Raw genomic sequence first — 113,405 nt, forward strand, 5'->3', positions numbered from 1 at the left:
CCTTGCGTCGCTCGGGGCGGGCGGTGTGCGCGATGGCCAGGGCGGCGGCCGGCAGCGCGAACATCATGATGGGGAAGAAGCCGGACATGAACTGCCCGGCGGTCGGGTCCCCGGCGAAGTAGCGGGTCAGGTCGCCGTGCACCACGGTGCCGTCGGGCTTGGTGAAGTCGCCGGTCTGGAACCAGGCGTAGGAGTTCACGAACTGGTGCATGCCGACCGGCAGGAGACCGCGGTTGAGCAGGCCGAACGCGCCCGCACCGAACGCGCCGGCACCGATCAGGCTGTTGTTCAGGTGCCCGATGGCGTCACCGATCGGGCCCCAGGCGACGGCGAAGACCAGGCCGACAGCAGTACCGACGAAGGCCATGATGATCGGGACCAGACGGCGGCCGTTGAAGAAGCCCAGCCAGTCCACCAGCTTGGTGCGGTGGTACTTCTGCCACAGCACGGCGCTGAGCAGACCGATCACGATGCCGCCGAGCACGCCGGGGTTCTGGTAGGTCGCGGGAACCCACTTGCCGTCCGCGATGTGGCCCTCGGTGATCGGGAACGCGGTCAGTACGTTCTTGTAGACCAGGAAGCCGACCAGTGCGGCAAGCGCGGTGGAGCCGTCGGCCTTCTTGGCGAAACCGATCGCGATGCCGACCGCGAAGAGCAGCGGAAGGTTGTCGAAGACGGCGCCGCCGGCGGTGGTGAACACCGCGGCGATCTTGTCCCAGCCGAGCCCGTCCTTGCCGATCACGTTGTCCTGGCCGAGGCCGAGCAGCAGACCGGCGGCCGGCAGGACGGCGATCGGGAGCTGGAGGCTGCGGCCGATCTTCTGCAGGCCCTGGAGGACGTTCTGGCCGAGCTTCTTGCCGGGCTTGGGGGACGGTGCCGCGGCGGGCGCCGGAGCCTGCGCAGTCGTACTCATGGGGGTGGTTCCTAACGACAGGGCGCCTCGGTGGGAGTGGTGCATCGGGGACCGAACGCGCGGACTGGTCTACACCACAAGTGGTGTAGACCAGTTTTGTAACACGTGGGGAGGGGGTGGGGAACCCCGGGAAGGCGCGCAGCTGGGAAGCGCTATGAAATCGAAACCTTCCTTAGGATTGGCGATCTTCATTACCCGCTGTAGCAATCTTTTGGCGAGTCGCTCAACAAAAGGGATCGCCGGAATTCACGCCTTGGTGACGTCCTCGACGTCCTCGTCGTCCTCGCGACCGGGGGTCTTCAGGTCGAACCTCACGATGATGAAGCGGAACAGGGCGTAGTAGACCGCCGCGAAGGCCAGGCCGATCGGGACGATCAGCCACGGTTTGGTGGCCAGGCTCCAGTTGAGCCCGTAGTCGATCACGCCGGCCGAGAAGCTGAAGCCGTCGTGGACGCCCAACCCCCAGGTCACGCCCATCGAGACGCCGGTCAGGATCGCGTGCACCACGTACAGCGCGGGGGCGATGTAGGCGAAGGAGTACTCGATCGGCTCGGTGATGCCGGTGACGAAGGAGGTCAGCGCGACCGAGGTCATCAGGCCGTAGATCTCCTTGCGGCGGTGCGGCTTGGCCGAGTGGGCGATGGCCAGGGCGGCGGCCGGGAGCGCGAACATCATGATCGGGAAGAAGCCCGAGGTGAACTGGCCGGCCGTCGGGTCGCCCGCGAGGAAGCGCGGGATGTCGCCGTGGATGATCGTGCCGTCCTTCTCGTAGTCGCCGAACTGGAACCAGACGAAGGTGTTCACCAGCTGGTGCATGCCGATCAGCAGCAGCATGCGGTTGGCCAGGCCGAAGATGCCGGCGCCGGTGGAGCCCAGATCGGAGAGCCACTGGCTGAAGTCGGTCAGGCCGGTGCCGATCGGCGGCCAGGCCCAGGCACCCAGGCAGCCGAGGCCCAGACCCACCAGGGCGGTGATCATCGGGACCAGTCGGCGGCCGTTGAAGAAGCCCAGCCAGTCGACCAGCCTGGTGCGGTGGAAGCGGACCCACAGCCAGGCCGACAGCAGGCCGATCAGGATGCCGCCGAGCACGCCCGGGTTCTGGTAGACCGCCGCGGCCGCCTTCTTGGAGTTGAAGTCGATGCACTGGTTGCCGATGATCTGGCCGGCGCACTTGCTGGTGTCGGGGAAGGCGTGCAGGACCGCGAAGTACACCAGGAAGCCGACCACCGCGGCCAGCGCCGTGGAGCCGTCCGCCTTCTTGGCCATGCCGATCGCGACGCCGATGCAGAACAGCAGGGGCAGGCCGAGCGAGGAGTCCAGCAGGGCGCCGCCGGCCGCCGCGAAGACCTTGGCGACGTTGTCCCAGCCGAGGCCGTCCTTGCCGAAGACGTCCGGCTGGCCGAGCCGGTTGAGGATGCCCGCCGCGGGCAGGACGGCCACCGGGAGCTGCAGGCTGCGGCCCATCTTCTGCAGACCGCCGTAGAAGGTGTGCCACCACGTGGTCTGATGTGCCGTGGCGCCCGCTGAACTCATCGTGGCCCTCCCGGTCCCGGTGCGGCGGCCCAGGAACACCGGCGGCGCGTGCGGCGTTGTCCCGAGTGCACCTAGAATTGGTGTAGACCACTTTTGGGGCAGTGCGGCGGCCGCCGGGTGTCCAAGATCCCGATGACCGCCATCCTGGAGCGCGGCCGGAGGGTACCGCTCGCCGAGCTAGCCCAAATGTGGACTAACGTGGCATACCGACAGAAACCGTGCCATCTTCGGCAGTGACCCTTCCCCAGCCGCGGCCGGGGGCATGCCCAGCACACCGCAGTACGGCACCCGGCGACCGACCGCCGACGCGCCGACACAGAGGGAGAAAGACCTATGGCCAGCAAGGCTGAGAAGATCGTCGCCGGTCTCGGCGGTATCGACAACATCGACGAGGTCGAGGGCTGCATCACCCGCCTGCGCACCGAGGTCCACGACGCCTCCCTCGTCGACGAGGCCGCGCTCAAGGCCGCCGGCGCCCACGGCGTGGTCAAGATGGGCACCGCGATCCAGGTCGTCATCGGCACCGACGCCGACCCGATCGCCGCCGAGATCGAGGACATGATGTGAGCTGAGCCCACCGGCTCGCCGCACCACGGCCCAACGGCCCAGCGCGCCACGGCCCGCCCGCCCCGCCCCCGGGGACGGCGGGCCGTCGCCGTACCCGGGCGGGTTGTCGCCGTACCCGGACGGCCCGCCGGACCCACTACGCTCGACGGCATGTCACGCATCGACGGCCGCACCCCCGACCAGCTCCGCCCCATCACCATCGAGCGGGGCTGGAGCAAGCACGCCGAAGGCTCCGTCCTCATCTCCTACGGCGACACCAAGGTGCTCTGCACCGCCAGCGTCACTGAGGGCGTCCCCCGCTGGCGCAAGGGCAGCGGCGAGGGCTGGGTCACCGCCGAGTACTCCATGCTCCCGCGCGCCACCAACACCCGCGGCGACCGCGAGTCCGTCAAGGGCCGGATCGGCGGCCGCACCCACGAGATCAGCCGCCTGATCGGCCGCTCCCTGCGCGCCGTCGTCGACCACCGGGCCCTCGCCGAGAACACCATCGTCCTCGACTGCGACGTTCTCCAGGCGGACGGCGGCACCCGCACCGCCGCCATCACCGGCGCCTACGTCGCCCTGGTCGACGCCGTCTCCTGGGCCCGCGAGCGCAAGCTGCTGCGCGCCAAGGGCCAGCCCATCACCGGCGGCGTCAGCGCGGTCAGCGTCGGCATCATCGACGGCGTCCCGATGCTCGACCTCCGCTACGAGGAGGACGTCCGGGCCGAGACCGACATGAACATCGTCTGCACCGCCGACGGCCGCTTCGTCGAGGTCCAGGGCACCGCCGAGGGCGCCCCCTTCGACCGCGACCTGCTCAACCGGCTGCTCGACCTCGGCAGCCTCGGCTGCGCCGAACTCGACGAGATCCAGCGCAAGGCCCTGGAGGCCTGACTCGCCCCCCGGTGGGGCTGAACGGTGGTCAGCCGCGGCCGGGCTGCGGGCACGTGCTGTACACGACGCGCCCGCAGCCCGTACCGTTCGGCGAGAGACCTCTCCCGCCCCCACGGAGGACCACCGATGCAGCCGGCGCTCAGCATCAACCGCTCCACCGCGCTCGCCGCGGCCGCGCTCGTCCTGATCCTCCCGCTCAGCGCCGTCAGCTGCTCCGCCGCCCAGAAGGCGATCGACTGCGGCAACACCGCCCTCAGGATCAGCACCGACATCACCCAGGTCGGCACCGCCTTCAACAACGCCGACAACGACCCGGCCGCCGCCGGCCGCGCGCTGCAGCAGCTGAAGACCGACCTCGACCAGCTCGGCCGCAACTCCGGCGACGCCGACGTCAGCAAGGCCGTCACCGACCTGCAGAACCAGGTGACCGCCCTCCAGAAGGCCGCCGACACCAACCAGGCCCCGGACCTCAAGCCGCTCGGGGACGCCGCCGCCAAGCTCACCAAGGCCTGCACCGGCTGACCCTGCGGCGTCGATAGGCTGGGCGGCATGACTACCCGACGCCTCGTCCTCGCCACCCGGAACCAGCACAAGGTCGCCGAGCTCCGCGACATCCTCGGCGCCGCCGGACTGGACGTCGAACTGGTCGGCGCCGACGCGTACCCCGAGGTGCCGGACGTCCGCGAGACCGGCGTCACCTTCGCCGAGAACGCCCTGCTCAAGGCGCATGCGCTGGCCCGCGCCACCGGACTGCCCGCGGTCGCCGACGACTCCGGCCTCTGCGTGGACGTACTGAACGGCGCCCCCGGCATCTTCTCCGCCCGCTGGGCCGGCAAGCACGGCGACGACCGCGCCAACCTCGACCTGCTGCTCGCCCAGCTCTCCGACATCGACGCCGAGCACCGCGGCGCCCACTTCGCCTGCGCCGCCGCCCTCGCCCTGCCCGACGGCACCGAGCACGTGGTCGAGGGCCGCCTGCTCGGCACCCTGCGCACCGCCCCCGCGGGCGACGGCGGTTTCGGCTACGACCCGATCCTCCAGCCGCTGGGCGAGAGCCGGACCTGCGCCGAGCTCACCCCCGCCGAGAAGAACGCCATCAGCCACCGCGGCCAGGCCTTCCGCGAGCTCGCCCGAATCCTCCCCGACCACCTCGGCTGAGCCGGCGCCCCGAGCGCGACCGAAGGCCCGCCGGAGGGTCAGCTCTACCTCCAGCGGGCCTTCGATTCACAGGTCAGTGAGAGTGCGGCCTGAGGGATTCGAACCCTCACGAGATTTCTCTCACGAGCTCCTAAGGCTCGCGTGGCTGCCGTTACACCAAGGCCGCAGGTGAAGACGTCCCCGCCATGCTACTTGGCCCGCCGGTGCCGCTGCACCACCCTTTCCCGGCACCCCGAACTCTCAGGAAGCGGTCCGCTCCCTCCGGTTGCGCCCGCAGTACGTCGGGGTGCCGCGCATCTCGCAGGAGTCCGGTCGGCCCGTGTGCACGAGCATCGCGCGCAGCCGTTCGCCTGGTACGCGGTAGCTCCCGGGTGGGCGGACGACGAGGACCTCGTTCGGCCTGCGCCGCGGTCCGGTCTGCTGTCCGCGCGCATGGGCCTGCCCCGTGAAGTGCCCGGTGTCGATTCGGTGGTGCCGTTTGCCCGGGTAGCTGTGGGTGTCGTCGGCGAGGGGGTGCCGAGCCAGCGCAGCACCTCGATCACGCTGGTCGACGCGGTGGCCGGCGGCAGGGCGGAGTGGCCGGCGGCCGGGTTCGCGGGCCGGGTCGGCGGTTTGGGAACGGGGTCTGACGGGGTGGCGGTTCTGATGCAGTTGGTACAGACCTGTTGACTCAAGTGGTCCAGACCTTCTAAGTTCGGCGCAACTTCCCCCACATGCGTACGCCCCCCACCGGCATGCGCGCGACACTCTCTCCCGGAGGACCGAGTGTTGATCCGTACCACGACGGGGCGGCGTCCCACCGCTGCCCGCCGTCGCACGAGTTCCGGCCGCCGGGCGGGGATCGCCGCCACGGCTGCCGCCGGGCTGGCCGGCCTGCTGGCCGCCACGCTCGGGGCGTCGCCCTCGGCGGCCGCCGTCGACAACCAGTCCTGTCGCCCGGACGGCATGTACACCACGCCGGGCGTGAACGTGCCGTACTGCGACGTCTACGACACCGCGGGCCGCGAGAAGATGGGCGCCGACCACCAGCGCCGCATCATCGGCTACTTCACGGGCTGGCGCACCGGCAAGGACGGCACGCCCGCCTACCTGGTGAACAACATTCCCTGGGACAAGGTCACCCACCTCAACTACGCCTTCGCGCACATCGGTTCCGACAACAAGATCTCGGTCGGCACCGACGGTCCGAACAATGCGGCCACCGGCATGGAGTTCCCGGGCGTGGCCGGTGCGGAGATGGACCCGAGCCTGCCGTACAAGGGCCACTTCAACCTGCTGAGCAAGTTCAAGAAGCAGTACCCGAACGTCAAGACCATGGTCTCGGTTGGCGGTTGGGCCGAGACCGGTGGCTACTTCGACGACAGCGGCACCCGGGTCTCCTCGGGCGGCTTCTACAACACCACGGTCAACGCCGACGGTTCGGTGAACCAGGCCGGCATCGACACCTTCGCCGCCTCGGCGGTCGACTTCGTCAAGAAGTACGGCTTCAACGGCGTCGACATCGACTACGAGTACCCGACCTCGATGAAGGACGCGGGCAACCCGCTCGACGCCTCGATCTCCAACGCCAAGCGCGCCTCGCTGGTCAAGGGCTACGCGGCGCTGATGAAGACGCTGCGCGAGAAGCTCGACCGGGCCGGCGCCGCGGACGGCAAGTACTACCTGCTGTCGGTGGCCGCGCCCTCCTCGGGCTACCTGCTGCGCGGTATGGAGACCTTCCAGGTCACCCAGTACCTGGACTACGTCAACATGATGTCGTACGACCTGCACGGCGCCTGGAACAAGTACGTCGGCCCGAACGCCTCGCTGTACGACGACGGCAAGGACGCCGAGCTCGCCGCGGCCAATGTCTACGGCACCTCGCAGTACGGCGGCATCGGCTACCTGAACGCCGACTGGGCCTTCCACTACTTCCGCGGCGCGATGCCGGCCGGCCGGATCAACCTGGGCCTGCCGTACTACACCCGCGGCTTCAAGAACGTGACCGGCGGGACCAACGGCCTCTGGGGCACCGCCTCGTCCTCGACCTGCCCGGCCGGTTCCGGGCTGACCAGCTGCGGCGACGGCGCGGTCGGCATCGACAACCTCTGGCACGACCTGGACGACAACGGCAAGGAGGCCCCGGCCGGCTCCAACCCGATGTGGCACGCCAAGAACCTGGAGGCCGGCGTCGTCCCGGACTACCTGTCGAAGTACGGGCTGGGCGACACCGCGCTGCAGGGCAGCTACACCCGCAACTACAGCTCCGCGCTGGTCGCCCCGTGGCTGTGGAACGACACCAAGAAGGTGTTCCTGTCCACCGAGGACGAGCAGTCGGTCGGCGCCAAGGCCGACTATGTGGTCGACCAGGGCGTCGGCGGCGCGATGATCTGGGAGCTCGCCGGCGACTACAGGTGGGACGCCGCCGCCAACGGCGGCAAGGGCGAGTACGTGCCCGGCTCCACGCTGACCTCGCTGATGTACGACAAGTTCAAGTCCGCCCCGGCGTACGGCGCGACCCGCTCGACCGTCCCGCTGCCCGCGCAGACGCTGCCGATCGACGTGTCGTTCACCAACTTCGCGCTGGGCGACTCCAACTACCCGATCAACCCGAAGATCCACATCGTCAACAACTCCACGCTGACCCTGCCGGGCGGCACCGAGTTCCAGTTCGACTACGCCGACTCGGCTCCGGGCAACGCCAAGGACCAGTCCGGGTTCGGGCTGACGGTGATCCGGCAGGACCACACCGCGGCCACCAACGTGGGCGGCCTCAAGGGTGCCTACAACCGTGTCTCGGTGAAGCTGCCGTCCTGGCAGTCGCTGGCCCCGGGCGCGTCGGTCGACATCGACTTCGTCTACTACCTGCCGGTCTCCACGCCGGCCAACTGGACGGTCGACGTCGGCGGCACGCTGTACGGCCTGGCGGGCGACTACACCCGCGGGGCCGCCGGCTCGACCTCCTCGCCGAGCCCCTCGCAGTCCGCGAGCCCGTCGGCCTCGGCCTCGCAGTCGTCGAGCCCCAGCCCGAGCGCCAGCGCCAGCGCCTCCGCGTCGCAGTCGGCGAGCCCGTCCGCCTCGGCCAGTGCGTCGGGCGGCAGTTGCACCGCGCCGAGCTGGAGCGCGAGCGCGGTCTACGCCACCACCGGAACCAAGGTGTCCTGGAAGGGCCGCACCTACAGCAACAAGTGGTGGACCACCAATGAGGACCCCTCGACCACCGGTCAGTGGGGCGTGTGGAGCGACCTCGGTCCCTGCTGACCCGAGGTGACGGACGGCGGTGGCGGTCGACCCGGTCGGGGGGTCGGCCGCCATCGCTGCGCCCCGGACCGGCCGGGAAAAACCGCTGGCCGCGGCGGCGGCCGGGACCGGAGGATGAGGGCGCCCGCGCGGACGTTCCCGCGGGCGATGTCGAGCAGAGAGAAGGAACGCGGTGGAGCCGCTGAGGCGGGTGCGGGCGGCGTTCGACGACCGGACGCTGGTGGTCTACCAGGCGTACCCGGTGGAGATCGCCGAGGCGGCGCTGGCGGCGGGCACCTTCGTCGCACCGTTCAAGCGCGAGCGGATGACCTGGATCAAGCCCTCGTTCCGCTGGATGATGTACCGCAGCGGCTGGGCCGGCAAGGCCGGCCAGGAGCGGGTGCTGGCGGTGCGGATCGACCGCGAGGGCTTCGAGTGGGCGCTGGCGCACGCGTGCCTGAGCCACCACGACCGGGAGCGGCACGCCTCGGCCGCGCAGTGGAAGAACTCGCTGCGACAGAGCCCGGTGCGGATCCAGTGGGACCCGGAGCGCTCGACCCGGCTCGGGGCGCTGCCGCACCGGGCGATCCAGGTCGGGCTGACCGGCGAGGCGGTCGGGCGGTACGTGGACCGGTGGATCACCGGCCTGGAGGACGTGACCGAGCGGGCGCACCGGGTGCACGCCCTGGTCCGGGAGGGCCGGCTCGCCGAGGCGGACGCACTGATCCCGGCGGAGCGCCCGTACCCGCTGCCCGAGGCGATCGCCGAACGGATCGGCGCCACCGGCTGAGCGAGCGACGGCCCCGCCACCGGCCCCGGCCGGAGCCGGGGCCGCAGCGGGATCAGGCCGATTCGATCTTGAGGTCGCGCAGCAGCTTGGCGACGTGGCCGGTGGCCTTGACGTTGTACAGGGCCCGCTCGACCTTGCCCTGCTCGTCGACGATCACCGTGGAGCGGATGACGCCCTGGTAGGTGCGGCCGTAGTTCTGCTTCTCGCCGTAGGCGCCGTACGCCTCCAGGACCGCGTGGTCCGGGTCGGAGAGCAGGGTGACCCTCAGGTCCTCGGTCTCCCGGAACTTGCCGAGCTTCTCCGGCTGGTCGGGGGAGATGCCGAGCACGTCGTACCCGGCGCCGGCGAAGACCTCCAGGTTGTCGGTGAAGTCGCAGGCCTGCTTGGTGCAGCCCGGCGTCAGGGCGGCCGGGTAGAAGTACACGATCACCTTGCGGCCGAGGTGCTCGGCGAGCGAGACCTGCTTGCCGTCGGCGTCGGACAGGGTGAAGGCGGGCGCGGTGTCGCCCGCCTGAAGACGCTCACTCACGATGGAGACTCCTGGACTCGGTGGTCGTACCACGGCCAAACCTACCTCTGTTGGTGGGTGGTGCTGCGCGGGCACGGGGGTGAGCTGACAGACTGGTGGGCGTTGACCACGGACCGGACAGAGCATGAAGAGGGGTGGCCCGAGTGGCGAGCACGAAGGACCAGTCGACGCGGACGACGGCCCAGATCGAGGCGGACATCGTCCAGGCCCGCGACCGGCTCGCGTCGAACCTGGACGAGCTCGCGATGCGGGTGCACCCGGCGTCGGTCGCCGCGCAGGCCCGGGCCCGGCTGATGGCCTCGGTCGAGCAGAAGGCCGGCCGGGCGTACGTCGCGGCCAGCGGCGCGATGGAGCGGGTGACCGCCGGCTTCCGCGACGAGAAGGGGCAGCCGCGGCCCGAGCGGATCGTGCCGGTCGCCCTGGTCGGCGTGGGCGTGGTGCTGCTGATCGCCTCCGCCCGCCGCCGCCACAAGGACTGAGCGGGGCCCGGGGGGCCGGGTGCGGGAAGCGGGGTCCGACCGTCCGGTCGGACCCCGCATCCGTGGGCCGGGCCGATGGGGCGTCCGGGGTGCCGGGCGGGTACGGTCGGGGCGTGAGCGAGAACGACACGACGACCACGCGGCACGCGACCGCGCACGAGGAGCAGATCCGGCACGACCGGCTGGGGGAGAAGCTCCCGATCCGGATGCTGCACGACCGGGTGCTGGTGAGGACCGAGACCGGCGAGGGCGAGCGCCGTTCGACCGGCGGCATCCTGATCCCGGCCACCGCGGAGCTGTCCCGGCGCTGCGCCTGGGCCGAGGCGGTGGCGGTCGGCCAGAGCGTGCGCTCGGTGGAGCCGGGCGACCGGGTGCTCTACGACCCGGAGGACAAGCTGGAGGTCGAGGTGCGCGGCGCGACGTACGTGCTGCTGCGCGAGCGCGATCTGCACGCGGTGGCGGCCGGCCGCTTCGGCGACACCGAGGGCTCGACCGGGCTCTACCTCTAGGTCGGACAGGTCTCAGGGGGACGGGGAGGCCGGCGCCGCGCTGGGCGCGGCGGCGGCCGGTTCCGCGGTGGTGGCCGTCCGGCTGGGCGACGCCGGCGGGGGTGCGCTCGGGCCGGTCGGGGCGCTGGGGGAGGGCGCGGGGGTGCCCGAGGGCGCGGTCGGGCCGGGTGCGGCCGGGGCCGTGGTGGACGGGCCGGGCGCGGGGCTGGGGGGCTCCGGCGGCTGGGTGTTGCCGCGGGTGGGCTCGAGGTCGAAGGACTGGATGCGGCCGCCGCGCAGCGCCTCGGTCATGTAGGCGGTCCAGATCAGGGTGGGGAAGGTGCCGCCGTTGACCCGGGAGTACCCGGCCGTGCCGGCCAGCGTCTCCTTGGCGTGGGTCTTCGGATTCTCGCGGAACAGCCCCACGGCGGTGGCGAGTTCGGGCGTGTAGCCGGCGAACCAGGCGGACAGGTTGCCGTCCGTGGTGCCGGTCTTGCCGGCCGCGGGCCGGCCGAGGGCGAGTGCGGCGGCGCCGGTCCCGCGGGAGCTGATGACGTCGCGCAGCACGTCGGTGACGGCGTCCGCGGTGCCGCGGGAGACGGCGGTGCGGGCCGGGTGGCCGGGCAGCGCGGGGACGGCGCCGAGGCCGGGGCGCTCCAGGCGCTGCACCGTCCACGGGGCGATGGCCTGGCCGTGGTTGGCCAGGGCGGCGTACACCGCGGCCAGGTCGACGGCGCTGGGGGTGGCGGTGCCGAGCGTCATCGAGGGGTTGGCCGGGTCGAGGCCGCGCACGGTGGCGGGCAGCCCGAGCCGGATCGCGGTGTCGCGGACGGTGGGCAGGCCGGCGTCCGTGCCGAGCTGGGCGTAGACCGAGTTGACCGAGCGGGCCATGGCGTGCCGCAGGGTGATCGGGCCGTAGTCGGTGGAGTCCTCGTTGGGGGGCGCGTACGCGCCCGGGCCGCCGACCACTTGGCGTCCGCTGGTGCCGTCGTAGACGGTCTGGGTGGTGATGCGGCGCCCGTCCTGGGTGGTGCGGGCGGAGTCCAGGGCGGCGGCCAGGTCGATCGGCTTGAACGTGGAGCCGATCTGGTTGTCCTGGCGCAGCGCGTCGTTGTACGGCTGGGCGGCGTAGTCGGCGCCGCCGTAGGCAGCGACCACCCGGCCGGTGGCGGGATCGACCGAGGCGCCGCTGACCCGGATGTCGGTGTCGGTGGCCGGCCGGGCGGCGGGGTCGAGCTCGTCGGTGAGTTCCTGGCGGACGGCGCGGACCAGGGCGTCCTGCCGGGTCCGGTCGAAGGTGGTGGTGATCTTCCAGCCGCCGGCCTTGAGGGTGGCGGCGTCCAGGACCCCGGTCTTGGCCAGGTAGTCGTCGGCGATGTCGACCAGGTAGCCGGCCTGGCCGCCGAGGCTCTTGGCGGGCTGCGGGTCGATCGGCTCGGGGAAGGTGAGGGCGGCCCGGGCGGGCTGGTCGAGGAAGCCGAGCTGCACCATGCCGTCGAGCACGTAGCCCCAGCGGGCGATGGCCTTCTCCCGGTTGGCCGGGGTCGCGGTGCGTACGTCGTACGCGCTGGGGGCCTGCAGCAGGGCGGCGAGGTAGGCGCTCTGCGCGGTGGTGAGGGCGGTGGCGTCCACGCCGTAGTAGGCGCGGGCGGCGGTCTGGATGCCGTACGCGTTGCGGCCGAAGTAGCTGGAGTTGAGGTAGCCGGCCAGGATGTCGCCCTTGGAGCGCTGCTGGTCGACCTTGAGCGCGATGAACAGCTCCTTGGCCTTGCGGGAGACGGTCTGGTCCTGCGTCAGGTAGTAGTTCTTGACGTACTGCTGGGTGATGGTGGAGCCGCCCTGCAGGCCGTCCGCCGAGCCGCGGGAGAGGTTGAGCCAGGCGGCGCGCAGCATGCCCTTCAGGTCGATGCCCTTGTTGCGGTAGAAGCTGCGGTCCTCGGCGGAGACCACGGCGTGCTGGGTGTCGGCCGGAATCCGCTCGATCGGGATGTCCTCGCGGTTGACCGTGCCGGTGCGGGCCAGCTCGGTGGTGCCGTCGGACCAGTAGTAGACGTTGCTCTGGGCGACCGCGTGGGCGTTGGCGTCGGGCACCGGGACGAGCAGGTAGAGGGTGACGAACCCGGCGATGCCGAGCAGCAGCAGTCCGAGCAGGCCGCCGACGGTCATCCGCCAGGTGGGCAGGAGCCGGCGCCAGGGAGGCAGGGCGCGCCGGAGGGTCCGGCGGGGGTGCTGCTGGGTCATGTGGCCGATTATGACGGCATTGGTGCGGCATGGGTGTTTTGACGGTGATTCAGTGGCTTGATTCCACGTGCGGCGCGCCCCCTGCGGCGCTACGGTGAAAGGTGACAACCGCATAGCGCGCACGCAGCACGGTCCAGCTCCGCCCGCCACCCGGTACCCCCGGGGTCCGCCGGCCGGAGCCGCTGGGGGCTGCCCGCACGCCCGCCGCCGGCGGGGGGCGCGGGCCGCGCTCCGCCCCGGCATGCCCCGATGCCCGCGCGCACAAGTCGACAAGGAGACACCATGGCAGCGAAGCTGCGGCTCAGGCCTCCGGAACCGGGCACCGCCGGGCTCTACCTGGCGGTCGCCCGCGGCGCCTTCCGGCGCTACTCGACCTACCGGGCCGCCACCCTGGCCGGCGCCGTCACCAACACCGCCTTCGGCTTCATCCTCGCCTCCACCTTCCTCGCCCTGTGGCGGGCCCGCCCCGGCCTCGGCGGCTACGACACCACCCAGGCCGTCACCTACATCTGGGTCAGCCAGGCGCTGCTGGTCACCGTCGCGGTCTGGGGCGGCGGCTTCCAGGACGACGTCCAGGAGCGCTTCCGCAGCGGCGACATCGCCGTCGACCTCTACCGCCCGGTCGACTTCCAGGGCTGGTGGCTGGCGTCCGACCTCGGCCGGGCCGGCTTCCACCTGCTCAGCCGGGGCGCGCTGCCGGTGCTCGCCGGGGCGCTCGCCTTCGACATCCGGCTGCCCACGTCCGTCACCGTCTGGGCGGTCTTCCTGCTCTCGGTGCTGCTGGCCGTGGTGGTCAGCTTCGGGCTGCGCTTCCTGGTCGCGCTGACCGGCTTCTGGCTGCACGACTCCGAGGGGGTGCGGGCGGTGATGCTGGTGGTGGCGATGTTCTTCTCCGGGATGCTGCTGCCGATCACGCTCTTCCCCGGCGCGCTCGGCGAACTGGCCGCCGTCCTGCCCTGGTCCGCCCTGGTCCAGATCCCCACCGACCTGTTCCTGGAGCACCGCACCGGCGGCGCCGTGCTCGGCGCGCTCGGCTTCCAACTCGGTTGGGCCCTCGCCCTGCTGGCGGCCGGCCGGGGCCTGCAGCTGCTCGCCACCCGCAAGGTGGTGGTGCAGGGTGGCTGACACCCTCGCGGCCCGCACCGGCTGGGCTTTGCGCTCCTGGTGGCTGGTGGCCGGGATGTGGACCCGGTCGATCATGTCCTACCGGGTCTCGTTCGTCCTGATGCTGCTCGCCAACACCGCGGTGACCTTCCTGGACTTCGTGGTCCTGATGCTGATGTTCCGTCACACCGACCGGCTCGGCGGCTGGAGCCTGCCCGAGATCGGCTTCCTGTACGGCACCTCGACCGGCGCCCTGGGCGTGGCCAACCTGCTGGTCGGCTCGATCGACGGCCTCGGCGACCGGATCCGGGTCGGCACCCTGGACACCGTGCTGATCCGGCCCGCCCCGGCCCTGGCCCAGCTCTGCGCCGAACGCTTCTCGCTGCGCCGCGTCGGCCGGCTGGCCCAGGCCGCCGCGGTGCTGGCCTGGTCGCTGACCGCGCTCCCGGTGCACTGGACTCCGGGCCGGGTACTGATGGTGCCGCTCCTGCTGCTCTGCGGCTCGGTCATCTTCGGCGCGATCTTCGTCGGCGGCGCCACCCTGCAGTTCTGGTGGGGCGAGGCCAAGGAGCTGCAGAACTCCCTCACCTACGGCGGCGCGACCCTGCTCCACTACCCGCCGACCGTCTTCGCCAAGGAGCTGGTGGCCGCCACCGTCTTCGGCGTCCCGCTCGCCTTCGTCAACTGGCTGCCCGCCCTGTACGTGCTCGACAAGCCCGACCCGCTCGGCCTGCCCGAGGCCTTCCGGTTCGCCGCCCCGCTCGCCGCCGCCCTCGCCGCCACCGCCGCCGGCCTGCTCTGGCGGGCCGGTCTGCGCGCCTACCGCGGCACCGGCAACTGACCCCGCACGGCAAGGAGTCCGCCATGGGAATCATCGAGGTCCACAACGTCAGCCGCACCTTCACCGTCCGCACCAGGGCGGGCCGGCTGCGCCGCGAGAAACGCGAGGTCCGCGCCGTCGACGGACTCGACTTCACGGTCGAGGAGGGCGAGTGCGTCGGCTACATCGGCCCCAACGGCGCCGGCAAGTCCACCACCATCAAGATGCTCACCGGCATCCTCGTCCCCACCGGCGGCCGGCTGCGGGTCGCCAGCGTCGACCCGGCCCGCGAGCGGGTCGGCCTGGCCCGCCGGATCGGCGTGGTCTTCGGCCAGCGCACCACCCTGTGGTGGGACCTGCCGCTGCGCGACTCGTACGAGCTGGCCCGCCGGATCTACCGCATCCCGGACGCCCGCTACCGGGCCAACCTGGAGCGCTGCGTCGAACTGCTCGAACTCGGCGCCCTGCTGGACACCCCGGTGCGGCAGCTCTCGCTCGGCCAGCGGATGCGCGGCGACCTCGCCGCCGCCCTGCTGCACGACCCGCAGGTGCTCTACCTCGACGAGCCGACCATCGGCCTCGACGTGGTCTCCAAGTCCCGGGTCCGGGCGTTCCTGCGCGAGGTCAACACCCTGCAGCGGACCACCGTGCTGCTCACCACCCACGACCTCACCGACATCGAACAGCTGTGCCGCCGGGTGATGGTGATCGACCACGGCCGGGTGGTGTACGACGGCGGCCTGGAGGGCCTGCACGCGGCCGGGGAGAGCGAGCGCACCCTGGTGGTCGACCTCGCCGAGGTGTGCGCGCCCATCGAGGTGCCCGGCGCCCGGGTGGTCCGCACCGACGGGCCGCGGCAGTGGCTCGCCATCCCCGCCCGGGCGAGCGCCGCGCCGGTCCTGGCCGCGGTCGCCGCGCGCTACCCGCTGGTGGACCTGTCGGTGCGCGAGCCCGCCATCGAGGACGTGATCGCCCGGATGTACAGCTCCTCCGAGGCTCACCCGAAGGGAGCAACGGTGTAACCGTCGGTGACCCCCGGGAGTTGACACCTCCGTGACCCCGCCCGCTCCCGACATCAGCGTGGTGCTCGTCCTGCACGACACCGCGCCCCGCCCCGCCGCCTCCCTCACCTCGCTGGTCGCGCAGACCATCGGCCGCCACCGGATGGAGGTGGTCGTGGTCGACGCCGGTGCGGTCGGGGGCGGCGGGGCGGAGGCGGCCCGGATCGCCGCCGGGCACCCGGAGCTGTTCCGCACCGTCCGGCACACCGGCCCGGGCGGCCCGGCGGCCGCCGCCGACCTGGGCACCGGGCTGGCCCGCGGCCGCTACCTGCTCCCGCTCGGCGCCGGGGACCGGCTCGGCCCCGAGGCGCTGGAGCGGCTGGTCGCGGCCGCCGACCGCTGGCACTCCGACGTGGTCGTCCCCCGCCAGACGGACCAGCACGGCCGGCCGGTCCCGGCCCGGCTCTTCGACCGCAGCCGTGAGTCGGTCACCTTCACCGACTCCGCGCTCGCCTGGTCGCTGGCCGACACCAAGCTGCTGCGCCGCGAGCTGATCGAGCGCCACGGCCTGCGCCGCCGCGCCGGCCTGCCGCCCGGCGCCGAGCAGCCGTTCGCCCTCGCCGCCCTGCTGCACGCCCGCACCGTCTCGGTCCTGGCCGACCAGGACCTCTACCACCTGGCCCCGGACGCCGACCCGTTGCCCGGGCCGATGGACCGGCTGCGCGCCGTCCGAGCCCTCCAGGAGCAGCTCGACGCCCTCGCCCCGCCCGGCCCGGTCCGCGACGCGGTGCGCGCCCGGCACTTCTCCGACGACCTGCCCGGGCTGCTGCGGGCCGGCTACCTCGCCGAGTCGACCGCCACCCAGCGCCGGATCGCCGAGGAGATCGGCCGGCTGCTCGACCGGCACTGCCCGTCCGCGCTGTTCGCCCGCCTCGCCGTCTCCGACCGGGTCCGCCTCGCCCTCGCCCGCCGCGGCGAACTCGCCGCCCTGCGCACCCTGGTCCGGTACGAGGCCGCCCACCCCGCCCCGCCCGTGGTCCGCCGCGGCGGCCGGCTGTACGCCGCGTACCCGGCCTTCCGCGACCGCCGACTCGGCCTGCCCGACGCCCTGTTCGAACTGCCCGCCCGGCGGCCCGCCCCCACCCCGACCTGGCGGCGGGCCGCCCGGCTGGTGCCCCCGCAGGTCCGCCGCGGCCTGCGCGGACGCGCCGCACGGCTGCGCCGGGCCGCGAACGGCGGCCCGGGGACGGGCACCCGATGATGGACATCTGCGTGGTCGGCCTCGGCGCCGTCGGACTGCCGCTGGCCGTCCACCTCGCCGCCCGGGGCCACCTGGTCACCGGCACCGACGCCGACGGCGAGGTGGTCACCGCCGTCGCCGCCGGACGCCCGCCCTTCCCGCACGAGGCCGACCTCGCCGAGCTGCTCGCCGCGACCGCCGCCGACGGACGGCTGCGCGCCACCACCGACACCGCCGCGGCGGCCGTCGGCGCCGCCGCCGTGCTGATCGCCGTCCCGCTCGCCGCCGGCCCCGACGGCGACCCGGACTTCGCCCCGCTGGACGCCGCCACCGACGCCGTCGCCGCCGGCCTGCGCGCCGGCACCCTGGTCGCCTACGAGACCACCCTGCCGGTCGGCACCGTCCGCGGCCGCTTCGCCCGCCGTCTGGAGGCCGGCTCCGGCCTGGTCGCCGGACGCGACTTCGCCCTGGTCGCTGCCCCCGAACGGGTCCGCAGCGGACGGGTCTTCGCCGACCTGCGGCACTCCCCGAAACTGGTCGGCGGCATCGACGAGGACTCCACCCGGCAGGGCGCCGAGTTCTACCGGGCCGTCCTGGACTTCGACCCGCGGCCCGACCTGCCCCGCGGCAACGGCGTCTGGGTGCTGGAGTCCGCCGAGGCCGCCGAGTTCGCCAAGCTCGCCGAGACCACCTACCGGGACGTCAACGTCGCCCTGGTCAACCAGTTCGCGCGCTACGCCGACCGGGTCGGCGTCGACCTCGCCGAGGTGATCGACGCCTGCAACTCCCAGCCCGACACCCACCTGCACCGCCCCGGCATCGCGGCCGGCGGCCACCGCATCCCGGTCCACCCCAGGCTCTACCTGTGGAACGACCCGCACGCCACCGTGGTCCGCGCCGCCCGCGAGGCCAACGAGACCGTCCCCGGGTACGCGGTCGGGCTGCTCCAGGGCGTGCTCGGACCGCTGGACGGGGTCGCCGTCCTGGTGCTCGGCGCCGCCTACCGCGGCGGGGTCAAGGAGACCGCCCACTCCGGGGTCTTCCCGCTGGTCGAGGCGTTGCGGGCGGCCGGCGCCGAGGTGCGCGTCCGCGACCCGCTGTACGCCGCGGACGAGCTGGCCGCGCTCGGCCTGCCCCCGGACGAGGGCAAGCCCGCCGCCGCCCTGGTCGTCCAGGCCGACCACCCCGAGTACCGCGACCTCGGCGCCGCCGACTTCCCCGGCGCCCGCGTCCTGCTCGACGGCCGCCGGATCACCGACCCCGACCGCTGGGAGGGCGTCCGCCGGATCGTCCTCGGCGGCGGGTGAATCCTCCGGGGCGCGGGGAACCGTGACGCCGACCCGCGAGGCCGACCCGGGAGCGGCCGACCCGACCGGATCGATCCACCCCGGGAGCGGCCCGTTCCCCGGCCACCCCGCGTTAGCGTGTCCCCGTGAGCGTCGAAGACATCGCCCCCGGGGTCAGCTTCACCGCCGCCGACGAGGAGAAGCGCCGCGGCGTCCGCCGCATGAAGGCCTTCGCGACCGGCCTGCTGGCCTTCGCGACCCTGGTCTTCGCCCTGGCCACCTGGGCCCGGGCGGCCAGCGCCGGCTCCTGGGCCGGCTACGTCGCGGCCGCCGCCGAGGCCGGCATGGTCGGTGCGCTCGCCGACTGGTTCGCCGTCACCGCACTGTTCCGGCGCCCCCTCGGCCTGCCGATCCCGCACACCGCGATCATCCCGACCAAGAAGGACGCCTTCGGCCGGACCCTCGGCGACTTCGTCGGCGACAACTTCCTCTCCGCGCCGGTGGTCCGCGCCCGCCTCGCCAAGATCGGCATCGCCCGCCGGTTCGGCGAGTGGCTGGCCGCCCCCGGCAACGCCGAGCGGGTCACCCGGGAGGCCGCCGCCGCGCTGCGCGGCGTGCTGGCCGTACTGCGCGACGAGGACGTCCAGGCCGTGATCGGCGAGGCGATCACCCGCCGGGCCGCCGCCACCTCGGTCGCCGAACCGGCCGGCCGGCTGCTCGGCAAGGTGGTCGCCGACGGCGGCCACCACGGCGTGGTCGACCTGGTCGCCGTCCGCGCGCACGCCTGGCTCACCGCCCACCACGCCGACGTGGTCGACAAGGTCACCGCCAAGACCCCCGGCTGGACCCCGCGCTTCCTCGACCAGCAGGTCGGCGAACGCGTCTACAAGGAACTGTTGCGCTTCGTCAGGGACATCCGCGACGACCCCGACCACCCGGCGCGCGAGGCGATCGACAACTTCCTCGCCGACTTCGCGGCCGAGCTGCAGCACGACCCGGAGACCATCGCCCGGGTGGACCGCGCCAAGGCCGACCTGCTCGCCAGACCCGAGATCCAGGGCCTGATCGACTCCTCCTGGGGAGCCGTCCGCACCCTGGTGCTGGGCGCCGCCGAGGACGAGGACAGCGAGCTGCGCCGCCGCCTGCGCGACGGCCTGCGCTCCTTCGGCGGCCGGCTCGCCACCGAGCCGCGCCTGCAGGCCAAGACCGACGGCTGGCTCCAGGACGCCGCCCAGTACGTGGTGGAGACCTACCGCGACGAGATCACCGCGCTGATCTCCGAGACCGTCGCCGGGTGGGACGCCGACGACGCCTCCCGCAAGATCGAGGCCAACGTCGGCCGCGACCTGCAGTTCATCCGGATCAACGGCACCGTGGTCGGCGCGATGGCCGGCCTGCTGATCCACACTGTCGCGGTCGCCCTGGGCGGCTAGCGACCCGCCGACGCGGTTAGCATCGGGATCTACGCGAGTTGACAAGGAGAACCACCGTGGCCGTACCCAGCGGGATCGAGGCGTTCATCGCCGGCATGCCGAAGGCGGAACTGCACGTCCACCACGTCGGCTCGGCCTCGCCGCGGGTGGTCGCCGAGCTCGCCGCCCGCCACGCGGACCGCACCAAGGTGCCCACCGACCCGGCGGCGCTCGCCGAGTACTTCACCTTCACCGACTTCGCCCACTTCATCGAGGTCTACCTCAGCGTCGTCGACCTGATCCGCGACGCCGAGGACGTCCGGGCGCTCACCTACGGCGTCGCCGAGGACATGGCCCGGCAGAACATCCGCTACGCCGAGCTGACCGTCACCCCGTACTCCTCCACCAACCGCGGCATCCCGGACGTCGCCTTCATGGAGGCGATCGAGGACGCCCGCAAGTCCGCCGAGAAGGACCTCGGCGTCGTCCTGCGCTGGTGCTTCGACATCCCCGGCGAGGCCGGCCTCGCCGCCGCCGACGAGACCGCCCGCCTCGCCGTCGACCTGGCCCCCGAGGGCCTGGTCTCCTTCGGCCTCGGCGGCCCCGAGATCGGCGTGCCCCGTCCGCAGTTCAAGCCGTACTTCGACCGCGCCCGCGCGGCCGGCCTGCACAGCGTCCCGCACGCCGGCGAGACCACCGGCCCCGAGACGGTCTGGGACGCGCTGCGCGTCCTCGGCGCCGAGCGCATCGGCCACGGCACCCAGGCGGTCCACGACCCGGCCCTGATCGACCACCTCGGCGAGCACCGCATCCCGCTGGAGGTCTGCCCGACCTCCAACATCGCCACCCGCGCCGTCGACCGGATGGAGAACCACCCGATCAAGCAGATGGTGGACGCGGGCCTGCTGGTCACCGTCAACAGCGACGACCCGCCGATGTTCGGCACCGACCTCAACACCGAGTACGCCGTCGCCGCCCGCCTGCTCGGCCTCGACGAGAGCGGCGTCGCCGCCCTCGCCCGCAACGCCGTCGAGGCCTCTTTCCTCGACCCCGCCGGCAAGGTCCGGCTCACCGCCGAGATCGACGCCCACCTCGCCGCCTGGCCGAAGGGCTGACCCCCGCCCCAGTCTGCGCCCGCCCGAACGGACACCCCGCACGCCCGGGCGCAGACTGGGAAACACAGGCCACGAGGACCCTTCCGGGAGGTGGCCGATCATGCGTACCCAGGCAGCCACCCTGGCCGGGGCGGTGTCAGCGGCGTTATTGGCGCTGGCGACCGCCTGCGGCACCAGCAGCGGCGGCAGCGGCTCGACGCCGACCGGCGCGCCGTCGTCCGTCACCACCCCGGCGGCCGTCGCCACCGTGACCGCGACCGTCACCACGACGACCCGCGCTCCCACCGCCACGGCCACGGCACCCGCCTCGCCGGCGCCCTCCGCACCGGCCGTCGCCACGCCCGCCGCCGACCCGGCGGCCACCGTCCGCGGCTACTACGCGGCGATCAACGCCCACGACTACCCGACCGCGTGGGCGCTCGGCGGCCGCAACCTCGACTCCGACTACGCGCACTTCGCGGCCGGCTTCGCGGACACCGCCTCCGACGCCGTCACCGTGGACGGCGTGCACGGCGGCACCGTCGACATCCACCTGCACGCCGTGCACACCGACGGCAGCACCGCCGACTACGCCGGCAGCTACACCGTCTCCGGCGGCGTGATCGTCCGGGCCTCGGTGCGGCAGGTGGGCGGCAGCAGCCCCTCCGCCCCGGCCGTGGCGCCCGGCACCGGGTCCTTCAACCCGGCGGTCACCCAGGACACCATCCAGTCCACCATCTGCGTCAGCGGGTGGACCGCGACCGTCCGCCCGCCCGCCTCCTACACCGAGCCGCTGAAGAAGGCGCAGCTGGCCGCCTCCGGCCGGGCCGACCAGGACCCGTCGCACTACGAGGAGGACCACATCGTGCCGCTGGAGCTCGGCGGCGCACCCCGGGACCCGGCCAACCTACGGCCCGTTCCCCAGGCCGCCGCCGACCGGGACGACGCCCTGGAGAACAGCCTGCACGCCGACGTCTGCGCCGGGCGGACCACCCTGGCCGACGCCCAGCAGCAGATCCTTCAGGCCAAGGCGGGCGAGGGCTGAAGGGCCGGTTCGCGGTGCAGCAGGGCGCGTTCGGCGCTGGTCCAGACCGAGGTGGTGAGCAGGTAGAGCCCGGCCGCGAGCGGTACGAACGCGGCGAACACCACCGTGCCGAACGCCAGGTAGCGCAGGACCGCGGCCCCCGGGGCGGCGGGCAGCGGCGTACGGGCGGCGCGGCGGAAGTTGACGTACCCGACGGCGGCCAGGGCCGCGTACAGCACGCCGAAGACGGCCAGCTGTGCGGCGGAGTGGGCCTCGGTGACGTGCAGGCCGAGCGGGACGCCGGCCAGCCGGTGGCCGAGCAGGTCGTTCGGGGTGGTGAACAGGCGGTACATCACCGAGAAGAACGGAATCTGGGCGAAGGCCGCCAGCAGCCCGGAGAACGGCGAGGACTGCTCGGTGCGGTAGAGCTCCGCCAGGGCGGCGTTGAGCTTCTCCGGCCGGCCCTTGTGGGTGCGGCGCAGTTCCTCGATCCGCGGGGCGAGCCGGGCGCGAGCCTTCTCACCGCGGGCGGCGGAGCGGGCCAGCGGGTGCAGGGCGAGCCGGACGGCGACGGTGAACAGGACGATCGCGAGCGCGGTCGGGACGACGGTCGCAAGGGCGGCGACCGCGTCGTGCGCGAGGCGGACGACGGGGTCGAGTACGGCGAGGACGGACATGGTGAGCGAGCCCTCCGGGGTCTCGTGGAAGTGAGAGGTCGGCGGAGGGCGGCCGCGGCGGGGCCGTACGCGGCCGTACGGGGATGACGTACGGAGGTGACGTACTGAGCGGGGTTACGCGGCCGCCGGGGCCGCGCCGGGCGCCCTGGGGCGTCGGCGGCCCCGGGCGTCCGGGTCGCGCTGGGGGAGGAAGGCCGTGCGGTACGCACGCCGGCGCAGCGCGCCGTCGCGGACGGCGGCGGGGGCGCGGGCCCCGAGCAGGCGGCCGGCGGCGAGGGTGCCCGCCACCGCGCCGGCCAGCAGGACCAGGGCCGCGGCCGCGGCGACGGCGGTGAGGGCGCCCGGACCGAGCAGCAGCTCACCGGTCAGCAGCCGGAACACACCGAGGAGCAGCGCGACCAGGGGCACGGCTGGACCTCCTCGGGTGTGACGGAGCGACGGTTCGCCGTCGATGCTACGACACGCCGACGGCGGACGGGAGGAGCACTTTCGGCACCGGTTGTGCGGTCGCGGCTCAGGGCAGCCGGATCACTCGGCTGGTGGCGTCCGAGGCACGGGCCGCCTCCAGGACGGTCAGCGTGGCGACGGCGTCCCGGGGGTCGACCGGCGGCGGGGTGCGGCCGGCCAGCGAGGTGACGATCCCGGCGTAGTAGGCGGGGTAGTCGCCCGGCTCGGTGGCCACCGGGGCGGCCTGCTCGTCGGTGCCCAGGGTGCCGTGGTGGGACGGGTCCTCGACGCCCCACGGAAGCCCGTCGCTGGGGCGGTGGCCCGCCTTGAGCGCGTCCTCCTGCGGGTCCATGCCGAACTTCACGTAGCCCGCACTGTCCCCGAGCACCCGCAGGCGCGGGCCGCCGAGCGGGGCCAGGGCGCTGGTCCACAGGTGGGAGCGGACACCGGAGGCGTGGGTGAGGGCGAGGAACGCGTCGTCGTCCACCACGGCGCCGTCGCGGCGGGTGTCGATCTCGGCGTAGACCGAGTCGACCGGGCCGAACAGGCTCAGCGCCTGGTCGACCAGGTGGCTGCCCAGGTCGTACAGCGTGCCGCCGACCTCGGCCGGGTCGGCCAGCTCGCGCCAGCCGGGCTTGGGCTTGGGGCGGAACCGCTCGAAGCGCGACTCGAAGCGGTGCACCCGGCCGAGCACGCCCTCGGTGACCAGCTTGCGGACGGTCAGGAAGTCGCCGTCCCAACGGCGGTTCTGGAACACCGAGAGCAGGGTGCCGGTCTTCTCGGCGAAGTCGCACAGGTCGCGCGCCTCGGTCGCGGTGGCCGCCAGCGGCTTGTCCACCACCGTGGCCAGCCCGGCCAGCAGGGCGGCGCGGGCGAGCGGCACATGGGTGCGGTTCGGGGAGGCGATCACGACCAGGTCGAGCCGGTCCGGCTCGGCGAACAGCTGCTCGGGGGTGTTCAGGACGCGGGCACCGGGGTGCTCGCGGTGCAGCTGGGCGCGGCGGTCGGGGTTGGCGGTGACCACCGCGTCCAGCTGCAGTCCGGGGGTGGAGGCGATCAGCGGGGCGTGGAAGGCGGCGCCGGCCAGGCCGTAGCCGATCAAGCCGACGCGGAAGGAGGAGACGGAAGCGCTGGTCATGGCACCACTCAACCACGCAGCGCGGCGAAATCCCGAGTCCGGCGAGCTCCGGCCGTGCCGCCGCCGGGTCGGTCAGCGGGCGCCGGCGCGGCGGGCGTGGGAGCCCCGGCGGCGGGTGATCACGGCGACGGCCGCACCGGCCAGCAGGAAGGCCGAACCGACCGAGAGCATGAGGCCGTTGGCCCAGGACGAGCCGGTCTGGGCCAGCTGTCCCGCGACCGGGCGGGCGGCGGTGTCGGACGGCCCGGCGGGGGAAGCGGTGGTGGGGGTGTCGGCGGCAGCCAGGGCAGGCTGTGCGGCGGCGGGCTGCGCGGCCGGGGTCGACGCGGTAGCGGTGGCGGTCGCGCCGGCGGCGGCCGGGGCGGCGTCGTGGACGTGCTGGGCGCCGCCGGTGTCGGCCGGCACCGGGGCGCTGCCCGGCTTGGCGCCGCTGCCGTCGAAGACCACGTCCGAGCAGGAGTAGAACGCCTCCGGGCTGTCCGACCGCTGCCAGATCGCGTACACCAGCTGGCGGCCGGTGCGCCCGGCCGGGATCTTGCCCGGCAGCACGTACTGGCCGTCCGCCAGCTGTGGGTCGGTGACGGTCAGGAACGGCGTGGCGTCCAGGTTCGACCAGGTCAGCGGCTTGGCCGGGTCGTAGCTCGGATTGGTCAGGTAGAGCTTGAAGGTGCCGCGGTGCGGTGCGGTGGCGCGGTAGCGGAAGGTGAAGTCGGCGCCCGCGGTGAGGCTGGTGGCGGGCCAGTCGGCGCGGGGCAGGTCCAGCCCGGCGAACTCGGCGTTGCCGGCGCTGCACAGCCGCCCGTCCGGGATCAGCTCCCGGTGGCGGCCGCCCGCGTCGCCGATCCGCACGCCGTTCCAGTCGTACATCGCCTGGGTGCCGCCGGCCTGGATCGCGGCCGCGCAGGCGGCGGACTTGGGGTGCTCGGGGCCCTCCAGGTAACAGCCCTCGACCCGGCTGAGCGGGTTCTGCATCGAACCGTGGGCGGCCGCGCTGCCCTCGGACAGCACCAGGGCGAGCGGCACGGCGGCGAGGGCGGCGGCGACGCGGCGGACGGACAGGACGGGCATGGGGGTGCACCTCCAGGGCGCGGGCAAGGGCTCGGGCGACGGCTCGGGCGAGGGCTCGGGTGAGGCCGGAACTGCACGCTAACCAGCCGGGACACCCGGATTGACGGAGTATCAGTGCGGTTAGGCGGCACTTAAGGAAGCCTTGAGGCGGGCGGGGCCGGTCCGGCAGGCGGGCAGGACTGCCGCCGGTGCGGCGTGCGGATTACGCTGGGGCCGTTGGGGCAGCCAGTTGGACGACATCGCAACACCTCAGGAGACATGCCCGTGGCAGACCGCAAGCCCATCGAGTCCTGGCTGACCGACATGGACGGCGTCCTCATCCACGAGGGAACGCCGATCCCCGGGGCGAAGGAGTTCCTCCGCAAGCTCCAGGAGTCCGGCAAGCCGTTCCTGGTGCTCACCAACAACTCGATCTACACCCCGCGCGACCTGTCCGCGCGCCTGGCCGGCATGGGCCTGGACGTCCCGGAGGAGCGGATCTGGACCTCCGCCCTGGCCACCGCCAAGTTCCTCAAGGGCCAGCGTCCGAACGGCACCGCGTACGTGATCGGCGAGGCCGGCCTCACCACCGCGCTGTACCAGGCCGGGTACGTGCTGACCGACAACAACCCCGACTACGTGGTGCTCGGCGAGACCCGCACCTACAGCTTCGAGGCGCTGACCAAGGCGATCCGGCTGATCAACGCCGGCGCCCGGTTCATCTGCACCAACCCGGACGAGACCGGCCCGTCCACCGAGGGCGTGCTGCCGGCCACCGGCTCGGTCGCGGCGCTGATCACCAAGGCCACCGGGGTGGAGCCGTACTTCGTCGGCAAGCCCAACCCGCTGATGATGCGCGAGGCGCTGAACTCCGCCGGCGCCCACTCCGAGACCGCCGCGATGATCGGCGACCGGATGGACACCGACGTGGTGTCCGGCATGGAGGCCGGCATGGAGACCATCCTGGTCCTCACCGGCCTGACCGCCCCGGAGGAGGTCGAGCGCTTCCCGTACCGGCCGACCCGGGTGGTCAAGTCGATCGCCGACCTGATCGACGAGATCTGACCGGATCGAGGACCGGAGCCCCGCCGTGGCGCACGGCGGGGCTCCGTCGGTGACAGGGGGGATGTCCCGATGGAGGAGAAGAAGGTCACCTGGGCGGAGCTGTACTTCGACCTGGTGTTCGTCTTCGCCGTGACCCAGGTGTCGCAGCTGCTGCACCACCACCACGACTGGGCCGGCACGGGCCGGGCCCTGGTCGCGTTCGTGCCGGTGTACTGGTGCTGGGTCGGTACCACCGTGCAGGCCAACGTGCGGGACGTGGACCACGTGCGGGACCGGATCGGGATCTTCGCGGTGGGCCTCGGCGGGCTGTTCATGGCGCTCGCCCTGCCGGGCGCGTACGGCTCGCGCGGGCTGCTGTTCGGCGCCGGCTACTGGACCGCCCGGCTGGTGCTGCTGTGGCTGGTCAGCCCGGTGCGCGGGGCGTGGCTCGGCCCGTACGGGGTGGGGGCGCTGGTCAGCGGGCCGCTGCTGCTCGCCGGCGGGCTGCTGGACGGCACCGCGCGCGAGCTGCTCTGGGCCGCCGCCGCCGTGCTCGACCTCGCCGCGCCGCTGCTGTTCCGCCGCCGGCTGGCCCGGGTGGACTACCACCCCGGCCACCTGCCCGAGCGGTTCGGCCTGTTCCTGCTGGTCGCGCTCGGGGAGTCGATCGTCGGGATCGGCGGCCCGGTCGCCGGATCCGACCTGCACGGGGCCCAACTGCTCTCGGTGGCGCTGGCGTTCGTCATCTCCTGCGCGCTGTGGTGGCTCTACTTCGGCTACGCCGCCGACGCCATGCGGCACGCGATGGAGACCACCGGGTCCCGCCGCGACCTGATCCGCTGGGTGTTCTCGTACGGCCACCTGGCGCTGATCGGGGCGGTGATCGCGGTCGCCGTCGGGTTCGGCGAGACGGTCGCCGAGCCGGGCCGCGCGCTCGGCCTCGGCACCCTCGCGCTGCTCTACGGCGGTTGCGCGGTCTACCTGCTGAGCTTCAGCTACACCCGGCTGATGATGTTCGGCAGGCTCTCCCCGACCCGGCTGGCGGCGGCGGGGGCGGTCCTGGTGCTGCTGCCGCTGATGGTCAGGCTGCCCGCGCTGCTCGCGCTCGGCGCGCTGGCCGCCCTGATGGCCGGGTTGAACCTGTGGGAGCACGTACGAGTGGAGCGCGCTGTCAGAGCGAGTGTGTAGCGTTCGGGTGACGCGTTGAAGCGCGTCGAGCACGTCGCATCGGAGGTTGTTGTCGTGACGGATCTGGCCGAGACGGCCGTGGGCGCCGGTTTCCAGCTGCCCGAGTCCTGGCGGGCGGTCCTCGCCGAGGAGACCGACAAGCCGTACTTCGCCGAGCTGGCCGCCTTCGTGGCCGCGCAGCGCGCGGAGCACCAGGTCTTCCCGCCGGCCGGGCAGGAGTTCTCCGCCCTGGAGGCCACCCCCTACGACAAGGTCCGGGTGCTGGTCCTCGGCCAGGACCCGTACCACGACGACGGCCAGGCGCACGGCATGAGCTTCTCCGTGCTGCCGGGCACCAAGACGCCGCCCTCGCTGCGCAACATCTTCAAGGAGCTGGACGCCGACCTCGGCATCCCGGCCCCCGACAACGGCTACCTGATGCACTGGGCCGAGCAGGGCGTGCTGCTGCTCAACGCGGTGCTCACGGTCCGTGCCCACGAGGCCAACTCGCACAAGGGCAAGGGCTGGGAGAAGTTCACCGACGCGGTGATCAAGGCGGTCAGCGACCGCGACGAGCCCTGCGTCTTCGTGCTCTGGGGCAACTACGCCAAGAAGAAGCTGCCGCTGATCGACACCACCAAGCACGTGGTCGTCCAGGGCGCGCACCCCTCGCCGCTCTCCGCCAAGCTGTTCTTCGGCAGCAGGCCGTTCTCGCAGATCGACGCCGCCCTGGCCGGCTTCGGCGCCGAGCCGATCGACTGGCGGGTGCCGAACCTCGCCGAGTGACCCGCCCCGGGGTCGGCGCCGGCGCTGCCGTGCCGGTGCCGACCCCGGAGGCCTAGTCGGTGATCAGCTCGGGCCCGGTGGCGGCCCGGACCTCCTCGAGGGTGCGGCCGGGCGCCACCTCGACCAGCCGCAGGCCCTCGGGGGCGACGTCGATCACGGCCAGGTCGGTGACGATCCGGTGCACCACCGCGCGGCCGGTGGCGGGCAGCGAGAGCTCGTCCACGATCTTGGGCGAGCCGTCCCGGGCGGTGTGCTCCATCACCACGATCAGCCGGCGGGCGCCGTGCACCAGGTCCATCGCGCCGCCCATGCCCTTGACCATCTTGCCGGGGATCATCCAGTTGGCCAGGTCGCCGCGGGCCGAGACCTGCATCGCGCCGAGCACCGAGACGTCGATCCGGCCGGCGCGGACCATCCCGAACGAGAACGCCGAGTCGAAGTACGAGGCGCCGGGGCCGACCGTCACCGTCTCCTTGCCCGCGTTGATCAGGTCCGGGTGGACGGCGTCATCCGCCGGGTACGGGCCGACGCCCAGGATGCCGTTCTCTGAGTGCAGCACCACGTTGACGCCGGGCGGCAGGTGATCGGGGATCAGGGTCGGCAGCCCGATGCCGAGGTTGACGTACTGGCCGTCGCGCAGTTCGCGGGCGGCGCGGGCGGCGAGGATCGCGCGAGGGTCGGGCGCCACGGTCATCTCAGGCCTCCTGGCGGCTGGTGCTGACGGTGCGGCGCTCGATCCGGCGGTCGGCGGGGTCGGCGGCGACCACCCGGTCCACGTACACGCCGGGCAGGTGGACGGAGTCCGGCGGGAGTTCGCCCGCCTCGACGATCCGGTCGGCCTCGACCACGGTGATCCGGCCCGCAGCGGCGCACAGCGGGTTGAAGTTGCGGGCGGCCGCGTGGAAGACGCAGTTGCCGTGCCGGTCGGCCACCTCGGCCCGGACCAGCGCGAAGTCGGCGGTGATCGCCTCCTCCAGCAGGTAGCGGCGCCCGCCGAACTTCCGGACTTCCTTGGGCGGTGAAGCCAGCGCCACCGCCCCTCCGCCGGGCGCGTAGCGCCAGGGCAGTCCGCCCTCCTCGACCTGGGTGCCCACCCCGGCCGGGGTGAAGAACGCCGGGATGCCGGCGCCGCCCGCCCGCAGCCGCTCGGCCAGCGTGCCCTGCGGGGTCAGCTCGACCTCCAGTTCACCGCTCAGGTACTGCCGGGCGAACTCCTTGTTCTCGCCGACGTAGCTGGAGGTCATCCGGGCGATCCGGCCGGCCCGCAGCAGCAGGCCGAGGCCCCAGTCGTCCACCCCGCAGTTGTTGGAGACCACCCGCAGGCCGGTGGTGCCCGCCGCCACCAGGGCGCCGATCAGCGTGGACGGGATGCCGCACAGGCCGAAACCGCCGACCGCCAGGGTGGCGCCGTCGGGCACGTCCTCGACGGCGCGGGCGGGGGAGTCCAGGACCTTGTCCAAGGGGTCACCTCAAGGGGGGAGGGTGCTCGGGTCCGCTCCACCCTGGCCGCCGCCCGCCCGGCTCGGCCATGGCGGTCCGGCCCACGGGAGGCGCCCCGACCGTGTGTCCGGCCCACATCCGGCCCATGCGCGGCCCGTGCCCGCGTCACCGCGCCGCGGTGACATGGCGTCCGGACACACCGGCCGGGCCGCTGGTACGTGGGTCCGTCACATGTCGCGCCCGTCCGCCCGCCCCTACGGTTCCGGGCATCCCACCGGCAGACATCCCCTCAGGAGCACCCCCATGCCTCGTCCTGACCACACCAGACCGGTCCGGCGGCTCGCCGCGCTGGCCGCCTGCGGCCTGCTCGCGGTGGGCTGCGCCCAGGCCGGCACGGCCGGCACCGGCAGCGCCGACACCGGCTCCAAGGCGCCGATCAAGGTGGGCCTGGTGTACTCGAAGACCGGCCCGCTGGCGGCGTACGGCAAGCAGTACCTGGAGGGGTTCAAGGCCGGTCTGGCGTACGCCACCAAGGGCACCGGGGCGGTCGCCGGCCACCCGGTCGAACTCGCCGAGCAGGACGACGCGGGCGACCCGGCCAAGGCGGTCTCCGGCGCCAAGGACCTGATCGGCAAGGGCTACCGGGTGCTGGCCGGCTCCACCGCCTCCGGCGTGGCCCTCCAGGTCGGCCCGATCGCCGCCCAGAACAAGGTGCTGTTCATCTCCGGCCCGGCGGCCGCCGACAAGGTCACCGGCCTGAACCGGTACACCTTCCGCTCCGGCCGGCAGTCGTACCAGGACATCCGGGCCGCGGCCTCCTTCATCGGCAAGGACGCCCAGGGTCGCAAGGTCACCGTGCTCGCCCAGGACAACGCCTTCGGCCAGGCCAACGTGGCCGCCGTGAAGGCGGTGCTCGGCGCCGAGGGCGCCACGGTGGACGCGGTGCTCGCCCCGCCGAGCGCCACCGACCTGACGCCGTTCGCCGGCCAGGCCAAGGCGGGCCGGCCCGACCTGCTGTTCGTCGCCTGGGCCGGCGACACCGCCGCCGCGCTGTGGACCTCGCTCACCCAGCAGGACGTGTTCGCCGCGACGAGGGTGGTCACCGGCCTCGACCTGGCCGCCTCGTACCCGCTGTTCGGCCCGGCCGGCGAGAAGATCTCCTTCCTGGACCACTACTTCGCGGGCGCGGCCGGCAGCAACGAGGTCGAGGTGGCGATGACCGACGCCGTCACCAAGGCCGGCTCCAAGCCGGACATCTTCACCCCGGACGGCTTCACCGCCGCCCAGATGGTGGTGCACGCCCTGGAGGCCGCCAAGGGCTCCGACGCCGACACCGACGCGCTGGTCAAGGCGCTGGAGGGCTGGAGCTTCGACGGCGTCAAGGGCCGGCTGACCGTCCGCGCCGAGGACCACGCCCTGCTGCAGCCGATGTTCCAGGTCAAGCTGACCGGCACCGGCGCCGCCGCCAGGCCGGGCGTGGTCAACACCCTCCCCGCCGACCAGGTCGCGCCGCCCGTCACCCCGATGGCGGGCTGAGCCCGATGACGAGCACCGCCCCGGTCCTGCGGCTGGACGGCCTCGGCTGGTCCGTCCGCGGCGTGCCGATCGTGGAGGACGTCTCCCTCTCCGTCGCGGAGGGCGAGTTCATCGCCTTCATCGGCCCGAACGGGGCGGGCAAGACCTCCCTGTTCAACCTGGTCTCCGGCATCCACCCCGCCACCCGCGGCACCCTGCACCTGGACGGCGCCGACATCACCGCCGAGCCGGTGCACGCCCGGGCCCGCCGCGGCCTCGGCCGCACCTTCCAGACGTCCTCGCTGTGGCCGGGACTGACCGTCGCCGACCACGTCCGGCTGGCCGCCCAGGCGGCGGCCGGGCCGCGCGCCTCGTACCGGATCTGGCGCCGCGCCGACCGGTACGGGACGCAGGTCGCCGACACCCTGGAGCGCACCGGGCTCGCCGACCGGGCCGAGGCGCCGGCCGGCTCCCTGTCGCACGGCGGGAAGCGCAAGCTGGAGCTCGCGGTGCTGCTGGTCGCCGAGCCGCGGCTGATCCTGCTGGACGAGCCGATGGCCGGGGTCAGCGCCGAGGAGGTGCCCGCCCTCGTGGAGCTGATCCGCTCGGTCCACCGCGACCAGGGCCGCACCGTGCTGATGGTGGAACACCACATGGACGTCCTGCTCGGCCTGGCCGACCGGCTCGCCGTGATGCACCACGGCACCCTGCTGGCGCTCGACACCCCGGCCGCCGTGATGGCCGACGCGACCGTCCAACAGGCCTACCTGGGGGAGGCGCTGTGACCCCGCTGCTGTCCGTCCGCGACCTGCGGGTGGTGATCGACGGCCTGCACATCCTGCACGGCGTCGACCTGGACGTCGCCCCCACCGGGGTCACCGCCCTGCTCGGCCGCAACGGCGCCGGCAAGACCACCACGGTCCGCGCGATCATGGGACTCGTCCCGCGCACCGGCTCGGTCGTCCTCGACGGAGCCGAGATCGGCGGGCTCCCCACCCACCGGGTGGTCCGCCGGGGCATCGGCTACGCCCCCGAGGACCGCGGCGTCTTCGCCGGCCTCACCGTCGCCGAGAACCTCCGCCTCGCCGAGCGCGACAGCGCGCCCGCCTACCCGCTGGTCCACCGGCTCTTCCCCGAACTCAAGGCGCGCGAGAAGCAGTTGGCCGGCACCCTGTCCGGCGGTCAGCAGCAGATGGTGGCCATCGGACGCACCCTGCTGAACGGCAACCGGCTGATCGTCGCGGACGAGCCCACCAAGGGCCTCGCCCCGCGGATCGTCACCGAGGTCGCCGACGTGCTCGCCCGGGTCGCCGAGACCGTCCCCGTCCTGCTGGTCGAACAGAACCTCGCCCTGGTCCGCCGCGTCGCCGGCCACTGCGCCGTCCTCGCCGACGGCCGCACCGCCCACCGGGGCGCCGCCGCCGCCCTGCTCGCCGACGAGGAGGCCGCCCGCCGCCTGCTGGGCGTCGGCCGCCACCCCGCTCCCGAGGTGACCCCCTGATGAACACCGTCGTCCTGCTCGCCTGCACCGGCCTCGGCCTGGGCGCGCTCTACTTCCTGGTCGCCAGCGGCCTGTCCCTGATCTTCGGCCTGATGGACGTGCTCAACTTCGCCCACGGCGCGCTGCTCTCGGTCGGCGCGTACGCCGCCTGGTGGGCCGCCGGCGACGGCGGGATGGGCTTCTGGCTCGCCGTCCCGTTCGGCACCCTGGTCGGCACCGGAGCCGCGGTGCTGCTCGAACTGGTGCTGATCCGGCCGCTGTACGCCCGCCCCCGTGACCAGATCCTCGCCACCGTCGGCGTCGGACTCGCCCTGCCCGCGCTGCTGATGGGCATCTGGGGCGCCGACGCCCGGCCGTTCCCGCAGCCCGCCGCCCTGGCCGGTACGGTCCGCCTGCTGGGCGCCGTCGTCCCGGTCAACCGCTTCGTACTGATCGGCGCCGCGCTGCTGGTCCTGCTCGCCCTGCGGCTCTTCCTGGCCCGGACCCGCTACGGCCTGATCGTCCGGGCCGGTGTCGAGGACCGGGCGATGGTCACCGCCCTCGGCATCGACGTCCGCCGCGCCTTCACCCTGGTGTTCGCCATCGGCGGCGCCGCCGCCGCCCTCGGCGGGGCGCTGGCCGGCCTCTACTTCGGCTCGGTCAACCCCGGCCAGGGCACCGGCCTGCTGATCTTCGCCTTCGTGGTGGTGGTGATGGGCGGGACGGGCTCGGTCACCGGCGCCGCCGTCGCCTCGGTCGCGGTCGGCCTGGTCCAGCAGTTCGCCAACTACTACACCGCGGCCGGACTCGGCGACCTCTCCGTCGTCGTCCTGCTGGCCGTCCTGCTGCTGGTCCGCCCGCGCGGGCTCACCGGGAGGCTCGCATGACCGCCGTCCTCAAGCGCTGGTGGCCGCTCGGCCCGCTGGTGCTGCTCCTGCTCGCCCCGTACAGCGCGCTGCCGCTGCCCGGCCTGCTCGACGGGCCGCTCGGCAGCCCCGGCAGCCTCCAACTGCTCGCCCTCTGCCTGCTCTACGGCGCCCTGGCGAGCGGCTACGACCTGCTGCTCGGCCGGACCGGACTGCTCTCCTTCGGCCACGCCCTCTACTTCGCCACCGGGCTGTACGCCACCGACCTGGCCATGCTCGAGTTCCGGCTCCCGTTCGCCGCCGCCGCGCTGTTCGGCGTCGCCTGCTCCGTCGCGCTGGCGCTGCTGCTGGGCTCGGTCGGCCTGCGGGTCACCGGGATCGCCTTCTCCATGGTCACCCTGGCCTTCGCCCAGGCCGGCGCCATCCTGGTGCAGCGCAACCCCGGCGGACTCACCGGCGGCGAGGAGGGCCGCTCCGCCCCCGCCGACCTGCTGCCCGACAGCCTGGTCGGCATCCAGCACACCGCCAACCTGTACTGGATCGCGCTCGCCCACCTCCTGCTCACCCTCGCCGTCGTCCACTGGACCGCCTCCTCGCCCACCGGCCGCGTCTGGGCCGGCATCCGGGAGAACGAGCGCCGGGTCGAGGTCCTCGGCCTGCGCCCGTACGGCTTCAAGCTGGTCGCCTTCGTCGTCGCGGGCGGCCTGGCCGGCGCCGGCGGCGTCGTCTACCTGCTCCTCACCGGTGGCGCCACGCCGCAGGCGGCGAGCTCGGACGCGACCCTCGCCCTGCTGGTCATGGTCGTCCTCGGCGGCTCCGGCACCCGCTGGGGCCCGCTGCTCGGCGGCGTGCTCTACACCTGGGCCGCCCACCGGCTCGGCGACCTCGCCACCTCCGCCGCCGTCGCCGGTCTCCCGGCCGCGCTGCGGGTACCGCTCTCCCAACCCCTGCTCCTGCTCGGTGCGTTGTTCGTCGCGGTGGTCTACCTGCTGCCCGGCGGGCTGGCTAGACTGCCCGCCCGGCTGCGGGCCGGCCGCACCGGCCGGACCGCCGACACGGCCGCCGTCCCGGTCTCGGAAGGTGTCGCATGACGATGTACGAGGAACTGACGGTCCCGGTGCCCGGCGGCGAACTCGCCGTCCTGCACTGGCCGGCCACCGTGCCGGACGCCCCGGTGGTGGTCGCCGTGCACGGCATCACCGCCAACGCCCTCGCCTGGAGCGCCGCCGCCCGCCTGCTGGCCGGCCGGGTCGACCTCTACGCCCCGGACCTGCGCGGCCGGGCCGCCAGCCGTACCGTCGGCGGGCCGTACGGCCTCGCCCGGCACGCGGACGACATCGCCCTGCTGGTCGAGGAGTTGGGCCTCGGACCGGTCCGCCTCGCCGGCCACTCGATGGGGGCGTGGGTCGCCGCGCTGACCGCCGTCCGGCACCCGGCGGCGGTGGCGCGGCTGCTGCTGGTCGACGGCGCCGTCAGCTTCCCGCTGCCGCCCGGCATCGGTGCGGACGACGCACTCGCCGCCGTGCTCGGACCCGCGCTGGCCCGGCTGTCGATGACCTTCGCCGACCGGGACGCGTACCGCGACTTCTGGCGCAAGCACCCCGCGATGGCCGAGTGGACGGACGAGCTGGACGCCTACACCCAGCGCGACCTGGTCGGCGAGGAGCCGGAGTTGCGGTCCTCCTGCGTGCGGGAGGCGATCCGGGTCGACGGGGGGCAGGTGCTGCTGGATGCCGAAGCGGCCGGTGCGGTACGGCAGTTGCCGTGTCCGGCCGAACTCCTGTGGGCCGAGCGAGGCTTGATGGACGAGCCGCAGGGTCTCTACGACGAGCAGCGCCTCGCGGCGGCCGACCTGCCGATCCCGACCGAGGCCGTCCCGGGCACCAACCACTACACGATCATCGCCACGCAGACCCTGGCCGACCGACTGCTGACGTGAACAACAGGGGCGCGGGGAACTGCGCGAGACGGCAGGGCAGGTGGTGCACTCGGCAACGTTCCGGAGTGCAGGCCCGCGTCTTCCGTTTCGCGCAGTTCCCCGCGCCCCTGGGGGTGCTGCCCTCTACGGGGTCGCGGTGCCGAGGAAGGTCTGCCAGCCGCCGGTCGGGGCCTGGCCGACGCCGAGGGTGCGGAGCTTGCGGAGGGTGGACTGGTCCTGGACCTCCAGCCACTCCACCAGCTGCTTGAAGGAGACCAGCCGGACGTCCGGCTTGCCGGCGATCTCCTTGAGGGCGAGCTCGACAGCGTCCATGTAGATGCCGCCGTTCCACTGCTCGAAGTGGTTGCCGACGAAGAACGGCGCCCGGTTGGTGGAGTAGGCGCGGTTGAAGCCGGCCAGGTACGAGTCGCGGGCCTGGGTGCGCCAGTCGTTGTACTTGTTCGGGTCGCCCTTGGTGGAGCCGGCGGACTGGTTGGCCAGGATGTTGTAGTCCATCGAGAGCACCTGGAAGTTGTGCCCGGGGAACGGGATGCCCTGCAGCGGGAAGTCCCAGATCTTGCCGTCCTGGACCTTCTGCGGCCAGATCTGCAGGCCGCCGGGCGAGCTGGCGTCGTACTTCCAGCCGAGCTTGGCGGCGGTGGGCAGCAGTGCCTTCTGGCCCTCCAGGCAGGGGGTGCGGCCGCCGATGAGCTCCTTCTTGTAGTCGAAGGGCAGCGGGTCGACGTCGGTGATGCCGGTGTTGGTCTTCCACTGGGTGACGAAGGAGACCGCCTGCTCGATCTCGCTCTCCCAGTCCTCCGGGGTCCACTTGTTGACGCCGTTGCCGTCGGAGCGGGTCGAGCAGAAGTGGCCGTTGAAGTGGGTGCCGATCTCGTGGCCGGCCAGCCAGGCCTGGCTGATCAGCTTGATGGTGTTGCGGACGGCGTTCTCGGACAGGAAGGGGATGTCGGAGGCGCCGACCGAGTGCTTCGGCGGGTGGTAGAGGTTCGACTTGTCCTTGGGCAGCGTGTAGATCCCGGACAGGAAGAAGGTCATCGCCGCCTTGTGCTCCTCGGCGAGCTTGAGGAAGCGGGTGAACTGGCCGTCGTCGGTGGCGCCGGCGCCGTCCCAGGAGAAGACCACGAACTGCGGCGGGGTCTCGCCGGGCTTGAGCTTCTCGGGCGTGGGCTGGTTGGGCTGGGCGCCGGTGTCGGTGGTGGACCCGTCGCCGAGGGGGGTGCCCTTGACCGCCGACTTGCCCGGTGCGGGCGAGCCGCCGGCGTCGTTGCCCGCGCTTCTGGTGGTGCCGCCGCCCCCGCTCGAGCAGGCGGTGACGGCCCCGAGGGCCGCGGTGGCCGCCGCGCCGCTCAACACGGTCCTGCGCGAGATGGTGCTCATGGTCTCCCCTGCCACAAAAATCGGACAATTGGTCGGGATTGCCACCCTAGGATGACACGGGTCGCGGGCGCCCCGGCCCACTGTCAACCATCACGCGGCAGGCACGCGGACGGATCCCGCAGGCCGGGCACTGTTGCGGTCCTGAGACAGAAGACCGGAACGGGTGACTCAGACCGACCGGCAATTGGGGGATGGCGTCGCCCACCCCCCAATTGCCGGTCGGTCTCAGACGGCCAGGTCGCGACGGCGTCTGCGGATCACCTGCGCGATGGCACTGCTGATCGCGGTCGCGGCGGCGCAGGAGATGGCGAAGCTCAGCCAGAAGGTGTCGAACCAGTGGCTGTTCAGCCAGCCCAGGCTGACGATGTACCCGGCCCAGAGCACCGCGGCCACCGCCGACCAGCGCAGGAACGGGCGGGAGCGATCGGGTGAGTGACCGACGGCCAGGTCCAGGACGGTCCGGCCGGCCGGGACGAACCGGGCGACGATCACCAGGGCGGCCGCGCGCCGGGTGGTGCGGCCGGCGAAGCTGCGCTGGACCCGCTCCACGCTGGCGGCCAGCTTGGGCCGGTGCTCCAGTCGGCGGCGGACGGCGGGCGCACCGCGCCGGGCCATGGTGAGCAGCAGCAGGTCGCCGAGGAAGGAGGCGGTCGCCACCCCGAGCGCGAGCAGCAGTGGGGAGCCGTTGGTGTGCGAGGTGCGCAGTACGGCGAGGATCACCAGACTGCCGCTCGGCAGGAACGGCAGCAGCGCGTCGCCGAGGACCGCCAGGAGCGCGAGTGCGCAGATCCAGGCCGGTCCGATGACCGCGATGGCGTTCAAGGTCGTACTCCCTCCAGACCGCCCGGGGGAGAGGCAGCTGCTGCAGGGGTCAACGCTAGACCCTCGACCTTTCATGCCGTGAAGCACCCCCCGTGTGGCGCGGCTCACCGGGAGTACCGGGTCGAGTACCTGGTCCGGGAACCGCGAGAGCCCCCGGGCGGGGTGCCGCACCAGGGGCTCATGGGGATCGAACGGCGCTGGTCGAGCCCGCCGATCGTACGCATGCACGCAGGGCCGGTGAGCCACCGCGACGATCACCAAGCCTGCCGCATCCCGGGGCCCGCAACGACCCCCGCGCTGTGGCGACTTCCCGCGCTGGCGTGAACTCGCCACGCAGCGTGTCCGCGTGCTGGCGGAACGGCACCGGGAACACCGCCGCCCGGGCCCCGGTTGTGCACCCTCGGCACCGACGACGACCGACAGCAGGAGGACGGAACAGATGAGCAGCGCAGCGGAGCAGCCCGACCCGATCCGCGGCCGGAGGTCGGGCTCCGCCCCGGCACCCCTGTCCATCCTCGACCTCGCCACGGTCGGCACCGGCTACACCCCGGGCGAGGCCCTGGCCGCCACCACCGAGCTGGCGCAGAACGCCGAGGAGTGGGGCTACCACCGGTTCTGGGTGGCCGAGCACCACGGCATGCCGGGCGTGGCCAGCTCCGTCCCGGCGGTGCTGCTGGCCCACCTGGGCGCCCACACCCGCACGCTGCGGCTGGGCTCCGGCGGCGTGATGCTGCCCAACCACGCGCCGCTGGCCGTCGCCGAGCAGTTCGGCCTGCTGGAGGCGCTGCACCCCGGCCGGATCGACCTGGGCCTCGGCCGGGCGCCGGGCACCGACCAGGCCACCGCGCGGGCGCTGCGCCGCGGCCGACCGGACGGCGCGGACGACTTCCCCGAGCAGCTCGCCGAACTCACCCACTTCCTGGACGGCGACTTCCCCGACGGCCACCCGTACGCGCGGCTGAGCGCGGTGCCGCAGAACGCGTCCAGGCCGCCGGTCTGGCTGCTCGGCTCGTCCGGGTTCAGCGCCCGGCTGGCCGGCCGGCTCGGTCTGCCGTTCGCGTTCGCGCACCACTTCAGTGCGGCCAACACGGTGCCCGCGCTCGACCTGTACCGCTCCGAGTTCCGGGCCTCGGCGGTGCTGGACGAGCCGTACGCCCTGATCGGTGTCAGCGCGGTGGCGGCGGACGGCGAGGCGGCGGCGCTGCGACTGGCGCGCTCGGCCGGGCTCGCCATGCTGCGGCTGCGCCAGGGCCGGCCCGGACTGATCCCCACGCCGGCCGAGGCGGAGGCGTACCCGTACTCGATGCCCGAGGCGGAGTTCCTGGAGAGCTGGCTGGCGAACGTGGTGCTGGGCGCTCCCGAGCAGGTGGCCGACGGGCTGGAGGCGCTGCGCCGCCGGACCGGGGCGGACGAGCTGATGGTGACCTCGCACATCCACGGCCGGGAGAACCGGCTGCGCTCCTACCGGCTGATCGCCGAGGCGTACGGCCTGAAGGGCTGAAAGGCTGAAGCGTTGAATCGCCGACGGGCTGAACGGCGGCTACACCGCGCGGCGTTCGCGCAGTATGGCGGCCACCAGCTCGGCGTCGCCGGGGCGGGCGAAGTACCAGCCCTGGGCGGTGTCGCAGCCGGTGAGCCGCAGCCGTTCGGCCTGGGCGGCGTTCTCGATGCCCTCGGCGGTGACGGTCAGCCCGAGCGCGTGGGCCAGCTGGACCATCGCGCCGACGATCTGCTCGTCCGCGCCGGCCCGGCGGCCGGCCAGGGGCTTGCCGCCGTCGCGGAAGGCCGAGATGAAGGTGCCGTCCAGCTTCAGCACGTGGACCGGCAGCCGGGACAGGTAGGCCAGGTTGGAGTAGCCGGTGCCGAAGTCGTCGATGGCCAGCCGCACGCCCATGTCGGCGAGTTCCTGGAGGGCCTGCGAGGGGCGGCCGCCGGGGCCGAGGACGGCGCTCTCGGTGATCTCCAGCTGCAGCAGCCGGGCCGGGAGCCCGGTGTCCGCCAGCACCTGCGCGACATCGGCGACCACGTCGGAGTCCCAGATCTGGCGGGCCGCCAGGTTGACGCTGACGAACGTCTCGGTGTCCGGGAACTCGGTCAGCCAGCGGCGGGCCTGCCGGCAGGACTCCTCCAGCACCCACTTGCCGAGCGGCACGATCGCCCCGGACTCCTCGGCGAGCGGGATGAAGCGGTCCGGGGAGAGCGTCCCGTAGCGGGGGTGGCGCCAGCGGACCAGTGCCTCGGCGCCGCGGACGGTGCCGTCGGAGAGGCCGACCAGCGGCTGGTACTCGACGGTGAACTCGCCGCGCTCCAGGGCCGGTCTGAGCGCGGTGGCGAGCAGGTGACGGGTCAGCTGGTCGGCGCCGCGGTCCCGGTCGTAGAGCGTCCAGCGGGCCCGGCCGTCGGCCTTGGACCAGTAGAGGGTGGAGTCGGCGTCCCGCAGCAGGTCGGTCGGGGTGGAGCCGCGCACCGGCCGCTCCACCACGCCGATCGAGGCGGTGACCGCCAGCCGGTGCCCGGCCACCTCGAACGGCCGCTCCAGCGATTCGATCAACGCGTCGGCGATCCCGGCGAGTTGGTCGTCGCCCTGGCTGTCGGTGACCAGGACGGCGAACTCGTCGCCGCCGAGGCGGGCCACCAGCCGGCCGTCCTGGCGGGCGAACCCGTGCTCCAGCCGGTGCGCCACCGCGACCAGCAGCTGGTCGCCGATGTGGTGGCCGAGGGTCTCGTTGATGGCGGCGAAGCCGTCCAGATCGACGTAGCACAGGCCGACCCGGTCGGTGCCGGCCGGCTCGGAGGGCTGGAACAGCGCGTCCAACTGCTCGAAGAACAGCGTGCGGTTGGGCAGCCGGGTGAGCGGGTCGTGCAGGGCCTGGTACGCGAGCCGGTCGCCGAGCTGGCGCTGCTCGGTGACGTCCTCGACCATGGCCAGGGTGTAGAGCGGCTCACCCGCCTCGCCGCGGATCAGCGACAGCGTCACCCGGCTCCACACCTCGCGGCCCGCGCGGTGCTTGAGCCGCTTCTCCACCCGCAGCCGCTCCCGCTCGCCGCGGACCAGCTCCCGGTAGATCCGGCGCGGGGTGTCCTCGGGGTCGATGATCTCGTGGATGTGCATCCGGACCAGCTCGGAGACCTCCCGGCCGAGCATCGCCGCGAACGCCGGATTGGCCTCGATCACCCGGTCGTCGGTGTCGATCAGCGCCATGCCGATGCCGGCGTCCGCGAACGCCGCCCGGAACCGGGACTCGCTGGCGCGCAGCGCGGCCACCAGATGCTCGGTGTCGCCGTCGATCGGGCCGCCGCACGCCGGGCACGGCAGTTCGGCGGGAATGAGCGCCAGACCGGTCGTGTGCCGACTCTCACGCGGCGGCCGCAGTCCTTCGTGTCGCACACCCAGAAGGTGTGCTTCGGCCCCCTCGTTCCGCCCCGGCACGGCACGCTCCCGTCCGCTGAGACAGGTACGGTCGGCTGTCCGTACCGCGGTGGCCGGGCGACGAGCGGAGCTCGGACCTCGGACCACCGCCGTTGATCATAGGACGCCCGCAGAAGCAACCGCGACCGCCGCCAGGGTGATTCGACCCGCTTTCTCCCCGGTTTCTCTCTGAGCGTGTGACGGGACGACAGCGCCCCCGGGCCGGCCCGTGGAAGGCGCGGTGCGGGGGCGGCCGGGGAGCGGTCCGCGCAGGTCAGCCCAGGCTGGCCGTGAGCGTGATGGTGGTGCCGGTGAGCGCCTGGCTGACCGGGCAGTTGGCCTTGGCGTCCTCGGCGGCCTTGACGAAGCCCGCCTCGTCCAGGCCGGGCACCTGGCCGACCACGGTGAGGTGGATGCCGGTGATGCCGGTGCCGGGCTGGAAGGTCACGTCCGCCTGGGTGCGCAGGCCGGTGGGCGGGGTGCCGCCCTTGGTCAGCCCGTTGGAGAGCGCCATCGAGAAGCAGGCGGAGTGCGCGGCGGCGATCAGCTCCTCCGGGCTGGTCTTCCCGTTCGGCGCCTCGGCACGGGCCGGCCAGGAGACCGGGTACTCGCCGATGCCGGAGGAGTCGAAGGTCACCAGGCCCTTGCCGTCGAGCAGGTTGCCCTGCCAGTCGGTGTGCGCGGTACGGGTGGTTGCCACGATCGGGGACCTCCAGTGCTGGGGGCGTACGGGGGGTGGTGCCGGTCCGGGCGCTGCCGGTCCGTCAGGTCCGGCCGTCCCGGGGCCAGCCTACGGCGCGCGGCGCGGCCGGGGCCGGACTCCGGGGACAACCCGCCGCACGCGCGTCGGCCCGCGCCTGTCGTTCCGCCCGCCGTCCCGTCTGTTGTTCCGTCCGCTGGTCCACATCGTGGACGCCGGGCCGGAGCGGCGGGATCGGGCAGGGTCTCCCCTGTTAGATTGGCCGAGGCCCGCGCCCCGCCCACTGGGCCGGCCGGCCGCGAGAACCAGACCGCCAGCCCCGGAGCCGCCCGATGACGGACCAGCCCACGCACCCCGCCGCCACCCCCGCCGAGGGGATCGACGAGGCCGTACGGGCCGAGCTGACGGCGCTGCGCGAGTCCATCGACAACATCGACGCGGCCGTGGTCCACATGCTGGCCGAGCGTTTCAAGGCGACCCAGAAGGTCGGCCGCCTCAAGGCCGAGCACCGGCTGCCGCCGGCCGACCCGGCGCGGGAGAAGGAGCAGATCGAGCGGCTGCGCGAGCTCGCCGCCGGCGCCCGGCTGGACCCGGTCTTCGCCGAGAGCTTCCTCACCTTCATCATCGCCGAAGTGATCAGGCACCACGAGAAGATCGCCAGCGACGTCGAGCTCGGCTGACGTCGGGCAGGGTAGCGCGTCTGCTCCGGCTAAATGTCTGATTTCACCCCCGAGCGCGGGTGCGGCTAGCGTGCTGTCGTCCACTCCCCGAGAGGCGGTGCGCCCGATGGCGGACACCAAGCAGCGCAAGGCCCGCCGCCCGTGGTGGGTGGAGATCCCGGTGATGACGGCGCTCGGACTGGCCGCGGCGCTGGTGATCAAGACCTGTCTGTTCCAGGTGTTCTCGATCCCGTCCGGTTCGATGGAGAACACCCTGCAGGTCGGTGACCGGGTGGCGGTCGACAAGTTCACCCCGCTGTTCGGCTGGGAGCCGAAGGCCGGTGACAAGGTCGTCTTCCACGACCCGGGCGGCTGGCTGCCGCCGGAGCCCGCCAAGGGTGCGGTCGCCGGTGCGGTCGGCAGCACCCTGAGCTTCGTCGGCCTGATGCCGCCGGCCGGCGACGAGTACCTGGTCAAGCGCGTCATCGCGACCGGCGGGCACACCGTCGCCTGCCACGGCACCACGCTGACCGTGGACGGCCGTAAGGTCAGCGAGCCCTACCTCCACCCCGGCGACGACTCCTGCTCCGGCCTGGACTTCGGCCCGGTCGCCGTTCCCGCGGGCTACGTCTGGGTCGAGGGCGACCACCGCAGCGACTCCGCCGACTCCCGCTACCACCGCGACGACCCGGCCGGCGGCGCCGTCCCGGTCGCGGACGTGGTCGGCCCGGTCTCCGCGGTCATCTGGCCGCTCAACCACATCGGCACCGCGTAGCCACCAGGGGCTGGCCTGGGTGCTAACGCTTGCTCTGGGCGGCGAAGGCGCCGGCCAGGACCAGGGCACCGCCGGCCAGCTGGGGCAGGCCCAGGTGCTCGCCGAGGAGAACCCAGGCGAGGACGGTGGCGACGACCGCTTCGAGGTTGGCGACCACGCCGGCGACCGGCGGGGAGAGGTGCTGAACGGCGACGACGCCGGTCAGATAGGCGAGGACGGTGGCCACCAGCACCATCCACGCGGCGGGCAGCGCGGCCGGCAGGCTGTGCCCGTTCATGGTCACCGAGCCGCCGAGCAGGCTCCAGTCGGCCTCCCACGGGCGGGTGAAGACGGTGAGCACGACGGCGCCGATCAGCAGCCCGTACGCGCTGACCGCCATCGGGTCGACCGGCCGCTCGCCGCGCCGGCCGGCGTCGGCGAGGACGAAGTAGCCGACCTGGCAGCAGGCGGCGCCGAGGGCGAAGAGGACGCCGAGCGCGTCGAAGCTCAGACCGTTCCAGACCTCGACCACACAGGCGAGGCCGGCGACGGCGACGGCGGCGCCGATCGAGGCGCCGCGGGAGATCGGACGTCGCTGGACGAACTTCACGTAGCCGAGCAGCAGCGGCGGGCCCAGGTACTCGATGAGCAGCGCGACGCCGACCGGGATGCGGGAGATCGCCGCGAAGTAGCAGGCCTGGACGCCGGCGACGGCGAGCAGGCCGAAGCCGATCAGGACGCCGGGCCGCTGCCGGATCGCGTCCCGGTGCCGCCAGGCCAGCGGCAGCAGGACGAGGGCCGAGCCGGCCACCCGCAGCCAGACCACGTGCAGCGGGGAGAGGCCGGCCTCGATCAGCGGCTTGGCGGCGGTTCCGGAGCCGCCGAAGGCGAAGGCGGATACCAGGGCGAGCAGCAGCCCGGTGGTGAGGGCGGGGCGGCCGGCCACCGGTGAGGCGGAGGCGGCGGAGGCGGGGACGGAGTCGCCCGGCGCGGGGGCGGGCGAGGCGGGGCGGGTCGAGCTGGGCACCGACGCATTGTGCCAGCCGACCCGCCCGTTTCGTAAGGTGCTATCCCACTGGTTGGTACTGGTTCGGCTGGTCAGTGGGCTTGGCCGCCTGGCCGGTGGGCCGCGGGACCGGCGTCCGGGTGGGCCCGGTGGTCGGGGCCGTGGTCGGCGCCTGGGTGGTCGGGGCGTCGGTCGTGGGCGCGGACGGGGTCCGGTTCGGCCAGCGGTTCGGCCTGCTCGGCAGGCCGCTCGGCTGCTGGGTGTCCGGGGTCGCCGGGTCGGTGCTCGGCGCCGGGGTGGGCGTCGGGGTGGGCGTCGGCGTCGCGGTCGGGGTGCTCGCCGAGGGCTGGCGGACCGGGCCGGGGAAGTCGGTGGAGTCCTGGCCGGCCAGCGCCGCCTTCATGTACGCGGTCCAGATCTGGGCCGGGAAGCGGCCGCCGGCCGCGCTGCCCTGGCCGCCGACGCCGTCCAGCGAGACCTGGTTGCCGGTGGCCGGGTCCTGGCCGAACAGGCCGACCACGGTCACCAGGTCCGGGGTGTACCCGGCGAACCAGACCGACTTGGAGTCGTCGGTGGTGCCGGTCTTGCCCGCCGCCGGACGGTTCAGCGCGGCGGCCCGGTAGCCGGTGCCGCCCGGGTCCTGGATGACGCCCTGGAGGATCGCGGTGGTGGCCCGGGCGGCGTTCTTCGAGATCACCTGGGTCGCCTTGTGCCCGGGCAGGGCCACCGGCTCGCCCTCGTGCTGCAGCGTCTTCACCAGCCACGGGGTGATCTGCTGCCCGTCGTTGTCCAGGGTGGCGTACACCCCGGCCAGCTCCAGCGCGCTCGGCGTGGCGGAGCCGAGCGGGATCGAGGGCAGCGCCTTCAGGCCCGGGGTGTCCTCGGGCAGGCCCAGCGCCACGGCGGTCTGCCGAACCTTCTCCAGGCCGGCGTCCTGCGCCAGCTGCGCGTACACCGAGTTGACCGACCAGTCGGTGGCCTGCTGCAGGGTGACCTGGCCGTAGCTGCGGTCGCCCTCGTTCGGCGGCGCGTACGGGGTGCCCCTGCCGCCGCGGACCGGGCGCCGGCTGGTGCCGTCGTACACGGTGTCGGCGGTGATCCGGTCGCCGGACTGGGTGCGCGCGCCGCTGTCCAGGGCGGCGGCCAGGGCGATCGCCTTGAAGGTCGAACCGGCCTGGTAGTCGGTGCGGGTGGCGTTGTCGATCCAGTGCTTGGTGGCGTCGGCGCCGCCGTACAGGGCGACCACCTGCCCGCTCTTCGGGTCGACGGAGACCGCGCCGGCCTGGGCGGCGGCGTCCACCTTGCGCTTGTCCGGGCTGAGGTTGTCGGTCAGCTGCGACTGGACCGAGTTCTGCAGCGCCTGCTGCCGCTTCGGGTCGACGGTCAGCGTGACGGTGTAGCCGCCCTGGGCGAGCTGCGCCTCGCCGATGATGTTGTTCGAGGTCAGGTACTCGGTCGCGGCCTGCACCAGGTAGCCGGCCTGGCCGGACAGTCCGAGCGCGCTCTTGGGCGCCTGCACCTCGGGGAAGGTGGCCGCGGCACGGTCGGCGGCCGACAGCCAGCCCTCCTGCACCATGCCGTCGAGCACGTAGTTCCAGCGGCTGACCGCGCGCTCCTTGCCCTGCGCGGTGGCGGTGGAGACGTCGAAGGCGCTCGGCGCGTTCAGCAGGGTCGCCAGGTAGGCGCCCTGGGCGGGGGTGAGCTGCGCGGCGTCCACCCCGAAGTAGGCCTGGGCGGCGGCCTGGATGCCGTACGCGCCGCGGCCGTAGTAGGAGGTGTTGAGGTAGCCCGCGAGGATGTCGTCCTTGGTCTCCGTCGCGTCCACCTTCATCGCGATGAAGACCTCCTTCACCTTGCGGCTGATGGTCTGCTTCTGGGTGAGGTAGGCGTTCTTCACGTACTGCTGCGTGATGGTGGAGCCGCCCTGGGTGCCCTCGCCCTTCGCGGTGTTCAGCGCGGCGCGGACCATGCCCTTCACGTCGACCGCGCCCTCGTCGTAGAACTTGCGGTCCTCGGCGGCCAGCGCGGCGTGCTGCGCGGCGGGGGAGATCTTGTCCAGGCCGACGATCGTCCGGTTGGTCTGGCCGGTCCGGGCGAGCACCGTGCCGTCCTGGTACAGCCAGGTGTTGCTCTGCGCGGTCGCCGCCGCGTGCGCGTCGGGGACCTTCACCAGGACCACGCCCAGGGCGAACAGCCCGACGCCCAGCAGGACCGAGGCCACCATGCCGACCAGCGTGATCCGCCAGGTCGGTATCAGCCGGCGCAGGCCGGTGCGCTTGTGCCGTTCCTTCTCGCTACGGGGCAACGGAGGCCTTCCCGCAAGCCCCGCCGGGCTGCTCTCCTCGAAATGACGGCATGGACTCGCCAGCCTTACTGATCGACTTGTCAGATGTTAGGGACCTATGTCCCATTTCGCCTAAGATGATCTTTAAAATCCGCTTATCGTCACAGGTAGAGTGCGGTCATGAAGCGGCCGAGCATCCTGTACGTGACCGATCTCAACTACCCGGCCCGCGGCCGCCGCTACGGCGACGAGGACGTCCGGCTCACCGGCCGGCTGCGCGAGGACTTCGACCTCGCCCTCTGCCACCCGCTGGACGCGCTCTCCCTGATGGACGGCTTCGACGCCGTGGTGGTTCGCAACAGCGGCCCGGTTGTGAACTACACCACCGCGTACGAAGCGTTCCGTGCCGAGGCGCTGCGCCGCTCCGTCCGCGTCTACAACCCGCTGACCGGCCGCGGCGACATGGCCGGCAAGCAGTACCTGCTCGACCTCACCGCCGAGGGCCTGCCGGTGATCCCCACCGTCGACACCCCGGACGCCGTCGACACCGTCCTGCCGGCCGCGCCCGACGACGCCGAGTACGTGGTCAAGCCCAAGCAGGGCGCCGACTCCATCGGCCTGACCTTCACCACCCGGGCCGGACTCGCCGAGCTGGCGGCCGGCTCCGAGGTGCTGATCCAGCCGCGGATCGACTTCCGGTACGAGGTCTCGTTCTACTTCGTCGACCAGGACTTCCAGTACGCCCTGTACGCGCCCGACCCCGAGCGCCGCTGGGAGCTGCGGCCCTACCCGGCCACCGCCGAGGACCTCGCCTTCGCCCGCCGCTTCGTGGCGTGGAACACCCTCGCCCACGGCATCCAGCGGGTCGACGCCTGCCGGACCCGCGAGGGTGCCCTGCTGCTGGTCGAGCTGGAGGACCTCAACCCGTACCTGTCGCTCGACCTGCTCGACGAGCCCACCCGGGAGGCGTTCACCGCCGCGTTCCGCGCCTCGATCCACGGCCTGCTGAACGCCTGAACGACCGAAGGCCCCTCGCTTCCGCGAGGGGCCTTCGACCTGTCTGTGCGCCGCCAGGGACTCGAACCCCGGACCCGCTGATTAAGAGTCCGATGGCCGACGAGTCGGACGGTGACGAATGACGCCGCACCGCACCGTTCTCACAGGTCAGCAGGTGTCAGGCTGTACTGGCCACCATCGGTGCTCCACGGGGTGGTTCGGCGCTACCGTTAGCCCGGTGCTACCACGGCTGCGCCGACGGACCGTGGCCCTCGTTCTGGGGCGGCGGTCATTCGGACCGACTACACCACTGACTACTACGCCCTTTTTGGGCGTCCGGCCGGATGCTGACCTGGCCACCATCCGCCGGGCCGACCGAGCGGCGGTGCGTCACGCCCACCCGGACGGTCGCCCCGAGGCTGACGCCACCCGCGCGCACGACGAACATGGTGCGCATCAATACGGCGTGGGAGGTGAGCGACCCACTCAAGCGGGCCGACTACGATGCCAGCCGTCGTGTGACCACTGGCAGCAGTACCACCTCGGTTGGGTCGCGGCCAAAGCCGCCGCCACCGCCCCCGCCGCGTCGAGCGGTCTGGACACCGGCCGCGTTGGACTTCGGCACTGCTTACCAAGGTAAGCAACCGGCGGAGCGGGTGGTGACGGTGCAGTTTGAGGACGGTTCCACGATCCAGCGCGCCACGGTGCTGGACGAGTCGGGGTTGTTCTGGTTCGTGGGGCCGCCCCGCTTGACCCAGTGGCTGAAGGATGAGATCGAGGCCGGCCTCCGGTCGCAGCTGTCGCTTCAGGAGGCTACTCAGGCGGGTCTCAAGCAGGAGGCGGGTCGTATCAAGGCCAAGCTGGGCGTCCTGTACGACGATCGTCTCGACGGTCGGATCAGCGCCGGCGACTACGACTTGAAAGCGGTTGCTCTCCACGCGCAGCAGGCCGACATCACGCGGCAGCTGAAGGTGCTGGAGGCCGAAGACACGTCATACCTCGATAAGGCCGTCAGCTTCGTGGAGATGACCCAGCAGGCCGCAGACGAGTTCACCCGGTCGAGAGACGGCAGCAAGAAGCAGGAGCTGATCGGTGAGCTGTTCGACAAGCTCATCTTGGACGGCGAGCGGCTTGAGCCGACGTACAACCTGCGTGCGAGCTGGCTGCTGACCGAAATTCTGCCTTTGAGTGAGCCTGGTAACGACAAATTCGGACGAGGTGACTATGGCCCTATGGAAACGAAAAAAGCCCCTGGCGGGACTCTTCGTTTCTCTCGGCGGGCAGCCGCAAACACTATTCGAACACTGTTTGGCAAGTGATGTCAATAGCCTATTAGGCTTTGCTGGCCACGGCTCTCCATATTTCCCCGCATGGAAGAGCTGTGGGCCAGGCGCCGCCAGGTCGATCATTCACGGCGGCGTACCCATTTTCAAGATATTTCAAAATTGCATTCAATGCAAATATTGGCTGCTGCTTTCAGGGATCGATCTCAGGCCCAGGTCTCGCTTCAGCGTATCCGGCGCAAGGCTTTAGCTACGGCATCCTGGAGTTGACTGCGAGTCATGACTGAGCGACGTGGGATGCCGAGATCGCTAGCCTGGTGGTAAAGTTCGGCCTTGGTCAGCATGGAAAGATTATCCCTGGGTGCACTAGTTCTCCCTTTTGCAGTGGAGGCTTCTTTGGATCCCTTTGCGTTTGCCGAGATGTCACGTGTTATTGTTCGACCTGCGACAACTTCGATGGGCATGCAATATGGGATCTCGAATGTCAGCGGCAGCCGAAACTCGGAATCGGCCATCCGCTCTTGAAAGATGACAATCCCTTCTTTCCTTACGAGCATCCATTCCACTGCAACCTCTACCGAGCGGCCTGGCGGTACCGTCACTTCGACTTCTTCCTCCACGCTGGCGCTTGTACGGTCTGACCTTGAGTAATGCCGGGTCACGGTCTCCTGCGTCCGCCCCGCAAGCGTGCCGATCCCAGCGATTGAAATCCCTCCTTCGTTTCCGCGTGTCGTCGCCCGATCTATGCTAATCATCGGAATGCGCTCGAAAGTCTGACTGAACTTAATCCTCCTTTTTTGAGGTGAGTCGATGGTATCGTTGAGGGCCTGGCGAATATCGGTTGCGAGTAGGGAAGTGTGCTGGCCGGATTCGGCTACTTCCTTAAGGATGACTTTATTGAAGTCAATCGCAGGGCGGGTCCCGAGGTTTGCGAACAGATCGCCCTGCGAGGTTCCGCCTATCGCCAACCCTGAGAAACCTTTTGAATGTCCAACGGATCCCGTTTGAGGGCTCAAAGTTGAACCGGGAATACTTGGCGTGGTAGGCGGTATGCGCAATCCAGAGAAGCTTCCAGTCTGCAATCCTCCGGCCATCGGAGATGCCGTCATGGGTTGCATGATGGGCCATGTTTGATTACACAGGCCGCATTTCATGAACTGCCCAAAAGATGTGATACTGACCGGGGCGCTTGACGGTGCGAGCCGCTTCTTGATTGGCCAATAATCCATAATCGACAGGGAAGTTCTGGTGGCAAGTTCATATACCAAGCTTGCTGCAACTTTTCGAGAAAGGATCTTGCGCCTGCATGCGGGGCATGATCCCGTTCTTATGTAATAGTCCATTTGATTGCTAAATGGCAACGGCATGGCGCCCCCTCTTAAAAAGGATCTCCTCCAAGTAACACACTACGCGCGGATCCCGTGGGGGGCGCGACTTGGGCTTTCACTGGCTCGGGAGGCCGGAACGCTGGCCGTCGAGTGGCAGATCATTCAGATCGGCTGGGCCACCGCCATCACCGCCCAAGGACGACAGCGGCGGCGTGGTGGCGCTCGACTCGGTGACCGTCGATGTCCTCCGGGCGCATCGTGCCCGGCAAGCGGCCGAACGGCTGGCGCTGGGGTCGGACCGGCCCGACACGGTCCACGTCTTCACCACCGAGGACGGCAAGCCGCTTCACCCGGACTATGTCAGCCGGCACTTCGTCCGAATGGTGAAGCGGGCCAACACCCTGCGAGTCGGCGACCAGGGTCAGGCGGTGGCCGATGTGCAGCGAGCGCTCGGCTTCACCGAATCCGGCGTCTTCGATGACGAGCTGCGCCGCGCCGTCTTCGACTTCCAACGCGAGCGCGGCCTCACGGTCAACGGCATCGTGGACCCGCACACCTGGTATCTCCCCGCCCCGAACGAGCCACTACGCCCGTATCCACATCCGGACTGCCTGCCGCCCATCCGGCTTCACGACCTGCGCCACGGGGCCGCGACGCTGGCACTGGCCGCTGGGGGAGACATGAAGGTGATCTCGGCCATGCTGGCACTCGACCATCCAGGTCACGGCGGACACCTACACGTCGGTCCTGCCGGAGGTGGCACGCGAGAACGCCGAGGCGTCGGTAGCGCTGGTGCCGCAGCCCAAGCCCGCGCGAGCCGATGACGGCGCGGTTAGCCTCGCGCTTTCACGAAGCTGACTGTCCGGCAGGTGGTCAGCAAAGCAGAAAGTGCCTCTGACCAGCGAGAATAAGGATTGTCTAGGCCCTTGTTCCCGCGCCCGTCGGAGGCACTTCCCAGGTGAGTAAGCGTATCGGGTCATACCCGCGTGTCCGCGTCGAGGGCGGTGGTCGCGGGGTGGTCTCGCAGTCCGGCGCTGTGCTTCTGGTCGAGACCGCCCGCAAGGCAGGGCTGGACACGGCGATATCGGCGGCACTGGCGCCGTGGCGCAAGGCCCGGGCGGTCCACGACCCGGGCAAGATCCTGCTGGACCTCGCGCTCGCGGTGGCGCTTGGCGGGGACTGCCTGGCCGATGTCGCGATGCTGCGGGCCGAGCCCCCGGTGTTCGGACCGGTGGCCTCCGACCCGACAGTCTCCCGCCTGGTCGACACCCTCGCCGCGGCCGGATCCCGTCCACTGGCGGCGATCCGGCGGGCGCGGGCCGAAGTCCGCGAGCGGGTCTGGCGGTTGGCGGGCGAGGCGGCCCCGGACGCGGGTGGCGAGGTGGTCGTGGACATCGACGGAGTGCTGGTCCTCGCGCACTCAGAGAAGCAGGACGCGGCCAAGACCTGGAAGAAGACGTTCGGCCATCACCCGCTGTTCGCGTTCGTCGACCACGGCCGCGAGGGCTCCGGGGAACCGGTCGCCGGGCTGCTGCGGCCGGGGAACGCGGGCAGCAACACGGCCGCCGACCACATCGAAGCGGCCCGCCTGGCTTTGGCCCAGCTGCCGAAGAAATACCGGCGCGGGCGCCGGACCCTGATCCGCACCGACTCCGCCGGCGGCACCCACGACTTCCTCGACTGGCTCACCGCACGCGGCCGATGGCTGTCCTTCTCGGTCGGGATGACCATCACCGACGCCGTTCACCAGGCCGTGCTGAAGATCCCGGCCCCGGCCTGGACGCCGGCCGTTGAACCCGGCGGCAAGGTCCGTGACGGCGCCTGGGTCGCCGAACTCGCCGGCGACGTCCTCACGGGCTGGCCGAAGGGGATGCGGCTGATCGTCCGCAAGGAACGGCCCCACCCCGGCGCCCAGTTGCGCTTCACCGACGCCGATGGCATGCGCCTGACCTGCTTCGCCACCAACACCACGGGCGTCCCAATCGCGCGGTTGGAGCTGCGGCACCGCCGGCGGGCCCGGGCCGAGGACCGCATCCGCGCCGCCCGCGACACCGGCCTGCGCAACCTGCCCCTCCACGATGCCGCCCAGAACCAGGTCTGGCTGGAGATCGTCCAGCTCGCGCTCGACCTGCTCGCCTGGATGCCCATGCTCGCGCTGGCAGGCGACGTTCGTCGGTGGGAGCCCAAGCGCATGCGGCTGCGGTTGTTCTCCGCCGCCGCCCAGCTCGTCACCACCGGCCGCCGCAGCTACCTCCGCCTGGCCCGCCACTGGCCCTGGACCGGCACGATCACCAGCGCGTTCGCCCGCCTGCACACCCTGCCGGACCCTGGCTGACCAGCGACATCGCCCCATCCCAACGAGCAGCGGTACTTCCGGAGTCGTGGAACCCGGCGCCCACCCGACGCGCCAGTCGGGCCCTCGGCATTCCTACAGGCAGAAGACCCGGCTCGGACAAGCAGAAACGGCCCGCCAGCCGAGCTGACGAGCCGTCATGCAAGATCGAGGCTAGCCCCTCGCTGGCGCCGAGCCTCGGGAACGCCAAAGGCCGTTCTTCCCGAAGGAAGAACGGCCTGGTCAGGCGATTGCCTCGCTGTGCGCCGCCAGGGACTCGAACCCCGGACCCGCTGATTAAGAGTCAGCTGCTCTAACCAACTGAGCTAGCGGCGCTTGCTGACGAGGAAGACCTTACACGGTTCGGCCCGATGTTTGAAACCCGATTGATCGGGGTAGTCCCGTGCAGCCCTCGCCGCCGACCCAGGGGCCGCGCGGCTACCCGGCAGCCACCCGCAGACCCGCGCCGCGGTCGGCCGGACCGAAGGCCTCGGCCAGCAGGCGGTACGAGCGGAGCCGGTCCGCCGGGTCGTGGGTGAGCGTGTTGACCACCAGCTCGGACACCCCGTGCAGCTCCGCCAGGCCGGTCAGGGCGGCGTGCACCTGCTCCGCCGTACCGGCGACCAGCGCCGCGCCGTTGGCCAGCGCCCGGCTGCTCTCGGCGCCGCTCCACCGGTGGGCCCGGGTGGCCGCCCGGGACGGGAACGGCTCGTCCAGGCCCAGGTCCTTGCGGCTGCGCCAGAGCAGGAAGGCGGTCGCCAGCTCGTCCGCCTCGGCGGCGCTCTCGCCGACCACCACCCGCACCGCGAGCGCCGCGCCCGCCCCGGCCGGACCCCGGGGGTGCCCGGCCCGGCCCCGGCGGAACGCGGCCAGCGCGGCCGGCCCCAGTTCGGGCCGCAGGAAGTGGGCGAAGGCGAAGCGGGCGGCGGGCAGCCCGGCCGCCAGCTCCGCCGAGCCGGTGCCGGCACCGAGCAGCCACAGCTCGGGCTCCCGATAGCCGGGGGCCGGCTCGGCCAGCCGCCGGGTCAGCTCGGCGACCTGCTCGGGGAAGCGCTCGGCGGGCCCGCCGGCCCGGCCGATGCCGAGGTCGACCCGGCCGGGGTGGAGGGCGGCGAGCACCCGGAACACCTCGGCCACCTTGAGTGCCGGGTAACGGGGCAGCAGTACCCCGCCGGAGCCGACCCGCAGCCGCCGGGTGTTCTCCAGCAGGGTGGCGACCATGATCTCGGGCGCGGTGCCGGCGAAGCTCGGCGAGTGGTGGTGCTCGGCGACCCAGTACCGGTGGTAGCCCAGGCGGTCGGCCTCCCGGGCCAGGTCGACGGAGGCGCGCAGCGCGTCGGCGGGCCCGGCGCCGGCCGGGATCGGGGACTGGTCGAGGACGGAGAGCCGCAGCGTCATCAGGCTGCCCCGCCCACGGTCGCCGGGACGATCCGGAAGTCCCGCTGGAACACCAGGTTGTGCAGGTCGGCAGCCACGATGGCGCGCATGGTGGGGAGTTCGGCCGCCGCCTGTTCGGCGGTGAACACGTTGAGCGGCCACTCGCCGACCGTGCCGCCCTGCAGGTGCGGGTGGTGGAACCCGGCGCCGTAGAACGCCCGGATGAGCACCGGGTTGATCCCGGCGGCCCGCTGCTCCGGCCAGGACAGCGCCCAGATCGCGTCCACCCCGCCGTCGGCGGAGCGCTTGACCCCGGTCGCGGTGATCTCGCCGGTGCCCAGCAGCAGCCGGGCGTTCAGCTCGGCCAGCGCCTGCCGGGCGTACCGGTCGAGCAGCGGGACGGCGGCGGCGAACAGCCGCTCCTTGCCCTGGCGGGAGGCGGCGTCGCCGTGCCGGCCGTCCCGCAGGTCGGCGAAGTGGCGCAGCAGCGCCTCGGTGTGCTCGGGTGCGGTGGTGCTGCTCATGCTGCCCTCCTGGTGTAGGCGGTGCCCAGCCAGCGGCGGAGCCCCGGATCGGTGAGAAAGGTGCCGTGCGGCAGGTCGTCGAACTCGCCGAGGTCGACGGTGTTCCCGGCGGCGCGCAGCCGCCGGGCCAGGGCGCGGACGTCGTCGGCGACCGGGTCGAGCCCGCCGACCGCGAGGACGGTGGGCGGCAGCCCGGCGAACGACTCGGCCTCGTCGGGGGTGGAGTAGAGCGGCGGCCGCTCCGACCGCCGGGAGAGCGGGTGGCGGCGGGCCGCGCCGCGGTAGTCCCGCCAGGCCGCCAGCAGCGCGGCGCGCGGTGGGAAGGCGCCGGGGTGGCGCCCGTAGGACGCGGCCCGGCAGTCCGGGTCGACCGGCGGGTAGGCCAGCACCTGGGCGGCGGCCGGGCGGCCCGCGTCGCGCCGGACCAGCGCGGCGCAGGCGGCCAGGGTGCCGCCGGCACTGTCGCCGCCGACCGCGGCGGGCCGGCCCGAGCGCCGCTCGGCCCAGTCCAGCGCGGTCAGCACGTCCAGCAGCGCGGCCGGGTGCCGGTGGCCGGGGGCCAGCCGGTAGTCGACGCTGACCACCGTGGTCCCGGCGTGCCGGGCCAGGTCGGCGCAGGCCTGGTGCCAGCCGTCGACCGAGCCGGCCCGCCAGCTGCCGCCGTGCGCCCACACCAGCCACGGCGCCGTGTCGCTGCCCGGGTCGAAGGTCCGGACGTACACCTGGTGCCCGGCGGCCGGCAGGAGCTGCGACTCCCAGCGCACGCGGGCGGCCGGACTGCGGACCTCGGGCAGCGACATGGGCGTTCCTCTCGGCGAGGTGCGGGCAGGGGTGTCGGCGGCCGCCCGGCCGGGGCCGGGGGCGCGCCCCCGGCGGGCGGCGGGCCGCGGCGGCACGGGGGACGAGGGCACCCGGGGCCCGGAGAGTTCGGGCCCGACGGGGCACGTCCTCAGTCTTCCCCACCGCGGGCCGGCACGAGGGGCGCCAGCCTGACCCTGTCAGGGGCAGGTTCGGCGGCGGCCCCGCGGGCAGGATCCGAGACAGAGGAGGCGGAGGTGGCCCGGCGCGACCGGCTCCAGCGGCGCATCGCCGGCCGCTCCACGCAGGTGTAGAGCACGCTGCCGGCGAGCAGCGTCAGCACCAGGAACCCGGCGATCACCAGGAAGCCGACCGGGGTGGAGAACCGGACATCGTCGAAGAGCGAGCGCACCCAGAAGATCGCCACGCCCTGGCACAGGTAGAAGCCGAAGGAGACCTCGCCCAGCCAGACCATCGGACGGCTGCGCAGCCAGCTGCGCCGGCCCTGGACGTCCACCACCGCGACCGCGCCGATCAGGGCACCGATCGGCACCACCGTGGCGACCACGAAGCCGTACTGGAACGGCACCACCCAGGCGGCCGCGTACCCGGCCGCCATCAGCAGGACCGCGGGCAGCACGCCGAGCGCGCGCGGCCAGCGGCCGGCCAGCACGATCCGGGCCAGCAGGATGCCGAGCACGAACTCGAACATCCGGCCCGGCGGGAACAGGTAGCCGAACCAGAACTGCTGGTCCGACACCGGGGTGATGGCCGACTTCGGGCTGTCGGGCACCAGGTACGTCGTCACCAGCTGCACCGCCACCGTGCCGGCCACCATCAGCGCGGCCCACCACCACAGCCGGCGTTCGGCGATCCGCCGGATCGGCCCGATCAGCAGCGGGAAGGAGAGGTAGAACAGCATCTCGCTGCCCAGCGACCAGGTCGGCGGGTTGACGCTGAGGTTGATGTCCGGCTGCGGGAACCAGGTGTGCAGCAGGAAGAGGTTGGACAGCCAGCCAGCGGTGGGCGCCATCGACCCGGCGAACAGCAGCATCGCCAGCGCCCAGATCACCAGGTGGTTGGGGAAGATCTTCATCATCCGGCGGCGCAGGAAGGCCGCCGCCCGCTCGCCGGGTCTCGCCGCCCACGCGAGCACGAAGCCGCTGAGCACGAAGAAGAACGAGACGCCCAGGTAGCCGGCCTTGACGAAGAGCCACTCGTAGGCGTGCGCCACGTCCGGATCGGCGAACGGGTTGATCGGACGGTTCGGCGGGATGGGGGAGTTGCTCAGTCCGGTGTGGAAGCAGAACACCATCAGGGCGGCCAGGAAGCGCAGCCCGGTGAGCGAGGGCAGCTTGGGCGGGGACACCGCCGGTCCGGCGGCCATCAGTCTGCCTCGATCTCGTTGCGGAAGACCACGATCTTGGCGTCCTTGGCCACGTAGTAGTTCTGCACCGAGTACGCGATGGTGGCGAAGTCGAGGCGCCCGTCGCCGGTGAAGTCGGCGGTGGCGATCCGGGCCACCGACTCGTCGGAGACCCGCCACTTGGCGAAGACGCCGTTGGCCAGGTCGAGCGCCTTGTAGTAGATGACGCCCTGCCAGGGGTGCGGTCCGCGCAGCGCCACCAGGAACTCGTCCTCGCCGTCGCCGTCGAAGTCGGCGCAGACGATCTGGTGGCCCGGGCCCTCGCCGTTCTCGTTGGGGTCGCCGTAGACGTCGAGCAGGAAGCGCCTCCAGCCGGCCTCGGCGGCGGGTCGGGCCGGGTCCTCCTTGACGTACACCGCCACCGTGTTGCCGTGGAACGGCTCCACCGCGGCCACGTACGCCATCGGGTCGTCGCCGATCCGGCCGCAGTTGAGGTCGCCGCTGCCACGGAAGCCGGTCCGCTCGAACTGGCCGAGCTCACCGGTGCCGATCAGGGTGCGCACCCACTCCCCGCGGGCCTCGTCGAACCACAGCCAGGTGACGCCCTCGTCGGAGGCCAGCAGCACCGAGTCCAGCGCGGAGCCGGGTATCAGGCCGGCCTTCTTCTCGGCGCCGTGGATCATCCGGAAGTGGCTGTCGTCGACCACCTCCATCGGCCACTCCTCGGCCGTGTGCACGTCCTCGGGCTGGGTGAACAGCACCACCGGCAGCACCGCGTGCACGTCCTCCTTGGCGACGATCGGCAGGCCGATCACCTGCAGCCGGTCGGTCCGGGTGAAGTGGCCGACCCGCAGCCGGTGCATGCCGGTGGCGCGCCCGATGTAGTGGCGCTTCCAGCGGGACTCGTCCTTCTCCGGGTGGCCCGGGTTCTCCAGCCAGTCGATCTTCCCGCCGGAGGTGTCGGCGTCGACGATGGTGCCGATCGGGCCGTACAGCTCGTAGCAGACCACGATGTCCGGGTGGCCGTTGCCGCTGATGTCGGCGTAGTCGGCGCCGACGGGCATCCGGATCCGGTCGGCCACCAGCCGGCGCTGCCAGTCCTCGCCGTTGCGGTACCAGTAGATCTCGCCCAGGCGCAGCCCGTAGCCGAACAGGTCCGGGCGGCCGTCGCCGTCGATGTCGGGCGCCTCCAGCCAGTAGCCGTCGCGCAGTTGATCGGCAACAAGTTCCGGGACGAACTTCGGAATGCGGACCATCACTCACTCTCCTCGTGGTATTCGACGGCGAGCCACACGCAGTCGGTGTCGGCCCGGTACTGGTGCCAGGGGTATTCCAGGGCGCGGTCGCAGAACGGCTCGTGGGTGTTTCCCGGGGCCATCGGGACGTCCTCGTACCGTGATTCACGGGTCGGCCGGTGGAACTTCTGCATCCGGCCGAGGCCGTGGATCTGGGTGTGCACCTCCACGAACGGGTGCTCGTGGTGGATCCCGCAGTCCGTCCCGGCCGGTGCGAACCAGAGGTTCACCCGGACCGCGAACTCCCGCTCGGCGCCGGCCGCCTCGCGCAGCAGTGGCCCCGGATCCAGCCGGACGGTGCCGAGGGTGTCCTGCGGGCTGCGCCACAGCGGGGTGTCGCGCGGGTAGGACGGCAGCGATTCGGCCAGGTGGTGCCAGCCCGGCTCGCCGGTGAGGCCGGCGAGCGGACCCTCGGTGGGCCGCAGCACCACCAGGTGGTCGGCCTGCTCCACCACCGCGTCCCGCAGCACCGTGGAGGCCAGCGGCGGCAGGGACTTGCGCGGCCGCCCGGCCAGGGCCGCCGGAGTGGGCCCGGCGTTCAGCACCACGGCCTCCCCGGCGATCCGGTGGGCGCGGGCGCCGGCCACGTGCGCGGCCGCCACCAGCGGGCCGGAGAAGGCCAGCGCCCGGACCAGGTCGGCGGCCATCAGGCGCCCGCGTACGCGCCGGAGCCGGCCAGCTCGACCGAGAGCTGGTCGATCGCACTGCCCGGGACGAACGGCACCACCGCGGGGCCCTCGTCGAAGAAGTGCGCCACCGCGCCGACCGTCCGCTCGCTGGCCCGGCCGTCGCCGTACGGCGAGGCGGCCGCGGCCATCCGCCGGTACTGCTCCGGGTCGCCCAGCAGTCGCCGGGCTTCGGCCAGCACGCCCTCGGTGGTGCGGCCGACCAGCCGGGCCGTCCCGGCGATCACCGCCTCCGGGCGCTCGGTGATCTCCCGCAGCACCAGGGTCGGCTTGCCCAGGGCCGGGCCCTCCTCCTCCGCGCCGCTGCTGTCCGAGAGGATCACGTCCGCCCGCTTCATCAGCCGGCAGAAGTTCAGGTACGGCAGCGGGTCGACCACGGTGATCCCCGGGTGGTCCCCGACCAGCGGCAGCAGCGCCTCGCGCACCACCGGGTTGCGGTGCAGCGGCACCACCACCCGCACCGAGCCGTCCTCAGCCAGCGCGGCCAGCGCCCGGCCGATCTCCGGCAGTTGCTCCCAGGACTCCCGGCGGTGCGCCGAGGCCAGCACCACCCGGCGCGGATCGGCGTCCAGGTCGGCCAGCGCCGGATCGCCGTAGTCGCCGGCGAGGTCGCCGGCCCAGCGCAGCGCGTCGATCACGGTGTTGCCGGTGACCACAATCCGGTCCGGGCTGATGCCCTCGCGGATCAGGTTGCCGCCGTTGCCCGGGGTCGGCGCCAGGTGCAGCGCCGAGATCTGGGCCACCAGCCGCCGGTTGGCCTCCTCCGGGAACGGCGAGTGCAGGTTGCCGCTGCGCAGCCCGGCCTCCACGTGGATCACCGGCAGCCGGTGGTGGAAGCCCGCCAGGGCGCCGGCCAGCGTGGTGGCCGTGTCACCGTGCACCATCACGGCCTCCACCCCGAGGTCCGGCAGCTGCTCGGCCAGGCCGCTCAGCGAGCGGTGGGTGACCTGGGCCAGGGTCTGGCGCGGCGCCATGACCTCCAGGTCGACGTCCGGGCGCAGGCCGAAGGCGCCCAGTGTCTCGTCCAGCATCTGGCGGTGCTGCCCGGTGGAGACCACCACCGGACGGAAGCGCGGATCGTCCCGGAAGGCCCGGATGACCGGTGCGAGTTTTATCGCTTCCGGACGGGTTCCCAGAATCACGGCGATGGAACGCATGGTGAAACTCCTCCATGTGGAAGGGAATTCAGGGAAAGCGGCTCGGGAACAAGCATCTCCGGACGCCGACGGACCGTCAACGCGCGTACCTGGCACGGCTTATGAAAGAAAACCGCCGCAGCGCCCATTTCGGCGCTGCGGCGGTCGATTGCTCGCGAAACAGTGTCAGGACGGCTTGACGGAAAGCGAGTGGCGGAAATAGTCGGTCGGGTCCCACTGCTTCTTCACCCGCTGCAGCCGCGGATAGTTGCCCTTGTAGTACAGCTCGGTCCACGGCACCCCGGAGCGGTTGCGGGCCGGGTCGGCCACGTCGGTGTCCGGGTAGTTGATGTAGCAGCCGTCGTGCGCCTCACCCGGCACCGGCACCCCGCCGGTCTCCGCGAAGAACTCCTCGTAGATCCCGCGTGCCCAGCCGAGCGCGGCCGCATCCCCCTCCTGGTCGTGCCAGAAGGTCTGGAAGCACATCTTGAACACCGAGCTGCGCTGCGAGTTCGCGGTGGCGTCCGGGGCGGCCGCGTTCACCTGCCCGCCGAAGGAGAACAGCACGATCATCGTGTCCGGGTTCCAGTACGACGGATCGCTCATGTGCCGGTACATCACCGCGATCTGCCGGTCCGAGAAGTTGCGCCGCATGTACGCCGACTTGTGTGCGCCGCGCGCGGTCGGATCGGTGATCGTCGGGTTGTTGGTGCCCACCAGCCGGGTCGCCTGCAGCCACGGCAGCCGGCGCGGCCTGGCCAGTTGGGGCAGCGCGGTCAGCTCCCCGGACGGCTTGGTCATCGCGGTCGCGCTCAGCCCCGTCCCGGCGGTGATCGCCGCCAGGTAGTCGTCCAGCAGCCCCTGGGCGTTCGGCACCGTCGCGTCGACCTGGGTGAACATGTCCAGCGTCCCGTGCGCCTTGTGGCAGACGTTGAACAGGCTGCTCAGCGCGGTGTACGGGCTGTCCGGCGCGCTGTTCGCCTCGTGCCAGGCGCCGAAGTTCTTCAGCAGCCGGGTGAACTGCCGCTCCGACAGGTCCTTCCACGGGAAGGAGACCGCGCTCACCAGCACCGTGGACGGCGGCCGCACCAGCAGCCGGGACGGATCGGTGCCGGAGGCGCCCGGCGAGCGGAACCAGTACCGGGTCACCAGGCCGAAGTTGCCGCCGCCACCGCCGGTGTGGGCCCACCACAGCTCCCGGTTCGGGTCATTGGCCTCCCGGGTCGCCACCACCGTGCGGACCTTCCCGGCGGCGTCCACCGTCACCACCTCCACCGCGTACAGGTGGTCCACCACCAGCCCGTGCGCCCGGGAGAGCAGCCCGTACCCGCCGCCCGCGATGTGCCCGCCGGCGCCGACGCTCCAGCAGATGCCGCCCGGGACGGTCACCCCCCAGCCCTTGTACAGCGCCTCGTACACGTTCATCAGCCGGGCGCCCGGCTGCACCGAGAACGCCCGCATCGCCGGGTCGTAGGTCACCTCGGTCATCTCGGAGAAGTCCAGCACCACCTCCACCTCGGGGTTGCAGACGAAGTCGGCGAAGCAGTGCCCGCCGCTGCGCAGCGACACCCGCTTGCCCTGGCGCACCGCGTCGCGCAGCGCCCGCTCCGCGTCGGGGGTCGAGCGGATCATCCGGACGTAGTCGGGGCGGGCGACGAAGCGCTGGTTGTTGCCGGTGGTCAGCAGCTCGTAGCGGGGGTCGTCGGGGCGTATGGTCGCGCCGGTCGGGGCCGCGGCCACCGACTCGGAGCCCGGCGACGCGGCCCGGGCCACCGTGGTGGCCAGGGTGCCGGAGACCGCCGTGCCGCCCAGCACGGCGGCCGAACGGGTCAGCATGGTCCGGCGGTTGACGCCTGTCATCGTGGCACCTCGATCTTCCTGGGGGATTCCGGTATTGGCACGGACCGCACGCGGCGCGGAGTCCGGTCGAGCAGGGCCGAGAGCAGGGCCACCCCGAGGCCGGCGGCGGCGAGCGCCGCGCCCACCAGGTTCGGGGCGGTCCAGCCGAGCCCGCCGTCGATGGCGAGCCCGCCGAGCCAGGCGCCCAGTGCGTTGCCGAGGTTGAAGGCACCGATGTTGGCGGCGGAGGCCAGCGCCGGGGCGCCCTCGGCCTTGGTCATCACCCGCATCTGCAGCGGCGGCACGGTGGCGAATCCGGCCACCCCGAACAGCGCCAGGGTGACCACGGCGGCGGCCTTCCCGTGCGCGGTGAGCGAGAACACCGCCAGCACGGCCGCCAGCACCGCGAGGATGGCACACAGGCTCGGCATCAGTCGACGGTCGGCCATCCGGCCGCCGAGCACGTTGCCCACGCACAGCCCGCAGCCGAACAGCACCAGCAGCCAGGTCACCGAACCCGGCGCGAAGCCCGCCACCTCGGTCATCATCGGCGCGACGTACGTGAACGAGGCGAACACGCCGCCGAACCCGAGCATCGTGGTGGCCAGCGCCAACCACACCTGCGGACGCCGGAAGACGGCCAGCTCCCGGCGCAGCCCGCCGTCGGCCGGCGCGGGCTGCGCGGGCACCAGGGCGGCCAGCGCGACCAGGGCCAGCACCCCGAGCGCGGTCACCGCCCAGAACGTCGAACGCCAGCCCAGGTGCTGCCCCAGCGCCGTACCCAGCGGCACGCCGAGCACATTGGCCGCGGTCAGGCCGGTGAACATCATCGCGATCGCACCGGCCCGCCGGTCCGGCGCCACCACGTCCGCGGCCACCACCGAGCCGATGCCGAAGAACGCGCCGTGGCACAGCGCCGCCACCACCCGCCCGGCCAGCAGCAGCCCGTACCCGCCGGCGAGCGCGCACAGCAGGTTCCCGGCCACGAACACGCCCATCAGGGCCAGCAGCACGGTCTTGCGCGGCAGCCGGGCCCCGGCCGCCGTCATCAGGGGCGCGCCCACCACCACGCTGAGCGCGTAGCCGGACACCAGCAGCCCGGCGGTCGGGATGGAGACCGACAGATCAGCGGCCACCTGCGGCAGCAGGCCGACGATCACGAACTCCGTGGTGCCGATCGCGAAGGCCCCGACGGCCAGCGCGAGCAGGGCGAGCGGCATGGCGGCCACTCCTCTCGTCGTCGACGTCGACCGGTCGTCAGATCTGGCGCAGCGCACCGCCGTCCACCGCCCACTCCGCCCCGGTGACCTGGCCGGCGGCCGGCGACAGCAGGTACGCGATCACCCGGGCGACGTCCTCCGCCGCGCCGATCCGGCCGGTCGGCAGCCGGCGCACGTCGGTGACGAAGTGCTCCACCGCCTCCTCGGGCGGCAGCCCGAAGCGCTCGGCCAACTGCTCGGTGAAGCCGCCGGGCGCGTCCCACAGCGCCGTCCTGGTCGGCCCGGGGGAGACCACGTTGGAGCGCACCCCGCGGCCGCCGAACTCGGCCGCCAGCGACTTGGAGACCGACAGCAGCGCGGTCTTGGCCGCCGCGTAGTCGACCATCGGGAAGTCCGGGAAGCGCGCCGCCTCGCTGGCCACCTGGACGATCGCCGACCGCTCCTCCAGCAGCAGCAGCGGCAGCGCCGCCCGGGTCAGCCGCAGCGCGGCGAACAGATTGAGCTCGAAGGTCGCCTTCCACTCCAGGTCGGAGACGTCCAGGAAACCGGAGCGCGAGGACAGCCCGCCCAGGTTGTTGACCAGGCCGTCCAGGCGGCCGTGCCGGTCCAGCACCGCGTCGATCACCGCCCGCTCCGAGCCGGGCTCGGTCAGGTCGGCCGCCACCGCGCTCACCCGGCCCGGCGCCAACTCCTCGATCGGCCCGGGCTTGCGGGCCACGCCCACCACGGACGCGCCCTCCTCGGCCAGCAGCCGGGCGGTGGCCGCGCCGATGCCGGCCGACGCACCGGTGACCAGGAAGACCCGGCCGGACAGTTGAAGATCCATCGTGGTTCGCTCCTCGGATTCGCACACTCGGACAGCAAGCAGTCAGCGGTGGCGGTGCCGAACGGGGCACCGCCACCGCTGAGGGGGAGGGGGGTCGGGCCGGGGGGTCCGGCCGGGGATCAGGCCGGGGATCAGGCCTTCTTGCGCAGGAACACGGCCGCCATCAGCGCACCGACCAGCACGATCACCGCGTTGACCAGCACCGCCGTGGAGACACCGCCGAGGATCGCGTCCGCCCCGGCCGAGTCCGCGATGCCGGCGGTGGCGATCGCGCTCATGATCGGGGTGCCCATGGTGATGCCGATCTGCTGGGTCATGGTCGCCACACCGGTCGCCATGCCCTGGTCGGCGTCGGACAGCCCGGAGGTCGCGGTCACCATGAACCCGACGATCACCAGCATGTTGCCGACACCGCCGACGAAGGTCGCCAGCAGCAGCAGCCACATCCAGCTGCGGTCGTCACCGAGGCCCAGCAGCGCCGCCGTGGCCACCGCCTGGACGATCCCGCCGACCACCAGGGTCGGCGTGGTGCCGATCTTCCCGATCACCCGGGCCGCCGTCACACCGCCGGTCACCGTGCCCAGGCCCAGCACCGCGAAGGACAGACCCGCCGCCAGCGGCGAGAAGCCCAGCACCTTCTGCAGGTAGAGGGTCATCAGGAAGACCAGCGAGGTCTCGGTGACGAAGGCGATCAGACCGGCCAGGTTGCCCCAGATGACCGTCCGCTTGTGCAGGATCCGCACCGGGACCAGCGGCTGCGCGGCGCCCTTCTCGACGAAGTAGAACACCACCAGCAGCACCACGCCGACCGCCAGCGCGACCAGCGCCGCCGGGTCGCCGAAACCGTGCTCGCCGGCCGCGGTCAGGCCGAACACCAGGGACAGCAGGCCGACCGTGACCGCCAGCGCACCCGGCACGTCCAGCTTGGCCCGCGCCTCGCCGCGGCTCTCCACCAGCACGGTCGGGGCGATCAGCAGCACCGCCAGCGCCACCGGCACGTTGATGAAGAACGCCCACCGCCAGCTCAGCAGGTCGGTCAGCACGCCGCCGAGGACCGCGCCGGTGGTGAAACCGGCCGACATCAGCGCGCCGTTGAGGCCCAGCGCCTTCTCGCGCAGCGGCCCCTCCGGGAAGGAGGAGGTCAGCAGCGACAGCCCCGCCGGGGTCACCGCCGCGGTGGCCAGGCCCTGCGCCACCCGGGCGATCAGCAGCATGGTCGGGTCGACCGCCAGACCGCCGAGCAGGGACGACAGGCCCAGCACGGCCAGGCCGATCATGAACAGCCGGCGCCGCCCGACCAGGTCGGCGATCCGTCCGAACAGCAGCGTGAAGCCGGCCGCGGCCAGCGCGAACGCCGTTGCGATCCACTGCAGTTGGGCGAGCGGGAAGCCGAGGCCGCGGCCGATCACCGGCAGCGCCACGTTCAGGATCGAGAAGTCCACGGCCAGCATGAACTGGGCGACCAGCAGGACCACCAGGACCAGCTTCAGCCGTCCGGTCAGTTTCTCCGGTACCGCCGTGGTCCGGGCCGGGCCGGCCACCTCGTCGATCGTCGACATCGTCAGGCTCCTTGTTCTTCGGTGAGGTTGGATGATTCAGACAGCACGAGCCTGCGCGCGGGCGGCAGGGGCAGCCAGGCCCCGGCGATGCGTACGACCGCGGTTCCTACCCTTGGCAGGGTTACGTTCCGCCGGTCCGCCGAGGCCCCCGCACGGGGATACTGGGCGGCATGGACACTCCTACGGAGCTCGGCGAATTCCTCCGCACCCGGCGCGCCCGCCTCCGCCCCGAGGACGTCGGCCTGGTCTCGTACGGCGCCCGGCGGCGCGTTCCCGGCCTGCGCCGCGAGGAACTCGCCCAACTGGCCGGAGTGAGCGCCGCCTACTACACCCGGCTGGAGCAGGGGCAGAGCGGCAACGCCTCCGAGGCCGTGCTCGACGCCCTCGCCCGCGCCCTGCGCCTGAGCGAGGACGAGCACGCCCACCTGCGCAACCTGGCCCGCCCGGGACGTGCCCGGCGCAGGCCGCCGGAGCGCCCGGAGAGCGTCCGCCCCGCCGTCCGGCAGCTGATCGCCGCCCTGGACGTGCCGGTCATCGTGCTCGACCGGCGCAGCGAGGTGCTCGCCTGGAACCCGCTCGGCCACGCCCTGATCGCCGGCCACCTCGACCCGACCGCCCCGGACCGCCCGGCCGACCGGCCGAACCTGCAGCGGATGCTCTTCCTCGACCCGCACACCCGCGAGCTGTACCCGCTGTGGGAGGAGGAGGCCCGCCGGGCGGTGGCCTCGCTGCGGCTGGCCGCCGGACGCCACTCCGACGACCGCAGGCTCGCCGAGCTGGTCGGCGAACTGCTGATGAAGAGCCCGGAGTTCGCCGATCTGTGGGCCCGTCACCCGGTCCGCAACTGCGTCTCGGGGGTAAAGCTCTTCCACCACCCGGTGGTGGGCGAGCTGGAGCTGACCTTCGAGACGCTGCGGACCGCCGACGAGTCCGGCCAGTGGATGCTGATGTACAGCGCCGAGCAGGGCTCGGTGGCCGAGGCCGGACTGCGGTTGCTGCGGGAGGCGGAGGTCCACCCGCGGCGTGCCGCCGCCCGGCATTGACGCCGGCCGGTCGGGGTTCAGCCGTCGGCGCATCTGCGGTGCTCCATCCGCTCGGCGAACTGCTGCCAGGCCTCCGCGCAGGCGGCGGCCACCGCGGTCAGCGTCCCGGTCGAGTGGGCCGGGACGCTGGCGGCGATCCGGTCCCACTGGGCGGCGCTGAGCGAGTGGAGTTGGAGCATCCGCAGCAGCAGCCGGCCGTTCTCGGTCAGCCGCAGCGACGGGTCGCGGAACAGGCTCTCCACCTGTGCCGCACCGCGGCCGCCCGGCGGGAGGTGGACGAGCCGGCCGGTGGAGCCCGCACCGCCGGTGGCCCCGCCGCCGCTGACGGACTCGGTACCGGCGACAGCCCCGGCCGGTTCGGTGGCCGGGTCCGGTTCCGTCCGGTCGTCCGCGGACACCGTCCGGAACCCTGCGGTGGGCCGGGGGGCCCGCAGTCCGGGTCCGGTCCGGTCGGGTCCTGCCCGGTCGGGGCGGGGGAACGCGGAGCCCGGGGAGTGGGCGCCGACCGGGGACCGGGGCGCGGGGACGGCCCGGAGGGGTACCGGGTCCTCCCCGCGGCCGATCCTGTCGCGGACGTCCCGGACGGTGCCGGGGGAGATTCCGGCCTGCCGGGCGATCTCCCGCAACGACGCCTCGGGGGCGTCGGCGAGTAACCGTCCGGCCGTCCGGCGGCCCTCGGCGCTGTCCACCGGGCGGGCCCGGCCGTCGCGGCCGATCCGGACACCGGTGGGCTCGGCGGCGACCATGCCGCCGGGGCCGGCCGGGCCGGAGCGGGTCCGCAGGGCCGCCACCGTCTTGGGGGAGATCCCCGCCGAGGCCGCGACCGCCCCGTCCGACCAGCGCGGATGTGCGGCCAGGATGCGGCGGGCGGCGGTCCGCCGGTCCGCCGCGGTGAGCGGCAGCCCGTGCTCGGTGTTGGCCCGGACCCCGAGGACGAAGGCCTCCTCCGAGGTGCCCTCGAAGAAGCGCACCCCGATCTCGGTCTCGCCGCGGAGCACGGCCGCCCGCAGCCGGTGCATGCCGTCGATCACCCGCATCGTCGGACGGTGCACCGTGATCGGCGGCAGGCCGGGGCCCGCGTCGATGAGCAGTCGGACATGGTCCAGGTCCACGCCCGCGCTGCGGGGGGAGTCGGCCGGCCGCAGCCGGTCGATCGCCACCCGCCGGACCGGGCCCAGCCCGTCGACACCGTCCATGGTCGAGCTCCCTCCCCGTCGCTGACTCACTGTCTCCATAAACAAACCAACCATGCGGTTGGTTATTTGGCAACAGAGCGGGTCAGCAGAGCGGCGATGGTCTGGACCGGCCGTGCAAGTCGGGAGATTCCCGGGTTGCGCACCGGGCCGCGCGCGCCGGGTGGTGAGCCCGGCCGGCGTCAGCGCGTCGAATCCGCGGTGCGCAGCTCGGTGTCCACGTAGGTGCACAGCCAGCTGCGGAACTCCGGCCCCAGGTCGGGGCGTTCGCAGGCGAGCCGGACGGTGGTGCGCAGGTAGTCGGCGCGGTCGCCGGTGTCGTAGCGGCGGCCGCCGAACACCACCCCGTGCACCGAGCCGCGCCGGGCCAGCACCTGCAGGGCGTCGGTGAGCTGGATCTCCCCGCCCCGGCCGGGCGGGGTCCGCTCCAGCACCTCGAACACCTCGGGCTGCAGTACGTAGCGCCCGATCACCGCGTAGCGGCTGGGCGCGGTGCCCGGATCGGGCTTCTCCACCAAGTCGGTGACCCGTACCAGTCCGTCCGGTCCGGCTGGGGCCACGGCGGCGCAGCCGTACAGGTGGATCTTCTCGGGCGGGACCTCGACCAGTGCCACGACGCTGCCGCCGAGCCGGGCCTGGACCTCGATCATCCGGGCCAGCAGTGGGTCGCGGTCGTCGATCAGGTCGTCGCCGAGCAGTACCGCGAACGGGGCGTCCCCGACGTGCGAGGCGGCGCACAGCACGGCGTGGCCGAGTCCGCGCGGGTCGCCCTGGCGGACGTAGTGGATGTCGGCGAGGCCGGTGGGGGCGCAGACCCGGGTGAGCCGGTCGGTGTCGCCCTTGCGCAGCAGCAGGTCCTCGAGCTCGTAGTTGCGGTCGAAGTGGTCCTCCAGCGGGCGCTTGTTGCGGCCGGTGACCATCAGGACGTCCAGCAGGCCGGCCGCGACCGCCTCCTCGACCACGTACTGGATGGCCGGCTTGTCGACGACCGGGAGCATCTCCTTGGGGGTCGCCTTGGTGGCGGGGAGGAAACGGGTGCCGAGTCCGGCGACCGGGATGACGGCCTTCTCGACGCGGCTGCTGAGTGGCTTCAGTGGCTTCATGGACGCCACGGTAGGCAGGTGCGGCAAGGGAGTTGAAGGCCTTGCCGGGTGTCGCGGGGCGGCGCAGAATCAGCCGGGCGTGCCCTCGGCGCGCAGCTTCGGCAGCATCCGGGCGGGCGTCAGTGCGGGCAGCACCAGCCGCCAGACCCGGGTCATTCCCTCGGAGCGGCCGCCGTTGCCGTCGGGCCCGCTGGTGCCACCGGGGCCGCTGTGGCCACCGGGGCCGCCGCGGCCGGGCCGCCGCGCCGCGTACTCGGAACCGAGCAGCAGGTATTCCACCAGGGTCTCGGCCGCGGGGGCCGCGACCTCCGGGCGCAGGCTGCGGTCCGAGCGGGCCTCGCGCAGCAGGATGCGGACCGTCGGCTCCCAGGCGCTGTGCCAGTCCGGCATGGGCGGGCGGACGGGGTGCGGCCGCCCCGGATCGGGGCCGGGCCGGTCCGGGGCGGCCCCGATCCGGTGGGCCTGCCCCTGCCACGGGACCTGGTCCCGCCGCGGCTCCTGCCACCGGGCGTCCTGCGGTCCGCGGGGCGGCTCCCACCGTTCGGCCCGCTCCCACCGTCCGGCCGGTTCCGGCTCGCGGGCGCGCTCGCGGGCGAGCCGCAGTCCGGCGCGGGCCACCGGGTCGCCGTCCAGTTGGCGGCCGAGCGCGTGGGTCAGGTCGATCACGCCCTGCAGCGCGGGTGCGCCGGAGCGGCCGATGGAGCCCACGGCGGCCCGGGCGGCGGTGAACGCGCGCCCCTCGACGGCGTCCGCCAGGTCGGCCTTGGAGCTGAAGTGGAAGGACAGCGCGCCCTTGGTCACCCCGGCGACCTCGCTGACCAGGCTCAGCGAGGTCGCCTCGTAGCCGTACCGGTCGAAACAGTCGCCGGCCGCCCCGATCAGGGCCAGTCGTGTCCGCACGGCCCGTTCCTGCCTCACCATGGCGCCTCCCGGGCCAGCGAAAACATACCGATGGACGTCCGCGACCGGCGCCGGATGTCATTCTGGCTCCGAGTGTGTGAACGTGAAAGAAACAAACCGCTTGGTTGGTTTGTATTTCGGACGCCAAGGCCCGTGGATCAGCGTTGGAACCCGGGCTGCCCGCCGTGTACCGGGAGGGCAGCCCGCGGGGGTTCAGACCAGCCGGACCGTGGTGGCCCGCTCGTAGGCGGTCACCACCTCGGCGCCGCGGTGCTCCGTGATCGCCAGGTGCGGCAGCACCCCGGGGACGGCGATCCCCGGCAGCACCTGGGCCCAGAACGCGGCGATCCGCCGCTCCAGGTCGGCCCGCCGGGTCAGCGCCTGGGAGAGCAGCTGGATCCCGGTCCACGCGCCGACCACCAGCTCGGCGGTGGCCGCCGGCTCCACGTGCGGCAGCACCTCGCCCTGGGCCTTGGCCTCGACGAGCAGGCCGGTACACAGCTCCACCCAGTCGGCGAACGGGCCGTCGCCGAGCGCGCCCTGGCCCGCCTGCTCGACCGCGAGCCGGACACCGCCGCGCAGCAGCGGGTCGCCCGGCAGCCGGTGGGCGACCGCCATCGTGACGTCCACCAGCTCCTGCAGCTTGAACGGCTGAGGCAGCACCGCGCCCTGCGGCACCTGCGCCGCCAGCACGCCCCGGGCCAGCTTCTCCTTGGAGTCGAAGTGGAAGTACAGCGCGCCCTTGGTGACCTCGGCCCGCGCGAGGATCTCCGCGATGGTGGCGGCCTCGTACCCGTACTCGTCGAAGACCGCGGCGGCCGCCCTCAGGATCGCCTGCCGGGTGCGGATCGCCCGTTCCTGTTGTGCCACGTGGGGGGCCCGTCCTTTCGTCCAGTCACATGGTGCCCGACCGGGGGCGTGGTGTTCCCGCCAGACCCGTGGCCGAAGCGGTTCGCCAGGGAGATTTTTCCTCTGGAAAACCAAACCGTACATGCCGTATCTTTTTCGGGCCAGAGTTGCGCACTGCACGCGACAAGGGGGAACCGTGTCTCAGACCACCGTTTCGAGCCTCCACCCGGTCGCCTCGCACATCGATGAGGCGATCCGTCCGTCCTGGCTGACCACCACTGTGCCCAGGGAGTTCGTCCACCGCGCCGCCGTCGCCGAGGTGCTGCTCACCGGCTGGCGCCGGCGGAGCGAGCGCACCTTCCGGGTCCGCGCCCAATGGCCGCGCGGCCACAGCTACTTCACCCCGCTCAGCGGCGCCCGGCACGACCCGATGCTGGCCGCGGAGACGATACGTCAGACCGGCGCGCTGCTCGCGCACGCCGAGTTCGACGTCCCGCTCGGCCACCACTTCCTGATGTGGGACCTCAACCTGACCGCCGACGCCGAACAGTTGGCGGTCGGCGCCGCCCCCGCCGACCTCGACCTGGACATCACCTGCACCGAGATCGGCCGCCGGGCCGGGCGGCTCAGCGCACTGCACTACGAGGCCGTGCTCCACCGCGGCGGGGCCACGGTCGCCACCGGGTCCGCCCGCTTCACCTGCACCACTCCCGAGGTCTACCGCAGACTCCGCGGCGCCCGGGCGTCCGCCGTCCCGTCCGCCGTCCCCGCCGAGCCGGTCCCGGCCCCGAACGTCGGCCGGATCCGCCCCTGTGACGTGGTCCTCGGGCCGGCCCCCGACCCCGGTGCCTGGTTACTGCGGTTCGACCCGCTCCACCCGGTCCTCTTCGACCACCCGGGCGACCACGTCCCCGGCATGGTCCTGCTCGAAGCGGCCCGCCAGGCCGCCTTCGCCACCCTCTCCTCCCCGGACTTCGTCCCGGTCGCCGTCGCCAGCGCCTTCCACCGGTACGTCGAGTTCGACCAGCCCTGCCGCATCGAGGCCGAACGCCTCCCGGCCGAGCACCCCGGCACCGGCCGGGTCCGCGTCCGCGGCCGGCAGGACGGCCGCGAGGTCCTCGACGTCACCATCACGGCACTGGTCTGACGGGGCATCGAGGCATGCGCATCCTGATCACCGGCTCCACCGGCTTCCTCGGACGCCACGTGCTGGCGGCCGCCCGGCGGATCCCCGACGCCCGCCTGCGGCTCGCCGTCCGCACCCCGCCACCGGCCGGCGGCCACACCGTCCCAGGCCCGGCCGACCCGGGCTCGGCCGTCCCCGGCCCGGTCGAGTACGTACCCGCCGACCTCGCCGACCCCGCCACGCTCGACGGCCTCTGTCGGGACGTCGACGTCCTGCTGCACTGCGCCTCGCTGGTCGGCGGCGACGAAGCGGCGATGGCGGCCGTCAACGACCGGGGCACCGCGGCCCTGGTCGACGACGCCCGCCGCCACCGCGTCCGCCGGATCGGATACCTCAGCACCGCAGCCGTCCACGGCCGCGGCCCCTTCCGCGGCGAACGGACCACCGAGCTCCCGCTCGACCCCGCCTCACCGACCAGCCGGACCCGGGCCGCCGCCGAACGCCACGTCCTCGCCGCGGGCGGCACCGTCCTGCGGCCCAACCTGGTGTACGGGACAGGCGACCGCTGGTTCGCCCCCGGGCTCGCCCGCCTGCACCGCCGGCTCACCGCTGACCCGGACGGCTGGTCCGCCCGGCTGACCGTGGTCGAGGCCGGCGACCTCGCCGAACTCGCGCTCGCCGCCGCCCTCGCCCCCGAACCGCTGCCCGGGGCGTACCTGGTCGGCGAGCCGGAGCCGGTCCTCTGCGCCACCGTCGTGGCGGCGCTGGCCGAGCACGCCGGACTGGTCCCGCACCGCGCCGCCACCGACCTCGCCACCGCCCGGGCCGCGCTGGCCGGCGACCCCGGCGCCGAGGTCGCGCTCCACCTCACCACCACCGACCGCTGGTTCGCCGTGGACGACCTCCGCCGCCGCCTCGGCCTCCCCCCGGCGCCCGGCCTCACCGCCCGCTTCCCGGCGCACGCACCCTGGTACACCGCCGCCCTGGCGGCCGACGCCGCGCCCACCCCCGCCTCCCAAGGAGCTCGATGACCAGCCCCTCCGGACTTCTCACCGGCAAGGTCGCCCTCATTACCGGTGCCAGCAGCGGGATCGGCGCGGCGGCCGCCGAGGTGTTCGCCCGGGAGGGCGCCCGGCTGGTGATCACCGCCCGCCGCGCGGACCGCCTCGACGCACTGGCCGAGCGGCTGCGCCGGAGCGGCGCCGAGGTCGCCGTCCGCCCGGCGGACGTCGCGGATCCGGCCGCCGCCCGGGCGGTGGTCGACCTCGCCCTGGACCGCTACGGCCGGCTGGACGCCGCGTTCAACAACGCCGGCCACGGGGTGGGCCGCACACCGCTGCACCTGATGTCCGACGAGGTCTACGACGCGATCCTGGACACCAACCTCCGCGGGGTGTGGAACTTCCTCCGCCCGGAGCTGGCCGCGATGCTGGCCGCCGGCGGCGGGGCGATCGTCAACACCAGCAGCGTCGGCGGCCTGGTGGCGACGCCGGTGGCGGCGCCGTACGTGGCGTCCAAGCACGCCGTGATCGGCCTGACCAAGGCGGCGGCCGCGGAGTACGGTCCGCACGGGATCCGGGTCAACGCCATCGCGCCGGGCACCACCCGGACCGAGATGGTCACCGCCTGGTTCGCCGCCAACCCGGGCGCGGAGGAGGCGCTGCACCGGGCCACCCCGCAGCCGAGGACCGCCGAACCGGCCGAGATCGCCGAGGCGGCCGCCTGGCTGTGCAGCGACCGGTCCTCGTTCCTCACCGGCGCGACCGTCCCGGTCGACGGCGGCTTCACGGCGCTCTGAGCACACCCGGTGCACCCCGCAACGGCGAAGGCGCCGCAACGGCGAAGGCCCCTCGCTTCCGCGAGGGGCCTTCGACCTGTCTGTGCGCCGCCAGGGACTCGAACCCCGGACCCGCTGATTAAGAGTCAGCTGCTCTAACCAACTGAGCTAGCGGCGCCTGCTGACCCGGAGAACATTACACGGGCCCGGCCGATCCGCCGAATCGTGGCCGCCCGGTCACGAACGGTTCCGGCCGGCCGGAATGCCGCGTGGCTCACGCGTCCGGGTAGTGGCAGGCGGCGAGGTGGTCCACGCCGGGCGCGGCGGCCTGCGGGAGCGGGACCTCCTGCTCGCAGCGGGCCCGGCGTGCGTCGTCGAGCAGCGCGTGGACCTGGCAGCGGGCCCGGAACGGACAGCCGCTGGGGCGTTCGCGGGGCGAGGGCGGGTCGCCGGCCAGCAGGATCCGGGTGCGGGCCCGTTCGGCGACCGGGTCGGGCAGCGGGACGGCGGACAGCAGCGCCCGGGTGTACGGGTGCCGGGGGCTTTCGAAGACCGACTCGACCGTGCCCGCCTCGACGGTGTGGCCGAGGTACATGACGCTGACCCGGTCGGCCAGGTGGCGGATCACCGAGAGGTCGTGCGAGACGAAGAGGTACGCCAGGCCCAGCTCGGCCTTGAGCCGCTGGAGCAGGTTGAGCACGCCGGCCTGAATGGAGACGTCCAGGGCGGAGACCGGTTCGTCCAGGACCAGCAGCTCCGGTTCGACGGCGAGTGCCCGGGCGATGGAGATCCGCTGGCGCTGGCCGCCGGAGAACTGGTGCGGGTAGCGGCTCGCGTGCGCGGGCTCCAGTCCGACCTGGCGCAGCAGTTGGGGGATCCGCCGGTCGATCTGCGCGCGCGGGGCGGCCTGGGCGCGCAGGGGTTCGGCGATGATGTCGCCGACCGGCATCCGCGGGTCGAGCGAGGCCATCGGGTCCTGGAAGACGATCTGGACCGCCCGGCGCAGTTCGCGCGTGCCGGCCCGGTCGAGCCCGGCGGTGTCGCGGCCGAGCAGGTCGATCCGGCCGGCCTCGGGGCGGGTCAGGGCGAGCAGCTCGTACAGGGTGGTGGACTTGCCGGAGCCGGACTCGCCGACGAGCCCGAGGGTCTCGCCGCGCCGGATCGCGAGGTCGACGCCGTCCACCGCGTGCACGGTGCCGACCCGGCGCTTGAAGACGGTGCCCTTGAGCACCGGGAAGGTCTTGACCAGGCCGGTGACCCGCAGGATCTCCTCGCCGGGTCGCCCGGCGGGCGGCACCGGCGGCACGGGGTAGACCTCCTCGGGCCGGGGTGCGCGGGCGGCCAGTTCCCCGGCGCGTACGCAGGCGGCGAGGTGTCCGTCGTCGCCGGTCAGCGCGGGTTCGGCGGTGCGGCAGCGGTCCTCCACCAGCGGGCAGCGGGCGGCGAACGGGCAACCGGTCACCGTGCCCGGGGCCGGCGGGGTGCCGGGGATCGGGACCAGCGGCCCGCCCCGTCCGTCGAGCCGGGGCACCGCGCCGATCAGGCCGAGGGTGTACGGGTGCCGGGGGCGGGCGAACAGCTCGTCCACCGGGGCGGTCTCCACCACCCGTCCCGCGTACATCACGGCGACCCGGTCGGCCATCCCGGCGATCACCCCGAGGTCGTGGCTGACCAGCACCAGGGCGGCGCCGGTCTCCCGCTGGGCGGTGCGGAGCACGTCGAGGACCTGGGCCTGGATGGTGACGTCCAGCGCGGTGGTGGGTTCGTCGGCGAGCAGGATGTCGGGGTCGTTGGCGATCGCCATGGCGATCATCGCGCGCTGGCGCATACCGCCGGAGAACTCGTGCGGGAAGCTGTCGAGGGCGCGTTCGGGGGCGGGGATGCCGACCAGGTCGAGCAGTTCGGCGGCGCGCCGGCGGGCGGCGGCGCGGCCCTGCGGGCGGTGGATCCGCAGCGCCTCGACGATCTGGTCGCCGATCCGGTAGACGGGGGTGAAGGCGGAGAGCGGGTCCTGGAAGACCATGGCGATGCGGCTGCCGCGGATCCGGGCCAGCTCCTTGTCGGGCAGGCCGACCAGTTCGCGGCCGTCGAGCCGGACCGAGCCGCCGACGGCGGCGGCGCGCGGCAGCAGGCCGAGGACGGCCAGCGCGGTGACCGACTTGCCGGAGCCGGACTCGCCGACGATGCCGAGGGTCTCGCCGCGCCGGACGGCCAGGTCGACGCCGCGGACGGCGGGGACGGCGCCGAAGTCGACGGTGAGGTCGCTGACCTCGAGCAGGGAGGCGCTCACGGGGTGCTCCGGTCGGAGGTGGGGTCGAGGGCGTCGCGCAGGCCGTCGCCGATCAGGTTGATGGCGAGGACGAAGAGCACCAGCAGGCCGGCGGCGAAGTAGAACAGCCAGGGGAAGACCGGTGCCTGGTCGGTGCCGGCGGCCAGCAGGGTGCCGAGCGAGACGTCGGGCGGGCGGACGCCGAAGCCGAAGTAGGAGAGCGCGGTCTCGCTCATCACCGCGCCGCCGACCGTCACCGTGGCGTCGATGATCAGGAAGGAGGAGACGTTCGGCAGGATGTGCCGCAGGATGATCCGGAACGGGGCCACGCCCATGTACCGTGCGGCGCGCACGAATTCGCGCTCGCGCAGGGAGAGCGTCATGGACCGGACCACCCGCGCGGTGATCATCCAGTTGAACAGGGCCAGCAGCAGTACGAAGGCCAGCCAGCCGGCGCCCTTCAGCTTGGGCGAGACGATCGCGATGATCAGGAAGCTGGGGAAGATCAGCAGCAGGTCGACCAGGAACATCAGCGCCCGGTCGGCCCAGCCGCCGAAGTATCCGGCGCAGGCGCCGACCAGCCCGGCCAGCAGGGTGGAGAGCAGCGCCACCAGCAGGCCGATGACCAGCGACTTCTGCAGTCCGCGGACGGTCTGCGCGAACACGTCCTGGCCGATCCCGTTGGTGCCGAACCAGTGCTCGGCGGACGGGGGTTGCCGGATCGCCGTGTAGTTCGGCGTGGCGTAGTCCCACGGGGTCAGGTACGGCCCGGCGAAGGCCAGCAGGAAGAGCAGCAGCACGATCACGGCGCCCGCCGTCGCGCCGCGGGCGGCGAGCAGCCGGGTCAGCACCAGTCGGCCGCGGCCGGGTGCGGCGGGGGACTTCGGCTCGGCCGGGGCGGTGTCCAGGACGGCGGTCATCGGCGATCAGTACCTGACTCGTGGGTCGAGGGCGGCGTGCAGGGCGTCCGCCAGGAATCCGGCGGCGAGCACCGTCACGGCGGCGAAGAGGTTGACCGCGACCACGGCGTTGACGTCCTGCTCGTTGATCGCCTGGATGAACCACTCGCCCATGCCGTGCCAGGCGAAGATGGTCTCGGTGAAGGCCGCGCCGGTGAACAGCGCCAGGAAGTTGTAGGCGAACATGGTCGACATCGGGATGACCGCGGTGCGCAGGCCGTGCTTGAGCAGCGCCCGGTTGCGGGTCAGGCCCTTGGCCTCGGCGGTGCGCAGGTAGTCCGAGCCGAGCACGTCGAGCATGGTGGAGCGCTGGTAGCGGCTGTAGGTGGCGAGCCCGCCGAGGGCGAGGGCCAGGGTGGGCAGCAGCAGGTGCAGCCCCCAGTCGGCCAGGTGGGCGCCGACGCCGCCGGCCAGCCCGGGGGTCTCGTACCCGACGAACGGGATCACCTCCCGGCCGGTCGCGTCCTTGGCGGCGATGGCGCCGTTCTTCAGGAACAGCGCGACCAGGAAGACGGGCATGGAGAGCAGCACGAAGGAGAGGATCGTCAGCGCCCGGTCGGGGAGCCGGTACTGCTTGACGGCGCTCCAGGCGCCGCCCGCCACGCCCAGCGCCATGCCGAGCAGGCTGCCGACCAGCAGCAGCCGCAGCGAGACCCAGATCCGGCGGCCGAACTCCTCGTTGACCGAGGTGTCGTGGATGGTCCGGCCGAGGTCGCCGTGGAGCACCAGGTCCTCGGCCCAGACGCCGAAGCGCGTCGTGACCGGGGTGCGGTCGTTGATGTTGAGCGCGGTCAGCTGCCGGTCCACCGCGGCGGCGGACGGGCGGGGCTGCTTGGCCTCGAAGTAGGTCCGCGGGCCGAGCGCGGCCGAGGCGAGCGCGTACGCCAGGAAGACCGCGACCACCAGCAGGACGGCGTAGTACCCCAGCCGTCTGGCCAGATAGCCGATCACTTCGCACACCTGTGGGACATGGTCGTTCGCCTTCGCTCGGGGGGTGGTCGGAGCAGTTGCGCGCACGGCCCCGTTCGGGGTCGGCGACGGCCCGCTTCCCCACCGGTCGGGTGAGGTCGGGTGAAGTCGCAGGTCGGAGTCTTGCAGCAGGGTGATGACGGGATGTTGCGGTGGCGTGTCCTCCCGTTTCGTTTCGATCAGAAGTGAACACCGGCATCTGGTCGGGGACTTGATCCGCTGTTACGTTCTGCTGGCGTGGCCACCACTTGAGTGCCCACGATCAAGAGCCGTCACACCTGTCGGCCGTCCGCCCGCTTCGACACCCTCGGGGGAATCCCTCATGAGCCGTTCGACGACCACCCGCAGACTGGGCCGTGCCGCGGCCGCCGCCCTCGCCGTGGCGCTCGCCGCCACCGCGTGCAGCAGCGGGTCCGGAGGCTCGGGCGACGTCGCCAAGAACGTCGTGCCCACCCAGGACGCCGAGGACAGCAACCCCCAGCCGCTGGAGAAGATCAAGGACGGCGGCGAGTTCCGGCCGCCGCTGCAGCAGTGGATCACCCAGTGGAACCCGTACCAGGTCGACGGCACCTACGGCGACGCGGTCGAGATCATGGGCTACGTCGAGGCGAAGCTGTTCCGCAGCGACGCCAAGGGCGTCTTCCACGCGGTGCCCGAGTACCTGCAGTCGGCCGAGGTCACCTCCACCTCGCCGCAGGTGGTCACCTACAAGCTCAACCCCAAGGCCAAGTGGTCGGACGGCAAGCCGCTGGGCTACCAGGACTTCAAGGCGGTCTGGGAGGCGTCGAACGGGAAGAACAGCGCGTACAACCTCTCCGACTCCTCCGGCTACGAGCAGATCTCAAACGTCGAGCAGGGCGCCGACCCGACCGAGGTCAAGGTCACCTTCAGCGAGCCGTACGCGGACTGGCAGAACCTGTTCAACCCGCTGCTGCCGGCGGCCGGACTCGCCACCCCGGACGCCTTCAACGACGGCTGGGTGGAGAAGATCCCGATCTGGGGCGGCCCGTTCAAGCCCGGCACCCTGGACAAGGCCGCGCAGACCATCACCCTGGTCCCCAACCCCGACTGGTGGGGTCCGAAGCCCAAGCTGGACAAAATCACCTACCGGGTGCTGGCCAGCCCCGCGATCACCCAGGCCTTCCTCAACAACGAGGTCGACTACGCGAGCGCCGGCTCCGCCTCGGCGTACGGGCAGCTCAAGGACGCCAAGGACGGGGTGATCCGCACCGGCACCCCGTGGGACGAGGTGCACATCTCCTTCGGTGGCAGCGGCGCCCTCGCCGACCAGTCGGTCCGCCAGGCGCTCGGCAAGGCCCTCGACCGGGCTGCGCTGATCAAGATCGTCAACCAGGGAGTGCCGGTCGAGTTCAAGCCGCTCGGCAACCACCTGTTCATGACCAACCAGACCGGCTACCAGGACAACGCCGGGGACTGGGTGAAGTTCGACCCGGCCGCCGCCAAGTCGCTGCTGGACAAGGCGGGCTGGAAGGAGGCCGCGGCCGGCCAGCCGCGCACCAAGGACGGCCAGTCGCTCGAACTGCACTTCGTGGTCAGCGACGGCTCGACCCAGGCCCAGCTCGACATGGCCACCGCCGTCCAGAACATGCTCCAGCAGGTCGGCGTGAAGCTCACCGTCGACAAGGTGCCCAGCAAGGAGTACTTCACCAAGTACGTCAACGAGGGCAAGTTCGACCTCGCCAGCTGGCGCAACACCGGGTCCTTCCCGCTCTCCAAGGGCGTGGCCAACTACCGCGCCCCGCAGGGCGACAACGTGTTCGGCAACTTCTCCCGGCTGTCCACGCCGGAGATCGACTCGCTGCTGCGCAAGGCCGCCGCCACCCTCGACCCCGCCGAGGCCGCCAAGCTCTACAACCAGGCAGACGTCCGGATCTGGGAGCTCGGCCACACCGTGGAGCTCTACCAGCGCCCCAGCATCGTCGCCGTCCGCAAGGGCCTGGCCAACTACGGCGCCGGCAGCCTGGCCGACACCGACATCACCAAGGTGGGCTGGGAGAAGTAGAACAGCAGGCGGCACTGGCGAGCAGCGCGGTGATCACGAGGAGTTCAGGCGTACGGACACGGGGGCTGCGGAGATCCCGCCCCCGTGTCCGCGCCATCGTCCTTGACCTTCCGCGTTGCCCGCAGACCGCCCGTGTCGTCGTTCCACTTCGGAGGGGAATCTATCGGGCGGATCGGGGCGGACGGGACAACCTGCGCGGGCGCGGCCGAGCTGTCACCCGGTTCGCGCACTCCACCGTCAACGGTGCCTGACGCTTACTCACAACGGGTGTAACCGGGCCGCTCGGCGTGGTGTGCGAACCCGCTCCCGGGACGTCCACCGTGCCAGGATCGCGGTGACCAACTCCCGGCCGAAGGCGACCCGATGACCAGCGCAGCCCGCCCCGACCCGCAGGGCCCCGACCCGCGGCCGAACGATTCGCAGGCCCACCACCCGCACGCCGCCGACCCGCACGCCGCGGACCCGCACGCCGTCGACCGCCGACCGGTCCGGCCGATGCGCGCCCGCAGCCGCGACGAGGCCCACCGGGTGGCCACCCCGCTGGAGCTGTTCTTCGACCTCTGCTTCGTCGTCGCCGTCGCCCAGGCCGGCCGGGAACTCGCCCACGCCCTCGCCGGCGGCCACCCCGGCCACGGCCTCTACGGCTACGTCCTCGTCTTCTTCGCCATCTGGTGGGCCTGGATGAACTTCACCTGGTTCGCCTCCGCGTACGACGTGGACGACGTCCCCTACCGGCTCACCACCCTGGTCCAGATCTCCGGCGTCCTCGTCCTCGCCGCCGGCGTGCCGCGCATGTTCGACGAGGACCTCACCCTGGCCGTCTGCGGCTACCTGCTGATGCGCCTCGCCATGGTCACCCAGTGGCTGCGCGCCGCCCGCTGCGAGAGCGGCGGAACCCGCACCATGGCGTTGCGCTACGCCGTCGGCATCACCGTCTGCCAGCTCGGCTGGACCCTCCTCCTGTTCGTCCCGCACGACGTCCGGCCGTACCTGATCCCCGTCCTCATCCTGGCCGAACTCGCCGTCCCGCCCATCGCCGAGGCGCACACCCAGTCCACCTGGCACCCGCACCACATCGCCGAGCGGTACGGGCTGTTCACCATCATCGTGCTCGGCGAGACCGTCGCCGCCGCGACCGTGGCGATGCAGACCGCGATGGACGAGCACGAGGCGCTCGGCGAACTGATGCCGATCGCCGCCGGCGGCCTGCTGATCTGCTTCGGCGCCTGGTGGATCTACTTCGCCGAGCCCGTCCACCACCACCTGCGCTCCAACCGGCAGGCCTTCCTCTGGGGCTACGGCCACTACCTGGTCCTCGGCTCCGCCGCCGCCGTCGGCGCCGGCCTGGAGGTCGCCATCGAGTACGCCGTCGGCAAGGCCCACATCTCCGCGTACGCCGCCACCGCCGCGGTCACCCTGCCCGCCGCCCTCTACCTGCTCACCGTCTGGGCCCTGCACTCCCGCCACGTCAAGCAGGGCGCCGCCCAGGCCGTCCTCCCCCTCTCCGCGGCCGCCGTCGCCGCCTGCACCGCCCTCGGCGGGCACGGCGTCCTGGCCGCCGGCCTGGTCATCGCCGCGACCGTCGCCACGGGGACCACCCTGGCAGCAAAGGCCAGCCACTGAGGGGGCGCGAGGGACTGCGCGCCCAGTCACTGCGGACCCGTAGCCTTCCGCTGCGCGCAGTTCCCCCCGCCCCATCGGTAACCTCCGGAGTGCAACCGTGCAGCTCGAAGACCTCCCCTACGCCCACCTCCTCCAGCCCCACACCGGCCCGCTCCGCCGCGACGCCCGCTACGACACCGTGCACTTCGACGGCACGCTCTCCTCCGACCCCGCGAACGGTGCCCACTTCCTGGAGTGCGCCTTCAGCGGCACCCGACTGGACGGCGCCAAGCTCCGCCAGGCGGGCTTCAACGAGGTGTGGATCAACGCCGGCCGCTGGGTCGCGTGCGACCTCGCGGAGAGCGAGTGGCAGGACAGCCAGGTGCTGGGCACCGTCCTGGCGGGCATCTCCGCGTACGGGTCGGCGCTGCGCCGGGTGGTGTTCCGGCAGTGCAAGCTGGAGTCGGTCAACCTGCGCGGGGCGGTGCTGCGCGACGTGGTGTTCGAGGACTGTCTGCTGCGCGACGTGGACTTCGGCGGCGAGGCCAGGCTGACCGATGTGTCCTTCCCCGGGTCGACCCTGGAGGAGGTCCGGCTCGGGGGTGCGCAGCTGAAGCAGGTGGACCTGCGCGGGGCCGTCCGGCTGGAGCTGCTGGACATCCAGCGGGGGCTGCGCGGCGCGGTCATCTCCTCGACGCAACTGCTTGACCTGGCACCGCAGTTGGCGGCGTCGCTGGGGATCGATGTGAAGGACCGCTGACCCCGCCGTTCATCCCGGCGCCGCTCGGCGAGGAGCGGGTGAACAGTCCAACAACCCTTGCTGCAAAGTCATGGCCAACCGCCCCGACCTGCGTGAAGATGCTCGGCGTTCGATGACGTGGACACAAGCTGTGTGCACAACATCACCACCGGGTCGAAGGGACGGACGGGTCGGATGGCTGCTCTCAGTCGTAGGAAGTTCATGGCGCTCTCGGCGAGCGCCGCCGCAGGTGCGGCGGTGGCGGGGGCGGGTGCCGCGGCCGGTACCGCACCGGCCGCCGCGGCCGCGCTCGGCACCACCGGCACGATCACGGACGCCAAGCACATCGTGATCCTGATGCAGGAGAACCGCAGCTTCGACCACTACTTCGGCACGCTGAAGGGTGTGCGCGGCTTCGCGGACCGCAGTGCGATCCAGATCGCCGGCGGCTACAGCGTGTTCAACCAGCCCAACGGCACGGGCCGGCAGTACCCGTGGCAGTTCAGCATGACCAAGCCGGCCGGTGGCGCCGACCCCGAGCGCCTGGCCCAGTGCAACGGCGACCTGTCGCACGGCTGGTCCGACCAGCACAAGGCGTGGAACAGCGGGAAGATGGACTCCTGGGTCGCCGCCAAGGGCAACGTCCGCACCATGGGCTTCCTGACCCGCCAGGACATCCCGTTCCACTACGCGCTGGCGGACAACTGGACCGTCAACGACGCGTACCACTGCTCGGTGATCAGCGCGACCGGCCCGAACCGCACCTACCACTGGTCCGGCCAGATCGACCCGGCCGGTGCCGCGGGCGGCCCGGCGTACGACGGCGGCGACGAGAGCGGCCTGAAGTGGCAGACCTACGCCGAGGCGCTGGAGAACGCCGGCGTGAGCTGGAAGGTCTACCAGAACGCGGCCGACAACTACGGTGACAACGCGCTCGCCTACTTCAGCCAGTTCAGTTCGGCGCCGGCGGGCAGCCCGCTCGCGGTCAAGGGCATGGGCTCGGTCCCGAAGGTGACCGGGAAGACCCCGGACGACATCGTCGCCGCGATCAAGGCCGACGTGCTGGCCGGCACCCTGCCGCAGGTCTCCTGGATCGTCCCCGACCAGGCGTCCTCGGAGCACCCGTACGCCACCCCGGCCGACGGCGCGCACTTCGTCCACAACGTGATCGACGCGCTCAACGCCGACCCGAACGTCTTCAACTCGTCCATCCTGTTCATCAACTACGACGAGAACGACGGCTTCTTCGACCACGTCCCGCCGCCGGCCGCCCCGGCCGGCACCCCCGGCGAGTTCTGCAACGGCACCAACATCGGCCTGGGCTTCCGCGTCCCGATGATCGCCGTCTCGCCGTGGACCCGCGGCGGCTGGGTCAGCTCCGAGGTCTCCGACCACACCTCCGTGCTGCGCTTCCTGGAGAAGTGGACCACCGCCCTCGGCAAGCCCGCGAACTGCGTCAACATCAGCGACTGGCGCCGCCGGGTCTGCGGCGACCTGACCGGCATGTTCGACTTCGCCAACCCCGTCTACGGCCTGCCGGCGCTGCCCGACACCTCGCAGACCATCGGCCTGTCCGCGTGCGGCCCGCTGCCCAACCCGGCCCCGGTCGACAACAAGCTCCCGCTCCAGGAGGCCGGCACCCGCCCGGCCCGCGCCCTGCCCTACCAGCCCTCGGCCAACCTCGACCACCTGGAGTTCGGCTCCGGCGGGGTGATGAAGGTCTGGATCCGGATGGACAACCTGGGCACCGCCACCAGCCACTTCGCCGCGTACGCCAACGCCTACCGCAGCGGCGGCCCGTGGCAGTACACCCTCGACCCGGGCACCAACACCAGCGACTTCTTCAACTGCGGCACCAACTTCGGAGGCGGCCCGTACGACCTGAGCGTGGTCGGCCCCAACCGCTTCCTGCGCCGCTTCAAGGGCGACGCGACCAAGGCGGGCAAGGACGTCGCCGTCACCGCCTCCTACGCCGCCGCCCCGGACACCGGCAAGCTCGCGCTCTGGTTCAAGCTCGTCAACAACGGCGCCGCCGCGGTGACCTTCACCGTCACGCCCAACGCCTACCGCACCGACGGCCCGTGGACCTACACGGTGCCGGCCGGCGGCTCGGCGAGCGACTACTTCAACCAGGTCGCCTACGCCAACGGCTGGTACGACTTCACCGTCACCGTCAGCTCCGACGCCTCCTGGTCGCAGCGCTTCACCGGCCACCTGGAGAACGGCTCCGCCAGCGTCAGCGGCTGACCTGGCCGCGGATCCCGGGCCGACCCCCACCGGCCCGGGATCACGCCTGCTCGCCGTAGTAGGCCAGCCGCATCAGCTCCCGCAGGTCGTCGACCATCGGCAGCCGCGGGTTGGCCGGGGCGCACTGGTCCTCGAACGCCCGCAGGGCGAGGTCCGGGAGGGCCGCCAGGAAGCCGGCCTCGTCCACCCCGGCCGCCTTGAAGGAGGCCGGGATGCCGACCCGCTCGCGCAGCTCCTCGACCGCCTCGGCCAGCGACTCCACCCCCTGCTCCGGCGTGCCGGCCGGCAGTCCGAGCATCCCGGCGATCCGCCGGAGCCGCTCGGGAGCCACGTACCTGCGGTACTTGGGCCAGCTGGTGACCTTGGCCGGCGCCGCGCCGTTCCAGCGGATCACGTGCGGCAGCAGCAGCGCCGCGGTACGGCCGTGCGGCAGGTGGAAGGCGGCGCCCACCGGGTGCGCCATCGCGTGCACCGCACCGAGGAACGCGGAGCCGAACGCCATCCCCGCGATGGTGCCGGCGTTGTGCATCCGCTCCCGGGCGACCGGATTCCCCGGGCCGTCCGCCACCGCGTCCGCCAGGTTCTCGAAGACCAGCCGGATCCCCTGCATCGCCAGCCCGTCGGTGAAGTCGTTGGCGTAGACGGACACATACGCCTCGACGCAGTGGACCAGCGCGTCGAAGCCGGAGTCGGCGGTGACCTCCGGCGGCAGGTCGGCGGTCAGTGCCGGGTCGACCAGCGCCGCGCTCGGGGTCAGCGCGTGGTCCGCCAGCGGGTACCGGCGCCCGGTTTCGGCGTCGGTGACCACGGCGAACGGGGTGACCTCGCCGCCGCTGCCCGAGGTGGTAGGGACGCACACCAGGCGGGCCCGGGCACCGAGGTCCGGCACGGTCACGGCCCGCCGGCGCAGGTCGAGGAACTTCTCCGCCAGGTCGGCCGGTTCGACCTCCGGATGCTCGTACATCAGCCACATCACCTTGGCCGCGCCCATCGTGGAGCCGCCGCCCAGCGCCACGACGGTGTCCGGCCGGAAACCGCGCATCAGTTCGGCGCCCCGCTCCACCGTCTCGATCGACGGCTCCGGCTCCACCGTGTCCACCACCCGCACCTCGACCGGCTCGGCCCGGCGCAGCAGCATCGCCCGGACCCGCTCCAGGTGCCCGATCTCCACCATCGTCCGGTCGGTGACCACGACGACCCGCCGCAGCCCGGGCATCTCGGCCAGGTGACGGAGCGCGCCCCGCTCGAAGACGATCCACGGCGGCACCCGGAAGCACTGCAGATCGGTCGTGCGCCGCCCCACCCGCTTGACGGTGAGCAGATCCGGCACCGAGACGTTCCCGGACACCGACGTGCCGCCCGCGCTGCCGCAGCCGAGCGCCAGCGAGGGCGGGAACGCCGTGTAGATGCCGCCCACCGCACCCTGCGCGCTCGGCGCGTTCCAGATGATCCGGCACGCCCGCACCGCGTGGCCGAACTCCTCGGCGAACGCCGCGTCCTCGGTGTGCACCGCCGCCGAGTGGCCGAGCCCGTGGAACTCCACCACCTGCGCCGCCAGCCGCAGCCCGTGCGCGCGGCCCTCCGCCCGCAGCACCGCCAGCACCGGGCACGGCTTGCGCCGGGTCAGCGGCTCCTGCGCGCCGACCGACGCCACCTCCACCAGGATCACCGAGGTGTCGGCCGGCACCTCGAAGCCCGCCGCCGCCGCGACCCGCGCCGCCGAGCGGCCCACCGCCTCCGGGTTCGGCTCCCCGGCGTCGCCCCCGTCCGGGAAGAGGTACCGCTCCAGCAGCGCCTTCTCCTCGGCGCTCGCCACGTGCGCCCGCAGCCGGCCGAACTCGGCCAGCGCCGCCCCGTGGACCTCCCGGTCCAGGATCACCGTCTGCTCGGCGGCGGCCGCCGTGCCGTGGTCGAACGACCGCGACAGCACCACGTCGTTCACCGCCCGCTCCACATCGGCGGTCCGCTCCACGTACGCCGGGACGTTGCCGGGCCCGCTGCCCAGCACCGGCTTGCCGCAGCCGTACGCCGCCAGGACCGTCGCCGCGTCGCCCGCCGCCAGCACCGCCGCCACGCCCCCGTGCCGCGCCAGCACGCCGGTGGCCTCCTCGGACGGCCGGTCGATCCACTGGACGCAGTGCGCCGGCGCGCCGGCCGCGATCGCCGCGTCCCGGACGATCCGGGCCGCCTCCACCGAACAGCGCCGGGCAGCGGGATGGAACGCGAACACGACCGGATTGCGGGTCTTCAGCGCGATCAGCGCCATGAAGACGGTGGTCGCCGTCGCGTCGGTGTCCGGAACGACCGCCGCGACCACCCCCACCGGCTCGGCGATCTCCACCACCCCGTCCACCTCGTCCCGGCGGACCACCCCGACCGTCCGCATCCGCGCCATCGCATGGGTGACGTGCTCACAGGCGAAGACATTCAGCGCCGCCTTGTCCTCGAACACCCCGCGCCCGGTCTCCTCGACCGCCAGCCGCGCCAACCGGCTGTGCGCCGCCAGCGCCGCCAGCGACGCCTTCCGCACGACGTGGTCGACCTTCTCCTGCGTGAAGCCGCCGTACTCCTGCAGGGCCCGCAGGCCGCCCCGCACCAACGCGTCGACGGCGGCCGCCGCCTCGACCGGGCCCGCTTGCTGCTCCGCCATCGCTCGCTCACCTCGGAGAACGGGGACTGCTGACGGCACCAGCCTCCGCCGCGACGACGGCCCCGCGCGGGCTGCGGTCCGCCGTTCGGGTGAGGGCGGGTGTCCGAGGTGCGGGTGCGTACGACCGGTGCCACATTGGTCGGGGTCGGGCCGCCGGTGCCCGCCGCCCACCGATCCGAGGAGGAGACATGGGCAAGTCGGACCAGTTCAAGGGCAAGGCCCACGAACTGATGGACCAGGCCAAGTCGGCGCTGAGCAACAAGGTTCCGGAGAGCGAGCAGGACGCGGAGAAGGCCCGCGACGACGCCCCGGACGCGGCGCAGCCGGGCCCGGAGACCGCCGAGAACGCCCCGGAGGAGACCGAGGGCCCCTGGTGACCGTCGCCGTGCCCCGGTGGCACGGGGGGCGGCGTAGTGTGACAACTGAGGAAGGCCCACCCGAGGAGGAGACATGGGCATCTTCGACAGGTTCCGCCACAAGTCCCACGAGACGGCCGTCCCGGCCGATCGCGCGGCACTGGCCCACGACGAGGCCGCCGACGCCTACAGCGACCGGACCGAACGGGCCCGCCAGGACGCCGAGACCGACGCCCGGATGACCGAGCAGGACCGCCAGGCCGCGGAGGACATGACCGCGGAGGGCGACCCCTGGGACTGAGGCTTCCGATCAGGGAGCGCAACCACAATCAGGGGCGCGTGGGGGCACCTCCCGGCCGAAGGCTGGGGGAGAACTGCGCGACCGGCCATGCACTATCCGCAGTGGATGGCTGGTCGCGCAGTTCCTCGCGCCCCTGTGGTGAGCCCGACCCGTTGCCTCGCAGAGCATTCAGCGTGGGGGCAGGGGCGGGCGGCGGAGGTTGGGGCGGGGGGTGTCGGTACGGGGTGGTTCGGCGGCGGGGTGGGCGGCGAGGAGTTCGAGGGCGAGGCGGACGGCGGCGGTGAGTTCGGTGTGTTCGCCGCGGGCCCAGTCGTGGGGGCTGCGGATGACCTCGACGTCGGGGTCGACGCCGTGGTTCTCGACGGAGAAGCCGACGCCGCCGGTGAACCAGGAGGCGGTCTTGGGGACGGAGATCTGGGTCCCGTCGCCGAGGGCGTGGCGGCCGGCCATGCCGACCACGCCGCCCCAGGTGCGGGTGCCGAGCACGGGGCCGAGCCCGAGTGCCTTGATGGCGCCGATGATCACGTCTCCGTCCGAGCTGGTGGCGTGGTCGGCGAGAGCCACCACGGGCCCGCGGGGGGCGTCGCGGGGCCAGCGGACGGGCTGCCGGCCGCGGGTGAAGTCCCAGGCGAGGACGCGGCGGGCGAGTTTCTCCAGGACGAGTTCGGAGACGTTTCCGCCGGCGTTGCCGCGGACGTCCAACACCAGTGCGGGGCGGTCGAGTTCGCGTCGCAGGTCGCGGTTGAACTGGGCCCAGCCGGAGCCGCCGAGGTCGGGGATGTGCAGGTACCCGCAGACGCCGTTGCTGAACTCCCGTACCAGTTTGCGGCGTTTGGCGACCCAGTCCTGGTAGCGGATGGGCCGTTCGTCGGTGAGCGGGGTGACGGCGATCCGGCGGACCCGGTCGCCCGAGCGGAGGGTGAGTTCGACGGTGGTGCCCCCGGTGCCGGCCAGCAGCGGGGTGGGGCCGCGGACGGGGTCGGGCGGGCGGCCGTCGACGGCGAGGAGTTCGTCGCCGCCCTCGATGCCGTAGCCGGCGAGTGGCGCGCGGGCCCTGGGGTCGGAGGACTCGCCGGGCAGGATCCGGTCGACCAGCCAGCGGCCGTCGGGGGAGCGGTGGGCGGTGGCGCCGAGCAGGCCGAGCGGCTGCTGGGCGATGGCGGGGCCCTCGCCGCGGCGGGACGCGGTGACGTAGGCGTGCGAGGTGCCGAGTTCGCCGAGGAGTTCGCGCAGCAGGTCGGCGAAGTCGTCGGGGCCGGCGATCCGGTCGAGCAGGGGCTCGTACTGGGCGACGAGTTCGGGCCAGTCGAGGCCGCACATGGCGGCGTCCCAGAACTGGTCGCGGACGATCCGGGCGGCCTCGTGGTAGGACTGCCGCCACTCCGCGGCGGGGTGGACGGTGTGGGTGATCCGGCGCAGGTCGACCGGGAGCGGGGCGCCGGGGGCGGCCAGCGGGTGGAGTTTGAGGGTGCCGGCGGAGAAGACGGAGATCACCGAGCCGTCGCCGGAGACCGCGAAGCCGTCCAACTGGTCGACCAGGGTGGTGCGTTTGCCGCGGGCGAGGTCGAAGAACTCCAGGGCGGGGCGGCCCGAGGTCTCCTCCGGGTTGGCGAAGGTCTGGCCGAGCGCGCCGGAGATCGGCCAGCGCAGCCAGACCACACCGCCGCGCACGGCGGCGGTGGCGGAGTACTTGGAGGCGATCACCGGGAAGGGGACGAGGCGCTTGGTGAGGCCGCGTTCGTCCACCCGGACGGTGCCGTCGCCGGTCGCCTCGTCCGGGTCGAGGCCGACCGGTGGGCGGCCCTCGGCGGGGGCGGCGAACGGGGACGGGGTGTCGGCGGCGAGCGGGACGAGGTACGGGCGGCAGCCGAGCGGGAAGGACATGTCGCCGGTGTGCACGTCGTGCACCGGGTCGAAGCCGCGCCAGGAGAGGAAGACCAGGAACCGGCCGTCCCGGGTGAACACGGGGTGCTCGTCCTCGAACCGGCCGTCGGTGACGTTGATCGCCCGCTCCGGCGCGTCCACCCGGGCCAGCTGGATGGAGCGCAGCGAGCGGCCGGCCACCGGCTGCGACCAGGTGAGCCACTGGGAGTCGGGGGAGAAGGCGGGGCTGGAGACCGGTCCGTACGGGGAGGCGGCCAGCTCGGTGACCTCGCCGTCGGCGGCCTGCACCAGCAGCAGCCGCCCGTCGGAGGCGGCGGCGGCGAGCCACCGGCCGTCGGGGGAGGCGGCGAGTTCGAGGACCCGGCCGAGCCGGCCGGCGGCGATCCGGTGCGGCTTCGCCTCGGCGCCGTCCCGGGCGGGCAGGGTGGCCAGTTCGACGGCGTCCTCGCCCTCGGCGTCGGTCACCCAGGCGACCTGGCCGGTGTAGCCGAGGGTGACGGGCAGCCGGCAGCGGACACCGGGGGTGTCGGCGAGCACCCGGGCCGGGCCGTCCCGGTGGGTGAGCCAGTAGAGGCTGCCGCGGACGTTGATCACCCCGGCGCGGCCGGTGGCGTCGCAGGTCAGGTCCTTGACGTTGTTGGCGGCGGAGACCTGGTACGGGCGGCGGCCGGCCCGGGCGCCGCCGAGCGGCACCTCCAGCCGGCGCGGCCCGGGGGCGTCGAGGCCGTCCAGCAGCCAGAGGTCGCCGGCGTGCTGGTAGACGATCCGGGTGCCGTCGGTGGCGGCCTCGCGGGCGTAGTACGTGGCGTGGTCGGTGTGACGGCGCAGGTCGGTGCCGTCGGGGGCGACCGAGTAGAGGTTGCCGACGCCCTCGTGGTCGGAGAGGAAGGCGATCCGCGGGTGGTCGGGGCCGCCGACCGGCAGCGGGGAGGCCAGGTGCCCGCGGTGGCCGGGCAGCAGCTGGTCGTGGTCGAGCCAGAGCCGGCCGGTGGCGCCGCCCCGGTAGCGCTTCCAGGCGGCCGGCTCGTGCGGGGCGGCCGCGGTCAGCAGCACGGTGTGGCCGGCGCCGACCTGGGCGTCGGAGACCGGTCCCCAGGGCAGCCGGCGCGGCGGCGCCCCGTCCGGGGGAAGCTCCCAGGCCCAGGTGTAGTGGGCGAACGGCTCGTGGTACGAGGTGACGGCCAGCACCTCGCCGTTGGGCAGCCAGCCGCGCACCCGGGTGTCGTGGCTGCCCCAGTAGCTGAGGCGCACCGACTCGCCGCCGGCCGCCGGGGCGGTGAAGACCTCGGGGGTGAGCGCGGACCAGCTGGTCCAGGCGATGGTGGCGCCGTCGGGGGAGAGCCGGGGGTGGCTGACCCGGGTGCGGTCGCAGCTGATCCGCCAGGCCCGGCCCACGGTGGCGTCCTCGGCCAGCGGCGCGGCCCAGACGTCGTCCTCGGCGGTGAAGACCAGCAGGCCGCCGCGCAGGTGGGGGTAGCGCAGGTATCCGGGCACCCCTCCATGGTTCGGCGGCCCGGCACGGCGGGCAACCGGGAGCGGCCCGGCGGGGGACGGCTCGGCAAGTCGCCCGTCCCCGCCGACCATTGACACCCGGTCGCGACTTCGGTTCAGTGGTCCAGTCCAATCGAGGTGCGTGCCGGTGCGGTGGCGCGCCCCCGGCCGACCCCACCCGGCCCCGGACGTCCCCCACCTCGCGAGGCAGGAGCATCCCCACATGCGCACTCCCCGAAAGAGAAGGCTGATCGCCGCCGGCACCGCATGGGCCGTCGCAGCGGCCGGCGCCGTCGCCCTCAGCTTCGGCCTGGCTTCCTCGGCCACGGCGACGGAACAGCTGGTCAACGGCGGTTTCGAGAGCGGCTCCCTCGGCCCCTGGAGCTGCACCGGCGCCACCGGCTCGGTCGTCACCGGCCAGGCGCACACCGGCAGCTACGCCCTGGCGGGCGCGGCGTCCGCCAGTGACAGCGCGCAGTGCAGCCAGACCGTCACCGTCCTCCCCAACACCACGTACACCCTCAGCGTCTACCTGAAGGGCTCGTACGTCTACCTCGGCGTCGACGGCGGCACCTCGACCTGGACGCCCGGCACCGGTGGCGCGTACCAGAAGCTCAGCGTCGCCTTCACCACCGGCGCGAGCCAGACCAGCGCCACCGTCTACACCCACGGCTGGTACGGCCAGGGCACCTACTACGCGGACGACGTCTCGCTGGACGGGCCCGGCGGCTCCCCCTCGCCGTCGCCGTCGCCGTCGCCGTCCGCATCGACCAGCCCGTCGGCCTCGGCGTCGCCCTCGACCAGCGCGAGCCCGTCCCCGTCCGGCTCCACCTCGCCGTCGCCGACCGGCCCGCCGCCCGGCGGCGGACTGCCCACCCACGCCCTGGTCGGCTACCTGCACGCCAGCTTCGCCAACGGCGCCGGCTACACCCGGATGGCCGACGTGCCGGACTCCTGGGACGTGATCGACCTGGCGTTCGGCGAGCCGACCTCGGCCACCTCCGGTGACATCCGGTTCAACCGCTGCTCGGTCTCCGAGTGCCCGAGCGTCGAGTCGGACGCGGACTTCAAGGCCGCCATCGCCGCCAAGCAGGCCCAGGGCAAGAAGGTGCTGATCTCGATCGGCGGCCAGAACGGCCAGGTCCAGCTGACCACCACCGCCGCCCGGGACGCCTTCGTCTCCTCGGTCTCCGCGATCATCGACAAGTGGGGCCTCAACGGCCTGGACATCGACTTCGAGGGCCACTCGCTGTCGCTGAACACCGGCGACACCGACTTCAAGAACCCGACCACCCCGGTGATCGTCAACCTGATCTCCGCACTGAAGACGCTCAAGGCCAAGTACGGCCCGAACTTCGTGCTGACCATGGCCCCGGAGACCTTCTTCGTCCAGCTCGGCTACCAGTACTACGGCTCCGGGCCGTGGGGCGGCCAGGACCCGCGGGCCGGCGCCTACCTGCCGGTCATCTACGCGCTGCGCGGCGACCTGACCCTGCTGCACGTCCAGGACTACAACTCGGGCTCGATCATGGGCCTGGACAACCAGTACCACTCGATGGGCGGCGCCGACTTCCACGTCGCGATGACCGACATGCTGCTCAAGGGCTTCCCGGTCGCGGGCAACACCGCCAACATGTTCCCCGCCCTCGCCCCCTCCCAGGTGGCGATCGGCATGCCCGCCACCACCAACGCCGGCAACGGCTACGTCGCCCCGGCCGAGGTGGACAAGGCGCTGGACTGCCTCACCAAGGCCCTCAACTGCGGCAGCTACGTCCCGCGGTCCGGCGCCCAGCCGAACCTGCGCGGCCTGATGACCTGGTCGGTCAACTGGGACAACTTCGGCGGCCGGGAGTTCTCCAAGAACTTCGACTCCTACTTCGGCTGAGCCGCGCCCCACGGGCCGGTCACCCTCGGTGGCCGGCCCCTCCGGCATTCGCGGGCCGACCCGCGCCGTGTCTAGCCTGGTCCCAGGAGGTGATGGAGATGCTGGCAGACGCACCGCTGCTCGCGATCATTCCGGTCGCGGACATGGCACGGGCCAAGCGCTTCTACCGCGACACACTGGGGCTGACCCTCACCAGGGAGAGCGGCCCGGATGTGTCCTTCACCAGCGGCGGCCACGAGTTCGGACTCTACGAGACCCCGCACGGCGGCCAGGCCCAGCACACCCTGGCCAGCTGGAAGGTCGCCGATCTCGACGCCGAGATGACCGAGCTGCGGAGCAAGGGGGTCGTCTTCGAGGAGTACGACCTACCGGGGCTGAAGACCCTGGACGGGGTCGCCGAGGCCGACGGCATGCGGGCCGCGTGGTTCAAGGACAGCGAAGGGAACATCCTGTGCGTGAACGAGGTGCGCGAGGCGTAGCACCCGGTCAAACGCCGAAGGGCCTCCCGCGTGATGCGAGAGGCCCTTCGACCGTCTGTGCGCCGCCAGGGACTCGAACCCCGGACCCGCTGATTAAGAGTCAGCTGCTCTAACCAACTGAGCTAGCGGCGCCTGCTGACGAAGAGAACATTACCTGGTCAGCGGCCGAAACTCACAATCGGCCACCCACCACCGGCCAGGGCCGGAGCACCACCGCCCCCCGCATCCGCCCGCCGGCCGCCAGCCGCCGGGCCCGCCCCGCCCGCTCCAGCGGCAGGACGGCCGCCACGTCCGGCCGCACCGCGCCCTCCTCCCACAGTTCGACCAGCGGCAGCAGGTGCGGCGCCGACCGTCCCGCCGCCATCGCTGCCGCGGCCGCCCCGCCGAGCCGGACCGTACGGCCGGGCGCCGGGTCGCCGACCGACGCCGGATCGCCCGCCACCACCAGCACCGCGTCCACCCCGTCCGACCCGGCCGCCGCCACCCGGTCCGGCCGGACCGGACGGGCCCCCAGGAGGCGCAGATGGGCGTGGTCCCGGGGCCCCGCCGCGGCCAGCACCACCGCACCGCGCGCCCGCGCCAGCTGGACCGCCAGCGGCCCGGCCCCGCGCCCCGCCCCCAGCACCAGCAGCCGCTCGCCGCTGCGCAGGCGCAGCGCCGTCAGGGCCGGCAGGACCGCCTGCCCCGCCCCGGCCAGAGCCGCCGCCTGCGCCCATGGCAGCCCCTCCGGGCGGGGCGTCAGCCGGGCCCCGTCCACCGCCGCGAACTGCGCCCAGGCGCCGGCCGGCGCGTGCCCGAGGACGTGGTCGCCCACCTCCAGCCCGAACGACCCCGGCCCCAGCTGCACCACCACCCCGGCCAGCCCGCCCCCCGGCACCCCGTCCGGCACCCCTGCGGCCTCCCCGCCGACCTCCACCGCGCACACCTGCAGCAGCACCTGGCCCTGGCCCGGCCGGGGCGCGGGCAGCTCGACCAGCCGCGGCGCACCGGGACCGTCGAGCACTGCCGCGAGCATGGGCGGTCCTCCCGTCCGGCGAGCCGCCCAGGGCGGTCAAATCGTCACATTTATCCTGATCCGGGAACCGTGGAGACGCATTCCGTAACTGGAGACGCATTCCGTAACTGCCGAGAGGACCGGGTCCGTGGGCCAGCTGTCACTGCTCTTCCTGGTGCTGCTCGCCTCCGTGGTCACCATGCCGCTGGCCCGGCGCAGCGGAGTGCCGCAGCCGGTGCTGATGACCCTGCTGGGCATCGTGATGGCGCTGGTGCCGCAGATCCCCAACGTCCGGGTCGACCCGGAGCTGATCCTGCCGCTGGTGCTGCCACCGCTGATCTTCGCGGTGGCCCGGCGCTCCTCCGCCCGCTACTTCCGCGCCAACATCCGCTCCATCCTGCTGCTCGCGGTGGCGTTGGTGATCGTCACCACCACGGTGGTCGCCGGGGTGTTCGACGCCCTGGCGCCGGCCGCACCACTGGCCGCCGCCGTCGCGCTCGGCGCGCTGATCTCCCCGCCCGACCCGGTCGCCGCCGTCGCGGTGGCCGGCTCGGTCGGCCTGCCCCGGCGGCTGGTCACGATCCTGGAGAGCGAGGGCCTGTTCAACGACGTCACCGCGATCGTCGTCTACTCGCTGGCCGTGGAGGCCGTGGTGGACGGCGACTTCTCGGTGGAGCACGCGCTGCTGCGCTTCCTGCTCTCCGCCGTGGTCGCCGTCCTGGTCGGGGTCGCACTCGGCTGGGCCAACGCCCGGCTGGCCGCGCTGCTGGACGACCCCACCCAGCAGGTCGCGCTCAACCTGCTGGTCCCGTTCGGCGCGTACACCCTGGCCGAGGAGGCGCACGGCTCCGGCGTGCTTGCCGTGGTGGTCTGCGCCCTCTACCTCGCCGACCGGGCCGCCGACGCCGACGAGGTCTCCTACCGGCTGGTCGGAAACGCCTTCTGGGAGATCGTCGAGACCCTGATCACCGGCGTCGCCTTCGGCCTGATCGGCCTGGAGCTGTCCACCGTGCTCGCCGACGTCCGCACCAGCTGGCGCGGGATGGTCGGCGACACCGCCGCGGTGATCGCCGCCGTGGTGCTGGTCCGGCTGCTCTGGCTGCTGCCCGCCGGCTGGGTCTCCGAGCAGTGGAGCCACGGCCGGGAGGACACCCCGATCAGCTGGCGGGAGAGCCTGGTGCTCTGGTGGTCCGGCATGCGCGGGGTCGCCACCGTCGCGCTCGCCCTCGGCATCCCGCTCACCGTGCACACCGGCGCGCCCTTCCCCGAACGCAGCGAGATCGTCTTCATCGCCTTCAGCGTCGTCCTGTTCACCCTGGTGGTGCAGGGTTTCACCCTGCCCTGGGTGGTCCGGCTGCTCGGCCTGGACACCGGCCACGACCTCCACGAACAGGCCGTCCGCGAACTCTGGTGGCGGGCCGCCAAGGCCGGACTGGTCCGGCTGGGTGAACTCGAACAGGACGAGGAACTGCCCCCCGAACTGGTCGAACGGCTCCGCGAGCGCCAGCACGACCGGCTCGCCCGGCTCTGCCCCGAGAAGTACGAGGAGGAAGAGGCCCTGGAGGCCCGGCAGCGCGGCGAGAAGTGGCGCGCCGCCTTCACCGTCGAACAGGAGATGATCGCCGCCTCCCGCCGCGAGGTCCTCACCGCCCGCGGCGAGGCCGGCGCCGACCCCGAGGTCGCCGACCAGGTCCTGCGCCGTCTCGACCTGCAGTCGGCACGCAAGTGACGGCCCGGCAGCGGGCCCCCCTTGGCATAGGGTGGACCGCGGGCAAGGCCGTCAACGGAGTCGGCGCACACACACCCCGGTACCGCCGGCCCCGCGCAACCCTCCCGCCGGGCCCTGCCGGTAAACCGCAATCCGGATGACGCAAGGAGACACCGAATGTCGGAGAACCCTGCCAACGGCCGCACCCCGCTGGACCGCACCCCGCAGTGGGCCGCGCTGGGCAAGCACCGGGCAGAGCTCGGCGAGCAGCACCTGCGCGGGCTGTTCGCCGCCGACCCCGAGCGAGGGACGCGCTACACCCTGCGCGTGGGCGACCTGCTGGTCGACTACTCCAAGCACCTCGTCACCGACCGGACGCTCGAGCTGCTGCGCGAACTCGCCGCCGCCACCGGCGTCGCCGAGCTGCGCGACGCCATGTTCCGCGGCGAGAAGATCAACATCACCGAAGACCGCGCCGTCCTGCACACCGCGCTCCGCGCCCCGCGCGACGCCGTCATCACCGTGGACGGCGAGAACGTCGTCCCCGCCGTGCACGCCGTGCTCGACAAGATGGCCGCCTTCGCCGACCGCGTCCGCGGCGGCGAGTGGACCGGCCACACCGGCAAGCGGATCCGAACCGTCGTCAACATCGGCATCGGCGGCTCCGACCTCGGCCCCGCCATGGCCTACGAGGTGCTCCGCTCCTTCACCGACCGCGGCATCGACGTCCGCTTCGTCTCCAACGTGGACGGCGCCGACCTGCACGAGGCCGTCCGCGACCTGGACGCCGCCGAGACGCTCTTCATCGTCGCCTCCAAGACCTTCACCACCATCGAGACCATCACCAACGCGGTCTCGGCCAAGAACTGGCTGCTCGCCGAACTCGGCGCCGGCAACGACGCGGTGGCCAAGCACTTCGTGGCGCTCTCCACCAACGCCCAGGGCGTCGCCGACTTCGGCATCGACGTGGCCAACATGTTCGAGTTCTGGGACTGGGTCGGCGGCCGCTACTCCTACGACTCGGCGATCGGCCTCTCGCTGATGATCGCCATCGGCCCGGACCGCTTCCGCGAGATGCTGGACGGCTTCCACCTCGTCGACGAGCACTTCCGCACCGCGCCCCCCGAGCAGAACGTCCCGCTGCTGCTCGGCCTGCTCGGCGTCTGGTACGGCGCCTTCTTCGACGCCCAGTCGCACGTGGTGCTCCCGTACTCCCACTACCTGTCGAAGTTCGCCGCCTACCTGCAGCAGCTCGACATGGAGTCCAACGGCAAGTCCGTCGACCGCGACGGCAACCCCGTCAACTGGCAGACCGGGCCCGTCGTCTGGGGCACCCCCGGGACCAACGGCCAGCACGCCTACTACCAGCTGCTGCACCAGGGCACCAAGGTCATCCCGGCCGACTTCATCGGCTTCGCCCGCCCGGTCGCCGACCTGCAGCCCGGCCTGGTCGCCCAGCACGACCTGCTGATGGCCAACTTCTTCGCCCAGACCCAGGCGCTCGCCTTCGGCAAGACCGCCGAGGAGGTCGCCGCGGAGGGCGTCCCCGCCGAGCTCGTCCCGCACAAGACCTTCCGCGGCAACCACCCCACCACCACGGTCCTGGCGAGTGAGCTCAGCCCCTCCGTGCTCGGGCAGCTGATCGCGCTGTACGAGCACAAGGTGTTCGTCCAGGGTGCCGTCTGGAACATCGACTCCTTCGACCAGTGGGGTGTCGAGCTCGGCAAGGTGCTGGCCAAGCGGATCGAGCCGGTGCTGCTGACCGGCGAGGGCGCGGACGCGCTGGACAGCTCGACGGCGGCGCTCGTCGACACCTATCGGACCCTGCGCAACCGGTGATGCTTTGACAGGGGCGCGGGGAACTGCGCGAAACGGGAGACAGCTGAGGTAGAGCCCTTCCGCCGCGCGCAGTTCCCCGCGCCCCTGGGTTCACGTGATCTCCCCCCTTACCGGCCGCCGGGGAGGTGTGGCAGGAGGCTGGCCGGGTCCGCCGGTGAGGGGGTGGCGGAGGCGGTCGGGGTGGGGGCGGGGTTCGGGTTGCGGCCGCGGTCGGGGCCGATGCCGGCGGTGAGGACCAGGGCGCCGATCACGGTCGCGACCAGCGCGCCGGCACCCAGCAGGGGCAGCAGCCGCCGCCACCGCGCCGCACGGCGGTGCGCCCGCAGGGCGGCCGCCTCGGCGTCGCCGAGTTGCGCCTCCCATGCGGCCCAGTCGCCCTCGTGATCCCCCCACGCCATGGCCGCGGACATTAGCAGCCCGCCCCGGGCGGGTGGCAACGGGTACGACGCTCCGTCAGGGCCGGGAACGCCGAAGGGCCTCCCGCGTGATGCGAGAGGCCCTTCGACCGTCTGTGCGCCGCCAGGGACTCGAACCCCGGACCCGCTGATTAAGAGTCAGCTGCTCTAACCAACTGAGCTAGCGGCGCGTGCTGACAGAGGAGACTCTAGCAGTGGGCGGCCCCGGCGCCAAAATCGAATACGCCCGGCCGTGCCACCGCCGGTTCAGCCGTCGTTCGGCCTGCCGTCACACCCGCACCGTACGGTCCCCGGTCCGGCCCCGGGCGGCCCGTACGCATGCCCACAGCACCACCGCGGCGCCCGGCAGCCAGGGCTCGCGGGTGTCGGGGGCGACGATCCAGCGGCCGGCGCCGAGGCCGGGGGAGTCGGGGGCGTCGACCATCCGCTGGACCGGCGGGACGGTGACCGCGTCGCCCTGGCCGTGGCAGAGCAGCGGCGGCACGTCGCGCGCCCACTCCTCCCAGGCGAGCAGGGTGCGCAGGCGGGCCGCCGCGCCCGGCTGGACGAACAGCAGGGTCCGCCCGCGGTACGAGGCCACCGGGCCGCAGCCGGGACCGGACGACCAGAGTTCGTCCAGCACCTTGCGGCCGAACACGGCGGGCAGGCTGATCACGTCGAAGACCTTCCCGCAGGGCAGGACGGCCGGGGCCCACGGGCGCGACTCCCACAGCGCGCGCATGCTGCGCGGGTACTCGCTGGCCGAGGCGAGCCAGGACTCGCCGGCCACGGTGACGTACTCCACGGATTGATACGTCCAGATGTCCACGCTGTCAGCGTGGCGCGAACGGCCGGGGACCCGGAGGGAAAGCCGGATTCGCCGGACACCGGGCCGTCCGCAGGCGTACCCTCGCCCCGCGCATATGCCACTGGCGATCCGGACGGCCCGCAGCAGAGGCCGGCAGGGCCTAGTGCAGGCCCTCCGCGTGGCGCTGCTTCTGCAGGCCGCGGCCGTACTCGACCATGCGGGCGGCGTAGTCCGGGGTCCAGTCGGCGCGGGCGCCGATCTCGGCGGGGGTGAGGGAGTCGAAGCGCTTGGGGTCGGCGAGCTGGGCGGCGGCGAGGGCCTGGAAGTCGGTGGCGCGCTCGGCGGCGGCGCGGAAGGCCAGGGTCAACTCGGTCGCGCGGCGCAGCAGTTCGCCGGGGTCGGTGATGGTGTCCAGGTCGAAGAAGCGTTCCGGCTCCGGCTCGCCGGCCGGCGGCTCGAAGATCAGCTGGGCCGGGCGCAGTCGCCGGCCCTGGGATCCCGGACCCGGGGCGGCCGGCGCGGGGGTGCCGCTCTGGTCGGACGCCTGCGTGTGGGGATCGGGCATGGTGGGGCACCTCCGGGTGTGGGCGGGGGTCGGCTTGGCGAACGGGCCGCCGTCCATTGTCCCCCGGCGGCGGCCGGTAGCGGAACGGTGCGCGTGCGGTTGCTATTCCCCGTCTTCCGGCGCTCACCGCCGACCGCGCGCGGGCGGCGCACCCGGCCCCCGGCGGGCACCGGCCCGGCCGGGAGCGGCCAGGAGCGGCCGCTACCCCAGTCGGACCCGGTGCCCGGCCAGATGCGCCAGCACCGCGTGGTTGGCCTCCCAGCCGTCCGGGAAGGCGACCGGGACCCCGAGTTGCACCGGTTCGGTGGCCGGGTGCTCGTCCAGCAGCTCGGCGATCCCGGCCCGGGCCACCACGATGCAGGCGTGCCGGTGCCGGGAGGCGAGCACGCACAGGCGCCCGGTCTCCAGGTGGAAGGCGGTGGCGTCCGGCCGGCCGGAGAGCGGGTGGAGCACCACGGTCACGTCGTACTCCCGGCCCTGCAGCCGGTTGGCGGTGTCGACGGTGACCGCGGGCCCGGCCGCCGGGTCGACGGGGACGCCGAGCGCGTCCAGCGCGGCGCGGACCGCCGCCGCCTGGTCCCGGTGCGCGGTGCCGACCGCCACCCGGCCCGGGGTGAGCGGCGTCGAACCCTGCTCGGAGTGCGCGGTCAGCCCGCGCTCCAGCAGCCGCCGTACGGTGTCGGCCACCGCCGCGACGGCCTGCGGGTCGGTCCGCACGGTGCGCCGGGCGGGCAGCTCCAGCAGCGCCCAGCCGTGCTCGGCCGCCTCGTCGATCGCCGCGTCCACCGCCGAGCCGTCGGAGCGCACCCCGCAGGTCAGCCGCCGTTCGCCGGGACCGGTGCCGGACCGGAACGGCGTGTACGGGTAGAACGCCGAGGAGATCAGCGGGGCCGCGGACGCGGGCAGCCGCCAGGACACCGGGAGCCGGTGCGGTGCGATCGCCGGGTTGTGCGCCAGCAGCGTCACCACCGCGGAGCTGGACGGGTCCCAGGAGAGGCCGGCCCACTGCTCGGTGCCCACCACCGTGAACGGGTCCAGCTGGCCCGGGTCGCCGACGAACAGCGCCCGCTCGAACAGCCGGGCCACCGCGAGCAGTGCGTCCGAGCGCATCTGGTACGCCTCGTCCACGATGGCGTGCCGCCACGGCGCCTCGGTCCGCACCCACTGCCACTTGGCCGCGGTGGAGATCACCACGTCCTGCTCCAGCAGGTCCTTGACCTTCTCCGAGGCGGTCACGTTGGTGTGCCGCAGCGCCTCCGCGGCCGGGCGGCCGTCGCTCGCGTGCAGGCGGCCGATGGTGAGGTCGGGGGCCTTCAGGGCGAGCCGGTCGACCAGGTCGTCCACCTGGCTGTTGGTCTGCGCGACGATCATCAGCCGCTCGCCGGCGTCGACCAGCTCGCGGGCGGCCCGCACCACCAGCGTCGACTTGCCCGCGCCGGGCGGGGAGTCCACCACCACGCCGCGCGGGGCGCCCGGCGCGGGGGAGACCACCGCGCGCAGGATGCCCGACACGGCCGCGTCGGCGGCCTCGCCGGGGGAGCGGTGGTCGGTCGTCTCCAGGCTCATTCCCACTCCTCCTCCGCGCCGCCTGCCGCGCCTGCCGTGCCCGCCGCGTCCGGTCCGCCGCCGGGCGGCCCGCCGTGCGTCCACGGGGTGTCCTCCGGCTCCGGCAGCGGCGCGGACTGCCGCGGCGCCAGCTCGAACAGCGTGAACACCACGGTGTCGCCGACCTCCGGCACGCTGCCCGGCTCCGGCTCCTTCTTCCGGCCCATCCCGGACACCAGCCGGACCAGCACCTCGCCCGGCGCCGACCCGGCGATCTCGCCCCGCTGGGCCGGTTCCGCGTGCGCCCGGTGCACCTCGCGCCCGGCGTCCGCGTGCGGCCGATCCGGCGTGCGCACGGTCAGCACCGGCCGGGGCTTGGACCGCGGACCCGCCGAGTACTCCAGCGCCACGTCGGTCACCACCCCGGCGAACGCCTCGCCGGCCAGCCGGTGCTCGGCCATCGCCAGCGGATCGTCCAGCGCCTCCTGGATGTCCAGCCGGGCCTGCTCCCGCTCGCGCTGGGCCAGCTTGCGCGCCGCCGTCACCGCGTCGTCCCGCTTCGGCTGCGGCGGCTCGCCCGCCGCCAGCCGGTCCCGGTGCCCGGTGTACGACCAGCGGTCGCTCTCCCAGCGGTCGGCCAGGTGACCGGCCGGCGGCAGTGCCCGCAGCAGGTCGAGCCCCTTCCAGAGGTCGTTCCAGGTCGGCTCCAGCACCGCGAACAGCGCCGCCTCCAGCTGGGACCTGGCCTCCTTCACCAGCACCTCGGCCTGCTCCGCGTCGTCCTGACGGTCGTCCTGACGGGCCTGGCCGTCGCTCCGGCGCAGCGCGGCCACCGCCGCGTCGTGCCGGGTGATCGCCGGGCCGAGCACCAGCTCGTCGAACTTCGGGTCGGTCGCCGGACCGGCCGGCGGGCGGACCAGCTGCCCCGCCGCGTCCCGCTCCGACTCGGCCAGCTCGGCCGCCTCGGCCCCGGTCAGCTCCGCCGGCGGCGCGTGCCAGGACAGCTGCGCCGCCAGGTGCTGGTCCTCCAGGTGGCTCTGCCCGGTCGCCCAGTGCCGCGCCAGCAGCGAGGTCATCGGCAGCAGCAGGCTGGAGCCGGGCACCTGGGCCCGCTCGGTCAGGTGGGTCAGCCACCGGCCCATCAGCGGCACCTGGGTCGGCGCCGGGTACGGCCCGGGCTCCGGATCCTCCGCCGTGCGCCGGAACCGGGTGGAGCGGCCCAGCAGCGCCAGGTGGTGGACGGCGCCCCCGTTGGGCACGATCAGCTGCGGCGCGTCCGCGCACAGCTCGCGCACCACCGGCACCTTCTCGCCGCTCTCCGGGTCCTTCTCCGACCCCTCCAGCAGCTCCACCTCGGCCCCGAAGGACTCCAGGTACGGCAGCAGGTCGGCGGCCATCGCCGCCAGGAACTCGAAACGCTGGGTGCGGTTCAAGGGCTGCGGCACGATGTGCAGCCGCGGCGCCAGCCGGTCGGTGCCCAGCAGCACCGCCAGCGGAGCGCCCGACTCACCGGCCGCCGCCAGCGGCACCAGCACCATCGGACGCTCGGACAGGTGCCGGTGGCGGACCGTGGCCAGCGGCTGCGCCCGGCCCGCGCGCACCGCCTCCAGCCGGGCCAGCGTGGTCAGCAGGCTCACCGCCCACCCCCGCCCGGCCCGCTCGCGCCGGACGCCCCGGACGCCGTGGACGCGCCGGCCGGCAGCGCCGTCAGCGCCTCAGCCCGCAGGCCCGCCGCGTACGCCAGTCGCTCGGCCGCGTCGTCCCCGTCCCCGTCCCCGGCGGCGCCGGCGGCCGCGGCCAGCGCCTCGCCGACCGTCCGGATCGCCCCCAGCTCACCGCGGACCCCGCGACCCAGCTGCTCGACCACACCCGAGCAGCGGGCCTGCGCCCGGCAGTGGAAGCCCAGCTCGCAGGTGGAGATGCAGTCCGGGCTGTACGCCGCCGGGACCGCCTCCACCGCGGCCGCCAGCTCCTGCGGCGGCCGGGTCGGCGCGCCGCTGTCGTCCGCCTCCAGGTCGAAGGTGGTGCCCGGCGGCAGCGCCGCCAGCAGCTCCTCGACCCGGGTCAGCCGGGCCAGCTGCCGGCGGGTGGTGGCCAGTTCGCGTCGCACGTCCACGGGCGCGGCGGTCGGCCGGTTGGTGAAGTCCCGCGGGCAGACCAGCAGGACCACCGGCTCCGGCGAGCCGGGCAGCGCCTGCTCCGCGTACGGGTCGGCGCTCGCCGCCACGCCCGCCAGCTCGGCCGCGGTCTGCTGCAGCGCCAGCACGTACACCGCCGCCTGCCGGGCGGCGGCACCGACCTTGGCCGGGTCGGCCGTGCCGTCGAGCACCGGGAAGGACTTGATCTCCACCACCGTGCAGCGGCCGCCGTGCACCACCAGCGCGTCCGGCTCCAGGTACGCCGGGCTGCTGGCCACGGTGAGGCGCAGCATCGGGTGGTCCAGCAGCGTCCAGGCGGCCGGGTCGGCGGCGGCCTCGGCCAGCACCTGGCGGGTCCGCTCGGCGCGGACGGCCGGGGTGGCGCGGCGCAGCAGGTCGGGGACCGCGGGCGGCTCGGCGCCCTCCGGCGGCAGGCCGAGGTGGCGGCGGAGCGGCTCCAGCAGGGCCGCGTAGCCGTCCTCCTTCAACCGGGCCTCGAAGACGTTGCCGCGGGTGATCGCGAACGGGGACTGGCCGAACGGCGCGGGGCGGCCCAGCCGCCCGGCGATGGCGGCCTTGTCCACCCCCGCGGCGTCCAGCAGGGCGCGGCGGCGGCAGCCGGGATTGGCGGCGAGCGCGGCGAGGGCACGGGCGTCCAGACTGCGCTGCGGCGCCCGGCCGCGCAGCTCGGCGAGCCGCTGCAGCGGCGACTCGGTCTGCCCGAAGAGCGAGACGTTCATGGTGCGGCCCAGTGTCGCATCCGGCACTGACAATCCGGCCACGCGGCGTCCCTCCCGCGGCCCGGCCCGGCCGTGCGCGATCATAGGGACGGCCCTCAATGGCGAGCCAGGCCAGCACCACCCAGCCGCGAGGAGAAACCCATGCCCGCCCGCATCGTGCTCGTCCGCCACGGCGAGACCGCCTGGTCGGCCACCGGCCGGCACACCGGCCGCACCGACGTGCCGCTCACCGAGGAGGGGCGCGCGATGGCCCGGGCGCTCGGCAGCCGCCTCGCCCGCGCCCCCTGGAGCGGGCTCACCGACGCCGTCGTCTACACCAGCCCGCTCTCCCGGGCCCGCGAGACCTGCGAGCTGGCCGGCCTCGGCCACCGCGCCGTCGACCGCCCCGAACTGATGGAGTGGGACTACGGCCAGTACGAGGGCCGCACCGGCCCCGACATCCGCGCCACCGACCAGCCCGGCTGGCTGATCTGGCGCGACGGCGTGCCCGGCGGCGAGAAGCTCTCCGACGTCGCCGCCCGGGTCGACGGCTTCCTCGACGAGCTCAACTCCCACCACGGCGTGCCGCACCCCGAGACCACCAAGATGCACGCCGCCGACCGGGACGTGGTCCTGTTCGCCCACGGGCACCTGCTGCGCATCCTCACCGCCCGCTGGCTCGGCCTGCCGCCCGAGGCCGCCCAGCGGTTCAAGCTCGGCACCGCCGCGCTCTCGGTGCTGTCCTGGGAGTACGGCCTGCCGGCCGTCGAGATCTGGAACGACACCAGCCACCTCGACGGGCTCGCCGAGCACTCCTGAACACTCGCGGGCGTTCCTGCGCGGCGCCGGTGGCCGGACTCAGGCCGCCGGCGCCGCGTCGTACGCGGCCAGGAAGGCCCCCACCTCCGGGACGGCGCGGTGCTCCCGCAGCCGCCCGGCGGTGTCCGCCAGCATCTGCCGGATCCGCGCCGACCGGACCTGCCCCAGCAGCACCACCGCCGCCGAACCGTGCCCGCCCGCCCCGGCCAGATCGCCCCGGCCCAGCCGGTCGTGCGCCAACTCGGCGGTGTACAGCGCCCGGTTGCGCACGAAGTGCGGGTCCTGCAGCCTTATCGCCTGCCCGGCCCGGTCGCTCGCCAGGTCCCACTCGGCCAGCGCCGACCAGCACTGCGCCTCCAGCCCGGCCAGCTCCGCCTCGCCGAAGAAGGACATCCACTCCGGGTCCGCCGCCGACACCCCGCGGTCGAACAGCCGGTACGCCCGGGCCAGCGCCCGCCCGCACGCCGACCGGTCCTGCAGCACCGCCCAGCCGCCCGCCTCACGCATCGCCAGCAGCGACAGCAGCCGGTCCGACCCCAACTCCCGTGCGGCGGACTGCCCGGCCTGCGCTGCCCGGAGCGCCTCCCGCGGCCGCCCGGCATCCCGGGCCAGGAAGGCGCTGTTGCAGAACACATGCGCCTCCAGCGCCGCGTCGCCCGCCATCCGGGCCGTCGCCAGCGCCTCGGCGTAGAACGACCTGGCGTCCGCGAGGCGGTTCGAGTCGTGCGCCAACCAGCCGACCGAGATGGCGAGTTCACCGGCGCCTGCCTGGAGGCGTCGTTCGGTGGCGGCCGAGTAGTCGCCGTCGTTCAGCAGCACGTACGCGTGGCGCAGCGACTGCCCGGCCATCTCGAACAGGGCGTCCGCGCCGTGCGCGTCGTCCAGCAGGCGGATGTCGCGGACGGCCTGCTCGACCCCCCGGACCTCCGCCTCGCCCACCTTCCGGGGCGCCGGAATCTGCGGCCGGGCCGGCTCAGCGGCCAGCTGAAGGCCCTGCTGCGGCTTGGGTCCGGACCCCTGCCGCGGGGGCGGGACCGCGGCGTACGCCGGGCCGTCCAGGCCGAGCGCTGCCGCCAGGGCGGTCGAGCCGCCGCTCAGGAACGTACGGCGACGCACGTCGTCGTTCTCCTCATCGAACAGGTACCAAGGGGCGGGCGAGTGCGGTGCCGGGGGAGCCGGCTCGACCTCCGCCGCCCGGCCGCGGACCACCGTCCGCGGCGCGAAGCCGAGTTCCGCCAGCGACCGGTCCGGCCACATGTGCCGGAACACCCGCTCGTAGGCGTAGTTGGGACAGCGGATCTCCCCCGACTCCACCCGGCCGATGTAGCGCGCGTCGCACGACACGTGCTCCCCGATCTCCCGGGCGGCCCGGCGCACCGCGGTGGCGAACTCCCCGGGGGAGAGGTCACCGCGCAGCTCGCGCATGGCCGTGTTCGGGGCCGCCGGTACGGGCCGGCGGGCCGGCGCGGGCCGCGGGCCGCCTGCTCGGAGAGCTGCCATGGTGCGGACTCCAAGGTCGTGCCAGGTGGTGCCGGGCGGACCCGTCGGGGCCGCCGCGTCGCGATGACAGTACCGAAAGTCACCGGTCGGGCACGGCGAGTTGCCGGGACGGTCGCGGGCAATACCGGGCAAAACGGTCGGTGCTGCCGGGTTCCGCCATGAAATGCCATGGCTTGCTGTACGCCACCCCGTGGCCTCCTCCCCCTTTCCACCGTTGTCCTGATACGTGGAAGGCCCCCGCGCCACCCCCATCCGCCGCCCGCTCGCGTGGTTCGCCCCACTCGACCGGGTGACGGAGGCCGGTCGGCCCTCCGAGCAGACCAGGTGACAGGAGGTCCCCATGACCACCGGAGTGCCGCAGTACCGAGGCCGGACCGCGCAGGGCGCCGCCACCGCGTGCCCCGCCGTCCGCCCCGCCGCCCTGTACGACACCGTCACCGTCCCGGCCCGGCACGGCCTGGAAGCGGTCGACATCCTCCGCCTGCGACGCGCCTGCGGCGCCGTCCGGCAGACCGAGAGCGGCTCCGCGATCGCCTTCCTCGTCCCCGCCGGCACCGCCGAGAGCTGGCACCTCCCCGGCAGCTCCTGTACCCCCGGCGCCACCGTCCTGCCACCCACCGACCCGCACTGGATCATGCCGCCGACCGGCCCCGAATGCCTGGTCCGACCCACCGACGCCTGGGTCCTGCGCTCCGCCCTCTGCGAGGCCGCCTGCACGCTCACGGCAGGCGGCCTCGGTCCGTTCTGACCTTCCGACCTGCGGCGCCGACCCGGCCGTCGCGCGGAGTGGTCCGCGCGGAGCGGCTCCCAGCGGCGGCGATAATGTGCTCATGGGACGCAACAGGTCCGGCCGAGTCCGGGACGACAGCCCGGCCACCGGCCCCGGCGAGGGACGCACGCACACCCAGGGCCCGCTCATCCGCACCGTCGGCTCCGGCACCGCAGAACTGCGCCCCGACCGCGACCGCCCGTACGGCTGGCAGCTGCTGGTCGACGGCGCCCCGCAGTCCCTCGTCGACCTCGCCGATCCCACCCACCTCGGCTTCGAGTACCAGCGCCGCCTCGGCCACCTGATCGACCTCGCCGCCCCGCCCGGACGCCCCATCACCGCCCTGCACCTGGGCGGCGGCGCCCTCACCCTCGCCCGCTACACGGCCGCCACCCGCCCGCGCTCCCGCCAGCAGGTCGCCGAGATCGACACCGCCCTGACCGAACTCGTCCGCACCGAACTGCCGTTGGAACGCGGCTGGCAGATCAAGGTGCGAGGCGCCGACGCCCGCGCCGTCCTCGAACGGACCCCCGAAGGCAGCGTCGACCTGGTCATCGCGGACGTCTTCTCCGGCGCCCGGGTGCCCGCGCACTGCACCACCGTCGAATTCGCCGAACTCGCCTCCCGTGCCCTCGCCCCGGACGGCCGCTTCGCCGCGAACATCGCCGACGGCGCCGCCCTGCCGTTCGCCCGCGCCGAGGCGGCGACCCTGCTCGCCGTCTTCCCCGAGGTCTGCCTGATCGCTGACCCGGCCGTCCTGCGCGGCAAGCGCTTCGGCAACCTCATCCTCGCGGCGAGCCACCAACCCCTCCCGCTCGCCGAACTCGGCCGCCGGGTCGCCTCCGACTCCTACCTCGGCCGGATCGAACACGGCCGCCCGCTCACCGACTTCACCGCCGGCGCCGCCCCGATCACCGACACCACCGCCGCCCCGTCCCCGACCCCGCCGCCCACCGCCTTCCACTGAGGGCCCGGCAGAACGCGCGACCGCGCCGCGGCACCAACGGCGGATCGTGTGTTGCGGATTCGGGTCTGGTCGCTGCCGGGGTCGAGCTGCGTTGCCGTGCGCACAGCGGTCTACGCGTGACCGGCCGTGCGCTTTCGTGGTGCCGGGCTGGGCGCGCAGTTCCTCGCGCCCCTTCGGGCGCGGAGGCCGGTGGCCTGCGGGTGCCGCCCCGACCCCGCCGAACGCCTTCGCACTCAGGCCGAGGTTGGCCCACCATCCGAGGCGAACGCCGTGCGCTCCCGTAGTGCCGGGCTGGGCGCGCAGTTCCTCGCGCTCCTTCGGGCGGGGGCGGGGGCCGCGTTGCAGCGCCAACGGCGGGTCGTGTGTTGCGGATCCGGGTCCGGTTGTTGGCGGAGTCGAAGTGCGTGCGGTTCGCGCGGGCGGGGGTCAGTGGCCGGCGGGGAGGCCGCGGTGTTTGTACATGGCGGCGCCGGTGAGCAGGAGGCCGGCGGCGATGGGGGCCAGGACGGCGGTGCCGGTGTCGCCGCCGTCGGGGCGGGCGGCTGGGGTTGCGGCGGCGAGGGCGAGGTCGTCGGTGGCGGCCGCGTCGGGTTCGGCGGGGGAGCCGTCCGGGCGGGCGGGAGCGGGGCGGACCCCGGCGGGGTGGCCGTCGACGGCGGGGACGGCCGCGGCAACGGCGGTGCGCTGGACCGGGACGACGGCCCCGGGGCCGGTCGGCAGGACGGCGTCGGGCCCGGCGGTGGAGCGGGACGCCCGCGGGTCGTCCGCGCCGCGGCTCTGCGGCGGGACGCCCGGGACCAGGCCGGAGGCGATCGCGAAGGCGTCCGGGACGCCGGCGACCTGGCCGGGGAGCGGCAGCCCGTCGGTCCTGATCCGGTCCTGGAGAACCTGTTCCACCGAGGCGGCCGGCTGCTCCAGGACGGGTGCGGCGGTGTCGGCGAGCTGTCCGAGCAGTCCGGGGTCCTCCGCCCGGCCGGACGGCGCGGCGGAGCCGGGTGCACCGGCGCTCCCACCTGCGGCGCCGCCCCCCGACCGAACCGCCCCCGGCCGACCAGCCTCGGCCGGGCCGATCAGTCCGGCGGGCCCGGCGGGCCCGGCCGGGGTGGTGGCCGCGTGGGCGTCGGCGATGCCGAGCCCGAGTGCGCACACCTGGGCGGCGAGTATCGCCCCGCCCGCGGCCAGCGCCCGGGGCCCGGGGAGCCAGGCCGGCCGCCGGGCCCGCCCCACCCACCCGGCGGCGCCGGACGGCTCCGGCCCCGACTCCGACTCCGGCCACGCCTGCACCTGTGCCTGCGCCTGCTTCGCGTGTTGGGCTCGCACGTGAGAGGAGAACGAGCGGGACGCCTCCAGGTCACGCCGACCCTTCACGGAGAGTGACAGCGGGCCCCGGGGAGCGGTCAGTCGAGCCCGCCCCGCCGGATCACCTCCGCGTACCAACGGGCGCTCGCCTTGGGCGTCCGCGCCTGGGTCGCGTAGTCGACGTGGACGATGCCGAAACGCTTGCCGTAGCCGTACGCCCACTCGAAGTTGTCCAGCAGTGACCACAGGTAGTAGCCGCGGACGTCGGCCCCGGCGTCGACGGCGTCGGCGACGGCGGCGAGGTGGCCGGCGAGGTAGCGGATGCGCTCGGGGTCGTGGACGGTGCCGTCGGGGCCGACGACGTCCTCGAACGCGGCGCCGTTCTCGGTGACCAGCAGCGGCAGCCCGTACCGGCGGTGCAGGTCGGTGAGCGAGTCGGTGAGGCCGCTCGGGTCGATCGGCCAGCCCATCGCGGTGAGGTCGTCGTTGGCGCGGTGGAAGGCGACGTCCTCGGCGCCGGGCCAGGGGCTGTACGGGCTCTCGCCGTGGCCGTCGTGGCGGGGGAGGCCGGCGGCGTTCTCGGCGGAGGAGACGACGGTCGGGTTGTAGTAGTTGAGCCCGAGCAGGTCGAGGGGTCGGCCGATCTCGGCCCGGTCGCCGTCGTGGACCAGCCCGTCCCAGTCGACCAGGTGGGCGGTGTCGGCGAGCAGGTCGGCGGGGTAGCCGCCGTCGAACATCGGGCCGGTGAAGATCCGGTTGCCGACCGCGTCGATCCGGCGGGCGGCCTCCAGGTCGCCGGGGTGGGCGCTGTGCGGGCGGACCAGGTGCAGGTTGAGCGAGACGGCGATCCGGGCGGCGGCCGGCAGGGCAGCGCGCAGGGCGCCGACGGCCAGCCCGTGGCCGAGGTTGAGGTGGTGGGCGGCGCGCAGGGCGTCGGCGGGGCTGGTCCGGCCGGGGGCGTGGACGCCGGAGCCGTAGCCGAGGAAGGCGCTGCACCAGGGCTCGTTGAGGGTGGTCCAGACGGAGACCCGGTCGCCGAGGGCCTCGGCGGCGAGGCCGGCGTACTCGGCGAACCGGTACGCGGTGTCGCGGGCGGGCCAGCCGCCGGCCGCCTCCAACTCCTGGGGCAGGTCCCAGTGGTAGAGGGTGGCGACGGGAGTGATGCCGTGGGCGAGCAGTTCGTCGGTGAGGGCCCGGTAGAAGTCGAGGCCGCGTTCGACGGCGGGGCCGCGCCCGGTGGGCTGGATGCGCGGCCAGGACAGCGAGAAGCGGTACGAGGTGAGGCCGAGTTCGGCCATCAGCCGGACGTCCTCGCGGAAGCGGTGGTAGTGGTCGACGGCGGTGTCGCCGGTGTCGCCGTTGACCACCTTGCCGGGGGTGTGGCTGAAGGTGTCCCAGATCGAGGGGGTGCGGCCGCCTTCGCGGGCGGCTCCCTCGATCTGGTACGCCGCGGTGGCGGCCCCCCAGGCGAAGCCGGGCGGGAAGGGGCGCCGGGCGGGGCCGGCCAGGGTTCCTGCGGAGGTGTGAGGGTCGGTGACAGTCATGCGGGAGCGCTCCCATGAGTAGAAGGGACGGAATGGCGCGGCGTTCAACGCTGCGCCGAGCGGCGGTCCGCCGCTCAGCTCTTCACCGCGCCGGCCGTGATGCCGCCGACGATGTACTTCCCCAACAGGGCGAAGATCAGTAGGAGCGGGAGCGTGCCGATCAGAGCGCCGGTCATGATCACGGCCTGGTTGATGTCGTGCCCGCTGCCGCCGCCGATCGCCGACAGGGCGACCTGCACGGTCGGGTTCTGCTGGGTGAGCACCACGAACGGCCAGAAGAAGTCGTTCCACGACTGCACGAAGACCAGCATGCCCAGCACCGCCATGGCCGGCCTGGCCACCGGGAACACCACGTGCCAGATGATCCGCAGGCTGTGCGCGCCGTCCACCCGGGCCGCCTCGATCAGCTCGAACGGCAGTGCCTCGGTGAGGAACTGGCGCATGAAGAACACCCCGAACGCAGCCACCAGCGAGGGCAGGATCACCGCCTGGAGGTGGTTGCCCCAGTCCAGCCCGGTGATGATCCGGTACAGCGGGATGACGCTGAGCTGCGGCGGGATGGTCATGGTGGCCACCACCACCGCCAGCAGCGCCCCGCGGCCGCGGAACGCCAGCTTGGCGAAGGCGAATCCGGCCAGCGTGGAGAACAGCACGGTGGAGAGCGCCACGCAGCCCGCCACCACGGTGGAGTTGAGCAGCGCGGTGCCCATGTCCGCCTGGTCCCAGGCGGTCGAGACATTGGTCCAGAGCGAGCCGCCGGGCAGCAGCGGCGGCGGGGACTGGGCGACCCGCTCGCCGGTCGAACTGGCCGCGACGAAGGTCCAGTACAGCGGGAAGAGGGAGACGGCCGCGGCCAGTACCAGGACCAGGTAGGTGACCGGACCGGCCTTGTCCTGGTCGCCCGCGCCGGCCCGGAAGCGGCGCCGGCGGGCGGCGGGGAAGACGGAGGTGGCCATGGTTCAGCCTCCCAGCTGGGCGCGGTTGCGGCGGGTGAACAGGTGCTGGACGGCGCCGATCAGCAGCAGGAGCAGCAGCATCGTCCAGGCCACCGCCGAGGCCCGGCCCAACTGCCGGCTGGGCCAGCCCAGTTCGTACAGGTAGAGGCTGAGCGTCTGGAACTGGTGCGCGGAGCCGCCGCTGACCCCCACCCCGCCGCCGAACAGCAGCGGCTCACCGAACAGCTGGGTGGCGCCGATGGTGGAGACCACGATGGTGAACAGGATGGTCGGCCGGATCGAGGGCACCGTGATCCGGGTGAACTGCTGCCAGCGGGAGGCCCCGTCCAGGCTCGCCGCCTCGTACAGGTCCTTGGGCACGGCCTGCATCGCGGCCAGGTAGATCAGCGCGTTGTAGCCGGTCCACCGCCAGGTCACGATGGTCGAGATGGCGATCTGGGACGGCCAGGTGTCGGCGTACCAGTCGGTGCCGTGCACGCCGAACAGCGACAGGAACCAGTTGATCAGCCCGTAGTCCGGGTTGAACAGCTGGACGAACACCAGGGTGGCCGCCGCGATCGAGGTCGCGTACGGCGCCAGGATCGCCACCCGGAAGAAACCCCGGCCGCGCAGCCGGTAGTTGAGCAGGTGGGCCAGGCCGAGGGCCATCGCCAGCTGCGGGACGGTGGAGATCACCCCGATGGTGAAGGTGTTGCGCAGCGCCGTCCAGAACTGGTCGTTGCCCCACAGGCGGGTGTAGTTGTCCAGCCCGCGCCACTCCATGGTGTCCGGGGTGAGCAGGTCGACGTGGTGCAGCGAGAGCCAGCCCGTCCACAGCAGCGGGAACAGGCCGAAGGCGGCGAAGCAGAGGAAGAACGGGGCGACGAAGGCGTACGGGGCGGCCTTCAGGTCCAGCCGGTACAGGCGGGAGCGCCAGGCGGGGCGGGCGCGGGGGGCCGGGGGTGCGGGCGGCGCGGTGGTGCCGTCCGCGGGGGCGGGGGCGGACCCGTCCTCGGTCCCGGCTCGGATGGTGGTGGCCACGGGGACAGTCCTCCCGAAGGTGGCGGTGGGCGAAGGTGGCGCTGGGCGGTGGAGCGGGCGCCCGGCCGGGCGGATCGCCGGGCCGGGCAGGTCGGCGGCCGGAGGGCGTCAGTGACCGGTCTTGTCGTCGACCAGCTTCACCACGTTGGCCCAGGCCTTGGCCGGGTCGGTGCCGTGCTCCTCGATGTCGAGCACGCCGTTGTCGGTGATGATCGTCTTGACGTTGCCGTCCTGCTCACCGATCGGCGAGGGCTGGATGGCCTGCGCGGAGGCGGCGAAGATCTGCCCGGTCGGCGCGCCGTTGAAGTAGTCCTGCTTGGCGGCCTGCACGGCCGGCTGCTGCAGCCCGCCCACCGTCGAGGGCAGGTTGCCCACCTTGGTGAAGACCTTGGCCTGCTGCTCCGGCGCGGTCAGCCAGGCGGCCAGCGCGGCGGCCTCCTTCTGGTGCTTGCCCGCCTTCGGGACGGTCAGGAAGGCGCCGCCCCAGTTACTGGCGACCGGCGGCGCGGCGATGTCCCACTTGCCCTTGCCCGAGTCGCCGGAGTACTTGCCGATGATGCCGGTCATCCAGGACGGGCAGACCACGGTGGCGAACTTGGCGTTGGCGAAGGCCGCGTTCCACGGGTCCTGGAACTGGCGCAGACCGGCGCTGATCTTCGCCTGCGAGGCGGAGACCGCCAGGTCCCAGGCCTTCTTCACGCCCGGGCTGTCCTTGTAGACCAGCTTCCCGGAGGCGTCGGAGTACTGCTGCGCCTCGGCGGACAGCGCCGCGTTGAACAGGCCGCTGGCCGAGTCGGTGAAGAAGGTGCCGGCCGGGGCCTTGGCCTGGTACGCCTTGCCCGCCTCGACGAACCTGCTCCAGTCGCCCTGCCAGAGCTTGGCAACCTCGGCGCGGTCGGTGGGCAGGCCGGCCTGCTGGAACAGGTCGGTGCGGTAGCAGATCGCCATCGGGCCGATGTCGGTGCCGAGGCCGATCAGGGCGCCCTTGGCGGTGGTGGCCTGCTTGGACTTCCAGGGCAGCCAGTTGCCGGAGTTGACGCCGTCCACCTTGCTCAGGTCGGTGAACTTGTCGGCCAGCG

At 73.2% G+C, this 113,405-nt stretch carries 100 protein-coding genes and 5 tRNA genes (2 of these 105 only partly in view); 50 read left to right on the forward strand and 55 right to left on the reverse strand.

Going from position 1 to position 113,405, the window contains the following annotated elements:
• Together FHR36_RS16375 and FHR36_RS16380 are read right to left on the reverse strand one after the other, a co-directional pair.
• Positions 1-913 carry the 5' portion of a PTS transporter subunit EIIC gene (locus FHR36_RS16375; protein WP_253797956.1) on the reverse strand. It extends 362 nt beyond the left edge of the window, so 913 of the gene's 1,275 nt are visible here — the first part of the coding sequence; it begins with the start codon at positions 911-913; its stop codon lies beyond the left edge, outside the window.
• Between the two features lie 246 nt (positions 914-1,159).
• Entirely contained in the window at positions 1,160-2,446 is a 1,287-nt protein-coding gene (locus tag FHR36_RS16380) for a PTS transporter subunit EIIC (RefSeq protein WP_253797957.1), read from the reverse strand.
• Between the two features lie 333 nt (positions 2,447-2,779).
• Between FHR36_RS16380 and FHR36_RS16385 the strand changes: the two genes are divergently transcribed.
• The 4 genes from FHR36_RS16385 to rdgB all read left to right on the forward strand — a co-directional run bounded on the left by FHR36_RS16385 (position 2,780) and on the right by rdgB (position 5,047).
• Positions 2,780-3,013: a PTS sugar transporter subunit IIB gene (locus FHR36_RS16385; protein WP_161204092.1), complete on the forward strand. Its 234-nt coding sequence runs from the start codon at positions 2,780-2,782 to the stop codon at positions 3,011-3,013.
• 150 nt (positions 3,014-3,163) lie between these two features.
• Positions 3,164-3,889 carry a ribonuclease PH gene (gene rph / locus FHR36_RS16390; RefSeq protein ID WP_253797958.1) on the forward strand — a complete coding sequence of 242 codons (726 nt, stop codon included), beginning with the start codon at positions 3,164-3,166 and terminating at the stop codon, positions 3,887-3,889.
• Positions 3,890-4,015: 126 nt separating this feature from the next.
• A complete protein-coding gene (locus FHR36_RS16395; protein ID WP_253797959.1) occupies positions 4,016-4,411 on the forward strand; it encodes a hypothetical protein in 396 nt (131 codons plus the stop codon).
• Between the two features lie 27 nt (positions 4,412-4,438).
• Entirely contained in the window at positions 4,439-5,047 is a 609-nt protein-coding gene (gene rdgB / locus FHR36_RS16400; protein WP_253797960.1) for an RdgB/HAM1 family non-canonical purine NTP pyrophosphatase, read from the forward strand.
• An 83-nt stretch (positions 5,048-5,130) separates the two neighbouring features.
• Here the strand turns inward: rdgB and FHR36_RS16405 are convergent.
• Positions 5,131-5,213, reverse strand: a tRNA-Leu gene (locus FHR36_RS16405).
• Between the two features lie 155 nt (positions 5,214-5,368).
• On the opposite strand from FHR36_RS16405, the gene FHR36_RS16410 reads away from it, so the two are divergent.
• From FHR36_RS16410 to FHR36_RS16420, 3 genes are all read left to right on the forward strand, one after another.
• Positions 5,369-5,716: a hypothetical protein gene (locus FHR36_RS16410; RefSeq protein WP_253797961.1), complete on the forward strand. Its 348-nt coding sequence runs from the start codon at positions 5,369-5,371 to the stop codon at positions 5,714-5,716.
• Between the two features lie 102 nt (positions 5,717-5,818).
• Positions 5,819-8,287: a chitinase C-terminal domain-containing protein gene (locus FHR36_RS16415; RefSeq protein ID WP_407660841.1), complete on the forward strand. Its 2,469-nt coding sequence runs from the start codon at positions 5,819-5,821 to the stop codon at positions 8,285-8,287.
• Positions 8,288-8,459: 172 nt separating this feature from the next.
• A complete protein-coding gene (locus tag FHR36_RS16420) occupies positions 8,460-9,056 on the forward strand; it encodes a DUF4291 domain-containing protein (RefSeq protein ID WP_253797962.1) in 597 nt (198 codons plus the stop codon).
• 52 nt (positions 9,057-9,108) lie between these two features.
• Here FHR36_RS16420 and bcp read toward each other — a convergent pair whose 3' ends face one another.
• Complete coding sequence (gene bcp, locus FHR36_RS16425) at positions 9,109-9,585, reverse strand: thioredoxin-dependent thiol peroxidase (protein ID WP_253797963.1); 477 nt, start codon at positions 9,583-9,585, stop codon at positions 9,109-9,111.
• A gap of 143 nt (positions 9,586-9,728) precedes the next feature.
• Between bcp and FHR36_RS16430 the strand changes: the two genes are divergently transcribed.
• The gene (locus FHR36_RS16430; protein WP_253797964.1) at positions 9,729-10,064 is read left to right on the forward strand and encodes a DUF3618 domain-containing protein; all 336 of its coding nucleotides are present in this window, start codon (positions 9,729-9,731) and stop codon (positions 10,062-10,064) included.
• A 206-nt stretch (positions 10,065-10,270) separates the two neighbouring features.
• Positions 10,271-10,573 (forward strand): GroES family chaperonin, encoded by a 303-nt coding sequence (locus FHR36_RS16435; RefSeq protein WP_253799326.1) that lies wholly within the window; start codon positions 10,271-10,273, stop codon positions 10,571-10,573.
• A 12-nt stretch (positions 10,574-10,585) separates the two neighbouring features.
• Here FHR36_RS16435 and FHR36_RS16440 read toward each other — a convergent pair whose 3' ends face one another.
• Positions 10,586-12,793: a transglycosylase domain-containing protein gene (locus tag FHR36_RS16440; protein WP_253797965.1), complete on the reverse strand. Its 2,208-nt coding sequence runs from the start codon at positions 12,791-12,793 to the stop codon at positions 10,586-10,588.
• A 282-nt stretch (positions 12,794-13,075) separates the two neighbouring features.
• Between FHR36_RS16440 and FHR36_RS16445 the strand changes: the two genes are divergently transcribed.
• From FHR36_RS16445 to FHR36_RS16480, 8 genes are all read left to right on the forward strand, one after another.
• On the forward strand, positions 13,076-13,918 hold the full coding sequence (locus FHR36_RS16445; protein ID WP_253797966.1) for an ABC transporter permease: 843 nt from the start codon (positions 13,076-13,078) through the stop codon (positions 13,916-13,918).
• Positions 13,911-14,738, forward strand: coding sequence for an ABC transporter permease (locus tag FHR36_RS16450; RefSeq protein WP_253797967.1), 828 nt, complete (start codon positions 13,911-13,913; stop codon positions 14,736-14,738). Before FHR36_RS16445 ends, FHR36_RS16450 begins: the two co-directional genes overlap by 8 nt.
• Positions 14,739-14,761: 23 nt before the next feature.
• Positions 14,762-15,739: an ABC transporter ATP-binding protein gene (locus tag FHR36_RS16455; protein ID WP_253797968.1), complete on the forward strand. Its 978-nt coding sequence runs from the start codon at positions 14,762-14,764 to the stop codon at positions 15,737-15,739.
• A 31-nt stretch (positions 15,740-15,770) separates the two neighbouring features.
• Positions 15,771-16,979 (forward strand): glycosyltransferase, encoded by a 1,209-nt coding sequence (locus FHR36_RS16460; RefSeq protein WP_253797969.1) that lies wholly within the window; start codon positions 15,771-15,773, stop codon positions 16,977-16,979.
• On the forward strand, positions 16,979-18,265 hold the full coding sequence (locus tag FHR36_RS16465; RefSeq protein ID WP_253799328.1) for a nucleotide sugar dehydrogenase: 1,287 nt from the start codon (positions 16,979-16,981) through the stop codon (positions 18,263-18,265). The genes FHR36_RS16460 and FHR36_RS16465 overlap by 1 nt, the downstream gene beginning before the upstream one ends.
• Positions 18,266-18,390: 125 nt before the next feature.
• On the forward strand, positions 18,391-19,677 hold the full coding sequence (locus FHR36_RS16470) for a DUF445 domain-containing protein (RefSeq protein WP_253797970.1): 1,287 nt from the start codon (positions 18,391-18,393) through the stop codon (positions 19,675-19,677).
• A gap of 56 nt (positions 19,678-19,733) precedes the next feature.
• Positions 19,734-20,771, forward strand: coding sequence for an adenosine deaminase (locus FHR36_RS16475; RefSeq protein WP_308199373.1), 1,038 nt, complete (start codon positions 19,734-19,736; stop codon positions 20,769-20,771).
• Positions 20,772-20,871: 100 nt separating this feature from the next.
• Positions 20,872-21,795 carry a hypothetical protein gene (locus tag FHR36_RS16480; protein ID WP_253797971.1) on the forward strand — a complete coding sequence of 308 codons (924 nt, stop codon included), beginning with the start codon at positions 20,872-20,874 and terminating at the stop codon, positions 21,793-21,795.
• On the opposite strand, the gene FHR36_RS16485 is transcribed toward FHR36_RS16480, so the two are convergent.
• From FHR36_RS16485 to FHR36_RS39360, 4 genes are all read right to left on the reverse strand, one after another.
• Entirely contained in the window at positions 21,771-22,451 is a 681-nt protein-coding gene (locus tag FHR36_RS16485; RefSeq protein ID WP_253797972.1) for a YidC/Oxa1 family membrane protein insertase, read from the reverse strand. The two genes, FHR36_RS16480 and FHR36_RS16485, sit on opposite strands and share 25 nt — an antisense overlap.
• A 114-nt stretch (positions 22,452-22,565) precedes the next feature.
• Entirely contained in the window at positions 22,566-22,859 is a 294-nt protein-coding gene (locus FHR36_RS16490) for a DUF6412 domain-containing protein (RefSeq protein WP_407660834.1), read from the reverse strand.
• A gap of 106 nt (positions 22,860-22,965) precedes the next feature.
• The gene (locus FHR36_RS16495; protein ID WP_253797973.1) at positions 22,966-24,036 is read right to left on the reverse strand and encodes a Gfo/Idh/MocA family oxidoreductase; all 1,071 of its coding nucleotides are present in this window, start codon (positions 24,034-24,036) and stop codon (positions 22,966-22,968) included.
• Between the two features lie 72 nt (positions 24,037-24,108).
• Entirely contained in the window at positions 24,109-25,104 is a 996-nt protein-coding gene (locus FHR36_RS39360; protein ID WP_301330266.1) for a lytic polysaccharide monooxygenase auxiliary activity family 9 protein, read from the reverse strand.
• A 264-nt stretch (positions 25,105-25,368) separates the two neighbouring features.
• Here FHR36_RS39360 and FHR36_RS16505 point away from each other — a divergent pair, with 264 nt between their 5' ends.
• From FHR36_RS16505 to FHR36_RS16515, 3 genes are all read left to right on the forward strand, one after another.
• On the forward strand, positions 25,369-26,148 hold the full coding sequence (locus FHR36_RS16505; protein ID WP_253797974.1) for an HAD-IIA family hydrolase: 780 nt from the start codon (positions 25,369-25,371) through the stop codon (positions 26,146-26,148).
• A 69-nt stretch (positions 26,149-26,217) separates the two neighbouring features.
• On the forward strand, positions 26,218-27,315 hold the full coding sequence (locus FHR36_RS16510; RefSeq protein ID WP_253797975.1) for a low temperature requirement protein A: 1,098 nt from the start codon (positions 26,218-26,220) through the stop codon (positions 27,313-27,315).
• Positions 27,316-27,369: 54 nt separating this feature from the next.
• On the forward strand, positions 27,370-28,080 hold the full coding sequence (locus FHR36_RS16515) for a uracil-DNA glycosylase (protein WP_253797976.1): 711 nt from the start codon (positions 27,370-27,372) through the stop codon (positions 28,078-28,080).
• Between the two features lie 52 nt (positions 28,081-28,132).
• Here FHR36_RS16515 and FHR36_RS16520 read toward each other — a convergent pair whose 3' ends face one another.
• The gene (locus FHR36_RS16520) at positions 28,133-28,774 is read right to left on the reverse strand and encodes a 3-oxoacid CoA-transferase subunit B (protein ID WP_253797977.1); all 642 of its coding nucleotides are present in this window, start codon (positions 28,772-28,774) and stop codon (positions 28,133-28,135) included.
• 1 nt (position 28,775) lies between these two features.
• Positions 28,776-29,540: a CoA transferase subunit A gene (locus FHR36_RS16525; protein WP_253797978.1), complete on the reverse strand. Its 765-nt coding sequence runs from the start codon at positions 29,538-29,540 to the stop codon at positions 28,776-28,778.
• Between the two features lie 283 nt (positions 29,541-29,823).
• Between FHR36_RS16525 and FHR36_RS16530 the strand changes: the two genes are divergently transcribed.
• Genes FHR36_RS16530 through FHR36_RS16555 form a run of 6 tightly spaced genes read left to right on the forward strand, consistent with a single transcriptional unit; the run spans position 29,824 to position 35,320 of the window.
• Positions 29,824-31,056: a substrate-binding domain-containing protein gene (locus FHR36_RS16530; protein ID WP_253797979.1), complete on the forward strand. Its 1,233-nt coding sequence runs from the start codon at positions 29,824-29,826 to the stop codon at positions 31,054-31,056.
• Positions 31,057-31,061: 5 nt separating this feature from the next.
• Positions 31,062-31,820, forward strand: coding sequence for an ABC transporter ATP-binding protein (locus FHR36_RS16535; protein ID WP_253797980.1), 759 nt, complete (start codon positions 31,062-31,064; stop codon positions 31,818-31,820).
• Positions 31,817-32,536, forward strand: a complete 720-nt coding sequence (locus FHR36_RS16540; protein WP_253797981.1) for an ABC transporter ATP-binding protein — start codon at positions 31,817-31,819, stop codon at positions 32,534-32,536. Before FHR36_RS16535 ends, FHR36_RS16540 begins: the two co-directional genes overlap by 4 nt.
• On the forward strand, positions 32,536-33,402 hold the full coding sequence (locus FHR36_RS16545) for a branched-chain amino acid ABC transporter permease (RefSeq protein WP_253797982.1): 867 nt from the start codon (positions 32,536-32,538) through the stop codon (positions 33,400-33,402). The genes FHR36_RS16540 and FHR36_RS16545 overlap by 1 nt, the downstream gene beginning before the upstream one ends.
• Positions 33,399-34,472, forward strand: a complete 1,074-nt coding sequence (locus FHR36_RS16550; RefSeq protein ID WP_253797983.1) for a branched-chain amino acid ABC transporter permease — start codon at positions 33,399-33,401, stop codon at positions 34,470-34,472. The genes FHR36_RS16545 and FHR36_RS16550 overlap by 4 nt, the downstream gene beginning before the upstream one ends.
• On the forward strand, positions 34,469-35,320 hold the full coding sequence (locus FHR36_RS16555) for an alpha/beta fold hydrolase (RefSeq protein WP_253797984.1): 852 nt from the start codon (positions 34,469-34,471) through the stop codon (positions 35,318-35,320). Before FHR36_RS16550 ends, FHR36_RS16555 begins: the two co-directional genes overlap by 4 nt.
• Positions 35,321-35,443: 123 nt before the next feature.
• Here FHR36_RS16555 and FHR36_RS16560 read toward each other — a convergent pair whose 3' ends face one another.
• Both FHR36_RS16560 and FHR36_RS16565 read right to left on the reverse strand, forming a co-directional pair.
• The gene (locus FHR36_RS16560; protein ID WP_253797985.1) at positions 35,444-36,697 is read right to left on the reverse strand and encodes a polysaccharide deacetylase family protein; all 1,254 of its coding nucleotides are present in this window, start codon (positions 36,695-36,697) and stop codon (positions 35,444-35,446) included.
• Between the two features lie 225 nt (positions 36,698-36,922).
• A complete protein-coding gene (locus tag FHR36_RS16565; protein ID WP_253797986.1) occupies positions 36,923-37,519 on the reverse strand; it encodes a DedA family protein in 597 nt (198 codons plus the stop codon).
• A 439-nt stretch (positions 37,520-37,958) separates the two neighbouring features.
• On the opposite strand from FHR36_RS16565, the gene FHR36_RS16570 reads away from it, so the two are divergent.
• The gene (locus FHR36_RS16570) at positions 37,959-39,020 is read left to right on the forward strand and encodes an LLM class flavin-dependent oxidoreductase (protein WP_253797987.1); all 1,062 of its coding nucleotides are present in this window, start codon (positions 37,959-37,961) and stop codon (positions 39,018-39,020) included.
• Positions 39,021-39,059: 39 nt separating this feature from the next.
• On the opposite strand, the gene FHR36_RS16575 is transcribed toward FHR36_RS16570, so the two are convergent.
• Both FHR36_RS16575 and FHR36_RS16580 read right to left on the reverse strand, forming a co-directional pair.
• Complete coding sequence (locus FHR36_RS16575; RefSeq protein ID WP_253797988.1) at positions 39,060-40,907, reverse strand: putative bifunctional diguanylate cyclase/phosphodiesterase; 1,848 nt, start codon at positions 40,905-40,907, stop codon at positions 39,060-39,062.
• Between the two features lie 295 nt (positions 40,908-41,202).
• Complete coding sequence (locus tag FHR36_RS16580; RefSeq protein ID WP_253797989.1) at positions 41,203-41,628, reverse strand: OsmC family protein; 426 nt, start codon at positions 41,626-41,628, stop codon at positions 41,203-41,205.
• A gap of 332 nt (positions 41,629-41,960) precedes the next feature.
• On the opposite strand from FHR36_RS16580, the gene FHR36_RS16585 reads away from it, so the two are divergent.
• Positions 41,961-42,308 (forward strand): chorismate mutase, encoded by a 348-nt coding sequence (locus FHR36_RS16585; protein WP_253797990.1) that lies wholly within the window; start codon positions 41,961-41,963, stop codon positions 42,306-42,308.
• 106 nt (positions 42,309-42,414) lie between these two features.
• Positions 42,415-43,062 (forward strand): signal peptidase I, encoded by a 648-nt coding sequence (gene lepB, locus FHR36_RS16590; RefSeq protein ID WP_253797991.1) that lies wholly within the window; start codon positions 42,415-42,417, stop codon positions 43,060-43,062.
• A gap of 22 nt (positions 43,063-43,084) precedes the next feature.
• Here lepB and FHR36_RS16595 read toward each other — a convergent pair whose 3' ends face one another.
• A complete protein-coding gene (locus FHR36_RS16595; protein ID WP_253799337.1) occupies positions 43,085-43,987 on the reverse strand; it encodes an EamA family transporter in 903 nt (300 codons plus the stop codon).
• Positions 43,988-44,108: 121 nt separating this feature from the next.
• Entirely contained in the window at positions 44,109-46,352 is a 2,244-nt protein-coding gene (locus tag FHR36_RS16600) for a transglycosylase domain-containing protein (RefSeq protein WP_301330268.1), read from the reverse strand.
• A gap of 159 nt (positions 46,353-46,511) precedes the next feature.
• Here FHR36_RS16600 and FHR36_RS16605 point away from each other — a divergent pair, with 159 nt between their 5' ends.
• On the forward strand, positions 46,512-47,348 hold the full coding sequence (locus FHR36_RS16605) for an ATP-grasp domain-containing protein (protein WP_253797992.1): 837 nt from the start codon (positions 46,512-46,514) through the stop codon (positions 47,346-47,348).
• A 452-nt stretch (positions 47,349-47,800) separates the two neighbouring features.
• On the forward strand, positions 47,801-48,646 hold the full coding sequence (locus tag FHR36_RS16610) for a hypothetical protein (protein ID WP_253797993.1): 846 nt from the start codon (positions 47,801-47,803) through the stop codon (positions 48,644-48,646).
• A 188-nt stretch (positions 48,647-48,834) separates the two neighbouring features.
• Here FHR36_RS16610 and FHR36_RS16615 read toward each other — a convergent pair whose 3' ends face one another.
• Positions 48,835-49,977 carry a hypothetical protein gene (locus tag FHR36_RS16615; protein ID WP_253797994.1) on the reverse strand — a complete coding sequence of 381 codons (1,143 nt, stop codon included), beginning with the start codon at positions 49,975-49,977 and terminating at the stop codon, positions 48,835-48,837.
• Between the two features lie 173 nt (positions 49,978-50,150).
• Between FHR36_RS16615 and FHR36_RS40300 the strand changes: the two genes are divergently transcribed.
• A complete protein-coding gene (locus tag FHR36_RS40300; RefSeq protein ID WP_407660835.1) occupies positions 50,151-50,762 on the forward strand; it encodes a peptidoglycan-binding protein in 612 nt (203 codons plus the stop codon).
• 134 nt (positions 50,763-50,896) lie between these two features.
• Entirely contained in the window at positions 50,897-52,273 is a 1,377-nt protein-coding gene (locus tag FHR36_RS16630) for an IS1380 family transposase (protein WP_253794585.1), read from the forward strand.
• A gap of 259 nt (positions 52,274-52,532) precedes the next feature.
• On the opposite strand, the gene FHR36_RS16635 is transcribed toward FHR36_RS16630, so the two are convergent.
• From FHR36_RS16635 to FHR36_RS16690, 12 genes are all read right to left on the reverse strand, one after another.
• A tRNA-Lys gene (locus tag FHR36_RS16635) sits at positions 52,533-52,606 on the reverse strand.
• 102 nt (positions 52,607-52,708) lie between these two features.
• Entirely contained in the window at positions 52,709-53,668 is a 960-nt protein-coding gene (locus tag FHR36_RS16640; protein ID WP_253797995.1) for an MsnO8 family LLM class oxidoreductase, read from the reverse strand.
• A complete protein-coding gene (locus FHR36_RS16645) occupies positions 53,668-54,171 on the reverse strand; it encodes a hypothetical protein (protein ID WP_253797996.1) in 504 nt (167 codons plus the stop codon). The genes FHR36_RS16640 and FHR36_RS16645 overlap by 1 nt, the downstream gene beginning before the upstream one ends.
• Complete coding sequence (locus tag FHR36_RS16650; protein ID WP_253797997.1) at positions 54,168-54,971, reverse strand: alpha/beta hydrolase fold domain-containing protein; 804 nt, start codon at positions 54,969-54,971, stop codon at positions 54,168-54,170. Before FHR36_RS16650 ends, FHR36_RS16645 begins: the two co-directional genes overlap by 4 nt.
• Before the next feature lie 149 nt (positions 54,972-55,120).
• Positions 55,121-56,356, reverse strand: a complete 1,236-nt coding sequence (locus FHR36_RS16655; protein ID WP_253797998.1) for an acyltransferase family protein — start codon at positions 56,354-56,356, stop codon at positions 55,121-55,123.
• A complete protein-coding gene (locus FHR36_RS16660) occupies positions 56,356-57,591 on the reverse strand; it encodes an FG-GAP repeat domain-containing protein (RefSeq protein ID WP_253797999.1) in 1,236 nt (411 codons plus the stop codon). Before FHR36_RS16660 ends, FHR36_RS16655 begins: the two co-directional genes overlap by 1 nt.
• Entirely contained in the window at positions 57,591-58,277 is a 687-nt protein-coding gene (locus tag FHR36_RS16665; protein WP_253798000.1) for a hypothetical protein, read from the reverse strand. The genes FHR36_RS16660 and FHR36_RS16665 overlap by 1 nt, the downstream gene beginning before the upstream one ends.
• Positions 58,277-59,473 (reverse strand): non-hydrolyzing UDP-N-acetylglucosamine 2-epimerase, encoded by a 1,197-nt coding sequence (gene wecB / locus FHR36_RS16670; RefSeq protein ID WP_253798001.1) that lies wholly within the window; start codon positions 59,471-59,473, stop codon positions 58,277-58,279. The genes FHR36_RS16665 and wecB overlap by 1 nt, the downstream gene beginning before the upstream one ends.
• A gap of 165 nt (positions 59,474-59,638) precedes the next feature.
• The gene (locus FHR36_RS16675; RefSeq protein ID WP_253798002.1) at positions 59,639-61,312 is read right to left on the reverse strand and encodes an FAD-binding oxidoreductase; all 1,674 of its coding nucleotides are present in this window, start codon (positions 61,310-61,312) and stop codon (positions 59,639-59,641) included.
• Positions 61,309-62,511, reverse strand: coding sequence for an MFS transporter (locus FHR36_RS16680; protein ID WP_253798003.1), 1,203 nt, complete (start codon positions 62,509-62,511; stop codon positions 61,309-61,311). The genes FHR36_RS16675 and FHR36_RS16680 overlap by 4 nt, the downstream gene beginning before the upstream one ends.
• Positions 62,512-62,548: 37 nt before the next feature.
• The gene (locus FHR36_RS16685; RefSeq protein WP_253798004.1) at positions 62,549-63,337 is read right to left on the reverse strand and encodes an SDR family NAD(P)-dependent oxidoreductase; all 789 of its coding nucleotides are present in this window, start codon (positions 63,335-63,337) and stop codon (positions 62,549-62,551) included.
• 131 nt (positions 63,338-63,468) lie between these two features.
• A complete protein-coding gene (locus FHR36_RS16690; RefSeq protein WP_253798005.1) occupies positions 63,469-64,896 on the reverse strand; it encodes an MFS transporter in 1,428 nt (475 codons plus the stop codon).
• A gap of 170 nt (positions 64,897-65,066) precedes the next feature.
• Between FHR36_RS16690 and FHR36_RS16695 the strand changes: the two genes are divergently transcribed.
• Complete coding sequence (locus FHR36_RS16695) at positions 65,067-65,939, forward strand: helix-turn-helix transcriptional regulator (protein WP_253798006.1); 873 nt, start codon at positions 65,067-65,069, stop codon at positions 65,937-65,939.
• A 17-nt stretch (positions 65,940-65,956) separates the two neighbouring features.
• Here the strand turns inward: FHR36_RS16695 and FHR36_RS16700 are convergent, their stop codons facing one another.
• The 4 genes from FHR36_RS16700 to FHR36_RS16715 all read right to left on the reverse strand — a co-directional run bounded on the left by FHR36_RS16700 (position 65,957) and on the right by FHR36_RS16715 (position 70,005).
• Positions 65,957-67,135, reverse strand: coding sequence for a ParB/RepB/Spo0J family partition protein (locus tag FHR36_RS16700; protein ID WP_253798007.1), 1,179 nt, complete (start codon positions 67,133-67,135; stop codon positions 65,957-65,959).
• A gap of 179 nt (positions 67,136-67,314) precedes the next feature.
• A complete protein-coding gene (galU, locus tag FHR36_RS16705) occupies positions 67,315-68,235 on the reverse strand; it encodes a UTP--glucose-1-phosphate uridylyltransferase GalU (protein WP_253798008.1) in 921 nt (306 codons plus the stop codon).
• Positions 68,236-68,304: 69 nt separating this feature from the next.
• Positions 68,305-69,135, reverse strand: coding sequence for a TetR family transcriptional regulator (locus FHR36_RS16710; protein WP_253798009.1), 831 nt, complete (start codon positions 69,133-69,135; stop codon positions 68,305-68,307).
• Positions 69,136-69,348: 213 nt separating this feature from the next.
• The gene (locus FHR36_RS16715) at positions 69,349-70,005 is read right to left on the reverse strand and encodes a ScbR family autoregulator-binding transcription factor (RefSeq protein WP_253798010.1); all 657 of its coding nucleotides are present in this window, start codon (positions 70,003-70,005) and stop codon (positions 69,349-69,351) included.
• Positions 70,006-70,180: 175 nt separating this feature from the next.
• Here FHR36_RS16715 and FHR36_RS16720 point away from each other — a divergent pair, with 175 nt between their 5' ends.
• Genes FHR36_RS16720 through FHR36_RS16730 form a run of 3 tightly spaced genes read left to right on the forward strand, consistent with a single transcriptional unit; the run spans position 70,181 to position 72,908 of the window.
• Positions 70,181-71,131 (forward strand): ScbA/BarX family gamma-butyrolactone biosynthesis protein, encoded by a 951-nt coding sequence (locus FHR36_RS16720; RefSeq protein WP_253798011.1) that lies wholly within the window; start codon positions 70,181-70,183, stop codon positions 71,129-71,131.
• 14 nt (positions 71,132-71,145) lie between these two features.
• On the forward strand, positions 71,146-72,141 hold the full coding sequence (locus FHR36_RS16725) for an NAD-dependent epimerase/dehydratase family protein (RefSeq protein ID WP_253798012.1): 996 nt from the start codon (positions 71,146-71,148) through the stop codon (positions 72,139-72,141).
• Positions 72,138-72,908, forward strand: coding sequence for an SDR family NAD(P)-dependent oxidoreductase (locus FHR36_RS16730; RefSeq protein ID WP_253798013.1), 771 nt, complete (start codon positions 72,138-72,140; stop codon positions 72,906-72,908). The genes FHR36_RS16725 and FHR36_RS16730 overlap by 4 nt, the downstream gene beginning before the upstream one ends.
• An 83-nt stretch (positions 72,909-72,991) precedes the next feature.
• Here FHR36_RS16730 and FHR36_RS16735 read toward each other — a convergent pair.
• The 4 genes from FHR36_RS16735 to FHR36_RS16750 form a co-directional block, all read right to left on the reverse strand.
• Positions 72,992-73,065: transfer RNA gene (locus FHR36_RS16735), tRNA-Lys, on the reverse strand.
• A 96-nt stretch (positions 73,066-73,161) separates the two neighbouring features.
• Positions 73,162-75,177 (reverse strand): ABC transporter ATP-binding protein, encoded by a 2,016-nt coding sequence (locus tag FHR36_RS16740; RefSeq protein ID WP_253798014.1) that lies wholly within the window; start codon positions 75,175-75,177, stop codon positions 73,162-73,164.
• Positions 75,174-76,076, reverse strand: coding sequence for an ABC transporter permease (locus FHR36_RS16745; RefSeq protein ID WP_253798015.1), 903 nt, complete (start codon positions 76,074-76,076; stop codon positions 75,174-75,176). Before FHR36_RS16745 ends, FHR36_RS16740 begins: the two co-directional genes overlap by 4 nt.
• A gap of 6 nt (positions 76,077-76,082) precedes the next feature.
• On the reverse strand, positions 76,083-77,066 hold the full coding sequence (locus FHR36_RS16750; RefSeq protein WP_253798016.1) for an ABC transporter permease: 984 nt from the start codon (positions 77,064-77,066) through the stop codon (positions 76,083-76,085).
• 340 nt (positions 77,067-77,406) lie between these two features.
• Here FHR36_RS16750 and FHR36_RS16755 point away from each other — a divergent pair, with 340 nt between their 5' ends.
• The 4 genes from FHR36_RS16755 to FHR36_RS16770 all read left to right on the forward strand — a co-directional run bounded on the left by FHR36_RS16755 (position 77,407) and on the right by FHR36_RS16770 (position 83,695).
• Entirely contained in the window at positions 77,407-79,107 is a 1,701-nt protein-coding gene (locus FHR36_RS16755) for an ABC transporter family substrate-binding protein (protein ID WP_253798017.1), read from the forward strand.
• Positions 79,108-79,470: 363 nt separating this feature from the next.
• Complete coding sequence (locus FHR36_RS16760; RefSeq protein ID WP_407660836.1) at positions 79,471-80,730, forward strand: low temperature requirement protein A; 1,260 nt, start codon at positions 79,471-79,473, stop codon at positions 80,728-80,730.
• A 97-nt stretch (positions 80,731-80,827) separates the two neighbouring features.
• On the forward strand, positions 80,828-81,469 hold the full coding sequence (locus FHR36_RS16765; RefSeq protein WP_308199384.1) for a pentapeptide repeat-containing protein: 642 nt from the start codon (positions 80,828-80,830) through the stop codon (positions 81,467-81,469).
• A 174-nt stretch (positions 81,470-81,643) separates the two neighbouring features.
• Positions 81,644-83,695, forward strand: coding sequence for a phosphocholine-specific phospholipase C (locus FHR36_RS16770; protein WP_253798018.1), 2,052 nt, complete (start codon positions 81,644-81,646; stop codon positions 83,693-83,695).
• Between the two features lie 40 nt (positions 83,696-83,735).
• On the opposite strand, the gene adhE is transcribed toward FHR36_RS16770, so the two are convergent.
• Positions 83,736-86,345, reverse strand: a complete 2,610-nt coding sequence (adhE, locus tag FHR36_RS16775) for a bifunctional acetaldehyde-CoA/alcohol dehydrogenase (protein WP_253798019.1) — start codon at positions 86,343-86,345, stop codon at positions 83,736-83,738.
• 188 nt (positions 86,346-86,533) lie between these two features.
• Here adhE and FHR36_RS16780 point away from each other — a divergent pair, with 188 nt between their 5' ends.
• Positions 86,534-86,722: a hypothetical protein gene (locus FHR36_RS16780; RefSeq protein ID WP_253798020.1), complete on the forward strand. Its 189-nt coding sequence runs from the start codon at positions 86,534-86,536 to the stop codon at positions 86,720-86,722.
• Between the two features lie 73 nt (positions 86,723-86,795).
• Positions 86,796-87,002 carry a hypothetical protein gene (locus tag FHR36_RS16785; protein ID WP_253798021.1) on the forward strand — a complete coding sequence of 69 codons (207 nt, stop codon included), beginning with the start codon at positions 86,796-86,798 and terminating at the stop codon, positions 87,000-87,002.
• A gap of 168 nt (positions 87,003-87,170) precedes the next feature.
• Here the strand turns inward: FHR36_RS16785 and FHR36_RS16790 are convergent, their stop codons facing one another.
• Positions 87,171-90,470 (reverse strand): S41 family peptidase, encoded by a 3,300-nt coding sequence (locus FHR36_RS16790; protein ID WP_380232301.1) that lies wholly within the window; start codon positions 90,468-90,470, stop codon positions 87,171-87,173.
• A 130-nt stretch (positions 90,471-90,600) separates the two neighbouring features.
• On the opposite strand from FHR36_RS16790, the gene FHR36_RS16795 reads away from it, so the two are divergent.
• Entirely contained in the window at positions 90,601-92,262 is a 1,662-nt protein-coding gene (locus tag FHR36_RS16795) for a chitinase (RefSeq protein WP_253798023.1), read from the forward strand.
• A 98-nt stretch (positions 92,263-92,360) separates the two neighbouring features.
• Complete coding sequence (locus FHR36_RS16800) at positions 92,361-92,741, forward strand: VOC family protein (RefSeq protein ID WP_253798024.1); 381 nt, start codon at positions 92,361-92,363, stop codon at positions 92,739-92,741.
• Between the two features lie 58 nt (positions 92,742-92,799).
• Here FHR36_RS16800 and FHR36_RS16805 read toward each other — a convergent pair.
• Positions 92,800-92,873: transfer RNA gene (locus FHR36_RS16805), tRNA-Lys, on the reverse strand.
• 40 nt (positions 92,874-92,913) lie between these two features.
• Complete coding sequence (locus FHR36_RS16810; RefSeq protein ID WP_253798025.1) at positions 92,914-93,756, reverse strand: MDR/zinc-dependent alcohol dehydrogenase-like family protein; 843 nt, start codon at positions 93,754-93,756, stop codon at positions 92,914-92,916.
• A 127-nt stretch (positions 93,757-93,883) separates the two neighbouring features.
• On the opposite strand from FHR36_RS16810, the gene FHR36_RS16815 reads away from it, so the two are divergent.
• Both FHR36_RS16815 and pgi read left to right on the forward strand, forming a co-directional pair.
• Positions 93,884-95,464, forward strand: coding sequence for a Na+/H+ antiporter (locus FHR36_RS16815; protein ID WP_253798026.1), 1,581 nt, complete (start codon positions 93,884-93,886; stop codon positions 95,462-95,464).
• 156 nt (positions 95,465-95,620) lie between these two features.
• Positions 95,621-97,282 (forward strand): glucose-6-phosphate isomerase, encoded by a 1,662-nt coding sequence (pgi, locus tag FHR36_RS16820; RefSeq protein ID WP_253798027.1) that lies wholly within the window; start codon positions 95,621-95,623, stop codon positions 97,280-97,282.
• A gap of 107 nt (positions 97,283-97,389) precedes the next feature.
• Here the strand turns inward: pgi and FHR36_RS16825 are convergent, their stop codons facing one another.
• The 7 genes from FHR36_RS16825 to FHR36_RS16855 all read right to left on the reverse strand — a co-directional run bounded on the left by FHR36_RS16825 (position 97,390) and on the right by FHR36_RS16855 (position 103,473).
• Entirely contained in the window at positions 97,390-97,680 is a 291-nt protein-coding gene (locus tag FHR36_RS16825; RefSeq protein ID WP_253798028.1) for a hypothetical protein, read from the reverse strand.
• 114 nt (positions 97,681-97,794) lie between these two features.
• Positions 97,795-97,868: transfer RNA gene (locus FHR36_RS16830), tRNA-Lys, on the reverse strand.
• Positions 97,869-97,966: 98 nt separating this feature from the next.
• Positions 97,967-98,506: a bifunctional DNA primase/polymerase gene (locus tag FHR36_RS16835; protein WP_253798029.1), complete on the reverse strand. Its 540-nt coding sequence runs from the start codon at positions 98,504-98,506 to the stop codon at positions 97,967-97,969.
• 139 nt (positions 98,507-98,645) lie between these two features.
• Positions 98,646-99,050: a DUF8844 domain-containing protein gene (locus tag FHR36_RS16840; protein ID WP_253798030.1), complete on the reverse strand. Its 405-nt coding sequence runs from the start codon at positions 99,048-99,050 to the stop codon at positions 98,646-98,648.
• A 201-nt stretch (positions 99,051-99,251) separates the two neighbouring features.
• Positions 99,252-100,616: an AAA family ATPase gene (locus FHR36_RS16845; protein ID WP_253798031.1), complete on the reverse strand. Its 1,365-nt coding sequence runs from the start codon at positions 100,614-100,616 to the stop codon at positions 99,252-99,254.
• Positions 100,613-102,232 carry a hypothetical protein gene (locus tag FHR36_RS16850; RefSeq protein WP_253798032.1) on the reverse strand — a complete coding sequence of 540 codons (1,620 nt, stop codon included), beginning with the start codon at positions 102,230-102,232 and terminating at the stop codon, positions 100,613-100,615. The genes FHR36_RS16845 and FHR36_RS16850 overlap by 4 nt, the downstream gene beginning before the upstream one ends.
• On the reverse strand, positions 102,229-103,473 hold the full coding sequence (locus tag FHR36_RS16855; protein ID WP_253798033.1) for a hypothetical protein: 1,245 nt from the start codon (positions 103,471-103,473) through the stop codon (positions 102,229-102,231). Before FHR36_RS16855 ends, FHR36_RS16850 begins: the two co-directional genes overlap by 4 nt.
• A gap of 141 nt (positions 103,474-103,614) precedes the next feature.
• On the opposite strand from FHR36_RS16855, the gene FHR36_RS16860 reads away from it, so the two are divergent.
• The gene (locus tag FHR36_RS16860; RefSeq protein WP_253798034.1) at positions 103,615-104,271 is read left to right on the forward strand and encodes a histidine phosphatase family protein; all 657 of its coding nucleotides are present in this window, start codon (positions 103,615-103,617) and stop codon (positions 104,269-104,271) included.
• A 39-nt stretch (positions 104,272-104,310) separates the two neighbouring features.
• Here the strand turns inward: FHR36_RS16860 and FHR36_RS16865 are convergent, their stop codons facing one another.
• A complete protein-coding gene (locus FHR36_RS16865) occupies positions 104,311-105,771 on the reverse strand; it encodes an NsdA family TPR-like regulatory protein (protein WP_253798035.1) in 1,461 nt (486 codons plus the stop codon).
• A gap of 340 nt (positions 105,772-106,111) precedes the next feature.
• On the opposite strand from FHR36_RS16865, the gene FHR36_RS16870 reads away from it, so the two are divergent.
• Positions 106,112-106,519: a hypothetical protein gene (locus FHR36_RS16870; RefSeq protein ID WP_253798036.1), complete on the forward strand. Its 408-nt coding sequence runs from the start codon at positions 106,112-106,114 to the stop codon at positions 106,517-106,519.
• An 82-nt stretch (positions 106,520-106,601) separates the two neighbouring features.
• Complete coding sequence (locus FHR36_RS16875) at positions 106,602-107,507, forward strand: spermidine synthase (protein WP_253798037.1); 906 nt, start codon at positions 106,602-106,604, stop codon at positions 107,505-107,507.
• Positions 107,508-107,933: 426 nt separating this feature from the next.
• On the opposite strand, the gene FHR36_RS16880 is transcribed toward FHR36_RS16875, so the two are convergent.
• The 5 genes from FHR36_RS16880 to FHR36_RS16900 all read right to left on the reverse strand — a co-directional run.
• A complete protein-coding gene (locus tag FHR36_RS16880; protein WP_253798038.1) occupies positions 107,934-108,827 on the reverse strand; it encodes a hypothetical protein in 894 nt (297 codons plus the stop codon).
• A gap of 77 nt (positions 108,828-108,904) precedes the next feature.
• Entirely contained in the window at positions 108,905-110,350 is a 1,446-nt protein-coding gene (locus FHR36_RS16885; protein ID WP_253798039.1) for a GH1 family beta-glucosidase, read from the reverse strand.
• Between the two features lie 74 nt (positions 110,351-110,424).
• Positions 110,425-111,306, reverse strand: coding sequence for a carbohydrate ABC transporter permease (locus tag FHR36_RS16890; protein ID WP_253798040.1), 882 nt, complete (start codon positions 111,304-111,306; stop codon positions 110,425-110,427).
• A 3-nt stretch (positions 111,307-111,309) separates the two neighbouring features.
• Positions 111,310-112,326, reverse strand: coding sequence for a carbohydrate ABC transporter permease (locus FHR36_RS16895; protein WP_380232289.1), 1,017 nt, complete (start codon positions 112,324-112,326; stop codon positions 111,310-111,312).
• Positions 112,327-112,434: 108 nt separating this feature from the next.
• Positions 112,435-113,405 carry the 3' portion of an ABC transporter substrate-binding protein gene (locus tag FHR36_RS16900; RefSeq protein ID WP_253798041.1) on the reverse strand. The gene runs 352 nt beyond the window's last position, so only the last 971 of its 1,323 coding nucleotides appear in the window; the start codon falls outside the window, past its right edge; its stop codon occupies positions 112,435-112,437.

Origin of the sequence: Kitasatospora cinereorecta, from assembly GCF_024172095.1 — a bacterium.
GTDB classification, from domain to species: domain Bacteria; phylum Actinomycetota; class Actinomycetes; order Streptomycetales; family Streptomycetaceae; genus Kitasatospora; species Kitasatospora cinereorecta.

Bases quoted from the DNA above. Each gene is read 5' to 3' on its own strand.
- FHR36_RS16380 (WP_253797957.1), bottom strand. From the start codon at position 2,446: ATGAGTTCAGCGGGCGCCACGGCACATCAGACCACGTGGTGGCACACC.
- FHR36_RS16385 (WP_161204092.1), top strand. From the start codon at position 2,780: ATGGCCAGCAAGGCTGAGAAGATCGTCGCCGGTCTCGGCGGTATCGAC.
- rph (WP_253797958.1), top strand. From the start codon at position 3,164: ATGTCACGCATCGACGGCCGCACCCCCGACCAGCTCCGCCCCATCACC.
- FHR36_RS16395 (WP_253797959.1), top strand. From the start codon at position 4,016: ATGCAGCCGGCGCTCAGCATCAACCGCTCCACCGCGCTCGCCGCGGCC.
- rdgB (WP_253797960.1), top strand. From the start codon at position 4,439: ATGACTACCCGACGCCTCGTCCTCGCCACCCGGAACCAGCACAAGGTC.
- FHR36_RS16435 (WP_253799326.1), top strand. From the start codon at position 10,271: ATGCTGCACGACCGGGTGCTGGTGAGGACCGAGACCGGCGAGGGCGAG.
- FHR36_RS16440 (WP_253797965.1), bottom strand. From the start codon at position 12,793: ATGACCCAGCAGCACCCCCGCCGGACCCTCCGGCGCGCCCTGCCTCCC.
- FHR36_RS16445 (WP_253797966.1), top strand. From the start codon at position 13,076: ATGGCAGCGAAGCTGCGGCTCAGGCCTCCGGAACCGGGCACCGCCGGG.
- FHR36_RS16455 (WP_253797968.1), top strand. From the start codon at position 14,762: ATGGGAATCATCGAGGTCCACAACGTCAGCCGCACCTTCACCGTCCGC.
- FHR36_RS16465 (WP_253799328.1), top strand. From the start codon at position 16,979: ATGGACATCTGCGTGGTCGGCCTCGGCGCCGTCGGACTGCCGCTGGCC.
- FHR36_RS16480 (WP_253797971.1), top strand. From the start codon at position 20,872: ATGCGTACCCAGGCAGCCACCCTGGCCGGGGCGGTGTCAGCGGCGTTA.
- FHR36_RS16485 (WP_253797972.1), bottom strand. From the start codon at position 22,451: ATGTCCGTCCTCGCCGTACTCGACCCCGTCGTCCGCCTCGCGCACGAC.
- FHR36_RS16495 (WP_253797973.1), bottom strand. From the start codon at position 24,036: ATGACCAGCGCTTCCGTCTCCTCCTTCCGCGTCGGCTTGATCGGCTAC.
- FHR36_RS39360 (WP_301330266.1), bottom strand. From the start codon at position 25,104: ATGCCCGTCCTGTCCGTCCGCCGCGTCGCCGCCGCCCTCGCCGCCGTG.
- FHR36_RS16510 (WP_253797975.1), top strand. From the start codon at position 26,218: ATGGAGGAGAAGAAGGTCACCTGGGCGGAGCTGTACTTCGACCTGGTG.
- FHR36_RS16520 (WP_253797977.1), bottom strand. From the start codon at position 28,774: ATGACCGTGGCGCCCGACCCTCGCGCGATCCTCGCCGCCCGCGCCGCC.
- FHR36_RS16530 (WP_253797979.1), top strand. From the start codon at position 29,824: ATGCCTCGTCCTGACCACACCAGACCGGTCCGGCGGCTCGCCGCGCTG.
- FHR36_RS16535 (WP_253797980.1), top strand. From the start codon at position 31,062: ATGACGAGCACCGCCCCGGTCCTGCGGCTGGACGGCCTCGGCTGGTCC.
- FHR36_RS16545 (WP_253797982.1), top strand. From the start codon at position 32,536: ATGAACACCGTCGTCCTGCTCGCCTGCACCGGCCTCGGCCTGGGCGCG.
- FHR36_RS16550 (WP_253797983.1), top strand. From the start codon at position 33,399: ATGACCGCCGTCCTCAAGCGCTGGTGGCCGCTCGGCCCGCTGGTGCTG.
- FHR36_RS16555 (WP_253797984.1), top strand. From the start codon at position 34,469: ATGACGATGTACGAGGAACTGACGGTCCCGGTGCCCGGCGGCGAACTC.
- FHR36_RS16560 (WP_253797985.1), bottom strand. From the start codon at position 36,697: ATGAGCACCATCTCGCGCAGGACCGTGTTGAGCGGCGCGGCGGCCACC.
- FHR36_RS16570 (WP_253797987.1), top strand. From the start codon at position 37,959: ATGAGCAGCGCAGCGGAGCAGCCCGACCCGATCCGCGGCCGGAGGTCG.
- FHR36_RS16585 (WP_253797990.1), top strand. From the start codon at position 41,961: ATGACGGACCAGCCCACGCACCCCGCCGCCACCCCCGCCGAGGGGATC.
- lepB (WP_253797991.1), top strand. From the start codon at position 42,415: ATGGCGGACACCAAGCAGCGCAAGGCCCGCCGCCCGTGGTGGGTGGAG.
- FHR36_RS16605 (WP_253797992.1), top strand. From the start codon at position 46,512: ATGAAGCGGCCGAGCATCCTGTACGTGACCGATCTCAACTACCCGGCC.
- FHR36_RS16615 (WP_253797994.1), bottom strand. From the start codon at position 49,977: ATGCCGTTGCCATTTAGCAATCAAATGGACTATTACATAAGAACGGGA.
- FHR36_RS16640 (WP_253797995.1), bottom strand. From the start codon at position 53,668: ATGACGCTGCGGCTCTCCGTCCTCGACCAGTCCCCGATCCCGGCCGGC.
- FHR36_RS16645 (WP_253797996.1), bottom strand. From the start codon at position 54,171: ATGAGCAGCACCACCGCACCCGAGCACACCGAGGCGCTGCTGCGCCAC.
- FHR36_RS16650 (WP_253797997.1), bottom strand. From the start codon at position 54,971: ATGTCGCTGCCCGAGGTCCGCAGTCCGGCCGCCCGCGTGCGCTGGGAG.
- FHR36_RS16655 (WP_253797998.1), bottom strand. From the start codon at position 56,356: ATGGCCGCCGGACCGGCGGTGTCCCCGCCCAAGCTGCCCTCGCTCACC.
- FHR36_RS16660 (WP_253797999.1), bottom strand. From the start codon at position 57,591: ATGGTCCGCATTCCGAAGTTCGTCCCGGAACTTGTTGCCGATCAACTG.
- FHR36_RS16665 (WP_253798000.1), bottom strand. From the start codon at position 58,277: ATGGCCGCCGACCTGGTCCGGGCGCTGGCCTTCTCCGGCCCGCTGGTG.
- wecB (WP_253798001.1), bottom strand. From the start codon at position 59,473: ATGCGTTCCATCGCCGTGATTCTGGGAACCCGTCCGGAAGCGATAAAA.
- FHR36_RS16675 (WP_253798002.1), bottom strand. From the start codon at position 61,312: ATGACAGGCGTCAACCGCCGGACCATGCTGACCCGTTCGGCCGCCGTG.
- FHR36_RS16680 (WP_253798003.1), bottom strand. From the start codon at position 62,511: ATGCCGCTCGCCCTGCTCGCGCTGGCCGTCGGGGCCTTCGCGATCGGC.
- FHR36_RS16685 (WP_253798004.1), bottom strand. From the start codon at position 63,337: ATGGATCTTCAACTGTCCGGCCGGGTCTTCCTGGTCACCGGTGCGTCG.
- FHR36_RS16690 (WP_253798005.1), bottom strand. From the start codon at position 64,896: ATGTCGACGATCGACGAGGTGGCCGGCCCGGCCCGGACCACGGCGGTA.
- FHR36_RS16695 (WP_253798006.1), top strand. From the start codon at position 65,067: ATGGACACTCCTACGGAGCTCGGCGAATTCCTCCGCACCCGGCGCGCC.
- FHR36_RS16700 (WP_253798007.1), bottom strand. From the start codon at position 67,135: ATGGACGGTGTCGACGGGCTGGGCCCGGTCCGGCGGGTGGCGATCGAC.
- galU (WP_253798008.1), bottom strand. From the start codon at position 68,235: ATGAAGCCACTGAAGCCACTCAGCAGCCGCGTCGAGAAGGCCGTCATC.
- FHR36_RS16725 (WP_253798012.1), top strand. From the start codon at position 71,146: ATGCGCATCCTGATCACCGGCTCCACCGGCTTCCTCGGACGCCACGTG.
- FHR36_RS16730 (WP_253798013.1), top strand. From the start codon at position 72,138: ATGACCAGCCCCTCCGGACTTCTCACCGGCAAGGTCGCCCTCATTACC.
- FHR36_RS16745 (WP_253798015.1), bottom strand. From the start codon at position 76,076: ATGACCGCCGTCCTGGACACCGCCCCGGCCGAGCCGAAGTCCCCCGCC.
- FHR36_RS16755 (WP_253798017.1), top strand. From the start codon at position 77,407: ATGAGCCGTTCGACGACCACCCGCAGACTGGGCCGTGCCGCGGCCGCC.
- FHR36_RS16760 (WP_407660836.1), top strand. From the start codon at position 79,471: ATGACCAGCGCAGCCCGCCCCGACCCGCAGGGCCCCGACCCGCGGCCG.
- FHR36_RS16770 (WP_253798018.1), top strand. From the start codon at position 81,644: ATGGCTGCTCTCAGTCGTAGGAAGTTCATGGCGCTCTCGGCGAGCGCC.
- adhE (WP_253798019.1), bottom strand. From the start codon at position 86,345: ATGGCGGAGCAGCAAGCGGGCCCGGTCGAGGCGGCGGCCGCCGTCGAC.
- FHR36_RS16780 (WP_253798020.1), top strand. From the start codon at position 86,534: ATGGGCAAGTCGGACCAGTTCAAGGGCAAGGCCCACGAACTGATGGAC.
- FHR36_RS16785 (WP_253798021.1), top strand. From the start codon at position 86,796: ATGGGCATCTTCGACAGGTTCCGCCACAAGTCCCACGAGACGGCCGTC.
- FHR36_RS16790 (WP_380232301.1), bottom strand. From the start codon at position 90,470: ATGGTCGGCGGGGACGGGCGACTTGCCGAGCCGTCCCCCGCCGGGCCG.
- FHR36_RS16795 (WP_253798023.1), top strand. From the start codon at position 90,601: ATGCGCACTCCCCGAAAGAGAAGGCTGATCGCCGCCGGCACCGCATGG.
- FHR36_RS16800 (WP_253798024.1), top strand. From the start codon at position 92,361: ATGCTGGCAGACGCACCGCTGCTCGCGATCATTCCGGTCGCGGACATG.
- FHR36_RS16810 (WP_253798025.1), bottom strand. From the start codon at position 93,756: ATGCTCGCGGCAGTGCTCGACGGTCCCGGTGCGCCGCGGCTGGTCGAG.
- pgi (WP_253798027.1), top strand. From the start codon at position 95,621: ATGTCGGAGAACCCTGCCAACGGCCGCACCCCGCTGGACCGCACCCCG.
- FHR36_RS16825 (WP_253798028.1), bottom strand. From the start codon at position 97,680: ATGGCGTGGGGGGATCACGAGGGCGACTGGGCCGCATGGGAGGCGCAA.
- FHR36_RS16840 (WP_253798030.1), bottom strand. From the start codon at position 99,050: ATGCCCGATCCCCACACGCAGGCGTCCGACCAGAGCGGCACCCCCGCG.
- FHR36_RS16845 (WP_253798031.1), bottom strand. From the start codon at position 100,616: ATGAGCCTGGAGACGACCGACCACCGCTCCCCCGGCGAGGCCGCCGAC.
- FHR36_RS16855 (WP_253798033.1), bottom strand. From the start codon at position 103,473: ATGAACGTCTCGCTCTTCGGGCAGACCGAGTCGCCGCTGCAGCGGCTC.
- FHR36_RS16860 (WP_253798034.1), top strand. From the start codon at position 103,615: ATGCCCGCCCGCATCGTGCTCGTCCGCCACGGCGAGACCGCCTGGTCG.
- FHR36_RS16865 (WP_253798035.1), bottom strand. From the start codon at position 105,771: ATGGCAGCTCTCCGAGCAGGCGGCCCGCGGCCCGCGCCGGCCCGCCGG.
- FHR36_RS16870 (WP_253798036.1), top strand. From the start codon at position 106,112: ATGACCACCGGAGTGCCGCAGTACCGAGGCCGGACCGCGCAGGGCGCC.
- FHR36_RS16875 (WP_253798037.1), top strand. From the start codon at position 106,602: ATGGGACGCAACAGGTCCGGCCGAGTCCGGGACGACAGCCCGGCCACC.
- FHR36_RS16885 (WP_253798039.1), bottom strand. From the start codon at position 110,350: ATGACTGTCACCGACCCTCACACCTCCGCAGGAACCCTGGCCGGCCCC.
- FHR36_RS16890 (WP_253798040.1), bottom strand. From the start codon at position 111,306: ATGGCCACCTCCGTCTTCCCCGCCGCCCGCCGGCGCCGCTTCCGGGCC.